General features: G+C 37.2%; 96 protein-coding genes, 1 tRNA gene, 8 pseudogenes and 1 other annotated feature. Of the genes and pseudogenes, 87 read left to right on the top strand and 18 right to left on the bottom strand.

All coding sequences use genetic code 11. From position 1 onward, the window contains the following. Positions 1-125: 125 nt before the first annotated feature. Positions 126-770, bottom strand: a complete 645-nt coding sequence (locus tag CP367_RS08060) for a serine dehydratase beta chain (RefSeq protein ID WP_089145990.1) — start codon at positions 768-770, stop codon at positions 126-128. A 128-nt stretch (positions 771-898) separates the two neighbouring features. On the opposite strand from CP367_RS08060, the gene CP367_RS08055 reads away from it, so the two are divergent. Then, a complete protein-coding gene (locus tag CP367_RS08055; protein WP_013086563.1) occupies positions 899-1,192 on the top strand; it encodes a hypothetical protein in 294 nt (97 codons plus the stop codon). A gap of 52 nt (positions 1,193-1,244) precedes the next feature. Here the strand turns inward: CP367_RS08055 and abc-f are convergent, their stop codons facing one another. The 4 genes and pseudogenes from abc-f to pyrF form a co-directional block, all read right to left on the bottom strand. Continuing rightward, positions 1,245-2,747 (bottom strand): ribosomal protection-like ABC-F family protein, encoded by a 1,503-nt coding sequence (abc-f, locus tag CP367_RS08050; RefSeq protein ID WP_089145989.1) that lies wholly within the window; start codon positions 2,745-2,747, stop codon positions 1,245-1,247. Between the two features lie 270 nt (positions 2,748-3,017). Further along, positions 3,018-3,551, bottom strand: a pseudogene (locus CP367_RS08045) (chloride channel protein); the annotation flags it as partial. A gap of 64 nt (positions 3,552-3,615) precedes the next feature. Next, a complete protein-coding gene (pyrE, locus tag CP367_RS08040) occupies positions 3,616-4,254 on the bottom strand; it encodes an orotate phosphoribosyltransferase (RefSeq protein ID WP_005723271.1) in 639 nt (212 codons plus the stop codon). 1 nt (position 4,255) lies between these two features. After that, the gene (gene pyrF, locus CP367_RS08035; protein ID WP_089145987.1) at positions 4,256-4,960 is read right to left on the bottom strand and encodes an orotidine-5'-phosphate decarboxylase; all 705 of its coding nucleotides are present in this window, start codon (positions 4,958-4,960) and stop codon (positions 4,256-4,258) included. Positions 4,961-5,210: 250 nt separating this feature from the next. Between pyrF and CP367_RS08025 the strand changes: the two genes are divergently transcribed. The 10 genes from CP367_RS08025 (at position 5,211) to msrB (ending at position 17,143) form a co-directional block, all read left to right on the top strand. Next, the gene (locus CP367_RS08025; protein WP_023488811.1) at positions 5,211-6,134 is read left to right on the top strand and encodes a dihydroorotate dehydrogenase; all 924 of its coding nucleotides are present in this window, start codon (positions 5,211-5,213) and stop codon (positions 6,132-6,134) included. Between the two features lie 168 nt (positions 6,135-6,302). Further along, entirely contained in the window at positions 6,303-6,845 is a 543-nt protein-coding gene (pyrR, locus tag CP367_RS08020) for a bifunctional pyr operon transcriptional regulator/uracil phosphoribosyltransferase PyrR (protein WP_089145986.1), read from the top strand. Positions 6,846-6,985: 140 nt separating this feature from the next. Continuing rightward, positions 6,986-7,942: an aspartate carbamoyltransferase catalytic subunit gene (locus tag CP367_RS08015; RefSeq protein WP_005728145.1), complete on the top strand. Its 957-nt coding sequence runs from the start codon at positions 6,986-6,988 to the stop codon at positions 7,940-7,942. Next, positions 7,942-9,219 carry a dihydroorotase gene (locus CP367_RS08010; RefSeq protein ID WP_005719454.1) on the top strand — a complete coding sequence of 426 codons (1,278 nt, stop codon included), beginning with the start codon at positions 7,942-7,944 and terminating at the stop codon, positions 9,217-9,219. The genes CP367_RS08015 and CP367_RS08010 overlap by 1 nt, the downstream gene beginning before the upstream one ends. Further along, positions 9,219-10,304 carry a carbamoyl phosphate synthase small subunit gene (locus CP367_RS08005; RefSeq protein ID WP_005719452.1) on the top strand — a complete coding sequence of 362 codons (1,086 nt, stop codon included), beginning with the start codon at positions 9,219-9,221 and terminating at the stop codon, positions 10,302-10,304. The genes CP367_RS08010 and CP367_RS08005 overlap by 1 nt, the downstream gene beginning before the upstream one ends. Beyond that, the gene (carB, locus tag CP367_RS08000) at positions 10,297-13,485 is read left to right on the top strand and encodes a carbamoyl-phosphate synthase large subunit (RefSeq protein WP_054832865.1); all 3,189 of its coding nucleotides are present in this window, start codon (positions 10,297-10,299) and stop codon (positions 13,483-13,485) included. The genes CP367_RS08005 and carB overlap by 8 nt, the downstream gene beginning before the upstream one ends. Positions 13,486-13,748: 263 nt before the next feature. Further along, positions 13,749-15,275, top strand: a complete 1,527-nt coding sequence (locus tag CP367_RS07995; protein WP_089145985.1) for an L-lactate permease — start codon at positions 13,749-13,751, stop codon at positions 15,273-15,275. 144 nt (positions 15,276-15,419) lie between these two features. After that, positions 15,420-16,283 (top strand): GRP family sugar transporter, encoded by an 864-nt coding sequence (locus CP367_RS07990; protein WP_023488805.1) that lies wholly within the window; start codon positions 15,420-15,422, stop codon positions 16,281-16,283. Positions 16,284-16,408: 125 nt separating this feature from the next. Beyond that, positions 16,409-16,690 (top strand): hypothetical protein, encoded by a 282-nt coding sequence (locus tag CP367_RS07985; protein ID WP_005726124.1) that lies wholly within the window; start codon positions 16,409-16,411, stop codon positions 16,688-16,690. A gap of 15 nt (positions 16,691-16,705) precedes the next feature. Beyond that, positions 16,706-17,143, top strand: a complete 438-nt coding sequence (gene msrB, locus CP367_RS07980) for a peptide-methionine (R)-S-oxide reductase MsrB (RefSeq protein ID WP_005719441.1) — start codon at positions 16,706-16,708, stop codon at positions 17,141-17,143. A gap of 56 nt (positions 17,144-17,199) precedes the next feature. Here msrB and CP367_RS07975 read toward each other — a convergent pair whose 3' ends face one another. Further along, a complete protein-coding gene (locus CP367_RS07975) occupies positions 17,200-19,581 on the bottom strand; it encodes a Xaa-Pro dipeptidyl-peptidase (RefSeq protein WP_023488802.1) in 2,382 nt (793 codons plus the stop codon). A 96-nt stretch (positions 19,582-19,677) separates the two neighbouring features. On the opposite strand from CP367_RS07975, the pseudogene CP367_RS07970 reads away from it, so the two are divergent. The 6 genes and pseudogenes from CP367_RS07970 to CP367_RS07945 form a co-directional block, all read left to right on the top strand. Beyond that, a pseudogene (locus tag CP367_RS07970) lies at positions 19,678-19,974 on the top strand (alpha/beta hydrolase); the annotation flags it as partial. A 122-nt stretch (positions 19,975-20,096) separates the two neighbouring features. Further along, positions 20,097-20,357: a hypothetical protein gene (locus CP367_RS07965; RefSeq protein WP_005719435.1), complete on the top strand. Its 261-nt coding sequence runs from the start codon at positions 20,097-20,099 to the stop codon at positions 20,355-20,357. A gap of 121 nt (positions 20,358-20,478) precedes the next feature. Further along, positions 20,479-20,805 (top strand): hypothetical protein, encoded by a 327-nt coding sequence (locus tag CP367_RS07960; RefSeq protein ID WP_005721964.1) that lies wholly within the window; start codon positions 20,479-20,481, stop codon positions 20,803-20,805. A 59-nt stretch (positions 20,806-20,864) separates the two neighbouring features. Next, complete coding sequence (locus tag CP367_RS07955; RefSeq protein WP_089145984.1) at positions 20,865-21,680, top strand: Cof-type HAD-IIB family hydrolase; 816 nt, start codon at positions 20,865-20,867, stop codon at positions 21,678-21,680. Between the two features lie 333 nt (positions 21,681-22,013). Next, complete coding sequence (locus CP367_RS07950) at positions 22,014-23,594, top strand: ABC transporter ATP-binding protein (RefSeq protein WP_023488800.1); 1,581 nt, start codon at positions 22,014-22,016, stop codon at positions 23,592-23,594. Next, positions 23,594-25,174 carry an ABC transporter ATP-binding protein gene (locus CP367_RS07945; protein ID WP_054832867.1) on the top strand — a complete coding sequence of 527 codons (1,581 nt, stop codon included), beginning with the start codon at positions 23,594-23,596 and terminating at the stop codon, positions 25,172-25,174. The genes CP367_RS07950 and CP367_RS07945 overlap by 1 nt, the downstream gene beginning before the upstream one ends. Before the next feature lie 45 nt (positions 25,175-25,219). On the opposite strand, the gene CP367_RS07940 is transcribed toward CP367_RS07945, so the two are convergent. Both CP367_RS07940 and CP367_RS07935 read right to left on the bottom strand, forming a co-directional pair. After that, positions 25,220-25,576 carry an arsenate reductase family protein gene (locus tag CP367_RS07940; RefSeq protein WP_005721969.1) on the bottom strand — a complete coding sequence of 119 codons (357 nt, stop codon included), beginning with the start codon at positions 25,574-25,576 and terminating at the stop codon, positions 25,220-25,222. Between the two features lie 12 nt (positions 25,577-25,588). After that, entirely contained in the window at positions 25,589-26,485 is an 897-nt protein-coding gene (locus tag CP367_RS07935) for an alpha/beta hydrolase (protein ID WP_005721971.1), read from the bottom strand. A 156-nt stretch (positions 26,486-26,641) separates the two neighbouring features. Here CP367_RS07935 and CP367_RS07930 point away from each other — a divergent pair. The 32 genes and pseudogenes from CP367_RS07930 (at position 26,642) to CP367_RS11205 (ending at position 55,094) form a co-directional block, all read left to right on the top strand. Then, positions 26,642-26,715: transfer RNA gene (locus tag CP367_RS07930), tRNA-Arg, on the top strand. Positions 26,716-26,977: 262 nt separating this feature from the next. After that, a complete protein-coding gene (locus CP367_RS07925; RefSeq protein ID WP_089145983.1) occupies positions 26,978-28,216 on the top strand; it encodes a GH25 family lysozyme in 1,239 nt (412 codons plus the stop codon). Positions 28,217-28,375: 159 nt separating this feature from the next. Then, positions 28,376-29,267: pseudogene (locus tag CP367_RS07920) on the top strand (alpha/beta hydrolase). A gap of 3 nt (positions 29,268-29,270) precedes the next feature. Continuing rightward, entirely contained in the window at positions 29,271-31,064 is a 1,794-nt protein-coding gene (locus CP367_RS07915) for a DUF2207 domain-containing protein (protein ID WP_089145982.1), read from the top strand. A gap of 47 nt (positions 31,065-31,111) precedes the next feature. Continuing rightward, positions 31,112-31,291: a 2-hydroxymuconate tautomerase gene (locus tag CP367_RS07910; RefSeq protein ID WP_005719430.1), complete on the top strand. Its 180-nt coding sequence runs from the start codon at positions 31,112-31,114 to the stop codon at positions 31,289-31,291. Positions 31,292-31,392: 101 nt separating this feature from the next. Then, positions 31,393-31,827: a hypothetical protein gene (locus CP367_RS11010; RefSeq protein ID WP_232500968.1), complete on the top strand. Its 435-nt coding sequence runs from the start codon at positions 31,393-31,395 to the stop codon at positions 31,825-31,827. A 157-nt stretch (positions 31,828-31,984) separates the two neighbouring features. Further along, positions 31,985-33,361 carry a DUF2325 domain-containing protein gene (locus CP367_RS07895; RefSeq protein WP_089145981.1) on the top strand — a complete coding sequence of 459 codons (1,377 nt, stop codon included), beginning with the start codon at positions 31,985-31,987 and terminating at the stop codon, positions 33,359-33,361. An 83-nt stretch (positions 33,362-33,444) separates the two neighbouring features. Beyond that, positions 33,445-34,281, top strand: a complete 837-nt coding sequence (locus tag CP367_RS07890) for a YitT family protein (protein ID WP_023488793.1) — start codon at positions 33,445-33,447, stop codon at positions 34,279-34,281. Positions 34,282-34,343: 62 nt separating this feature from the next. Further along, positions 34,344-34,424: a sequence feature (ribosomal protein L21 leader region), on the top strand. 15 nt (positions 34,425-34,439) lie between these two features. Then, a complete protein-coding gene (gene rplU, locus CP367_RS07885; protein ID WP_003627604.1) occupies positions 34,440-34,751 on the top strand; it encodes a 50S ribosomal protein L21 in 312 nt (103 codons plus the stop codon). Between the two features lie 18 nt (positions 34,752-34,769). Next, a complete protein-coding gene (rpmA, locus tag CP367_RS07880; protein WP_005721978.1) occupies positions 34,770-35,060 on the top strand; it encodes a 50S ribosomal protein L27 in 291 nt (96 codons plus the stop codon). Between the two features lie 116 nt (positions 35,061-35,176). Beyond that, positions 35,177-36,286 (top strand): Xaa-Pro peptidase family protein, encoded by a 1,110-nt coding sequence (locus CP367_RS07875; RefSeq protein ID WP_089145980.1) that lies wholly within the window; start codon positions 35,177-35,179, stop codon positions 36,284-36,286. Between the two features lie 80 nt (positions 36,287-36,366). Then, positions 36,367-36,936 carry an elongation factor P gene (gene efp, locus CP367_RS07870; RefSeq protein ID WP_005719407.1) on the top strand — a complete coding sequence of 190 codons (570 nt, stop codon included), beginning with the start codon at positions 36,367-36,369 and terminating at the stop codon, positions 36,934-36,936. A gap of 18 nt (positions 36,937-36,954) precedes the next feature. Further along, positions 36,955-37,386 (top strand): Asp23/Gls24 family envelope stress response protein, encoded by a 432-nt coding sequence (locus tag CP367_RS07865; protein WP_005719405.1) that lies wholly within the window; start codon positions 36,955-36,957, stop codon positions 37,384-37,386. Further along, positions 37,386-37,781 (top strand): transcription antitermination factor NusB, encoded by a 396-nt coding sequence (gene nusB, locus CP367_RS07860; protein WP_005719403.1) that lies wholly within the window; start codon positions 37,386-37,388, stop codon positions 37,779-37,781. The genes CP367_RS07865 and nusB overlap by 1 nt, the downstream gene beginning before the upstream one ends. A gap of 54 nt (positions 37,782-37,835) precedes the next feature. Then, positions 37,836-38,687, top strand: coding sequence for a bifunctional methylenetetrahydrofolate dehydrogenase/methenyltetrahydrofolate cyclohydrolase (locus CP367_RS07855; RefSeq protein ID WP_068813881.1), 852 nt, complete (start codon positions 37,836-37,838; stop codon positions 38,685-38,687). After that, positions 38,674-40,041 carry an exodeoxyribonuclease VII large subunit gene (gene xseA / locus CP367_RS07850; RefSeq protein WP_089145979.1) on the top strand — a complete coding sequence of 456 codons (1,368 nt, stop codon included), beginning with the start codon at positions 38,674-38,676 and terminating at the stop codon, positions 40,039-40,041. The genes CP367_RS07855 and xseA overlap by 14 nt, the downstream gene beginning before the upstream one ends. Further along, on the top strand, positions 40,022-40,264 hold the full coding sequence (locus CP367_RS07845) for an exodeoxyribonuclease VII small subunit (protein ID WP_005719397.1): 243 nt from the start codon (positions 40,022-40,024) through the stop codon (positions 40,262-40,264). The genes xseA and CP367_RS07845 overlap by 20 nt, the downstream gene beginning before the upstream one ends. A 2-nt stretch (positions 40,265-40,266) precedes the next feature. Further along, on the top strand, positions 40,267-41,136 hold the full coding sequence (locus tag CP367_RS07840) for a polyprenyl synthetase family protein (protein ID WP_005719395.1): 870 nt from the start codon (positions 40,267-40,269) through the stop codon (positions 41,134-41,136). After that, the gene (locus CP367_RS07835) at positions 41,137-41,949 is read left to right on the top strand and encodes a TlyA family RNA methyltransferase (RefSeq protein ID WP_089145978.1); all 813 of its coding nucleotides are present in this window, start codon (positions 41,137-41,139) and stop codon (positions 41,947-41,949) included. Between the two features lie 10 nt (positions 41,950-41,959). Further along, entirely contained in the window at positions 41,960-43,642 is a 1,683-nt protein-coding gene (gene recN, locus CP367_RS07830; RefSeq protein WP_013086537.1) for a DNA repair protein RecN, read from the top strand. Next, the gene (locus tag CP367_RS07825) at positions 43,635-44,072 is read left to right on the top strand and encodes an ASCH domain-containing protein (protein WP_005719391.1); all 438 of its coding nucleotides are present in this window, start codon (positions 43,635-43,637) and stop codon (positions 44,070-44,072) included. The genes recN and CP367_RS07825 overlap by 8 nt, the downstream gene beginning before the upstream one ends. Positions 44,073-44,179: 107 nt before the next feature. After that, positions 44,180-44,794 carry a guanylate kinase gene (gene gmk / locus CP367_RS07820; RefSeq protein ID WP_005719389.1) on the top strand — a complete coding sequence of 205 codons (615 nt, stop codon included), beginning with the start codon at positions 44,180-44,182 and terminating at the stop codon, positions 44,792-44,794. A 5-nt stretch (positions 44,795-44,799) separates the two neighbouring features. Beyond that, a complete protein-coding gene (gene rpoZ / locus CP367_RS07815; protein ID WP_003547927.1) occupies positions 44,800-45,024 on the top strand; it encodes a DNA-directed RNA polymerase subunit omega in 225 nt (74 codons plus the stop codon). Positions 45,025-45,074: 50 nt separating this feature from the next. Next, positions 45,075-47,474: a primosomal protein N' gene (priA, locus tag CP367_RS07810; protein WP_089145977.1), complete on the top strand. Its 2,400-nt coding sequence runs from the start codon at positions 45,075-45,077 to the stop codon at positions 47,472-47,474. Positions 47,475-47,486: 12 nt separating this feature from the next. Further along, positions 47,487-48,431: a methionyl-tRNA formyltransferase gene (fmt, locus tag CP367_RS07805; protein WP_057726642.1), complete on the top strand. Its 945-nt coding sequence runs from the start codon at positions 47,487-47,489 to the stop codon at positions 48,429-48,431. Next, complete coding sequence (gene rsmB, locus CP367_RS07800; protein WP_089145976.1) at positions 48,382-49,743, top strand: 16S rRNA (cytosine(967)-C(5))-methyltransferase RsmB; 1,362 nt, start codon at positions 48,382-48,384, stop codon at positions 49,741-49,743. The genes fmt and rsmB overlap by 50 nt, the downstream gene beginning before the upstream one ends. Positions 49,744-49,747: 4 nt before the next feature. Next, the gene (locus CP367_RS07795) at positions 49,748-50,503 is read left to right on the top strand and encodes a Stp1/IreP family PP2C-type Ser/Thr phosphatase (protein ID WP_005719381.1); all 756 of its coding nucleotides are present in this window, start codon (positions 49,748-49,750) and stop codon (positions 50,501-50,503) included. Further along, on the top strand, positions 50,493-52,523 hold the full coding sequence (gene pknB / locus CP367_RS07790) for a Stk1 family PASTA domain-containing Ser/Thr kinase (RefSeq protein ID WP_089145975.1): 2,031 nt from the start codon (positions 50,493-50,495) through the stop codon (positions 52,521-52,523). Before CP367_RS07795 ends, pknB begins: the two co-directional genes overlap by 11 nt. Next, entirely contained in the window at positions 52,524-53,414 is an 891-nt protein-coding gene (gene rsgA / locus CP367_RS07785; RefSeq protein ID WP_013086532.1) for a ribosome small subunit-dependent GTPase A, read from the top strand. It begins immediately after the preceding gene. A gap of 12 nt (positions 53,415-53,426) precedes the next feature. Continuing rightward, positions 53,427-54,077: a ribulose-phosphate 3-epimerase gene (gene rpe / locus CP367_RS07780; protein WP_089145974.1), complete on the top strand. Its 651-nt coding sequence runs from the start codon at positions 53,427-53,429 to the stop codon at positions 54,075-54,077. After that, positions 54,077-54,751, top strand: coding sequence for a thiamine diphosphokinase (locus tag CP367_RS07775; RefSeq protein ID WP_089145973.1), 675 nt, complete (start codon positions 54,077-54,079; stop codon positions 54,749-54,751). The genes rpe and CP367_RS07775 overlap by 1 nt, the downstream gene beginning before the upstream one ends. Positions 54,752-54,790: 39 nt before the next feature. After that, a pseudogene (locus tag CP367_RS11205) lies at positions 54,791-55,094 on the top strand (hypothetical protein). A gap of 116 nt (positions 55,095-55,210) precedes the next feature. On the opposite strand, the gene rpmB reads toward CP367_RS11205, so the two are convergent. Beyond that, positions 55,211-55,396, bottom strand: a complete 186-nt coding sequence (gene rpmB / locus CP367_RS07765) for a 50S ribosomal protein L28 (protein WP_005719372.1) — start codon at positions 55,394-55,396, stop codon at positions 55,211-55,213. Positions 55,397-55,563: 167 nt separating this feature from the next. Between rpmB and CP367_RS07760 the strand changes: the two genes are divergently transcribed. From CP367_RS07760 to CP367_RS07675, 18 genes are all read left to right on the top strand, one after another. Then, complete coding sequence (locus CP367_RS07760; RefSeq protein WP_005719370.1) at positions 55,564-55,926, top strand: Asp23/Gls24 family envelope stress response protein; 363 nt, start codon at positions 55,564-55,566, stop codon at positions 55,924-55,926. A gap of 21 nt (positions 55,927-55,947) precedes the next feature. Further along, a complete protein-coding gene (locus CP367_RS07755; protein WP_065989484.1) occupies positions 55,948-57,609 on the top strand; it encodes a DAK2 domain-containing protein in 1,662 nt (553 codons plus the stop codon). Positions 57,610-57,611: 2 nt separating this feature from the next. Beyond that, positions 57,612-59,648, top strand: a complete 2,037-nt coding sequence (gene recG / locus CP367_RS07750; RefSeq protein WP_089145972.1) for an ATP-dependent DNA helicase RecG — start codon at positions 57,612-57,614, stop codon at positions 59,646-59,648. Between the two features lie 19 nt (positions 59,649-59,667). Next, positions 59,668-60,669 (top strand): phosphate acyltransferase PlsX, encoded by a 1,002-nt coding sequence (plsX, locus tag CP367_RS07745; protein ID WP_089145971.1) that lies wholly within the window; start codon positions 59,668-59,670, stop codon positions 60,667-60,669. Between the two features lie 30 nt (positions 60,670-60,699). Further along, entirely contained in the window at positions 60,700-60,942 is a 243-nt protein-coding gene (gene acpP / locus CP367_RS07740) for an acyl carrier protein (RefSeq protein WP_089145970.1), read from the top strand. Between the two features lie 118 nt (positions 60,943-61,060). Continuing rightward, the gene (locus tag CP367_RS07735) at positions 61,061-62,077 is read left to right on the top strand and encodes an ABC transporter ATP-binding protein (RefSeq protein ID WP_005723130.1); all 1,017 of its coding nucleotides are present in this window, start codon (positions 61,061-61,063) and stop codon (positions 62,075-62,077) included. A 3-nt stretch (positions 62,078-62,080) separates the two neighbouring features. Beyond that, entirely contained in the window at positions 62,081-63,067 is a 987-nt protein-coding gene (locus CP367_RS07730) for an ATP-binding cassette domain-containing protein (RefSeq protein WP_023488745.1), read from the top strand. Positions 63,068-63,069: 2 nt separating this feature from the next. Beyond that, positions 63,070-64,029 (top strand): oligopeptide ABC transporter permease, encoded by a 960-nt coding sequence (gene opp4B / locus CP367_RS07725; protein WP_005719359.1) that lies wholly within the window; start codon positions 63,070-63,072, stop codon positions 64,027-64,029. A gap of 14 nt (positions 64,030-64,043) precedes the next feature. Further along, positions 64,044-64,973 (top strand): ABC transporter permease, encoded by a 930-nt coding sequence (locus CP367_RS07720; protein ID WP_089145969.1) that lies wholly within the window; start codon positions 64,044-64,046, stop codon positions 64,971-64,973. Between the two features lie 213 nt (positions 64,974-65,186). Then, on the top strand, positions 65,187-66,956 hold the full coding sequence (locus CP367_RS07715) for an oligopeptide ABC transporter substrate-binding protein (protein WP_089145968.1): 1,770 nt from the start codon (positions 65,187-65,189) through the stop codon (positions 66,954-66,956). A 198-nt stretch (positions 66,957-67,154) separates the two neighbouring features. Then, the gene (locus CP367_RS07710; RefSeq protein WP_089145967.1) at positions 67,155-68,924 is read left to right on the top strand and encodes an oligopeptide ABC transporter substrate-binding protein; all 1,770 of its coding nucleotides are present in this window, start codon (positions 67,155-67,157) and stop codon (positions 68,922-68,924) included. Between the two features lie 106 nt (positions 68,925-69,030). Further along, entirely contained in the window at positions 69,031-69,720 is a 690-nt protein-coding gene (gene rnc / locus CP367_RS07705; RefSeq protein WP_005728467.1) for a ribonuclease III, read from the top strand. A gap of 13 nt (positions 69,721-69,733) precedes the next feature. After that, positions 69,734-73,303: a chromosome segregation protein SMC gene (gene smc / locus CP367_RS07700; protein WP_089145966.1), complete on the top strand. Its 3,570-nt coding sequence runs from the start codon at positions 69,734-69,736 to the stop codon at positions 73,301-73,303. Continuing rightward, positions 73,304-74,602, top strand: a complete 1,299-nt coding sequence (gene ftsY, locus CP367_RS07695) for a signal recognition particle-docking protein FtsY (protein ID WP_089145965.1) — start codon at positions 73,304-73,306, stop codon at positions 74,600-74,602. 44 nt (positions 74,603-74,646) lie between these two features. Next, positions 74,647-76,068: a C69 family dipeptidase gene (locus CP367_RS07690; RefSeq protein WP_089145964.1), complete on the top strand. Its 1,422-nt coding sequence runs from the start codon at positions 74,647-74,649 to the stop codon at positions 76,066-76,068. Between the two features lie 283 nt (positions 76,069-76,351). Continuing rightward, positions 76,352-76,483, top strand: a complete 132-nt coding sequence (locus CP367_RS11130) for a hypothetical protein (protein WP_255404448.1) — start codon at positions 76,352-76,354, stop codon at positions 76,481-76,483. Between the two features lie 131 nt (positions 76,484-76,614). Beyond that, positions 76,615-77,361 carry an ABC transporter ATP-binding protein gene (locus tag CP367_RS07680; protein ID WP_013086514.1) on the top strand — a complete coding sequence of 249 codons (747 nt, stop codon included), beginning with the start codon at positions 76,615-76,617 and terminating at the stop codon, positions 77,359-77,361. Between the two features lie 14 nt (positions 77,362-77,375). Next, entirely contained in the window at positions 77,376-79,202 is a 1,827-nt protein-coding gene (locus CP367_RS07675; protein WP_089145963.1) for an FtsX-like permease family protein, read from the top strand. A gap of 56 nt (positions 79,203-79,258) precedes the next feature. Here CP367_RS07675 and CP367_RS07670 read toward each other — a convergent pair whose 3' ends face one another. After that, positions 79,259-80,689, bottom strand: a complete 1,431-nt coding sequence (locus CP367_RS07670) for an APC family permease (RefSeq protein WP_089145962.1) — start codon at positions 80,687-80,689, stop codon at positions 79,259-79,261. Between the two features lie 172 nt (positions 80,690-80,861). Between CP367_RS07670 and ylxM the strand changes: the two genes are divergently transcribed. The 9 genes from ylxM (at position 80,862) to CP367_RS07625 (ending at position 87,767) form a co-directional block, all read left to right on the top strand. Further along, positions 80,862-81,203 (top strand): YlxM family DNA-binding protein, encoded by a 342-nt coding sequence (gene ylxM, locus CP367_RS07665; RefSeq protein ID WP_023488733.1) that lies wholly within the window; start codon positions 80,862-80,864, stop codon positions 81,201-81,203. Between the two features lie 3 nt (positions 81,204-81,206). Then, positions 81,207-82,637, top strand: a complete 1,431-nt coding sequence (ffh, locus tag CP367_RS07660; protein ID WP_023488732.1) for a signal recognition particle protein — start codon at positions 81,207-81,209, stop codon at positions 82,635-82,637. Between the two features lie 87 nt (positions 82,638-82,724). Continuing rightward, entirely contained in the window at positions 82,725-82,997 is a 273-nt protein-coding gene (rpsP, locus tag CP367_RS07655; protein ID WP_003547870.1) for a 30S ribosomal protein S16, read from the top strand. A gap of 66 nt (positions 82,998-83,063) precedes the next feature. After that, positions 83,064-83,579: a ribosome maturation factor RimM gene (gene rimM / locus CP367_RS07650; protein WP_023488731.1), complete on the top strand. Its 516-nt coding sequence runs from the start codon at positions 83,064-83,066 to the stop codon at positions 83,577-83,579. Then, positions 83,569-84,288, top strand: coding sequence for a tRNA (guanosine(37)-N1)-methyltransferase TrmD (gene trmD, locus CP367_RS07645; RefSeq protein ID WP_005719317.1), 720 nt, complete (start codon positions 83,569-83,571; stop codon positions 84,286-84,288). The genes rimM and trmD overlap by 11 nt, the downstream gene beginning before the upstream one ends. A 113-nt stretch (positions 84,289-84,401) precedes the next feature. Further along, on the top strand, positions 84,402-84,749 hold the full coding sequence (gene rplS / locus CP367_RS07640) for a 50S ribosomal protein L19 (protein ID WP_005722007.1): 348 nt from the start codon (positions 84,402-84,404) through the stop codon (positions 84,747-84,749). A 111-nt stretch (positions 84,750-84,860) separates the two neighbouring features. After that, positions 84,861-85,985 (top strand): SLAP domain-containing protein, encoded by a 1,125-nt coding sequence (locus CP367_RS07635; protein ID WP_089145961.1) that lies wholly within the window; start codon positions 84,861-84,863, stop codon positions 85,983-85,985. 350 nt (positions 85,986-86,335) lie between these two features. Beyond that, positions 86,336-86,995: a uracil-DNA glycosylase gene (locus CP367_RS07630; RefSeq protein WP_065989468.1), complete on the top strand. Its 660-nt coding sequence runs from the start codon at positions 86,336-86,338 to the stop codon at positions 86,993-86,995. Next, a complete protein-coding gene (locus CP367_RS07625) occupies positions 86,988-87,767 on the top strand; it encodes an SGNH/GDSL hydrolase family protein (RefSeq protein WP_013086507.1) in 780 nt (259 codons plus the stop codon). Before CP367_RS07630 ends, CP367_RS07625 begins: the two co-directional genes overlap by 8 nt. Positions 87,768-87,805: 38 nt before the next feature. Here CP367_RS07625 and lexA read toward each other — a convergent pair whose 3' ends face one another. Continuing rightward, positions 87,806-88,432 (bottom strand): transcriptional repressor LexA, encoded by a 627-nt coding sequence (gene lexA / locus CP367_RS07620; protein WP_005719307.1) that lies wholly within the window; start codon positions 88,430-88,432, stop codon positions 87,806-87,808. Between the two features lie 156 nt (positions 88,433-88,588). Between lexA and CP367_RS07615 the strand changes: the two genes are divergently transcribed. From CP367_RS07615 to CP367_RS07585, 7 genes and pseudogenes are all read left to right on the top strand, one after another. Next, a complete protein-coding gene (locus CP367_RS07615) occupies positions 88,589-88,855 on the top strand; it encodes a DUF896 domain-containing protein (protein ID WP_013086506.1) in 267 nt (88 codons plus the stop codon). 69 nt (positions 88,856-88,924) lie between these two features. Then, positions 88,925-89,143 carry a YneF family protein gene (locus CP367_RS07610; protein WP_057726609.1) on the top strand — a complete coding sequence of 73 codons (219 nt, stop codon included), beginning with the start codon at positions 88,925-88,927 and terminating at the stop codon, positions 89,141-89,143. A gap of 79 nt (positions 89,144-89,222) precedes the next feature. Next, a complete protein-coding gene (locus CP367_RS07605) occupies positions 89,223-90,989 on the top strand; it encodes an ABC transporter ATP-binding protein (RefSeq protein ID WP_089145960.1) in 1,767 nt (588 codons plus the stop codon). Next, the gene (locus CP367_RS07600; RefSeq protein WP_057726607.1) at positions 90,982-92,781 is read left to right on the top strand and encodes an ABC transporter ATP-binding protein; all 1,800 of its coding nucleotides are present in this window, start codon (positions 90,982-90,984) and stop codon (positions 92,779-92,781) included. Before CP367_RS07605 ends, CP367_RS07600 begins: the two co-directional genes overlap by 8 nt. A gap of 89 nt (positions 92,782-92,870) precedes the next feature. Further along, positions 92,871-94,814 carry a M13 family metallopeptidase gene (locus CP367_RS07595; protein ID WP_089145959.1) on the top strand — a complete coding sequence of 648 codons (1,944 nt, stop codon included), beginning with the start codon at positions 92,871-92,873 and terminating at the stop codon, positions 94,812-94,814. A gap of 35 nt (positions 94,815-94,849) precedes the next feature. Continuing rightward, positions 94,850-95,098, top strand: a pseudogene (locus CP367_RS07590) (FAD-dependent oxidoreductase); the annotation flags it as partial. Between the two features lie 22 nt (positions 95,099-95,120). Next, positions 95,121-95,588 carry a DNA starvation/stationary phase protection protein gene (locus CP367_RS07585; RefSeq protein WP_025006478.1) on the top strand — a complete coding sequence of 156 codons (468 nt, stop codon included), beginning with the start codon at positions 95,121-95,123 and terminating at the stop codon, positions 95,586-95,588. A gap of 447 nt (positions 95,589-96,035) precedes the next feature. Here CP367_RS07585 and CP367_RS07580 read toward each other — a convergent pair. Next, positions 96,036-97,796 (bottom strand): annotated as a pseudogene (locus tag CP367_RS07580) (oligopeptide ABC transporter substrate-binding protein). 122 nt (positions 97,797-97,918) lie between these two features. Between CP367_RS07580 and CP367_RS11005 the strand changes: the two are divergent. Then, positions 97,919-98,060 (top strand): annotated as a pseudogene (locus CP367_RS11005) (IS982 family transposase); the annotation flags it as partial. Positions 98,061-98,283: 223 nt separating this feature from the next. Here CP367_RS11005 and CP367_RS07575 read toward each other — a convergent pair. The 6 genes and pseudogenes from CP367_RS07575 to CP367_RS11200 form a co-directional block, all read right to left on the bottom strand. Continuing rightward, positions 98,284-99,126: an SLAP domain-containing protein gene (locus tag CP367_RS07575; protein ID WP_089145958.1), complete on the bottom strand. Its 843-nt coding sequence runs from the start codon at positions 99,124-99,126 to the stop codon at positions 98,284-98,286. 76 nt (positions 99,127-99,202) lie between these two features. Further along, positions 99,203-100,105 (bottom strand): annotated as a pseudogene (locus tag CP367_RS07570) (IS30 family transposase); the annotation flags it as partial. Between the two features lie 128 nt (positions 100,106-100,233). Beyond that, positions 100,234-100,983, bottom strand: coding sequence for an ABC transporter permease (locus tag CP367_RS07565; protein WP_002576323.1), 750 nt, complete (start codon positions 100,981-100,983; stop codon positions 100,234-100,236). Further along, positions 100,976-101,893 carry a bacitracin ABC transporter ATP-binding protein BcrA gene (gene bcrA, locus CP367_RS07560; RefSeq protein ID WP_089145957.1) on the bottom strand — a complete coding sequence of 306 codons (918 nt, stop codon included), beginning with the start codon at positions 101,891-101,893 and terminating at the stop codon, positions 100,976-100,978. Before bcrA ends, CP367_RS07565 begins: the two co-directional genes overlap by 8 nt. 180 nt (positions 101,894-102,073) lie before the next feature. Continuing rightward, positions 102,074-102,688, bottom strand: coding sequence for a bacitracin resistance transcriptional activator BcrR (gene bcrR, locus CP367_RS07555; RefSeq protein ID WP_002576325.1), 615 nt, complete (start codon positions 102,686-102,688; stop codon positions 102,074-102,076). Then, positions 102,678-102,875, bottom strand: coding sequence for a helix-turn-helix domain-containing protein (locus CP367_RS11200; protein WP_009246557.1), 198 nt, complete (start codon positions 102,873-102,875; stop codon positions 102,678-102,680). Before CP367_RS11200 ends, bcrR begins: the two co-directional genes overlap by 11 nt. A gap of 165 nt (positions 102,876-103,040) precedes the next feature. On the opposite strand from CP367_RS11200, the gene CP367_RS07545 reads away from it, so the two are divergent. From CP367_RS07545 to tnpB, 3 genes are all read left to right on the top strand, one after another. Beyond that, a complete protein-coding gene (locus CP367_RS07545) occupies positions 103,041-103,379 on the top strand; it encodes a helix-turn-helix domain-containing protein (protein ID WP_089145956.1) in 339 nt (112 codons plus the stop codon). Between the two features lie 79 nt (positions 103,380-103,458). After that, positions 103,459-103,635 (top strand): hypothetical protein, encoded by a 177-nt coding sequence (locus CP367_RS10870; protein ID WP_164480616.1) that lies wholly within the window; start codon positions 103,459-103,461, stop codon positions 103,633-103,635. Beyond that, a partial coding sequence (gene tnpB / locus CP367_RS07540; RefSeq protein ID WP_233187508.1) for an IS66 family insertion sequence element accessory protein TnpB occupies positions 103,632-103,920 on the top strand: 289 nt, incomplete at its 3' end. The genes CP367_RS10870 and tnpB, both read left to right, overlap by 4 nt.

The following is a 103,920-nucleotide window of genomic DNA, read 5'->3' as shown; positions in this document are numbered from 1 at the left end:
ATCATTCATGAAGGAGTTCTTCTTTCTGTATGTTTTTTTTTGTTCAAACCAATCATACGAGAAAGGAACTCCTTTTTCTAATGTTTAAAGAAATAAATTTAAGGAATCAGTCATCCTTACACAAACTATTTTACAGTCTCTAGTTCTCGCAATAAATCAGGATGAAGATAATTTTCTACATCATATTCATAAATATTATAGTTTTTAGTATGAAAAATTCGTTTGCGACTAAAGGGTGCTTTTTCGTGCAAGAGCGCGGTAAGCTCTTGTTCAATGCGAATGTTTTTGTGTGGATCAACTAAAATAATAATAGGTAATGCACCAGCAGGTTGAATCTCGGTATTATGTAAGACAATTTTGCGAATTTCAATTGCACCACCACCGATAGAGCATCCAGCCAATTCCACTTTCTTTTTATCATTAGACATATTTAAAATAGCAGTATTAGGGTGACCAATTGGGCTAGGACCATCTTCTTCAACAAAACGTAAATCTACGCCGCGCTGGCGTGCAATCTCAGGTGCCTTTGGTACGCGTAGATCGTCTGAGTCAAAGCCTAAAATACCTGTCGCAATAGCATAGTCTGTTCCATGACCACGGTGAGTTTGGGCGAAAGAGTCGTAATAATGAACGGTAACTTTACTCGGGGTACCGCCAAAAAGTTTGTAACCAGCGCGTCCAATAGCGACGGCTCCGGCCGTATGTGAACTTGATGGTCCCACCATTACGGGGCCAATAATGTCAAAAACACTTTTATACCGATTAGTCATTTTAATCCCTGCTTTGTAAGTTATTCTGTTTTTAATTATAACGAATAATAAAGAAGATTAAGAAAGTTTTTTGCAATTTTAGCCGAAGTTTTGTCATAATAATATGAAAAGTGAAAGAGGTTGGTTAAATGACTAAAGAAAAAGCAGAATTAAAACAAAATTTGGAGCATCTAGCTGAGCAAAAGGGCAGCCAGCAGGCAGTTTCTTACCAAGACTTGTTTACACCACAATTGATGCAAAAGTATACTAGATTTGCTACTATTGACTTTTTTGTCAGAGAATTGGGCGTGAAAGACTTTACGCAAATTGAGCAGATGGCGATAGATCAAGTCGATGAATTTGTTAAAAAAGAGACCAAGTTTGCTAGCTGGGAAGAAATGCAACAAAAGGCAGTTAGCGAGTACATGATGAAGTTATTTTAGCAACAAAAAGCGAGTTAGTATTAACTTTAAAACTAACTCGCTCTTTTATTTACTATGTTAGGTGAATGACTTGAGCACCTAATTCATCAATAAAGCGCTGATCATGTTCAATTACTAGCATAGTAGGATGATATTTTTTAATTAATTGAATAATTTGTTCTTGGTTAAAGACATCTAAATAGTTCAAAGGCTCATCCCAAAGATACAAATTTGCTGGTTCAAGTAAGGACTTGGCTAAGTAGACCTTTTTTTGTTGGCCTGAAGACATTTGATTAATTGAATTAGTGAATATATCACGTTCAGTACCTAATTTGTGTAAGATATTGAGAAAATCGGCATAGTTAAGGTGATGCTTTTGGGCAAAATCTTTTAATGATAGGTTATTAGATTGTTCAATCTGTGATAAATAGGAGATTGAAATCTTATCAGCTGAATGCAATTTGCCAGTAATTGTTCCAGCAAAAGTATTAGTAATTGCCTTAAACAAACTAGATTTTCCTATACCGTTTTTACCAGTAATCACAATTTGGTAACCACGCATTAAATCAAAGGTAGTAGGTTGGAAAAGGGGAAGCTTGTCATAAGCAAGGCTAACTCCTTTAGCAGTAATTAGATGTTTATGATGGTCGGGGACAAAATTCATGGCTAGGTCATTGTCTGCTTCAATATTTTTTAAAAGACCTTTTCTTTCTTCGATATTTTTATCTAATCTTGCTTCTACATTTTTGGCAAGTTTCATTTTTTTGGCGGCTTTGTGTCCCATGAATCCTTTATCGTAAACTGTACTTCTATGTCGAATATCGCCTTTCATCTTGGCTCCCGCATTTTTGTTGCTTTCGGAACGCTGGGCAAAAGTTTGCATCTTTTGTTGACTGGCATGGAGATTTTTAATTTGCTTTTCTAACTTTGCATTATAAGCGATATTAGATTCATCCTCTAATTCCTTTTGTTTTTCATAACGAGTATAGTTTCCTTGTTCCAGCCTAATTTTTTGCATTTCAATTGCTAGAGTGTGATCGACAACTTTATCTACAAAATTTCGATCATGGCTGATTACAATTAATCCCTGTTTTTTATTATGCAGATATTGTGCTACTTGATTTCGTGTATCTTCATCGAGGTGATTCGTTGGTTCATCTAGTAGGGCAAAAGAATGTTGATTAATAAAACAAAGCGCCAGTAAAATTTTTGTTTGTTCACCGCCACTAAGTGTTGAAAAGGGCTGCCAAATGATATTTTCTTTAGCATGAAGCAGATTTAATTCTCGTTTTAACTCCCATTCCTCAAAATTAAACTGTTCTTGTAAAGCATAAATAGTAAGGTTATCGGGATCATTAATTACCTGAGGATAGTAATTGAATTCTAAATCACTTTGAATAGTTCCTTGATATTCGACCTGTTTTAGCAGCATTTTCATAAAAGTGGTTTTGCCGCGACCATTACGACCGATTAAGCCAAGTTTCCAATTAGAATCGAGATTTAGGTTTAAATTATCAAAAATTTTATCCTGACCGTCATAGGCAAATGAAACGTTTTTTAGTGAAATTGTAGACATAAAAAAGCACCGTCCTCTCAAACTGTGCTTATGATCTGAGAAAATGGTGCCTGATAGATTAGTCCAAGTTGGCTAATCTATAATTATTCTTAATTTAAATTAAAGAAAATCACGCAGACTAATTTCTGATCACAAGCAAAAAGTACATCCTTAAACTGATAGAATGCATTATTTTTTACTTAACGAAAATCAGAAATTAAAAACGCATCGGCGTGAGTCCTCCTATTACTTGAATTGATTAATCTGGTAATACTTTACCATCAAATATAATTATTTGTCAATATTTTTATGATAATTCATTTGCAAGCGTAAGGCCTCGTAAATTGGTTTTCCACCTAAAATGTCCAGAATGTAGTAAGCAACGAAAGTAACAATAATCATTGGCAATACTTGCTGGACAGTTCCAATCATTTCAGTCAGCAGCATAATTGCTGTGAATGGTGCTTTTTCTATTGCACCAAAATATGCGGCCATGGAAATCACTAGGATATGAGGGAAGTACGTTGGCAAAATAATCTGCGATTTTATCATAATATTGGCGCAAATTATTCCCAATAATGCCCCAAGAACTAGGATAGGCATGAAAATACCACCAGGTACGGAAGAACCATATGAAAGCATTGAAAAGACAAACCGAATTATCAAGAATAAGATCGGTAGTAAAAGAAAGTCCCATGATCCAAAGGCTTTGACATTCCAATTCAAATTAAATAAATTATCAATTAACACATGTGAACCACCGAGTAAGTGGGCATTAAATAGACCAACTGGAATAATTAAAATTAAAGGAATGATACTGTGATAGGCAATGTCATTAAGTTAAGCTAATGACATTGTCAAACTGAAACTGGTCTTTATTTTGGCTTAATTATTTTTCGAATTGTTTGCCCCAAGCCCATGGATCTTCGTGCCAGGTCTTCAAGACATCATATTGCGAGCTAGAAATATGACCTGACTCATTTTCCTTTTTGAGTAATTCAGGGTAGGAAAGAAGCGGAGCATATTTAACATTAGCTTTAGCAAAGTTTTCTTTTGCATCTGGCAAGTAGTAGGTGAAAATTGAAGAAACGCCAATGACGTTGCCGCCATCTTTTTCAGTTGCTTTAACTGCATTTAAAACGGAACCACCAGTGGTGATTAAATCATCGATTAAAACGATCTTATCATCTTTGCTGAAACGGCCTTCAATTTGGCGGCCTTTGCCATGATCCTTTGGCTTAGGACGAACATAGATCATTGGTAAGTGCAGTTTATCTGCAACCCATGCGGCATGGGGAATACCGGCGGTAGCGACGCCACCAATAATAGTAGCCTCAGGGAATTCTTTGGCGATTAAATTAGCTAAATCACCAGCAATCATATCGCGTAATTCTGGATATGAAACCGTTAACCTAAGGTCGGTGTAAATTGGAGAAAGCATCCCACTTGCGTAAGTGAATGGTTTGTCAGGTGAGATAGTGATAATTTTTTCTTGAATAAGTTGACTGATAATTTGATCCTTATGCATTTTAGTTAAACTCCTTTTTAATTGCTTCATATGCAGCTTCTGGGTCACTGGCTAAAGTAATTGGCCGTCCAACAACAATAGCGCTTGAGCCCCATTCTTTGGCTTGCGCTGGTGTGGCCACGCGAGATTGATCGTCTTTAGCATTGCCAGCAGGCCGAATTCCCGGTGTGACATATAAAAAGTCATTGCCAACTTTTTCGTGTAATTCTTTTACTTCAAGTGGTGAACAAATAACCCCATCTGCTCCAGAGTGCTTAGCCATTTTTGCTAGCGAAAGAACTTGCTCTTTCATTGACAGTGCGCAATTTTGTTCATGTGCCAATACTTCATCAGAAATCGAAGTTAATTCGGTTACTGCTAGTAACTTAGGCACGCTTTTGCCAGCAGGTGTACCCGCGATTAAACCGTCTTTAGCTGATTTGATCATTTGACTTCCGCCTAAAGCATGAACGGTAGTAAAAGTAATTCCTAACTTAGCTAATTGTTTAGCCCCGTTATAAACGGTATTAGGGATATCATGCAATTTTAGATCCAAGAAAATCTTATAACCTTGCTCAGCTAAGTCTTTAACCACTTGGTTGCCAGCGTGATAGAATAATTCCATACCGACTTTGATAAAGACGTTTTCTGGTTTGCCTAATTTAGACAAAATCTTATGCAGTTGCTCTTCATTGTCAATATCTAATGCAACAATTACAGGTTTCATTTTTCCTCCACAAAAAAAGTCTATCTTAGCGCAGAGAGACACCAAGGATAGACTTTTCCTAGATAATTTAAGTCAATATTTTGAACTTGCGGTCTCTCTGTACCGTTTAAAGTTTGATCAAGGTGAAGTTTAACACCTCAAAAGTAAAAATACAAATAAAATTTTTGCTTGGAAAAAATTATAATCACGTGTAGAATCATTTCTTGAAAAAATAAAGAGTGTCCGTGAGCATTCATTTTGGAGGAAAATTATGGTTAATACACATGTAAAATTACCAGGTTTAGATTTGAAAAATCCAGTTATGCCAGCAAGTGGAACTTTTGGCTTCGGCGATGTGCCTGCAGCTAAGAAGTTTGATTTAAATGATCTTGGAGCAATGGTTATTAAGACAACTACGCCACATGCAACCATAGGTAATCCGCAACCACAGATTGCCGTTTTAGATGATGGGATTTTGAATTCGGTTGGTCTTACTAATCCTGGTGTGGACAAGGTGATTAGTGAAAAGTTAGAACCATTGAGAAAACAATATCCAGAATTACCGATCGTGGCTAGCGTTGGCGGTGATAGTGAAGCAGATTATGTTGAAGTAGCAAAAAAGCTGTCAAATTCTGGCTTGGTTAATGCTTTAGAAATTAATGTTTCTTGTCCTAATGTGGCCCAAGGTGGAATGAGCTTTGGCGTGCATGCCGATGTGGTTGAAGAATTGACTAGAAAAATTAAAGCAGTTGTCAATATTCCAATTTATGTGAAGTTAACACCAAATGTGACTGATATCACTGTAATTGCTAAAGCTGCCGAAAAGGGTGGTGCCGATGGCTTATCGATGATCAATACATTGCTAGGGATGCGAATTGACGTGAAAAAACGCAGACCACTGTTAGGCCATAATATGGGCGGTTTATCAGGTGAGGCTGTTAAGCCAATAGCTATTAGAATGATTAGTCAAGTGCGTCAAATTACTTCTTTGCCAATTATTGGCATGGGTGGCATTGCTTCGGCCAAAGATGTGGTGGAATTTATGTTAGCAGGTGCTAATGCCGTAGCGGTTGGTACTGCTCATTTTAAAGATAGTATTGCTTCTAAGCATATTGCAGATGCCTTGCCGCAAGAACTTGAAAAATTAGGCATTGAAGATATCAATGAATTAGTTGGTCAAGTAAAATTTAATTAGAGCTTGACAAACGTTTTTAATTACAGTAACTTTAAAGCAATGAATGTCCTTTAAAATTAGTCCCGTGAGGCTAGCAAGGCAGGCTTAACTTAAGTTTCGACTTTACTAAAGCTCCTAGTCTCAGTTGAGATTGGGAGCTTTTTTCATGGGCAGAATTAGGAGGCTATAATGGCAAAAGAAATCTGGGATGCACTAGCAATGAAGCGTGCTTTAACCCGTATTACTTACGAGATCATTGAACAAAATAAAGGAACCGATGATTTGGTTTTGGTAGGGATTAAAACGCGAGGCGTTTACTTGGCTAAACGAATTCATGACCGTATTCAGAAATTGGAAGGCGTTGATGTACCAGTTGGTGAATTGGACATTACCTTATATCGGGATGATCGTCATGATGCTAGTTTAAAGCAAGATCCAGTTGTCAATTCTGATCAAGTTGATGTTAATATTGATGACAAGCATGTTGTTTTGGTTGATGATGTTATCTATACTGGACGAACAATCAGAGCGGCGATGGATGCTTTGATGCACGTTGGTCGCCCAAGTTCAATCAGAGTCGCAGTGCTAGTTGATCGTGGTCACCGTGAATTGCCAATTCGTGCTGATTTTGTTGGTAAAAATATTCCAACTTCTGCCAATGAACAGGTTGCTGTTAATGTAATTGAGAAGGACGGCAAAGATTCAGTTGAACTGAAGGCTTTACCAAAATAAAAAGAAGATAGTTAAATATCCAACCATTTAATTGACTCCAGAGAGGGCCAGAAGGGTTGATTTCTTTTCGTGTACACGGGAAGACTCTAGGCCTGGAGCAATTAAATGCTTCAGGCTTTTTTGTATAGAAAGAATAGAAAATGGAAAATTTAAATCTTGTTAATTTACCACATTTTGTGAGTGTTGAAAATTTGGATAGTAATGAAGTAGAGGCCTTAATCAGGAGAGCTGAGTACTTCAAAAAAGGCGGTGCAACACCACGTTTAACTAAGCCAGTTTATGTAACTAATATGTTTTTTGAAGATTCATCTAGAACACATACGAGCTTTGAAATAGCTGAAAGAAAACTAGGTTTGACAGTTATTCCTTTTGATCCGGCTCATTCGTCTGTTAATAAGGGTGAAACCTTATATGACACTTCATTAATTATGAACGCCTTAGGTGTCAACTTAGAAGTGATTCGTCACTCACAGAATGAGTATTACAATGATTTGATTAACTTAAAAGAACATCAACATTTAAATATTGGTGTGATTAACGCTGGAGATGGTAGCGGTCAACATCCTAGCCAATGTATGCTCGATATGATGACTATTCATGAACATTTTGGTCACTTTAAAGGCTTAAAGGTTGCAATTGTTGGTGATATTACTAATTCTAGGGTTGCAAAAAGTGACATGGAACTTTTGACTAGGTTGGGCGCTGAAGTTTACTTCTCAGGTCCAAGTTACTGGTATGATAAAGAATTCGATCAATATGGTAAGTATGAAGAAATTGATCAATTAGTTTCAAATATGGACGTGATGATGCTCTTACGGGTTCAACATGAACGTCATGCAGGCGATCCTAATGAAAAGACTTTTAATGCTAAAGCATATCATGAAAAATATGGTATTAATCATCAACGCTATAGTGCATTGAAGCCCGACACCATCATCATGCATCCGGGTCCAATTAACCATGATGTTGAACTTAGCGGTGATTTAGTTGAAAGCGATAAGTGCATGTTTGTCAGACAAATGCAAAATGGTGTGTTCATGCGTATGGCAATGATCGAGGCAGTATTGCGCGGTAGACGACTTGGAGGATTAGAATAATGGCAACAGTAATTAAGAATGGCACAGTTTATCAAAATGGTCGTCTAATTAAAGCAGATGTTTTAATTGAAGATCAAAAGATTAAAGCAATAGGGACTAACTTAACGGCAGATAAAGAGATTGATGCAAGTGGCAAGCTAGTTAGTCCTGGACTGGTTGATGTCCACGTTCATTATCGTGATCCCGGACAAACTTACAAGGAAGATATTAAAACCGGTAGTGAAGCCGCTGCTCATGGTGGTTTTACTATGGTAGGGGCAATGCCTAATGTAACGCCTGTACCTAATACGCCTGAGCTAATGCAAAAAATGGTACAAGAAAACAATGAAAAAGGTGTGGTTCATATTTTTCAATATGGACCAATCACTAATGATGAAACTACTGATGTCATTCCTGATTATGCAGCATTGAAAAAGGCTGGTGCTTTTGCCTTAAGTAATGATGGTCATGGAGTCCAAACTGCTCAAACGATGTATTTGGCAATGCAAAAAGCCAAGGAAAATAATTTGATCATTGCTACTCATGCACAAGACGATTCGCTTTTTAATAAAGGGATCGTGAATGAAGGACCTAAAGCCAAGGAATTAAACTTGCCGCCAGTAACTGAATTAGCAGAAACAACGCAAATTGCTAGAGACTTGCTTTTAGCACAAAAAACGGGCGTCCATTATCATATTTGCCATGTATCAACTAAAACTAGTGTAGAACTGGTTCGAATGGCTAAGGCGCGTGGAATCAATGTTACCTGTGAAGTAGCGCCACACCATATTTTATTAACAGATGACGATATTCCTAAGGACAACGGTTATTATAAGATGAATCCGCCATTGAGAAATAAGGAAGATCAAGCGGCGTTACTAGTGGGACTACTAGACGGTACAATCGATTTAATTGCGACTGATCATGCTCCTCATGCTCGCAATGAAAAAGAAGGTGGCATGAAGGGCGCAGCCTTTGGTATTACTGGTAGTGAAACAGCATTTTCTACTTTATATACTAAATTTGTCAAAGAAGAAAAAGTCTTCACCTTGGAGCAGCTTTTATCATGGCTCTCCGATAAACCAGCTAAAACGTTTGGCTTAAAAAATGCCGGGGTACTTGAACCAGGTAAGCCAGCTGATATTGCGATTTTTGACTTAGACCATGAAACTGAATTAAAAGAAGAAGACTATAAGTCAAAAGGCGTTAATACACCATTTACGGGCGACAAGGTGTATGGTGAAACTGTAATGACCATGGTTGATGGTCAGGTTGTATACAGAAGGGATGAACAATAATGCGGTATTTAATCCTAGAAGATGGTAGCATCTATGCTGGCGAGGGTTTTGGCGCTGATTGCGAAACAGTTGGTGAAGTTGTATTTACAACAGGGATGACTGGTTATCAAGAAGCAATTACCGACCAATCTTATGCCGATCAGATTTTGGTTTTCACTAATCCTTTAATTGGAAACTATGGTATTACCTTGGCAGATTATGAGTCACTTGAGCCAAGGATCAAAGGCGTAATTTGTCACCAGGTTGCCCGTCATCCTGATAATTGGCGAATGCAGACAACCTTACCAAAGTTTTTGGAGCATTTGAACATTCCAGGTATTCAGGGAATTGACACGCGTGAATTAGTTAAAAAATTGAGAGTTCACGGTACATTACGTGGTAAGATTGCAGATTCAAAAGAAAATGCAGAAAAAATTGCGGCAGAATTAAAGATTAAGAATGTAACTCAAGGTGTAATTAGCCGAGTATCAACCAAGTCACCATATCCAGTTCCTGGTTCGAAACGCAATATTGTGGTTATCGACTTTGGAATTAAACACAGTATTTTGCGTGAACTAGCAGAACGTGATTGTAATTGTATTGTTTTACCATATACAGCTACTGCCCAAGAAGTATTAAACCTTCATCCAGATGGTGTTCTTTTGAGTAACGGCCCTGGTGATCCAGAAGAAATGGTAGAGGCAACTAAAATGGTGCGTGAAGTAGAAAAGCATGTTCCTTTGATGGGAATTTGTATGGGACACCAAGTCTTTGCTTTAGCTAATGGGGCTAAAACTTACAAGATGAAATTTGGGCACCGCGGTTTTAATCACCCTGTACGAGAGATTGCAACTGGTAATATTGGTTTTACTTCACAAAACCATGGTTATGCTGTGTCTGCAGATTCAATTGACAAGGATAACTTAATGATTACCCACGTTGAAGTCAATGATGGGACGGTTGAAGGGTTACGTCATAAGAAATATCCTGCATTTTCAGTGCAATTTCACCCTGATGCAACACCGGGTCCTCATGATGAGGTTTCATTATTCGACGACTTTATGTCAATGATTGATCAGAGAAAGGAAGAAGAGCGTCATGCCTAAAAGAACAGATATTCATAAGATTATGGTGATTGGCTCAGGTCCAATTATTATTGGTCAAGCTGCAGAATTTGATTATTCTGGTACACAGGCATGCTTGGCTCTGCGCGAAGAAGGCTATGAAGTAGTTTTAGTTAATTCCAACCCAGCTACGATCATGACTGATACAACAATTGCAGATAAGGTGTACATTGAACCTCTGACAGTTGAATCGATTTCACGAATTATTCGTCAAGAATATCCTGATGCTATTTTGCCAACACTTGGCGGTCAAGTGGGCTTAAACATGGCTATGGAACTTGCCAAAACAGGAATTTTGGATGAATTACACATCGAGCTTCTAGGTACTAAGCTGCAATCTATTGAACAAGCCGAAGACCGTGAAAAATTTAAGGAATTATGTAAGTCATTAGGTGAACCAGTTCCACCTTCTAAGACAGTTAATACAGTCGAAGATGCCTTAGCTTTTGGAGATGAGATTGGCTATCCGATCATTGTTCGTCCTGCCTTTACGATGGGTGGTACCGGTGGTGGTATCTGTAATAATCATGAAGAATTAGCAGAGATTGCCAAAAATGGATTGGAACTTTCTCCTGTAACTGAATGTTTGATTGAAAAATCAATTGCGGGCTATAAAGAAGTAGAATTTGAAGTAATGCGCGACCATGATGACAATGCAATGATTGTCTGCTGCATGGAAAACTTTGATCCGGTAGGGATTCACACTGGTGATTCAATTGTCTTTTCACCAAGTCAAACTTTATCTGATAAGGAATATCAGATGCTTCGTGATTGTTCACTGCGTTTGATTAGGGCTTTGAAAATTGAAGGGGGATGCAACGTTCAACTTGCTCTTGACCCAAATAGCTTTAATTATGATGTAATTGAAGTAAATCCGCGTGTTTCAAGATCATCTGCTTTAGCTTCTAAGGCAACTGGTTATCCAATTGCTAAGATGGCTGCCAAGATTGCCGTTGGTATGACTTTGGACGAAATCAAGAACCCTGTAACTGGTACTACTTATGCCGAATTTGAACCAGCTCTTGATTACGTTGTCTGCAAGATCCCTCGCTGGCCATTCGATAAGTTCCCTAAGGCTGACAGAGTTTTAGGTACTCAAATGAAGGCTACCGGTGAAGTTATGGCCATCGGTAGAACTGCAGAAGAAGCTATGCAAAAAGCGGTAAGATCACTAGAAATTGATGAAAAAGATCTTTACTCACCAGAAGCACACGTAGCTAGTGATGACCAATTAGAGCAAAAATTAGTCAAAGCTCAAGATGATCGTCTCTTCTATTTAGCTGAGGCATTTAGACGTGGTTATTCAGCTGAAGATATTCATGAATTAACGAAGATTAATTTCTACTTTTTAGATATCGTGCAACATATGGTTGAATTGGAAAAGACACTTGAGGAAAATAAAGATGATGTTGATGTATTGCGCTTAGCTAAGAAATATGGCTTTAGTGATCCAACGATTGCCTCTTTGTGGAATGAAACTGCAGATGAGGTAAGAGCATTTCGGAAAAAGCATGGCATCATCCCAGTCTACAAGATGGTTGATACATGTGCTGCTGAGTTTGAATCAAAGACACCATACTTTTATTCAACTTATGATGCTGAAAATGAATCACATAAGACTGGTAAGAAGTCGGTGATCGTTATTGGCTCAGGTCCAATCAGAATCGGTCAAGGTGTTGAATTCGATTATGCGACTGTTCACTGTGTCAAGGCCTTGCAAAAGATGGGCTACGAAGCAATTGTTATCAATTCTAATCCTGAAACTGTTTCAACTGACTTCTCTATCTCAGATAAATTATACTTTGAACCATTAACTTTGGAAGATGTCTTGAATGTCTGCGACTTGGAAAAGCCAGAAGGCGTGATTGTTCAATTTGGTGGTCAAACCTCAATCAATTTGGCTCATGGCTTAGAAGAACATGGCGTCAAGATTTTAGGCACTAAAGTAGCTGATGTTAACCGTGCAGAAGACCGTGAACTGTTTGATCAAATCATTAAGCAACTTCATTTGAATCAGCCTCAAGGTTTAACTGCAACTACTCATGAAGGCGTACTTGAAGCTGCTGATAAGCTAGGCTATCCAGTTTTAGTCCGTCCAAGTTATGTTTTGGGTGGTAAGGCGATGGAAATTGTCTACACCAAGGCAGAGTTAGAAGAATACTTGCAAGACCACGTTGATATTGCAGCAGACCACCCAATCTTGGTTGATGATTATCTTGATGGTCGTGAATGTGATGTTGATGCAATTAGTGATGGTAAGGAAGTTCTTTTGCCAGGAATCATGGAACATATTGAGCATGCCGGTGTCCACTCTGGTGACTCAATGGCTGTTTATCCACCACAAACCTTCTCTGATGAAGTTAAAGAAAAGATTACTGATGTCACTAGAAAGCTTGCTTTGACTTTGAACTGTGTCGGCATTATGAACATTCAATTCATTGTCAGAGATGGTGAAGTTTACGTAATTGAAGTTAACCCTCGGGCAAGTAGAACAGTGCCATTTTTAAGCAAGATCACGGGTATTGAAATGGCTCAGGTCGCTACCCGAGTAATTATGGGCGAAAGTTTGGCTGAACAGGGCTACGGTGATGGTCTTGCCCCAGAGCCAGACATGATCTCTGTTAAAGCACCAGTCTTCTCCTTCAGCAAATTATCGGACGTTGATGCATATCTCGGGCCAGAAATGAAATCGACAGGTGAAGTAATGGGGAGTGATCACACTTTTGCCAAAGCTCTCTACAAAGCTTTTGCAGGTGCTAAGATGCAATTGCCTGAAAATGGTAATGTATTACTTACCATCGAAGATCGAGACAAAGAAAAGATTTTACCAATTGCCAAGAGATTTGCGCGGATTGGCTACAGAATCTTTGCTACTAAGGGTACAGCTGATTTCTTGCGTAGTCATGATTTGCATGTTGATCCAGTAACTAAAGTGCATGAAGATGAAGACGCCAAGGATAATATCTTGAATGAATTAAGAAATGGCAAGATTGACTTGGTTATCAATACGATGGGTCACGATATTGAAAAGAATTCTGATGGCTTCATCATTAGACAGGTTGCCATTGGTCAAAATGTACCATTGATTACAGCACTTGATACTGCAGATGCTTTGCTTACTAGCTTGGAGAATAGATCATTTGCTACTGATGCTTTGAAGTAGGATAGTTGAATAGATAAAAATAATGCATTTCTCTATTGAAGTAGGAGAATGCATTATTTTTTATGCAAAAAATAATTTTCACAAGTGAGCTAATAATTCTGAGATAAATAAACGATAGATAGCATTCAATCAAGATATTGTGAAAAAAATATGTATCACAAACTTTATTATAGAGCCATGATTAAGAATATTTCACTATCTTTTGTAAGCGAATACATTTATAATCTGAGATAAGGAAGTGAAGTGTTTAGGGGGAAATAAAAATGTGGATTTCGTTTTTATTGGCTTTAATTCCAATTATTTGGCTTATTTACTCTTTGGCAATTCGAAAAATGCCTGCTATTAAAGCATGCAGCATTGGACTATTAATTACTATCGTATTGGCTATACTGGGATTTAACCTCTCTATAGTTGACATTTTGACGGGTGCTTTAGAGGGCATTCTGATGGGGCTATGGCCAATTGTTTATGTAATCGTGGCTGCACTGTTTACTTATAATGTAAGCAATTATTCAGGTGGAATTAAAATTATTCAAGATACTTTGTCGTCAATCACTACTGATCAGCGTATTTTAGTTTTGATTATCGCATGGGGATTTGGCGGATTCTTAGAAGCAATTGCAGGTTTTGGGACAGCAGTTGCAATTCCCGCTGGGATATTAATTGGATTTGGTCTTAATCCGATTAATGCCGCCATAATTTGTTTAATTGCTAATACTACACCAACTGCCTTTGGTGCAATTGGATTACCAGTGATTACACTGAGTGACGTAACTAATTTGCCCGTTACTCCATTATCATTTGTTATTACTTTACAACTTGCATTATTAATTATTATAATTCCGTTTTTATTGGTGATTCTAACAGGTGGCGGAGTTAAAGCTATCAAAGGAGTGGGATTAATTACCCTGATGTCTGGTTTGTCATTTTCAATTCCGCAAATTTTGGTAGCAAAATTTGTTGGTCCAGAGTTACCAGCAATTGTTGGTTCAATTTGTTGTATTTTGACTACAGTTCTGATGGCAAAATTATATCATCATCAAGATAATGACATAAAAGAGAATATTGAGAAGCACAGCGCTATCGAAATTTTGCGTGCAAGTTCACCATTTATTTTAGTGTTCGTATTTGTGGTTCTTGCTTCATCACTGTTTCCAAATATTCAGCATCTATTGGGAAAAGTGACTTCTTATATTAAGGTATATACTGGGAAAGATACAGAACTGTTTAAGATTAATTGGCTTTCTTCACCAGGAACATTAATTTTGCTAGCTACTTTTATTGGTGGATTAATTCAAAAAGTTAGTTTCAAGAAATTAGGACAAATCTTAAAATCAACAATTTTTGGATTATGGAAAACATTAATTACAATTTGTTCTATTGTGGCTTTAGCCAAGGTAATGGGCTACGCAGGAATGACTTCAGCAATTGCGGCAGCATTAGTAGTTCTAATGGGACCAATATATCCATTAGTTGCACCGTTAATTGGTGCTTTGGGTACGTTTATTACAGGATCTGATACCTCAGCTAATGTTCTTTTTGGTAACCTGCAATTGTCTTCAGCTAAGGCTTTAGGCGTAAATAGTAATTGGGTAGTTGGTTCAAATATGGTGGGAGCAACTGCTGGAAAGATGATCTCACCTCAGAGTATAGCTGTTGCTTCAGCTGCAATTGGACAAGATGGATCTGAATCAATAATTTTGAAGCAAGTGGCTAAATGGTGCTTACTGTATTTGGGAATAATTTGTATATTCCTATATGGAATAGGCTTTGCCGTAGGATTTTTATAAAAATAATTTAAATAACTCTTGGTGTTCTGATATATATTGATTTGCACTTGTCATCCATTAATAGTAAATCGCTTGCATTAAAAGCGCTTTCGTTGATAGAATGCTTTTTGTAACTTTTTTACATTAATAAGGGAGACAAAACGAATGAGTTATTTATTTCTGTTTATTCCGGCAATAGGATGGGGTCTTATGCCCATGTTTGTTGCTGGTGTCAAGAAGAGTAACATTTACCACCAAATTTTAGGTACCGTTCTTGGTGCATTTATCTTTGGTGCTGCAGTTACTCTCATTAAGCGTCCATCTTTTAATGCGACTACTTTTATTTTAGCAATGTTAGCTGGTGCTGCTTGGGTTATTGGTCAAGTTGGTCAGTATTACAGTTATTCCAAGGTTGGGGTTTCTGAAACTATGCCAATTTCAACTGGTTTGCAGTTGATCGGTGTGCCACTTGTAGGTGTGTTGATCTTTGGTGAATGGGCAAGCACTCAAGCTAAATTGTTTGGATTTTTAGGGATCTTAGCTTTAATTATTGGTGTAGCATTTACATCATTGACTGACAAAGGTACATCTGAGGGTGGAAAAAAGAATCAGACCACTACAATGATTGTGCTGGTATTGACTACACTTGGTTACATTACTTCAAGTTCCATTCCAAAGGCCTTGAAGGGTGACAGCGTAATGATTTTCTTTGCTGAAACCATTGGAATGTTGGTTGCAGCAATTGTTTATTTAATTGCAACTAAGCAAACACAAGTCTTTAAGGAAAAAGAAAGTTATCAAGTAATTCCTGCCGGTGTGATTTACGCAATTGCTGCTCTTGCATACATTGTTTCAGTTAAGATGAACGGTGTAAACCTAGCCTTTGTTATGTCACAACTTTGTGTTGTTATTTCTACTCTTGGTGGTATCCTTTTCTTACACGAAAAGAAGACACAAAAAGGTCTTATTTATACTGTGATCGGTTTAATATTAATTGTTGCCGGTGCAGTTTTGACCTCAGTATTTTAATGAATTTTAAATAAATATTGAATGAACTCCAACATGATAATTGTTGGAGTTTTTGAGTAAAAAAGTCATGAATAAATATAAAATGAATTAAAATATAAGTAGAAGCCAAAGAGAGGATGATTTCTATGAGTGATAATACAGTATACGTGATCGACGGTCGTCGGTATGCACGTAATGGAGAAATTGTCGAGCATAATGTGCATGTTTATAGTTCTTATCAAAATCTGATTGCTGCATTTAAGCCATTTTTGGAAGTTTCAAATAAAGAAGTGCATATGAATGGCAAAAATGAGATGCTTCAGGTTAGAATATATGATCCATCAAATCAATTTTTGACAAAATATAAATTTGATATTTATGAAAAGAAAATAGATAATTTCTTTCCAAGTACTACTGAACATATTTAGCAAAGGAATGATCCAATGACTTTTAACAAAGAAGAAAAAGAGCAAGCTTTAAAGCGGCTAACTGATGAGGAATATAACGTAACTCAAAAGGCCGCTACAGAATATCCTTTTACCGGAAAATATGATGATTTTTATGAAAAGGGGATTTACGTTGATGTAGTGTCAGGTGAGCCACTTTTTTCAAGCTTAGATAAGTATAATGCAGGCTGTGGTTGGCCTAGTTTTACTAAGCCAATTAAGAAATTAACTTACCACCGCGATCAATCGCACGGAATGGAGAGAACAGAAGTTAAAAGTCCCGAAGCTGATTCTCACTTAGGTCATGTTTTTACTGACGGCCCAGTGGATCAAGGTGGTTTACGTTACTGCATTAATTCCGCAGCATTGAGATTTATTCCATATGATCAGTTGGAACAGGCTGGCTATGGTGAATATAAGAAAATATTTGAATAAAAAATACGGCAGATACTTAAAATAAATATCTGCCGTATTAGTTTATATATTAAAAATTATTTCTCATAGAACTTAATTTCAGTATTGGCCAAATCAACTGTATAAGTTTCTTCTTCAAGTGGTCGTTTAGTCATTCCTTCATCAGTTGAGTAGATGATCAAGGCCAACTTACTACCAGATGGAAGAGTGTAGTAGGTAGGTTGAAGCAAGAAGTCTAAATCGTAGAACTTGTCAGCATCAATCTTCTCAGGTCTTTTCATGTCCTTATAGTTTTGTAAGTTCATGTGAGCCTTAGTGATCAACTTAGCCTTAGTCTTCTTGTCCGGCACAAATTCTTGCAAAGTATCAGTGCCAAATCTATAGCCAAGTTCTTGACCGCCGCGCATTAAGAACTTAGGTGTAGCGGTTAAGCGTCTTCTTTCTCCCAATTCAACTAAAGCAACAGAAATTTGTCCCTTAGGTAAGCTGCCTTTAACTCTAACTTTTACTTCAGGACGACCGACAATCGTAGTTGGGTGAATAAATTCGTCTGTTTTAAAACGCAAACTTGGTTTAGCCCATTTTTCATCACCACAGATGAACTTGTATAGCCAGTCGCTTTCTGAGATGTCAGCCTTCTTAAATTCAATGCCACCTTCATCGACAAATGATTGTTGTGCTTTGCCATTGCCATCTTGGAAAAGCTCGCCGTCATCAGTTGGGTAGTAGGTCTTCTTTTGACCTAATTCATTTGACCAATCCTTTTCTTCGTGCCACTTGTCAGCTTGCAAGTTGTCCTGGATCATGACGGTTGGCCATTGCTTGTAAGCATTGTTTTCAATCCCTAGTAATTCATGTACAAACCAAAGGTTCATCAAGTCAGTAAAATCAATAGAAACAAAGTTGTTCATATTGTAGTGAGGACCTTGGTGTAGGAAAAGATGATGCTTCATTGGCATTTTTTTGACTAGTTGCCAAATTTTATAAACATTCTTTGGCTTAACGTTCCAGTCATTTAAACCGTGAACAGAAATCCAAGAACATTTGATGCCGTCAGCGTGATGGCGGTAGTTTCTTGCTTCCCAAAAGTTGGAATATTGACCGGTTTCACGGTCTTCTTTTGTTAAAAGCTCTTTTTGCATCTTGTCGTATTCTGGTTTGATCTTTAAGTAAGAACCTGCATCCCACAAGTTTGATTGACAAGTTTCAGCCAGTAAATCAAGGTCTTCACCTTGGCAGGCTTCGGGTGCGATTACCAAACCGTGTTCACGGTAATAGTCATACCAAGAAGAAATAGCGGCTTCAGAAACCACAGTTTTCAAGCCTTTAACCCCAGTAGTGGCAATAGCAATTTGCAAAGTGCCTAAATATGAACGACCAGTCATTCCGATATTGCCATTGCACCAGTCAGCTTTAGTTTGAACAGATCTAGTACGGTCAGTGTAAGCGATACGATCGCCGTGGAGCCATTCGATAACTGCAGCAGCTGATTCAGTTTCTTCAGGTGCACCAGTAATACGAACTCCATCACTACCGCGGGTACCAATTGCTCCAGCAAAAACACTGGCAAAACCACGAGCAAGCATATACTCATTTAATGGATAAGAAGATTTATGTACTGCTTCTTCGGTAGCTGGGTGGTTAGAGTCGTCTGGCTGCTTTGCTTTAACTATTGGTGAATGAACATATTGTGGATCATTCCAATCGGCGGCATCAGATAAATTTTCGTCAACATTATGGTTACGCTTTTCATTAGCGATAATTCCGCCGAAATATGGTGAAGCAGTATAAAGGGCAGGCACTTTTAAGCCTTTGTTAGTTTCAGCTGGTCGGAAAACAGTAACTTGAATCAAGTCACTCTTACCATCATGATCAGTATCAAGATCAGTTTCAACGTAAACAACTTCACGAATTACTTTGTTGGTATCGAAGACAGGAATAGCTTTGCCATTGAAAAATTTAAACTTATTTTGTCCCCAGAATTGAGTAAAGTACCCCTTACCAGCCATTACATCGAGCAAAATTTGACCGTTTTTGGCGCGAGTATTGAGCAAACGATAAAAAGCAGAGATTAACCTTTTGACATCAGAAATGTCTTGGACAAAAGGTAAAGCATTCTTTTGCATAAAGCCGGTTGGATCGGCTAATTCGTAGTCATAATGAACATGATAGCCAAGTAATTGTAAGGCTACATTATAGAATTGAGCAGTACCAATTGATTCAGGCTTTCCTTTTAAAAAGTCAGCTAAAGTTTGCTCATTTGAAACAGCAAATTCAGATAATTTTGTTGTCTTAGCAGCGTCAGTTTTTGCTTCAGCAATTGTCATTTTAACGAGCTTGCCCAGCAAATCGTTAAAATTCCAGTCTGCATAATTTTTAGGTAAGAAATTGATGTCGATTAATTCTTTTACTTGTTGATCGAAGTCAGTTTCGACATAAGCGTATTGATTATATTTCATATTTTTCTCCTTTGCAGTTTAATTACTTTCTATTTTACTTTTAATTGTGGCTATAACCAATAGATATGAAAATTAATAAGTAAGAAATATTTTTTTAAATTGAATTCTGCCGGAAAACCGAACAAAATGAATGCTAGCTATCGGAAAATGACGGGTGTAAGAGAAACATATCCGAAAAATAAAGTTCGTGTTTTAAACATCATTGGTGATATTGGTGGTCAAACCGATGGAACAGTACCCAATGTATCATCTTTGTCATTAAAATATTTAGTGGCAGATCGTGCTAAAAGCTATCAGGTAGTGAAGTTTACTGGAAAAAATTCACGTCACTCCAAGTTGCATGAGAATCCAAAAGTAGATAAAGTATTAATCAAATTCCTGTGGAATAAATAAAGTTAATAATAGGCATGCGAACGTATGTCTATTTTTTGTGCCTTTTCTTAATCCAATTACTTGAATTATAAAATAATGCGTGTATAATATTTATCTAATTAATAAAGAAAGGGCATGGTTTTATGAAGCTATTAAAGACTAAAATCTTAACAATTCTGTGTGGCTTGCTAACATTGAACGGCTTAGCCATGTTGTTTTCAGGATTGATTATCCAAATGGACGAAGTTGCTGATTTTGATTCAGCCCAAAGTTTAGCAGTTGCTAATTCGACTAATGCCATTATTTTGGCAGGAATTATTATGATTTTGCTTTTTGGGGCATTGTTTTTCGATGGTTGGGCTAAGCTCAAGAACAGGCATGCTAAGCACGTTAAGTTAGTTTAATAGAATAGATAAGACTAGCTCTGAAGTGAGCTGGTCTTTTTTTGCCCAAAATTAAAGTCTTCTTTACCGTTTTTTTACTTTTGCATGTGATAATGAGCCAAAATTAATCAGGGGGATAGTTATGGGATTCTGGTATTATTATGTTTTGCCATTAGTGACGGCTATTTTATTCGTTTGGCTAGGAAACCGAGTTATGGTGACTAAAAAATGGATTAGCATAATTTTTTACTCATTAGCTGGAGTAGGCTATTTAATTGCATCGGTTTTTGCTGTTTTTTATATCTATGCAACAGTAGAAGAAATTTTAACGCCAGATATTTTAACAAAAATAGGTTGGCATTATTTTTGGAGTGATAATTTTATTTTTCTTCTTACCAGCACTGTTCTATTAACAATTAGCTATTTTGTACTAAAACGTGGTAGATTACGCAGATTACGGATGAAATAGGATGCTCAAAAATGATAAGATTATTTTTGGAAAAAATAGAATAATGATGGGGTGAAAAAATGACTTTACCATTTAAGGCAGTTGCTGTAGATATGGACGGCACGTTTTTAGATGATCGTAAGCAGTTTAATCACAAGGAATTTGATCAAATTTTGACTGAATTTGAAAAACGAGGAGTACATTTTATCGTGGCTTCAGGGCGTCCTTATGTTAGATTGAAGCAGGACTTTGGCAAGTTTGCCAGCAGAATGGATTTCGTAACTTTGAATGGCTCGAGATTAATCATCAAGGGTCAAGAAGCTGGCAGTTATTTGCTTAATCGCGATGACGTTTTAAAGCTAATTCATGATGTACATGTGAAATATGGTGAAATGGCTACAATGGTTTTTGGCCGAGATATTGCATATTTGCATAGCAATGTTGAAAAAGATGAACGCGACTTTTTGGCTTACTTTGCTGGTAATAGTACCGTGATTGATGACTGGAATGATTTGCCAGAACAGATTTATCAGATAACCTTTGGCATGGATAGTTCCAAGGCAGCGGAGATTGAACGTGATTTTAATTTTGAACATAATAACCAGATCTCTGCTTTTGCTTCCGCTACTTTTGCCATTGATGTTAACACACAAGGTGTTAATAAAGGCGCCGGATTAAAGCATCTCCTAGAAAAGATGGGGATGACAGGGGATGACCTGATTGCCTTTGGCGATGGGGGTAATGACATCGATATGTTGAAATTTGCCAAATATTCTTATGCAATGGCAAACGGTATGGACAAGGTAAAAAAGCAGGCGAAATATATTGCACCGGCCAATACGGAGAACGGTGTTTTCAAAGTTTTGCAAAAATATTTAGCTGAAGATAAAAAATAGCTTGTAAAATTAAATTAATATGATATAGTTTTAATTAACTTATAGAAATAGAGGAAATTGCCATATGATTCGTTTACTGAATCTCTAATATTTGATTTGTTGTTTAGCAAAATACTGTCTTTGCACCTTGTTTAGTGCACCCATTTTTTGCTTGCATACCAAGTATTAGCAGTAGATGAATTGAGGGTGGTTTTCTTTATCGAAATCAACCTTTATTTGTTGCACTGTTAATAGGATGTGAGCATCCAGAACAGTGCTTTTTCTTTGCGACAAATCATGTTAGAGATTTTTTTGCTGATTATACGTTTTTGTCAAAAAAGAATGAGGAAAATAATGGGTTTAAGAGATTATATTAAAGCTAACCGTCAGCGGGCAATGTTAGTTCTGTTTTTGATTACGCTAACGCAACTGACAACTACAATGTACACCTACTTAACTAGTCCGCAGTTAAATGCAATTGCAAGTGGTAAATTCGAACTGTTTTTGGAATTAATCTTTGTACAATTTTTAATTGGACAGGTCTGCAATGTCAGTTTTAATTGGGGAAGTTTACAAAATACCAAACAAACACAGACACTTTTTCATCAGGTAAGACAGCGAATTATACGACATTATTATCAGCAGCCTGAAGACAAAGTTTCAGAGATGGAAAATCATTTGGGAAATGACTTGCAGTTAGTGCAAGAGAGTTACTATAATGTTTACTTCTATTTTGTTTGTGACTTAATTTATATTATTTTAACTATTGGTACGCTGTTTACCTTTCATTGGATATTGGTTGTCTATACGTTATTAGTTACTTTGCTTGCAGTAGTAGTGCCGAAATTGACTGAAAAATATACCAATCGAGCAACTAAAGCTGTTTCTATCCAAAATAAGCAATTTTTGCAGTTGTTAGAAAAATGGTTCAAGGGTTTAGATGAGCTGCGACGCTACCAGAATAAAGTTGTTTTGAAAAAGGTGGTGGGACAACAGAGTCAGAAACTAGAGCAGAGTGAATATCAGCGAGATAAATTGCTACATTATACTAGCTTAGTGTCTGCGATATTTAATATAGCTGGTCGTGTTGGTGTTCCATTTATTGCTGGAATTTTGTTTTTCAATCATCAGGTAAATTTAGGAGCGATTCTGACAGCGGGATATTTTGCCAATGGAATTTTTTATAGTGTAGATAGTTGCGTGAACAGATATACGCAATTAAAATCAACGAAAACTTTGCGGGATGATCTGGCTAAATTGCAAAAGTGTTTACCAGAAAAAGGGTATGATTCTTTAAAACAAATCGCTACCGTTCAAATAAAAAGCTTGTCAGTACAATATCCAAATGGTGAAAGAATTACTTATCCTGACTTTGAACTGAAGAATGGTGAAAAGGTTCTATTGACTGGTGATTCAGGTACAGGAAAATCAACTTTATTAAAAGTTTTGTTAGGGCAAATTAAGCCAAGTACGGGTGAAGTAATCTATTGCGATAAAACAGGAAAAAAGATCAAACCTGATTTACGTCAATTAGGTTATTTGGCACAGGACTTATTGATCTTTCCTGGCAGTATTCAAGAAAATATTACTATGTTTAAGCCTAAGCTTAATAAAAAAGCTGTACAAGTGATTCATAAGACGGTTTTTGATAGTGATCAAGCGCGTTTGAAAAATGGGATAGAGACACAGCTTGATCCACAACAGGAATTGCTGTCTGGTGGACAGAAACAAAAGGTAGTTTTAATGCGGGCGTTGTTGCATGAGAAGCCGATTCTGTACTTAGATGAAGCAACTAGTGCAATTGATCAACAAGCAACGACAAAAATCTTCCAAAACTTAATGCAAAGTAGAGCAACAATTTTGGCCGTTGCACACAATTTAACCGTAGAACAACGAGCATTGTTTGATCGTGAAGTTCACTTGGAGGGAAAATAATGAGTAGCAAAGAATTATTTAAACTTAATCCAATTAAATTCTGTCTGGCTATGGGACTACAGATTATTGCAGCAGTTGGCGAAGTAGTTGTAGCTTATGTGTTAACTTTGCAATTTGATGCTGCCAAAAATAGAAACTTGAGTTTATTTTTAACTTGGACATTAATCCAGCTGTCTAGCTATGTCATGGTATTCTTATTCTATAATTTGGCGGGAATCATTTGGCAAAAGTTGATTCAAAATTACCTGCATTTAATTCGGCAAGAACTAACAGATCATTATTTTGCCGATAGTCAAAAGCATGCGGTTAGTGCAGTGCAAAATCGGATGACTAATGATTTGAAACTGTTACATAATGACTATTTAGATTCGTTCCGCTATGTAGTAGGGATGCTAGCCGGTATTGTCGGTGTAGCCTTTAGCTTGGTGACTTTTCAGTGGAGTTTGTTAGTTGCTTGTTTAATTTTTGCCGCAATTCAGATTTATTTACCTAAATTACTGGATAAGCCATTACAAAAAGCTACTGAAAAGGTATCAGTAGCTAATCGAAAGTATTTGAAGACTTTAGGTGATTGGTTAATTGGCTTATCAGAAGTTCGTCGCTATTTGGCTAGCGATAAGCTTTTTAAGACTATTGCTGAAAATTCAGGACGCTTGGAAGCAGCAAATATTGAGAAGGAAAAAGTAGATCAGGAATTAGATTATCTGAATCAATTGGCTTATTCATTAGGAGATGTGCTAATCTTTCTTTTAACTGGATTTTTGGTAGTGAATAATTGGGCTGCTTTTGGTTTGATTGCCAGCATTGGCAACTTCAATGGAGCACTATTTGGTTCTTTGCAAGGAGTTGCTAATTATGGTGGAAGAATGCGAGCAACGAAGAAATTGCGAGAAGAGATTTTTGTAGCTAGAAAGAAAATTCAGTCTGAACAGAAAAGTAATTTAGAACAAGCGGTTAGTTTTTCAATCCATAATTTAGCTATCGATTTTAGAAACGGTGAGGCCGTGACTTTCCCAGATTTCCAAGTTAAAGCTGGAGAAAAAATTTTACTAACAGGTGATTCAGGTACAGGAAAATCAACTTTACTCAAATTGATTTTAGGTGAATTGCAAGCCAGTCGCGGCAAGATTCAATACTTTAATCAAAAGGGTGAAAAGATTCAACCTGATTTAGCTGAAATTGGCTATTTGCCGCAAGATCCAGTGTTATTCCCAGTAACGATTGTTGAAAATATTACGATGTTCAATTCAAAATTGCTAAGTCGAGTTAAATCAGCCATTGAAAAAGTTCAATTTGCAGGAGATATTGCTAAGTTTTCGGCCGGCATTGAGACTAAGATTGACCTTGATCAATTGAATATTTCTGGTGGTCAGAGGCAGAAAATTGTTTTAGCTAGAAGCATGGTACACCAGAGTAAGTTGATTTTGATTGATGAGGCGACAAGTGCAATTGATCAGGCGGCTACGATGAAAATTTTGCGTCAGTTGACTAAGACGGATGCAACGATTGTATTCATTGCTCACAACTTTAATCAAGAAATGCATCAATTGTTTGATCGTGAAATTCATTTAAAGAAATAAAAACAAGCTCATAACCTTAAAGTTACAGGTTATGGGCTTGTTTTATTATAGCCAAATTTGTTCGAAAATATCTTCTTTAAAACCGCAAGTTAAATTACTGTCATCAACGACTAATGGCCGCTTGATTAACTTACCATTTTTTGACATCATATCTGCAGCTTCTTCAATCGTCATTGTTGGCACTTTTTCTTTCAAATTTTCTCTGCGGTAATCTTGACCGTGTGTATTGAAGAAATATTTTAGACCACGATCTTGATATTTGGTCATCCATTTTACCAAGTCTTCTTTTTTCGGTGGCTGTTCAACTAAATCTTGAAATTCGTAGTTGACCTGATGGTCATCCATCCACTTGCGTGCTTTACGTGAGGTAGAGCAACGTTTATAACCATAAAATTTAATCATTATTTTCCGTCCTTATTTTTGTAAAAATTTTCTAAAAAATTCAATTTCTTCATCATTGGCGATATCAGCTAGCTCGTCTTTTTGATCAACAAAGAACACATGACCGCGAGGATTGTCTTCATCACCATAGGACTTGCAGATGGCGTGAACACCGCGACCGAGCAAGAAGCCAAAGAGGGTAAATTGCATGTCATGCAAAAAATCCTTGTTAGCCGTGATTAAAAAAGTCGGCAAGAAATTGTGATTGATATATTTTTCAACGTCGAGTTGTTCATGATACTTGTTAACTGCATTTTTAGTGAAGTAGGCGCTAGCCATGCCATCTAAATTGCTTGGGGTTAACATGAAGGAAGCAGCACAATTCAAGCCGACAGCCCTAAATTTTAAGTTCAATGGTTTGTAAGAAAATAACTTGGCATAATCTGGATTAGTCAAAATAGTGACATACTGCTCAGCCATTTGACCACCGGCGCTGTCGCCAACGATAAAAACGTTGTTGCGATCTAGACGATATTCTTCAGCGTGCTCATCAACCCAATGCATGTAGCGATCAACATCGTCTAATTCATCAGGGAATTCCGCGTTTTCTGGTGCAAGACGATAGTTGGGATTGATGAAAGCAAAACCGCGCTTAGCTAAACCCATTCCATAATATTGGTAGATTTCTTTAGTACCATAAACCCAACCACCGCCGTGAATATTGATGATGACAGGGAAGGGAGCTTCGTGCTTTTTGGGTAAATAAACATCTAAAGTATGCCACTTTTCATCTGGACCATAAGGCAGATTATCAAGACGTTCAACTTCAGGGATGTCGTGAGGCAAGCCACTGTCACGTTTGGTGTCATGCTGATATGCACCATCTCTAAAGTCAGTAACAAACTTTTTGATTTTATCTTTAAGTTCCATAATTGTTCTCTTTTCTAGTAATTATCTATGTTAACTCAATTATACTTTAATTGAATTTGAAAAAATAAAAACTTTTTTGAAAAATCCTCTTGCATTTTAATTAACGTTTCCCTATAATAGTTTATGTTCTGTTGAGGACATACAAACATACAAGATGGTCTGGTAGCTCAGCTGGATAGAGCAACAGTCTTCTAAACTGTGGGTCGTGGGTTCGAATCTCACCCGGATCATAAATTAAGCCTGTAAGCATTGGTCTTACAGGCTTTTTACATACCTTAGGTATCTATGTGCTAAATTTTACTACAAAGACAATATTTTTTTGCATTTGATATTGTATGATACAAATATATGACAATTATTAACTTAATCTTACATTATTAGTGAATCAGTTGACTAAAGTTTGGAACGAGCTTATTCTAAAATTGATTTCCAAAAAATAGGATCGACAAGTGTGAACGACAACTATTTTTAACATTATCGGAGGAATTAAGATTGACTACAACCAAAAAAATCATTGTTAGATTGGCATGCGCGACTGTTCTTGGTACGGCAGGGGTAGCGCTGACACAAGTAAGTAGACCACAAACTGCAGTTGTGAACGCTGCAACTACCTCTGTTGCAGCCCGCGCACTTGGAGTTGATGTTGCTAGTTATCAAAACGCTGACTTGTCAAGTCATGCGCAAGCTGGAGCACAATTTGCAATTGTTAAAGTTAGCGAAGGTACTTCCTATCGTAACCCTAAGGCATCAAGTCAAATTTCAACGGCTTTATCAAATAATATGATGCCAATGGCATATCACTTTGCTACTTTTAGTTCAAATGCAAGTGCTGCTGCTGCAGAAGCAAATTATGCAATTCAAACTGCACAAGCATTTGGACTACCTAAGGGCTCATATATTGCTTGTGACTATGAAACGGGCTCAGGCAATAACATTTATGGTGGTAAAACGCCAACGGCTAATGCAATTATTGCTTTTATGGACACTATAAAAAATGCAGGCTATAAGCCACTTCTTTATGCTAGTTCATCAGTTTTACAAAATAATATTGATACTAATAGTGTAATTGCCAAGTATCCTAACTCATTGTGGGTCGCTTCATACGCTATTTCAGGTAGAATTGATAGTCCAAACTTCAATTACTTCCCATCAATGAATGGCGTTTCAATTTGGCAATTTACTGATAATTGGAAGGGATTAAGCGTTGATGGAAATATTGCTGTTTTACCATTATCAATTGACGGTAATGTAACTTCCAACAATGGCGCAATTTCACAAGCTCCAGCTACCAGCAACACCAATTCTGCTAGCTCTTCAAATGCTTCATCAAATACTTCGAATAAGAGTACTTCATCAGATGATGATAAGGGTTCAGCAACTGCTGGCTATGTGATGAAGAAATCATATATCTATAATAAAAAGGGTGAGCGTCAAAGCGGCTACTATGCAGCTTATACTAATATTACTCATTATGGTGTAGTGACTCTTGATAATGGTAAGACTGCCTTAAACATGGGCAATGGTCGTTACATTATGGCAAGTAATGTTTTAGGTAATTCACGTGTACTTAAGCACAATGCTTATGTATATAATAACAAGGGAAACCGCGCTAACTGGAGAGTGCTTAGAAAAGGTACGCCAATTAAGACCTATGGTTCACGGATGCGCGTTAATGGTAAAAGCTGTTACCGAATCGGACGTAACATGTACGTTAAGGCGGCTAACTTTTAATTAAAAAATTGAATTTATCAAGAAGGAATTAAGCTTAAAGGTTTAATTCCTTTTTTCATGCCGTTTTTTGTATAATTAAAAGTATTCAGGAAACGCCTGAATTAATTAACTGATAGGGATGAAATAAACTTGAAAAAAAGATTTATAGCAATAATATTGATGCTACTGACTTTAACGGGTTGTACTATAAAAAGTACTACGCCTAAAAAGTACTACGCCTAAGAAGGCTAAGTCGTCAGTTAAAACGGTTAAAGTCGATAAACAGCAATCTAAGGAAAAACAGGCTAAGTATCAAGTGATAGACCAAGTTTGGCGAATTCAACAAGATGGCGTTGATATTTATGGTCATATATATCTACCACAGGGTTTAGCTGGTAAGAAGAAAGCAGTAATTTTGGCTCACGGATTGGCAGGAAATTACCGTGATCTAACCAGTTATGCTAAATATTTAGCTAGTCGTGGCTATGTTGCCTATACTTTTGATTTTCCTGGTGGAGCTAAGAATGGTCAAAGTAGTGGTGTAGATCAATTAAAGATGTCAATTTTTACAGAAGAAAAGAATCTACAGCTGGTATTAAATACAATTAAAAATAGGACTGATGTTGACCATAAACAAGTGTCTTTGCTAGGCGAGAGTCAAGGTTGAGCAGTTGCCGCAATGCTCGCAAGTAAATATCCGCAAGAAGTAAAGTCATTGATTTTGCTTTACCCTGCCTTTTCGATCACTGATTATGCGCAAGCGGCTTTTAAATCAGAAAAACAAGTGCCAGACAAGCTCAACCTATTTGGCTTCACAATTGGTAAGGCCTATTTTGAAAACTTGTTCAAGTATAACTTGTTAAAAGAAGCAACTAAGTATCATGGTCCAGTTTTAATAATGCATGGTACAAGTGACATGATTATTCCAGATTCTTATTCAATTAAGGCTAATAAAAAATTTAAGCACTCGAAATTATACTTATTTAAGGGTGCAGGTCATGATTTTAAAGGTAAATATCATAGTCGAGCAGATACTTTAATTGATAAATTTTTGCAGAAAAATGGGAAATAAATAATGAAGAAGAAATACCTTGGTTTAGTGGCTTTATTAAGCCTATTGAGCGTTTTTGCTATTTGGGGTCAAAGCGTTAGAGCTGATGTTGATTATGATATTGATAATGTTAGAGCCATAGCAAGAGTTAATAAAGATGGTTCACTGACAATGCATCGAACAATTAAGTATTCATTTGATAGTGATGCTCGCGGCGTTTATTATAAGCAAAATCTGGCTGTAAAACAGAAGTTGAGCAACATTCAGGTTAAGGTCGATGGACAAAATATAAAGGCCGCAACAACGGGCAAAAATAATACGTATAAATTGCAAAAGCAGGGCAATTCTTATAATTTTAAGGTTTATCATCGAATTAAGGAAAATGATAAGGTTAAAGTTGAGTATTCTTATCTAATTCACCGGGCAATTACTAATTATCTTGATACAGCTGAGCTGAACTTTAAAATAGTTGGTAACGGTTGGGATACTGACTTAGATCATGTGCGTGCTGAAGTGATTTTTCCTGGGGCAGTTAAGGGGCTAAAAGCTTGGGCTCATGGGCCACTAAGTGGTTACACTCAGGTTTTGCCAAAAGAGGGCAAAATTATTATGACTGCTGATGATGTTGCAGGAGATAGTGGTGTCGAAGTACATGCGATTTTTCCAACTACGGTAACTAGTGCTAATCAGAATATTGTTAAAGAAAATAAGAAAAGAGCAATTGAAAAACAAGAAGCAGCATTAGCAAAAGAAGCTAATCAGAAGCGTCAGCGTAAGCAGATGCTTAGTATAGGATTGATGATCATTTCAGTACTTGTCGGTTTTGTGGTGGTAATTAGAGGCTTTTTTATTAAAAAAGTTGGAGTTAAGCCAAAAATAGAGCGCGATTTAGTACATAATTATGAAATTCCAGATATATCACCTACTACTGCGCAAATTTTGGATGAAGCTGATAAACCAAATGTTAAAGCATTTGTAGCTTATTTGATGCAATTAGCTGGTAAAAATAAAATTAAGATCGAAAAATATCAAACTAAACATTTAAAGCGGACTAATTATCGAATTACTTTAGTAGATGATAGTGTTTTGACTGATGACCTGTTAGACTTTATTTTTAACAAAGTTGGTGATGGTAAGTCATTTACAACGAAAGATTTGCGGGATTATACTTCTAAAAAATTGGGTAGGCGTTTTGATAAATGGTGTGACGGGCAATATAAGCAAGTTGAGGATAAGGACTTGCTTGATAAAAAATATAAAAAGCAGCGTAGCAACTTCCGAACGGGGATGCTCATGGGAATGATTGCTAGCTTTGCGATCTGGGTAATTAGCTTAATGATGGCAAATAATATACCCAGTTTTGTGATAATAATTGGAATCATGATGATCGTCTTAGAAGTTGTTGCATTCATAGTGGGCAATTCTCGTTTAAGTATTTATACCCAAAAAGGTGCACTTGAGACAGATCAAGTTCGCGGCTTTAAGAAAATGCTAAACGATATTGGTCAATTCAAGATGAAAGACGTCGGTGATCTGATTTTATGGGAAGACATTATGCCGTATGCTGTAGCGTTTGGTCTATCCAAAAAGGTATTGAAGCAGCTTAAGATTGAATTTGCAGATGAATTAGATGCTGCACCAGTTCTGTTTTATAGTGGATTCTATAGTAGCAGTAGTGACAGTTTTGAGCATAGTTTTGAACGTAGCTTCTCTTCAGCCGTGTCTACTGGTTCATCTTCAGTTTCTGGAAGCTCAGGTGGATTTTCAGGTGGATCGTCTGGCGGCTTTGGTGGTGGCAGCGGCGGTGGTGCTTTTTAGTGAGAAATTTTTATACTATAATTAAACTAAAAAAGGAGGGCTAAATTATGCCATTTGTACATATTGAATTAATTAAAGGTCGCTCAGATGAGCAGATTACTAACTTAATGAAGGATGTTACTGAAGCAGTGCACAAGAATACTGGTGCGCCTAAGGAACACATTCATGTAATTATTAACGAATTAGGTAAGCATACTTATGGCCAAGGCGGCGAGTGGAGAGCTTAATAATTAGGAATTGTAGTAAAAGACGACTCGATTGTGAGTCGCCTTTTTATATAGTTAAATAGATAAACTTGTATTAGAGCCTTAAAGCTATGTGTGCATAAATGAATTATTTATTTAGAATCCCACGTAATATAATGATGTTGATGTCTAGATATTTACGAGGAGGATTTGCCCTAGCTGGAGCTGCAAAGCTATTGAACTTTATGCAGCGAGCTGATGAAATGGATGCCGCACAATATAATCGTCGTGCGAATAAGATTAATAAAATGCATTTGTTACGAACAAAACCAGGTGCCGTTTTTATCTATAACAAACGTGGCCAAATTTTGAATAAAAAGTCAGGTTGGGTTCCAATGGGCACAATCTTGCGTCGACCAAAAGGCCTTTATACCATTAAGGGTAAAAAGTACTATTACTTTGGTAAAGGATTGTTCTTCCCAAAGAGTGGGACAGAACCCTATAGAATTCCTAAAAAGCATATAAGTACAGCAGGTGAAAATTTCGCTAATTGGTTCAATTGGCTTAGAACTCGATAAATAGAAAAATTAGGAAGCAGGCAATATAAAGATTGTCTGCTTTTTGCGTAAAAAATTTAATCACTAAAACGATCAATCAATTAACACTACTTCATAAAAATTAGTATAATTATGTTCGTTACTATTAGTAAGTTATACAATAAAAGTGGTGAGAATAATGTATGATTATCGAAATAATATCAAAATAATTTTAAATAAAACTGAGGCTGATGATAAAAGTCTCGAAAATAGTTTAAGTGCGATTAAAGCTATCCTAAATATGGCCGAAGATAATACAGCTAAAAAATCTGAGACTGAATTAGTAACTCAACCTAAGAATAAAATTGCAAATACACAATCAATTGCACAAAGAAATGCAGATTTAAAGCAATTTAAGCAATTATTGATTGGGCTGACAGCCTTAATTGAGACTCCAGGTGATGAAAAAGCTAAAAAGAGTTCACTTGATGCTTTACACAAGTTGACGTTTGTTCCAGGCGTTGGCAAGCGCTATGGCAATGTTTTGGGTAAATTGGATCAGGCAATTCAAAAATCTAAGACAACTAAAGAAGCTGTTAACAAGAAAATTTTTGAAGAAGCAATGAAGCCCAAAGAGCAAACTAAGCGCGATTATCGTAAAGGACGCCGCTATACTGTTATTCGGGCTTTATCAGGCTGTAATTTGATTAATGATAGTGGTCAAATTGTTTACCGTATTAAAGAATCACAAATTCACTCTTTGAATTTAAAGAGTGGTGACATAGTTGAAGCTATTGAAAATCGAGATAATCCAAATTATGAAGCAGAAGTCTTGCGCGTGGTGGGTTATCGCAAATTGCGCATGCGTGATTATGACCCAATCGAAGAATTCCGGTATGCTGTGGTCCGCGGCAAGGCCAATCAATTAGCTATCACTAGAAATATTAAGGGCGAAAAGTTGCGAATTCGCGGTAAGGATATCACGATTCCGGTTGATTCAAGTTATTATCAAGGTGAAAATATTCATCTTGAAGATGGTTCAATTGTAGATCTAGCTTGGTATACGGGTGATGTTCGCATTAAGAAAAATCCTGCTGAGGCAGTACAGATTCGTTGGATTTATCAAGTTGATCCGCCTAAGAAATCAGATCTGTCGTATCAAAAGAAAAATAAGTCAAAGAAAGAAGAAACAGAAGAGTTAACTAAACTCGATATGAACTTGCACTATCAACGGGTAGGAATTGCGATTGGTGATAATCAAAATGAAGGAATATTAGAAGGGATTGTTTCGCGCTATAATGGGATCCCAATTCCAATAGATGCTTTTGAAGGCAAGAAGAAGGTAATGGAACGGCAAATCAAAGACTTAGATATTGTAATCTTGATGACAGCTTATGCTGCTCATGATGCTACTTGGAATATTCAGGAATTCGCTTCAAAGTATGGTGTTAAATTTGCCGTTTCTTCATCTAAAGGTTACCGTTCTTTTGAGCGAGCATTATATCGAGCTGAAAATGGTTTACCTGCTTATGAAGGAACGCAATCAATCGATTATAAAGAAGTTAAAAATAAATAATTTGTTAATATTATTTTGTTTGCTTGAGCTGACAGATGATTTTTCGTTAAAATAGTACTAACTAAAAGAAAGGACGCTTAATAATGAAAAACATTAAACAACGTTCCTGGATGAGATGGTTGGTATTCTTAGCAGGACTTGAAATTATTGCAATATCAATCAATCTTTTTTATGGACCAATTAATATTGCAGCTGGTGGCTCAACGGGTATTTCTATTCTAGTCGATGCAGTCTGGGGAATTAATCGATCAATTACAGTGTTTGTAGTGAATGGCTTGATGCTGATTTTGGCGGCAATCTTTTTAGGCAAAAAGACTACCCAAAATATTGCATTAGGTAGTTTGCTCTTACCAGTTTTGATGGAAGTTACGCCTAGCTTTAAAGCAGTGAATAATGACCTACTAGCCGTAATTTATGGTGGTGCATTAATGGGACTTGGAGTTTCGCTACTTTATCGCGTTAATGCCTCAAGTGGTGGGACAACAATTCCGCCGATGATTCTGAAGAAATATTTTTATTTAAATCCTGCAACTACACTTTTATGCATTGATATGGTAATTATTTTCTTGAACATTTTTGTCGATGGTTGGAATGCTTTCTTCTTAGCAGCATTTTCTCAAGTGGTAACTGCCATTACGATGCGCTACGCGGAGACCGGTTTTGATAAAAAGTATCAAGTCAGAATTATGAGTAATTCAGATTTAAACCGAATTCAAGATATGCTTAAAGAAGATTATCAAGGCCTGACGATTTATGATGTTATAGGTGGATATAGCGACGAAAGCAAGCGTCAATTATTAATCGTAGTTGATCCACGTGAATATGGGCCACTTATTTCTAAAGTACATGAGATCGATCAGGATGCGTTTATCATTACCGAAAATGTTGCAAAAGTGCATGGCGGTCAATGGCGAATGTAAAAAAATAATTGATCTTAGTCTAAAAGCGTTGTATGATATAAGAGTTGTATTTGTGGAGACCTCCACATCTGCAACCGCACGGCTTGAGGTTAGAAGTCTTCTTATGTAAGAAGCACCCCAGTTCGGCGAGTCTAAGTATTTTTTTCGGAGGTGTACAAATGTACGCAATTATTAAGACCGGTGGTAAGCAATACAAAGTTGCAGAAGGCGATAGCGTATTTGTAGAAAAGCTTGATGCTGAAGAAGGTAGCTCAGTAACTTTTGACGAAGTTATCCTTGTTGCTAATGGCGATGACGTTAAGGTTGGTACTCCATTAGTAGATGGTGCTAAGGTAACTGCTAAAGTTGAAAAGCAAGGCAAGGAAAAGAAAGTTGTAACTTTCAAGTACAAGCCTAAGAAGCACTCACACAGCAAGTATGGTCACCGTCAACCTTACACTAAGGTTACAGTTGAAAAGATTGAAGCTTAATTCAGAGGTGAAATGAATATGAACATTTTAGGTATGAAATTATACGCTCACCACAAGGGTGGTGGTTCTACTGCCAACGGTCGTAACTCAGCTGGTCGTCGTTTAGGCGCCAAGGCTGGTGACGGTCAAACTATCCACGCAGGTACTATTATTTACCGTCAACGTGGTACTAAGATTCACCCAGGCAAGAACGTAGGTCAAGGTGGAGACGACACTTTATTTGCACTTGTTAACGGCGTTGTTAAATTTGAACGTCTTGGCAAGTACAAGAAGCAAGTTTCTGTATACCCAGCTGAAGAAGCTAAGTAATTCAGAGATTAACATGAAAAGGCGAGTAGCATAAGCCACCCGTCTTTTTTTATGGCTTTTTCCGCCCAGAAACATGTATAATTAAACCAATATCATACAAAAAGAGGGTCTCTGAGATGGAAAATAGGCAAGAATTATTATCCTTAATTAACCAGCGAATTGAGCATGTAACTGATTTAATTAAAGAAGCAAATGCAGATGCATTGATTATTTTTAATCAAGCTAATTATCGATATCTAACCAATTTTACAGGGGAAGAAGCACAATTAATTTTGACTGCTAGTGGCGAACGAGTACTTTTATCAGATTCTCGTTTTGCTGGACAGATTAAAGCACAAGCACCTGGCGAAATGGATGTTGTAATGAAACATTCTAGTGATTATGAAGAACTTACTAAGGCCTTGAAAAAAATGGACGTCAAGAGGGTCTTAGTTGAAGGTGAATTCGTTTCAGCGAGTGAATATGAAAAACTTAAGCAACTAAATCCAGAACTTGAATTTGTGATGGTTGAAGAATTGGTTGAACGAGTACGTAATATTAAAGATGATCTTGAAATTGCAGCATTGCGCAAAGCAATTGATATTTCAATGGAAAGCTTTAAAGGTATTTTGCCGATGATTAAGCCTGGCGTTAAAGAACGTGCAATTGGTGCTAAATTGGACTACCTATTTAAAGTTAATGGCGGCGATGGCCCTGATTTTGATACAATTGTAGCTTCCGGTGTGCGTTCGGCTTGGGCTCATGGCGTTGCTAGTGACAAAGAATTAGCCGAAGGCGATATGATTGTCATTGACTTTGGTAGTTTTTATCATGGCTATGCGGCCGATATTACTAGAACCGTTGCCTTAGGTGAAGTTGATGCTGAAATGCATAAGATTTATGATATTGTGCATGAAGCACAGCGCCGCGGCATTGCCGCGGCAGTTGCAGGTAATACTGGATATGATGTTGATAAAGCAGCACGTGATTATATTACAGAACAAGGTTACGGTCAGTATTTTGGACACGGTATCGGTCACGGCATTGGTCTTGAAATTCACGAATTGTGTCAACCAGCTTTACCTTTTAGAACTACTAAATTGGTCAATAATATGGTTCATACCGTAGAACCAGGAATCTACTTGCCAGACAAGGGCGGTGTTAGAATCGAAGACGATATTTTGGTCCATGATCAAACGCCTGAAACTTTATCCACTTTGCCAAAGGATGAATTGATTTCCCTATAATAGCTATTTAATTTATCGTATTTATGGTAAAAAAGCTTCAAGATTGGTAAGATAATAATTGTAGAAATGAGGGACTTAATATGACAATGATTTCAGTAAACGAATTCAAGAATGGCTTGACTATTCAATACAACAACGATTTATGGCGCATTGTTGAATTCCAACACGTAAAACCAGGTAAGGGTAGTGCCTTTGTACGTTCAAAGCTTAAGAGTTTGAGAACTGGTGCTGTACAAGAATATACTTTCCGTTCAACTGCTAAGGTTGAAACTGCAGACATTCAAACTAAATCAATGCAATACTTGTACAATGATGGCTCAAGTTATGTATTCATGGATACTTCTACTTACGATCAATTAGCAATTCCAAATGAACAAATTGGCGATGAAGCTAATTACTTATTGGAAAACATGATTGTTAACGTAGTTATGCACGAAGGTGAAACTTTAGGTATCCAATTGCCTAACACGGTTGATTTGAAGGTTGCTAAGACTGAACCTAACATCAAGGGTGATACTTCATCAGGTGGTGGTAAGCCAGCTACTATGGAAACTGGTTTAGTAGTTAACGTACCATTCTTCATTAACGAAGGTGACGTTTTAACTATTAACACTGCTGATGGTACTTACGTATCACGTGCAAATAAGTAGTTTATTTGAGGTAACAAAATGGCAGATAGTTCAAAAATTCTTTTAAGTGGTGAAGAAAACAGCGAGCAAATTAAAATTGATCCAAGTGTTCTAGAAGTTATTTTGGGTATTGCTGCAGAAAAAGTTGATGGTGTTGCCGGAATGCGCGGCAGTTTGAAATCAGGCTTAAACTGGGTTTTCGGTCGTGAAGATCATGGTAAGGGCGTAAATATTAGTGTTGATGACGATAATAAGCTAATTGCTGATATTTATGTTTATCTTGAAAGCGGCGTTAACGTTCCTAAGGTTGCAATGACGTTGCAAAAGAAGTTGAAGGCACAATTATTGCAAATGACTGATCTTGAGCTGAAGGCAATCAACGTTCATGTTGTCGGTTTAGTTTTCCCAGAAGATGAGAATACTGACCAGACTACATCAGAGCTGTTTCCGGAGGACGAAGAAGAAAAATAATGAACCAACACGAAAGTCGAAAAGTTGCTATGCAAGCCGTTTATTTGGCTAATCAGGAGCCAGATTTAACTGCCGAAGAAGTTGAAGCAAAAGTCGTTGCAACGCTTAATTTAAAACAGCTTTCTGCCTATTCTAAGAAGTTAATCGAAGGCGTACTAGAAGATCGCAAAAATTTACAGTCTGAACTAACTAGTCATTTGAAAAAGGGCTGGCGTCTTGAACGTGTAAGTCAAACTGTGGTAGCTATCATGGAAGTCGCTTTGTTTGAAATCAATCATAGTGATGAGATTGATGCTAAGGCAGCAGTTAACGAAGCTTTAAATTTATGTGACGAATTTGCTGAGCCTAAAGAGAAACCATTTATTAATGGGATGTTAGCAAACTTTGTTAAATAGCGATGAATAGCCGGCAGTTTTGCCGGTTATTTTTTTATAAAGGAGACAAAATTAATGGGAGAAATTCTTGATGGTAAAGCATTTGCAAATGAATTGGGACAAAATCTTAAAGAAAAGGTTAAGAATTTAAAAGAAAAAGGAATAACGCCACATTTTTGCGTAATAAATATTGGGGATGATCCTGCTAGCAAGATCTATGTCCGTACTAAAAAACGGCGTGCTAAAAAAATGGGCATCATTCAAGATATTTATCAAATGCCTGCTGATACTGAGCAAGCAGAAGCATTGGCTTTGATTGATAAATTAAATGCCGATCCAACAATTAATGGAGTAATGGTACAGTTACCAGCTCCAAAGCAAATTGATGCAGATGAGTTACTAGAGAGAATAGATCCTAATAAAGATGTTGATGGGTTAACGCCAGCTAACATTGGTCGTTTGTGGATGGAAGATCATTTTATTGAACCAGCTACAGCTGAGGGAATTATTGCTCTATTAAAGCACTATCAAATTAAGCTTGATGGCAAAAATGTTGTGGTTGTTGGGCGCAGTAATATTGTAGGTAAACCACTTGCAGCTCTAATGCTTGAGCAAAATGCAACTGTTACTATTTGTCACTTACATACTCAGAACTTAGGGGAAATCACAAAAAAAGCTGATATAGTTGTATCTGCTACTGGACAAGCATTTTTGATCACTGCTGATATGGTTAAAGATGGAGCAGTTGTTGTTGATGTGGGCATGAATCATGTTAATGGTAAATTAGTTGGTGATGTTGATTTTGACAATGTAAAAGAAAAGGCTAGCTACATTACTCCCGTTCCTGGTGGGGTAGGCCCACTTACAGTGCAATTTTTAATGGAAGCAGTAGTTAAATTGACTAGGAGACAAAATGGCCGAGAATAAATATTTAACGGTTACTGATTTAAATTATTATATTACGCAAAAATTTAAGAATGACCCATATTTGCACAAAGTCTTCTTACAAGGCGAGCTATCTAATTTTCGCTATCGCCGTAATTCGCACCAGTATTTTTCGTTAAAAGATGAAAAATCGAAGATTAATGTAGTAATGTTCCGTTCCTTCTTTGAAAAGGTGAAATTTAAGCCAGAAGAGGGAATGAAAGTCTATGTGGTTGGCTATGTTAGCGTTTATGGACCACAGGGCTCGTATCAGTTTTATGCTGAGCAGATGGAACCAGCAGGTCTTGGAGCATTATATGAGCAATTGAAGCAATTACAAGCCAAATTAGCTAAAGAAGGATTATTTGATCCTGCTCATAAAAAGCCATTACCCCATTTTCCTGATCGAATTGCAGTAGTTACTAGTGCTTCTGGGGCAGTTATTCACGATATTATGGTTACTGCTAATCGGCGATTCCCACATGCAGAAATTGACCTGTATCCTGCACAAGTACAAGGTGATACTGCGGCAGATTCTTTGATAAGGGCGATGCAGCAAATTGCAGCACAAGGTGACAAGTATGACGTAATGATTATTGGCCGTGGTGGTGGTTCACTAGAAGATTTGTGGCCATTTAATGAGGAAAAAGTTGTGCGTCAAGTCTATGCTATGCCAATGCCGGTAATTTCTTCGGTAGGTCATGAAACAGACACTACTTTATGTGATTTGGTTGCCGACGCACGTGCAGCGACTCCAACTGCGGCGGCTGAATATGCTACGCCAAATACGCTGGATGAACTTGCTCATATTAAGCAATTAACTAGTCAATTAGTTGCTAGTATGCAAAATATTATTCGGTCAAAGCGTGATCGTTTAAGCCGGGTGCAAACTTCTGTTATCATGCGAGAACCAACTAGGTTATATGACCAACAAATTCAGCAGGTTGATCAATTAAAACAACGTTTGCAAAATAGTATGCAAAATCGCGTAACGCATTCTGCACAAAGTTATCAATTATTAAAACAGCGTTTATTTAGTGTCAGTCCTGATAAAAAAATTAATCAGCTGCAGCAGCAAAAACAATTTTTGCAGCAGCGGATGATTGATAATATGCAGCATTATTTAAAGAATAAGCGCAATGTTTTTACTCAAGTAATGCAACAGTTAGATGATTACAGTCCCTTGAAGACATTAGAGCGTGGCTTTGTTTATTCAACTAATGAGCATGGTGAAACAATCAGTTCCGTTAAACAAGTGCAAAAAGATGATCGTTTGTTATTGCATTTTAAAGATGGACAAGTTGATGCGGTAGTTACAAAGATAAAGGAAGAACAAAATGGCAGTAAAGAAAAATAATTTTGAAGAACAGTTAACTAGTTTGGAACAAATTGTACAAAATTTGGAAAATGGTAATGTCCCTTTGGAAGATGCCTTGAAGGAATTTCAAGAAGGCGTGAAGATTAGTCGTGATTTGGAAAAGAAACTCAATAGTGCAGAAGAAACTGTAGCTAAGTTAATTGATAGCGATGGGACAGAACACAAGCTGGATCCAAATAATGCATCAGCACCAGAGGAATAATTATGACAGCATTCACTTATTTTAAAGATCAATGGACACCAATAATTGATGATTATTTAGCTAAGCATTTGGCTAGTGAAGTGAAAGATCAGAAAATTAGCCAGATTATGGCTTATTCAGTGATGGCTGGTGGCAAACGCTTGCGTCCATTATTGTTTTTAGCAACACTTAACACATTAGGTAAAAAAATTGAGGAACCTGAAGTTCGAATTGCCTGTGGAATTGAATTGATTCACACTTATTCACTGATTCATGACGATTTGCCTGCTATGGATAACGATGATTACCGTCGTGGCAAGTTGACCAGTCATAAAAAATGGGGTGAAGCTGAGGCTATTTTGGCCGGGGATGCGCTCTTGCCAATGGGAATTCAATGGATTGCTGAAGGTAGTAATTCAGCTCAATTGGTAGAATTAATTACTAAGGCAGTGGGTCCAAACGGAATGGTTGGTGGACAATATTTGGATATTGATTCAACCAATAATGCTAGTGTTTCTGGAGACGCTAAGTTCATTAACAAGATGGAATGGCTAAAAACAGGATGCTTAATTCAAGCTAGTGTCGAAATGGCTGCTATTTTTGCAAAAGCTAGTGACATTGAAAAAGTAAAATTGATTGACTTTGCTAAAGTTTTTGGCCGATCATACCAAATTTATGATGACTTGGTTGATGTGGTTGAGACTAGCGAAGAAGCTGGTAAAGCTACGCACAAGGATGAAGCTGAAGGAAAGAATAATACTTTAACTTTGTTAGGAATTGATCAAAGTCGCAAAGAACTAACTGACTTAATTAAGCAAGCACAAGATGATTTGCATGGACTAAATGGCGAAGTGCTAACTGGCTTTTTAGATCTTTATCAAAAGGTGTTATAAATGACAAAACAAAGAGCAGATATTTTATTAGCAGAACAAGGCCTTTTTCACTCCCGCTCAGCTGCACAAAGAGCGATTATGGCAGGGCTAGTTTCTGATCATAATCATCAACGCATTGATAAAAGTGGAACTAAGTTTCCTGAAGGCGAGAAGTTCTATGTTAAAGATGATGGCAAGAAGTATGTTTCCCGTGGTGGCTTTAAACTGGAAAAAGCATTGAAGGTTTTTAACATTGATTTGACAGATAAAATTTGTTTGGATATTGGTGCATCAACTGGCGGTTTTACTGATGTTGCTTTACAAAACGGTGCTCAGATGGTCTATGCCTTGGATGTTGGCTACAACCAGTTAGCTTGGCAATTGCGGGACGACCCGCGTGTAGTGGTGATGGAAAAGCAGAATTTCCGCTATTCGAAGCCGGAAGATTTTGATCAAGGACTGCCAGATTTTGCAATGACCGATGTGTCCTTTATCTCGTTAGATTTGATCATGGCACCGATGTATGCAATTTTGAAGAATCAATGTGATGCCGTTTGTTTGATTAAACCACAATTTGAAGCTGGCCCTGAGAATGTCGGTAAACACGGTATTGTTCATGATCATGAAGTGCACAAGGCGGTAATCGAGCACACCATGCAAAAGGCATTGGAGATCGGCTTCAATGTTTTAGGCGTTGATTATTCACCAATTAAAGGTGGCAAAGGCAATATTGAATTTTTGATTCATTTACAAAAAGACGAAGCAAATGGTGGCCGCAACTTATGGCAAGGGAGCCCAGCTGAAGTGGTTGAGCGCGCCGTAAGTGGTCTATAGGAGTGAAGCTATGCTAGTTGAGCTAGATATCAAAAACTTTGCAATTATTAAAAGCTTAAAGGTTCGTTTTCAAGAAAAAATGACGGTAATCATCGGTGAAACTGGTGCTGGTAAGTCAATTATTATTGATGCTGTTTCATTACTGATGGGTGGTCGCGGTCAAAAAGAAATGATTCGTTCGGGTGAGTCCAAGGCGATTATTACTGGCTTGTTTGAATTGGATGATCAAAAAGAAAAGATCGCGGAATTGTGTGATCAATATGGTTTGCCGCACGATGACGATCAGCTGGTGATTAGTCGTGAATTAGCTGTCAAGGGCAGAAATGTAGTCCGGATTAACGGGCAATTGACGACGATTAATGTTTTGCGCGAGATTGGTAGCTATTTGGTTGATATTCACGGCCAGCATGATCAGCAAATTTTGATGGATCAGGACCGGCAGATTGACCTAGTTGATAATTATGCCCCTGCTTCTTTTAAGGCAGATTTAGCCACTTATCAAACTGATTATGCTCAATGGCAAAAGCTAACCAGTCAATTGCGGCACCTGCGTCAAGATGCCCAAGAATTAGCTCAGAAGCAAGATATTCTGCAGTTTCAGAATAATGAATTGGAAGCAGCCGACCTTGAGGATCCACAAGAAGATGAGAAACTTGAGGAAGAATATAACGAACTAAATAATTATCAAAAAATTGCGGATACGGCGAATTACTTCATGCAATTGTATGATGACGATGAGCATGGAATTGCGACTTTATTGGGGGATGCCCAGAATGCTGCAACTGATTTAACTGAATTTGGTTCAAAATTTAAGGATTTTGCTAAGACAGTTGATGATGGAGTTTATGCTTTAAATGACGCCCGCAGTGAATTATCGAACTTAATGGATGCAATGGACTTCGATGAGGAACGTTTTCAATATGTGACTAACCGCTTGGATACCTTGAATTCATTGAAAAAGAAGTATGGCCCAACCTTGGCTGATGTGTTTGCTTTTTATCAAAAAGTACAAAAAGAACTCAGTCAATTTGAAACAGGCGGCCTTGATGAGGAAAAATTGCAAGCAGAAGTTGCCAAGATTGAAGAAAGAATGACCCAAGAAGCTAGAAATCTGCATTTAATACGCGAGAAAGTTGCCCATTCACTAGAAGAGCAAATCAAGCAAGAACTGGCTGATCTCTACATGGAAAAAGCTCGCTTTTCTATTAACTTTGATGAGACGAAGACCTTTACTGACAAAGGGACTGACGCTATCGTCTTCTTGATTGCGCCTAATCCAGGTGAAGACTTGATGCCGTTAGTTAAAATTGTTTCTGGTGGTGAACAATCAAGATTGATCTTAGCTTTGAAGGCAATCTTCAGCCGAGTTGAACCAGTGGGTACCATGATTTTTGACGAAATTGATACGGGAGTTTCTGGCCGAGTATCGGCTGCTATCGGGAAAAAGATGCACTCAATCGGTCGCAACAAGCAGGTAATTGCAATTACGCACTCACCGCAAGTGGCTGCCGCGGGTGATCAACGCTACTTGGTAGCTAAGCAAGTAAAAGATGGTTCAACCTTTACTCAAATAGGCCCACTTAGCAAGGAAGAAACCATTACAGCGATTGCACAGATGATGGCTGGACAAGATGTAACCGATGCAGCAAAGAAGAATGCTGCAGATTTGATTAAGAGTATTAAAGATGACTAGTATTAGTAAATTTTGGCGTGATTTTTGTGTAGAACATCAAGTAAGTCCTACAGCATTAGAAGGTGCTTTTGCTTTTGGAGCTAATAGCCGGGATGCAGATATTCTTAGTGATTTGGTCAAAAGTGGAATTAAGACGGCAACGACTAGCCTGTATTCTGCGCAAGAAGATGTACCGGTTGTAGGGATGTACGCAATTGTTTTAAATGGACGAAATGAACCAGTTTGTGTGATTCAAAATAAGACTGTTGAGATTATGCCATTTAAAAATGTCTCAGCTGAGCATGCCTATTTAGAAGGCGAGGGCGATCGCTCATATGAATCTTGGCGTAAAGTACACGAGAAATTTTTTGCGCGCGAATGTCAAGAACTGGGACGAGAGTTCACAGATGAAACTGAAGTAGTGTGTGAGACATTCGAGAAAATAATTTAGTAAAGGAGCAGACGATTTTGTCTGTTTTTTTGTATGCAAAGAGAAAACTTGAAAAAGAAACAATTTTAGTGCAAACTAGATATATTACAAGTTAAGAGGAGTTCAGCATGGCAGATAAAGGTTTATTACTTGTGCTTTCTGGTCCTTCCGGCGTTGGTAAAGGAACTGTTAAAAGCGCGATTGTTGAAAACAAAGTCTTTCCATTTGAATATTCAGTTTCAATGACTACGCGTCAACCGCGACCAGGTGAGGTTAATGGCCAAGATTATTTTTTTGTTAGTGAAGATCGCTTTCAAGAGGCTATTAAAAATGGTGAGTTGTTAGAATATAATAAATATGTCGGTCACTATTATGGTACACCTCTTGCACCAGTGAAGAAGATGCTTCATGATGGCAAAGATGTTTTACTTGAGATTGATGTTAATGGGGCACAAAAAGTACGTGAAAAGATGCCCGATGGCGTGTTTATCTTTTTAACCCCACCAGATCTACATACGTTACATTTGCGTTTGGAACACCGTGGCACCGAGTCAGAAGATGTAATTCGTGGTCGAATTAAGCAAGCGCGCAATGAAATTTTGGAGATGGAAGACTATGATTATGCAGTAGTTAATGATACAGTAGCTAATGCAGTTGATCATATTAAAGCGATCGTCGATGCAGAACATGTCAGTGTTAAACGTGTAATTGATGACTATCGTAAGATGGTCAAGGAGGATTAATTATTATGAGAATTACTTACCCATCAATTGATAAATTATTGTCACGTGTTGATTCACGCTATTCATTATCTGTTCTTGCCGCTAAGAGAGCACATGAACTTGAAGCTGGTGATCCACCAACTTTGGAACATTTTAAGTGTGATAAGGCTGTTGGTAAGGCACTTGAAGAAATTGCTGCTGGTAAAGTTACTGTTGACCCAGCTCATGCCGAGGTTAACCTCGAAGATTAATTTATTGACCTTCATCCTTTGGGGTGAAGGTCTTTTTTACAGGTGATTAAATGATTGCTCAGGTTATTGTTGATGTAGCTGCACGGCAAACAGACCGTATTTTTGAATATCATATTCCAACAGAATTAGAAAAGGATATTGCGATTGGATCAAGAGTAGTTGTTCCGTTTGGTCCTCGTAAAGTGCAAGGTTTTGTGGTGGGGATCACTGATCAAAGTGAATTTAAAGGTAAACTTAAGGATTTGCTAGTTGTGGTAGATGAGATGCCACCGCTTACGCCAGAGTTGGTAAAGTTATCTGCTGATTTAGCAAAAAATATTTTTTCTTACCGAATTAAAATTTTACAAGCGATGCTACCTTGGGTAATGCGAGCAAATTATCGCAAATTGCTAGTGCCAGCTAATGATAGAGCTGCCAAAATGCCGCTGTTTCAGGGTGATCCAATTGATTTAAATAAAATTACGGATCTGGCGGAGATTAAGCAATTCCGCAAATTATTGCAAGATGATCAAGCAAAGATTGAGTATGTGGTAGAAAATCGAGCCAAGAAGAAAAAAGAAAATCAATATGAACTAGCATTAAAAAAAGAGGAATATCCCAAAATTTACAATACTTTACGTCAAAATGCGGTAAAGCAAAAAAAGTTATTGATGGATATCATTGATAATGCAGCGGACTATCCCAAAAGTCAAAGCCAGCTAGAAAAACAGCTTGGATTGACGGCGGCGAGTTTGAATTCTGCGATTACCAAAGGTTGGTTGAATAAAAAAAGTGTTGAGGTTTATCGCGATCCGTTATCCGGATTTGATGACGGAGAACATAAAACAGCGGTTACCTTAAATGGTGAGCAGCAAGGTGCTTTGAACCAGATCACCCAAGCAATTGAACAGCGCCAGGCTGAGACTTTTTTGTTGGAAGGGATTACTGGTAGCGGGAAGACTGAAGTGTATTTACACGCTATTAGCAAGGCTCTTAAACAGGGGCGAAATGCATTAATGCTGGTGCCAGAAATTTCCTTGACGCCGCAAATGGTTCGTCAGGTTAAGGCACGTTTTGGTCAAGAGGTAGCCGTTTTACATAGTGCCCTATCTGAGGGAGAAAAATATGATGAGTGGCGCCGAATTCGTCGTGGCGAGACTAAGGTGGTCGTTGGCGCTCGGAGTGCAGTTTTTGCTCCACTAGATAATATTGGTTTAATCGTGATCGATGAGGAACATGAGTCTTCATATAAGCAAGAAACCGATCCACGTTATAATGCACGTGATGTGGCTATTTGGCGTAGTAAATTTCATAATTGTCCGTTGGTTTTAGGAAGTGCAACACCATCGTTGAGTAGCCGTGCACGCGCCCAAAAAAATGTCTATCATCTTTTACGGTTAACTGAAAGGGCTAATCAAAAGAAATTGCCTAAAGTTAATTTGATTGATCTAAAGCACGTGCAGTTTGCTGGTGGTCAATTTGATTTATCTGTTGAGCTAGTAGATGCAATAAAAAAGCGTTTGGCAAAAAAAGAGCAGGTTATTTTAATGCTCAATCGACGTGGTTTTGCTAATTTTATGCTTTGCCGTGAATGTGGTTTTGTATTAAAATGTCCTAACTGTGATGTTTCTTTAAATTTGCATAAGGATACTAACAGTATGCAATGTCACTATTGTGGTCATACTGAGCCAGTGCCCACACGTTGTCCTAATTGCCAAAGCTCGCAAATTCGTTTTTTAGGTGCAGGTACACAGAAGGTACAAGAAGAATTAGAAGAGCTTCTGCCTGGTGCACGAATCTTGCGGATGGACGTTGATACAACTAGAAGAAAGGGTAGCTATAAGAAAATTCTAGATGCCTTTGGTGCTCATGAAGCTGATATTTTGTTAGGTACGCAAATGATTGCTAAAGGATTAGATTTCCCTAATGTAACTTTAGTTGGAGTAATCAATGCCGATACAGGATTATGGCTTTCTGACTATAATGCTTCTGAAAAGACTTTTGAATTATTAACTCAAGTAGCTGGCCGTGCAGGTCGTGCTGATAAGGAAGGAGAAGTCTTAATTCAAACTTATAATCCAGAGCATTATGCTATTCAACTAGCTCAAACTCAGGACTACGAACGATTTTATGGCTATGAGATGAATATGCGGCATGCTGGTAACTATCCACCATATTTTTATACCGTGCTGATTTCCATTGCTGCTAAAAAAGAACAGAATGCAGCTCGTGAGGCTTTTAGGATTAAGAGGTATTTGAATGAGCACTTGCATGAGCCAACGATTATTTTGGGACCAACGCCAAGTGCAATTTCTCGTGTAAAAAATCAATATTATTATCAAATACTGGTAAAATATAAAAAAGAACCAAATTTAAATGAATTATTACACCATGTTCAAGATTCTGCACAGGAAGCTAAGAAATATGGTTTAAGTATTTTTATTGATAATGAACCAGAGAGAATTATGTAAGGGGATGCTTTAATGACATCAATAATATTTATGGGAACACCGGAATTTTCAGTTCCAGTACTTGAAGGGTTAATTGATGAAGGCTATGAGATTAAAGCCGTGGTCACTCAACCTGATAAAAAGGTAGGACGTAAGCAGAAAATTACTAAGTCACCAGCCAAGATCGCAGCAGAAAAGCATGATTTGCCAATCTTTCAACCGGTTAAGTTGTCTGGATCAGACGAAATGCAGAAATTAATTGATATGCATGCAGATTTGATTGTAACTGCAGCATATGGGCAATTTTTACCAACTAAGTTTTTGAATTCGGTTAAAATTGCGGCAGTTAATGTTCACGGCTCACTTTTACCTAAATACCGTGGCGGTGCACCAATTCAATATTCACTAATTAACGGTGATAAAGAAACTGGAATTACCATTATGGAAATGGTTAAGAAGATGGATGCTGGTGATATTTATGCTCAAGAAGCAATTAAGATTGAGCCTGATGATAACGCTGGCACTTTATTTAGTAAATTATCAATTGTTGGGCGGGACTTATTGCTTAAGACTTTACCAGCAATTATTGATGGCTCAATTAAAAAGGTTCCACAGGATCCAGAAAAGGTCGTCTTTTCACCTAACATCACTAAAGAACAAGAAAAACTTAATGTTGATATGACAGCAGAAGAGGCCAACGATATGATTCGTGCTTTGAATCCAGATCCTGGTGCTTATTTGATGATTGAAGGCAAACGTTTCAAGATCTGGAAGGCAGAAGTTGCATCTGATTCATCAAGTTTAAATGCCGGCTCTGTTGTTGCTAACAAAGGACGTTTTGCCATTAGTTTTGCTGATAATTCAGTACTTAACTTACTTGAAGTTCAACCAAGTGGCAAAAAGAGAATGGACATCAAGAGCTTTTTAAATGGTCAAGGTAGTAAGTTTGTCCCAGGTGAAGAAATTGTCGATCGATAAGAGTGCACGTGCAGTCAGCTTAGAGACATTGATCAAGGTCTTAGATCAAGGCTCCTATTCTAATATTAGTTTGAATAACAGCTTAAAGCACTCTAACTTGTCAATTGCAGACCAAAATTTAGCTACTAATATTGTTTATGGCACGATTCAGTATCGATTGTTTTTAGAATATCAGTTAAAAGGCTTAGTTAGGACAAAACTGACCGAAAAATATATTAAGCCATTATTGTTAATGTCACTTTACCAGTTGATTTTTTTGGATAAAGTGCCTGATCGTGCTGTACTTGATGAGGCTAATAAACTTGCTAAGCAATATGGCAAGCGACATTCAGCTGGCTTTCGGTTGGTAAATGGGATTTTGCGTTCGTTTACTAGGCGCGGGGTGATTTTACCAGCTGAAAATAATCCAGTTAAATATTTAAGTGTCAAAGAAAGCGTACCTGAATGGTTAGTTCAATATTTAATTGATAACTGGGGCCTAGACAAAGCAAAATCAGTTTTAAACAGTATTAATGAGCCAGCTAAAAACAGTGTACGTATTTCAAAGTTGGCAGATAAAGAGCAAGTTTTTGCCCAGTTAGAGCGGGATAACTATCAACCACAATGGTCTAAGTTATCAAGCGATGATGTGATTTTGAGTCACGGTGGCATTAGCGAAAGTGATTTGTTTGAAGAAGGCAAGTTAACAATTCAAGATGAGGCTGCCAGTTTAGTTGTAGAGGCTTTTGACTTTGAACAAGATGAGCATGTGCTTGATGCTTGTTCTGCTCCCGGTGGGAAAACCGTGCAAATTGCCGAAAGCATTGTTAATGGTGATGTGACTGCCTTAGATATTCATGATAAAAAATTACGTTTAGTACGAGATAATGCCCAGAGAATGCACGTTGCAAATAAGGTAAAGACTAAGGCATGTGATGCACGTAAGGCTACAGAGATTTTTGCAGCAGGTGAATTTACCAAAATTTTAGTCGATGCCCCTTGTTCTGGGCTTGGATTATTGCGTCGTAAGCCTGAAATTCGCTATACTAAGAGACAACAGGACTTACAAAATTTACAAAAAATTCAATTGGCAATCTTAACTGCAGTAAGTTCACTCTTAAAAAAGAATGGCGAGTTGGTTTATTCAACTTGCTCAATTTCAATGGAAGAAAATGAAGAGGTAGTTAAGAAGTTTTTGCAAGCACATCCTGACTTTGAACTAGTTCCATTTAAGTTAACTAAACTTGAATCAAAGACAGGGATGTTGAAAATAATGCCTGATCTAGATGACAATGATGGATTTTTCATTGCTAAATTTAAGTTACGAGGTTAGATTTTTGATTGAAACAGCATACGCTTCGAGTATTGGTAAGGTACGGAAAAGCAATCAAGATTTTGTAAAAGTTTTTAAAAATCAAAAGGGAATTGTCTTAGCAATTGTCTGTGATGGTATGGGCGGCCATCAAGGTGGTGACGTTGCTTCAACAATGGCAGTCACCCATTTAGGACATAATTTTAGTATGACTGACTTTGCAGATGCTAATCTTGCTCATAAATGGCTTGATGTGCAATTAAATTCTGAAAATGAAACAATTTTAAAGACTGCTGATAAGTTTCCTGACTTAAATGGAATGGGGACAACGATTGTATTGGCGTTTGCATTTGATAAAAATGCCTTAATTGCTCATTTAGGTGATTCTCGGGCTTATAGTTATTCTGAAGGTAAATTTGTCCAATTAACTGAAGATCATTCTTTGGTTAACGAATTAGTTAAGATGGGTCAGATTACTAAAGAACAAGCTAAACACCATCCCCAGAAAAATATTATTACGCAAGCATTAGGCGTCTCAAGTACGATTGATCCTGAATTTGATGAGATCAAGATGGGGGGAAACGACATTATTTTGCTCTGTACTGATGGCCTAACCAATTCACTTAGCGATCCACAAATCCAACAAATTTTGGCAACTAAGGAGCTTAGCTTAAGAGAACGTTGTAATAAATTGATTAGTGAGGCCAATCGATTAGGTGGTGGTGATAATATTACTGTCTGCCTAATTTGGAACAAGGAGGACGAGAGCAGTGATCGATAAAGGTTATCTGCTTGGGGAACGTTACCGCATCATCGATACCTTAGGTGAAGGCGGAATGGCCAATGTCTATCTAGCGGAAGATATTATCCTGCAACGTAAGGTGGCAGTTAAAATTTTACGCCTTGATTTGCAGAATGAACCGCAAACCCAAGCTCGTTTTCAAAGAGAGGCATTAGCTACAAGTGAATTAAGTCATCCTAATATTGTTTCTGTACTTGATGTAGGTACCGATCATGGTTTGCCATACATGGTAATGGAGTATGTTGATGGTCCTAATCTAAAAGAATATATTCAAAAAAATTCACCTTTGGATTTAAATGAAATTATTCGAATTATGGATCAGATATTGAGTGCAGTTGCATTAGCTCATAAGCACAATGTTATTCATCGTGATCTAAAACCACAGAATATTTTGATGGATAAGCGCGGCAATATTAAAATAGCTGATTTCGGAATTGCCGTTGCTTTGAATCAAAGCTCGATTACACAAACTAATTCAGTAATGGGTTCAGTTCATTATATGTCTCCTGAGCAAACGCGTGGCGGAATGGTTACTAAACAATCTGACATCTATTCCTTGGGAATAATTTTATATGAATTGATCACAGGAACTGTTCCGTTTAACGGTGATACACCAGTGGCAATTGCACTGAAGCATGCGCAAGAACCAATTCCTTCAATTCGCAAGAAAGATTCAAGTGTACCACAAGCGCTGGAAAATGTTGTTTTAAAGGCAACCGCGAAAGATCCACGAGATAGATATGCTACAGCTCAGGAAATGAAAGCAGATTTGGATAGTAGCTTGGATCCTGAACGGGCAGATGAACCGGTTTTTGTACCATATCATGGTAATAACGATGATAAAACAATTGTATTGCCTGGATTTAAGCCACAAAAGGAAGAAAAAGAAGTGGTGGGGCCAGCAAAAACCGAATCAGTAGAATCAAGCAAGCCAGTAAAGAAAAAGACTTTTTTACAGAATGTCAAAAGTCACAAATGGTGGTGGCTGATCTCAATTATTGCCGCGGGTTTAATCATTTTTATGATGATTTTCGCTTTAAGTGGTACTGGAAATAAACGACAGGATGTTAATATTCCTGATGTAACTAATATTGCAGAAAAAGCAGCTGAGAGTAAACTTGAAGCAGCAGGCTTACAGGTTGGAAAAATTATTAGGCGACAATCAGATGATATAAAAAAAGGCCGGGTTATTGCGACAAAACCAACTGCAGGCAATAGTCTAGAGCGGGGAAAGAGCGTTGATTTAATTGTTTCCAGCGGTTCTAGCATGGTTAAAGTTCCTGATATGGTTGGGAAGAACTATGCCGAAGCGGCAGAAAAATTAGAAAATATGGGCTTTGATGTAGTTAGAGAGGACCAATATTCTAATAAAGTTGACGAAAATCAAGTTATTTCTCAAAGCATTGCTGCAGGTGTAGAGGTTAAGCCGACCCAGACTACAATTACGTTGATAGTTTCACGTGGCAAGCAGGCTAGATCACATTCAAATATGGTTACCTTGAAAGACTTAAGTAATTATTCTTTGAAGAGTGCTCAAGACTATGCCAAAGAACATGGCCTGACTTTACAAATCAATCAAGAATATTCTGATGATGTTGAGAAGGGCTTAGTAATTTCGATGGAGCCAGGTCCGGGTACTAAGGTTGAGCGTGGTTCAACTGTTACCATCAAGGTCTCGAAAGGTCCAAAGGAAGACAAGGAAACTACTGTAACTAAGACCTTTACCGTTGACTATGTTGGTGATGATCTTTCTAAGAGTGAGAAGCCTGATAATGATAAAGGAAGCAATAACTCTGAGTCAGAATCCGTTAATGGCAAGGGTGATCATGTCCAGATCTATATTAAGGATGATGATCATTCCTTGAACAATATTTATCGTGACTTGTATATTAAGCATGATATGAGTTTCTCGATTCCATTTAACATTAGAGAAGGTAGTGGACAATTAAAGGTTGTTCGCAATGGCGATACAGTTTTGAATGAAAAGGTGACTAAATAAATGAAACTAGCGCAAGGAACCGTCGTTGGTTTGATTGCTGGTTATTATGATGTAGAAACCGCTGCGGGTATCGTGAGAACGCGTGCTCGCGGCGTTTTTCGTCAAAAAAAGCAAAAACCGGCAGTTGGCGATCATGTGGAAATTCAGATAGATGATAAAGGAATGAGCTATCTGGTGAAAATTTTGCCGCGGATTAATCGAATTGGGCGACCAGCAGTTGCTAATGTAAGTCATGTTTTGTTAGTAATTTCTGCAGTAGAACCGGATTTTTCTGTAGAGCTGTTAGATCGTTTTTTGACTTTCTTTTCTTGGCAAAAAGTTGGTGTAACAATTTACTTGTCTAAAGCAGATTTGCTATCAGAAGCAAAGTTAAACACAATCAAGCAAGCTTTAGCATATTATCAAAAAATAGGTTATCCTGTTTTCACCGATTATCATGAAATGCAAATTCAGATTCCTAAAATGATCGAAAAAAATCAAATTTGGACTTTAGCAGGACAGTCAGGTGCTGGTAAGTCAACTTTGCTTAACCATTTAAAAAAAGATGCTAATCAAGCGACTGGTGCGATCTCAACTAGCTTGAATCGTGGGAAACATACTACTAGAAAGGTCGAACTTTTTAAGTTAGGCGCGGGCTTTTTAGCAGATACGCCAGGTTTTTCGTCAATTGATTTGACACCAATCAAGTTGAATGAGTTATGTAATTACTTTGTTGAGTTTAAAAAGGCAAGTATTCACTGTAAGTTCCGCGGATGTCAGCATTTGCAGGAGCCAGGCTGTGAAGTAAAGAAGTTACTTGAAGCCGGAGAAATTCTGGCAAGTAGATATGAAGATTATTTGGCTATGCGGACTGAGATTAGTGAAGGTCGCATACCGGAATATTTAAAATAGAGGTAATAGCTGATGATGATTGCACCCTCAATTTTGAACGCAAATAATATTGATCTTAAAAATGATATTGAAAATGCAGTCCAGGCCGGAATTAGCCGTTTTCATATTGATATTATGGATGGACATTTTGTGCCTAATTTATCTTTTGGACCGCAACTAATCAAAGATTTCAAGCGTGAATTTCCGATGACAGATGCTGAAATTCACTTAATGAGTGATGCCCCAGATAAGTTGGTATCAGCTTTTGTTAGTGCAGGAGCAGATTTGGTCGAACTACACTATGAAGCAATGGACAAGCCTAAGTTATATTATTGGTTCGATTATTTAGCTTCTAATGGCGTTGATGCTGCTTTGGCAATTAGTCCAGATACACCAGTTGAAGTGGTTGAACCGTATTTGCCATTACTGAAACAAGTATTAGTAATGACGGTCAAGCCGGGATTTGGTGGACAGAGTTTTCTTCCTGAATCAGTTAGTCGAATTAAGTCAGTTAGAGAGATTGTCGGCTCTGATTTTGATATTGAGGTCGACGGCGGTATTAATGATCAGACTATTAAATTAGCTGAAAATGCTGGCGCTAATATATTTGTTGTTGGTTCATACTTGTATGAAAATGGTGATGTTGGCAGTCAAGTACATAAATTAGAAAAGATTATTAAGTAATGAAAGCATATGCATTGTTGGGCGGTCCAACTGAATTGTGGCCTGAAGATATTGAAGAAAAGCTGGCTCAAGCTGATTTAGTTATTGGGGTTGATCGTGGTGCCTTGTTTTTAGAAGAACTGGGAATAATCCCTGATGTGGCAGTAGGTGACTTTGATTCTTTACACGAAAATGACTTAAGCCAAATAGAAAGTAATGTTCAAGACATTCGTTATTCTAATCCTGTCAAGGATTGGACTGATTCTGAGCTAATGTTGCAGATTGCTTTTGAAGATTATCATGTGGATGAATTAGTGATTTTTGGTGCTACAGGTGGAAGATTGGATCATTTTTTGATCAATCTATTAGTGTTGCTAAATCCTGAAATGAGATTATATGCGAAAAAAGTAACGTTGATTGACCAACAAAATCTAATTTGCTTTTTTAATGCAGGCACGCATGTTGTTGAAAAAAGAAAAAATTACTCTTATATTGGTTTTGTAGCTTTAACAGCAATCGAAGATTTTAATATTATTGGTGCAAGATATGAGTTGAAGCACTATTCTGGAAACTATCCTCGTGTTTTTTCATCAAATGAATTTTTGCCTAATAGTAATGAATTCAGGATTAGCTTGCAAAATGGTATGATTGCAGCAATTTATTCTAAAGATATTAATCGTTTTCATGATTTATAGGTTAAAATAGAACTATAGAAAAGAAACAAGGGAATTCAAATGAAATATATTGACTTTGAAAAAGATATTGCTGGTTTCGAAAACGGTCGCTACGAAGCAAGACTTGACCGTGCAAAATAAAATGTAGAAGACTACATGCATAAGAACCACGTTCACATTTTTGATAAAAAGAAGAAGGAAGTAGCTACTATCCAATGGCTTAGTTAGAAATGTAACTTATCAAGATTTGGGCTTGCCAACTAAGTTGGGTGAAATGATTACTGAGTATGCATACACGCCAATTGATGAAAGAATGGCCGACGAAATTCCTGATGACGATAAGCATCACAATATTATGAAGTAAAGTAAAACGGTAAGAAGACAAAATAAAATGGTCTTCTTACCGTTTTTTATATAAATCATTAAAATAAGTAAAAAAATAAGCTTGCAAGATCAGTGATCTAACAAGCTCTTGGTCTATTAGGCACGAGTAACTTTACCAGACTTTAAAGCCTTGGTTGAAACCCATACGCGCTTTGGCTTACCGTCAACAAGAATGCGAACTTTTTGAAGGTTTGGCTTCCAAGCACGACGAGTTGAGTTCAATGAGTGTGAACGTTTGTTACCGAATGTAGTCTTCTTACCTGTTACGTAATCTTTTGCCATTTGCTAAACCTCCTTTATTTGTGATGTCATACTTAATTAGATTATCATATGTTTTCTCGCAATTCAATACTAAAAGGATTTTTTCAGGTGTATTTTAATTATTGATTATGTCGTTACTATGATAAAATAATAAACGTATATATAGATAATAAGACGGAGGACGAAACATGGCTGTTAAGATCAAGACAAAAGATGGTTTGATTGATATTTCAAACGGTGTAATCGCAACTGTTGTTGGTGGCGCAGCTACGTCTAACTATGGCGTTGTAGGTATGGCATCAAAGAATGCCATTCGCGATGGATTTGACGGGATTCTTAATCGTGCCAATTATAAGCGCGGTGTTGTTGTCAAGTCAGAAGATAACGAAATTACGGTTGATGTGTACATTATTGTTGGTTATGGTTTGAAGATTTCTGAAGTAAGTAAGAATGTTCAAGATAGTGTTAAGTTCAATTTGAAGAATCAATTAGGAATAGACACTAAGGCCGTTAATGTCATTGTACAAAGCGTTAAGGTACTTGACGAATAACACAAGCGGAGGTTTTAAATAGTGGTTTTAAATGAGATAGATAGTAAGCAATTTAGAGATATGGTACGTGTTGCCACTCATCGAATTGGTAAAAATGCGGAGTTTGTTAACTCTTTGAATGTTTTCCCAGTTCCTGATGGTGATACTGGTACTAATATGAACTTAACCATTGAAAGTGGTGCTAAGGCTGTTTCAGAAAATCCAAGTACTAGTGTTAGTGATTTAACTGAAAGCTTGGCTAAAGGTATGCTAATGGGTGCCCGTGGTAACAGTGGGGTTATCACTTCACAATTATTCCGTGGCTTTTACAAGGCTACCCAAGGGATGAAGACCTTAACTGCACAGGAATTAGCAAATGCTTTTTCAAATGGTGTTGCTACTGCTTATAAGGCTGTAATGAAGCCAGTTGAAGGTACTATTCTTACTGTAGCTCGTGTTGCTGCACAAGCCGGTGCTACTAAAGCCAATGACACCGACGATGTAACTGAAGTAATGAAAGCTGTAGTTGAAGGTGCTAAGAAGGCTCTTAAGTCAACTCCAGATTTATTGCCTGTTTTGAAGCAAGTTGGTGTAGTTGACTCAGGTGGTCAAGGCCTTTTGTTTATCTATGAAGGCTTTTTGGAAGGCTTAATGGGTGAAAACTTTGCAGATCAATATCAACCTGACGAAAATGAAATGGATGAAATGATCAATGCAATGCACCACCAATCTTCAGTTCAAAGCCAATTGGCTACTCAAGATATTAAAAATGGCTACTGTACTGAAATCATGGTTGATCTTGATGCCGATGTGCCAAATAAAAAGAAGTTTGATTTGGAAGAATTTAGAAAGCACTTGTCTGGCTTGGGCGATTCATTATTAGCTGTTTCTGATGGTGAAATTGCTAAGGTTCACGTTCATACTGAACACCCTGGTGATGTTTTCCAATACGGTAGTCAGTTTGGTCAATTAGGCAAGATCAAGATTGATAACATGAGAATCCAACACGAAAGCATCGTTGACCAAGATGAAGAACAACAAGAAGCAGTTGATTTTGCAGTGATCGCAGTTGCTTCAGGTAACGGTATTCGTAAGTTGTTTGAAAGTGAAGGGGTAAATCGTATTATCTCGGGTGGGCAAACGATGAACCCATCAACTCAAGACTTTATTGATGCAATCAAGAAGTCTGGTGCGAAGAAAGCTATTGTCTTGCCAAACAACGGTAATATTGTTATGGCTGCTAAGCAGGCTGCTGAAGTTAGTGATATTCCGGTTGGTATTGTACCAACTAAGACTATTTCTCAGGGTTTAACCGCAATGCTTTCATTCAATCCAGATGCATCTGTTGATGATAATGTGGAAGCTATGACAGAGGACTTAGATACGGTTGTTTCAGGTGAAGTTACTCAAGCTACCCGTGATACTGAAATCGATGAAGTAGAAATTCATAAGAATGACTACTTGGGAATTGTTGATGGCAAGATTAAGGTTGACAATGCTGATTTAATTAAGACTACTGTTGATATGATTGAAAAGATGCTGGATGAAGATTCAGAAATTATCACAATTATGTTTGGCCGTGATGCTAGTGAAGAGCAAGCACAAGAAGTAGTTGAACAACTTGAAGCCAAACATGATGATCTTGAATTTGAAATTCATGATGGTGGTCAACCTGTATATCACTTCTTAGTATCGGTTGAATAACAATGATTGATAATGCATTATTTGCTCCTGTCACAGACTTAAAGGGTGTAGGGACAAAGACTGCAGCTGCACTAGGAAGCTTAGGCATTTATAGTATTTATGACCTGCTCTTTTACTTTCCTTTTCGTTATGACGAATTACAAACGTTGCCGCTTGATCAAATCATGGATGGTCAAAAAGTAATGCTGAAGGGAATAGTAGCTACTGAAGCATTTGTTAGTCGGTTTGGCTATAAGAAATCTCGCTTAAGTTTCAAGATGAGAATTGACCATGATGTGATCATGGTCAATTTTTTTAATCAGCCGTGGTTAAAAAATAAAATTGAGATCGGACAAGAAGTAGCTATTTATGGTAAATACAATGTTGCCCGGCAAAGTTTGTCAGCCTTTAAATTTGTAGCAGCAAAAGAAAACGATAGTGGTATGGCGCCAATCTATCCGGTTAATAGACATGTTAAACAAAAGAAACTAGTTGATCTAATTAATTTAGCCATTGATGATTTTATTGATCAAGTACAGGACATTGTCCCAGAAAAGCTACGACAAGAATATCGTTTATTCAATGATCAAATGATTATTGAAAAGATGCATCACCCCAAGAATAGTCATGAGGCTGAACTAGCTAAGAGAAGTGCAATTTTTCGTGAGTTTTTTATTTTTGAATTACAATTAGCTTTATTGACCCGTAATGATGGTAAACAAATGGGTTATGCAAAGAAATACGATCTGACAGAAATTGCTCAATTAACTAAATCTCTGCCATTTGAATTATCAGATGATCAAAAGCATGTGGTTAATGAAATCTTTGCTGATATGCATTCTGATGGTCAAATGCGGCGACTTTTGCAGGGTGATGTTGGTTCTGGAAAAACTGTTGTAGCCGTTTATGCGATTTTTGCAGCCATTACAGCTGGCTATCAGGCGGCTTTGATGGTGCCAACAGAAATTCTGGCAACTCAGCATTTCAAAAAAATCGATGAATTGTTGCGTCCTTTAGGTGTGCGAGTAGCTCTTTTAACAGGCAATACAAAAACACTGGAGCGGCGTGAGATCTACCGTGAATTAACTGATGGCACGATTAATGTGGTAATTGGCACTCATGCTTTAATTCAAGATAGTGTCACCTTTAAAAAATTAGGTCTAGTCATTATTGATGAGCAGCACCGCTTTGGTGTAGGTCAAAGGCAAGCTTTGATTAATAAAGGCGATCAACCGGATATTTTGGCAATGACTGCTACGCCAATCCCGCGGACGCTGGCTTTGACAGTTTATGGTGATATGACAGTCTCTGAAATACATCATTTACCAGCCGGAAGAAAGCCAATTATTTCCACATGGAAAACAAGTAGTCAAATGAAGGAAGTCTATCGACAAATGCAAGAGCAGCTAAATCAAGGCTTTCAGATTTACGCTGTGACACCATTGATTACCGAGTCAGAGACGTTAGACTTAAAAAATGCAGAAGAATTGCATGAAAAATTAAGCCATGATTTTCCTAATCACAAAGTAGTCCTGCTTCATGGTCAAATGCCAGGTGCGCAAAAAGATGAGATTATGACTGCATTTGCAGCTGGTGAGATCGATATTTTAGTAACTACCAGTGTGATTGAAGTTGGAGTTGATGTGGCTAATGCCAATATGATGGTGATTTATAATGCTGATCGTTTTGGCTTAAGTCAATTGCACCAACTGCGTGGTCGAATTGGTCGAGGACAAACACAAAGTTATTGTGTCTTTCTAGCTGATCCTAAGACCGATTCAGGTAAAGCAAGAATGAAAATTATTGCGTCGACCAATGACGGCTTCAAATTAGCTGAAGAAGATTTAAAGATGCGCGGTGAAGGTGATTTGTTTGGTAAGGCTCAGTCAGGATTGCCAGAATTTCGTGTGGGTGATGTAGTAAATAACTACAATACATTGGTCGTTGCGCAAAAAGAAGCACGAGCTTTGGTTGCGGCTGATCCTGATTTATCAGATCCAGGACATAAGGCACTTAAGCAAGTGCTAGAATATAAGCAATTAGAGCAAAACAGAATTTAGAAAAGATTGTGGTGAATATATGAGAACAATTGCAATTGATGCGATGGGTGGCGAAAATGCCCCAGATGCAATCGTTAAGGCGGTTTTACAAGCTAAAACTGGAATGCCTGAGACTAAATTTTTATTATTTGGTGATAAAGAATCATTAAGAAAACTAATCCCTGAAGATCAAATTAATGATCAATTAGGAGTTGTACCTACAACTGAAGTTATTGCTGATGAAGATGAACCAGTTAAGGCAATCAGAAAAAAGAAAGACTCTTCAATGGTTGTGGCAGCTAACTTCGTTAAGGAAGGAAAAGCTGATGCGTTGCTTTCCTTAGGCAATACTGGTGCATTGCTTGCTTGTGGAATTTTTATTATTGGTCGAATCAAGGGGATTGTTCGTCCAGGTTTGATGCCTACTTTACCTGTTCAAAATAGTGACGATGGCTTCAATATGGTTGATGTTGGTGCTAATGCTAAGAGTAAGCCAGAATATCTTTTACAATGGGCCGAAATGGCTTCGTACTATGCTGAGAAGATTCGCGGCATTAAAAATCCGCGAGTAATGCTCTTAAATAATGGAGCTGAAAGCGACAAGGGTGATGATGTTCACCAAAAGGCCTATGAATTGCTTAAAGAAAGTAATTTGAATTTCTTAGGTAATATTGAAGGTAATGAATTGCTATTAGGCAAGGCAGATGTGGTAGTAACCGATGGCTTTACCGGAAACGCTGTACTTAAGAACATTGAAGGAACCTCTAGCGTCTTGCTTCATTTATTAAAAGATAGTTTATTAAATGGCGGTGTAATGACCAAGTTAGGTGCCTTAATGGTGAAGGGCTCGTTATCAAGCTTAAAATCTAAATTTGATACGGCTAAATATGGCGGTGCAGTTTTACTAGGCGTTAATGCACCGGTAGTTAAAACCCACGGTAGATCAAATGAACGTCCAATTTATTTCACTCTTAAGCAAGTAGATAAAATGATTAAAGAAAAACTTGTTGCAGATTTTAGAGACGAATTCGCTGAAAAATAGTACAATGTTTTATTAAAAAGGAGAAGTTTTATGTCAGAAGAAGAAATTTTTAATAAAATCAAAGACATGATCGCTGATAATTTTGATGTTGATAAGGATAAGATCACTGAAGACACTAATTTTATGGACGATTTAGATGCTGATTCAATTGATTTGGTTGAATTTATTTTGCAATTGGAAGATGAATTTGGCGCAGAAATTCCTGATGATGAAGCTGAAAAAATTAAAACAATTGGTGATGCTGTTTCATATATTAAGGCTCATCAAGGATAATTTTCTAAAAAAGGCCGTGTCGTGATTTGCATACGACCGGCTTTGCGTTTATAATTAGAAAATAAATAGAAAAGATTAAATGCTTTTAATAAAAAAGCTCGAGATGGAGGAATGACCTTTGGAGAAGCAGAGTGATCTTTTATTAGATATTCAACACCTGCATACGGCATACCGTTTGCAAGGGAAATTCTATGATGCGGCAGACGATGTTAATCTGACTCTGAAGCGCGACGAGATTTTAGCCATCGTTGGTGAATCTGGTTGTGGTAAGAGTACAATTGCCTCAAGTATCATTGGATTGTACGACCATAAAAATACTAAAGTAACAGGGGACATTCTTTACAATGAATTAAACCTAGTTGGCTTGAATGAATCACTTTTCAATAAGATTCGTGGGGACAAGATCGGAATGATCTTCCAGGACCCGTTAGCCAGCTTGAACCCATTGATGCGTGTTGGTGACCAAGTTGCTGAAACTCTTTATTACCACACTGATATGGACGAAAAGGCACGTCACGCACGTGTCATTGAATTGTTTAATCAAGTAGGAATGCCAAAGCCTGAAGAAATGTACGAAATGTACCCACATGAGTTGTCTGGTGGGCTTCGTCAGCGTGTTGTAATTGCGATGGCGATTGCATGTAAGCCTGAAGTTATTATTGCCGATGAACCAACAACAGCTTTGGATGTTACTATTCAAGCTCAAATTTTGGATTTGCTTGAAGATATTCAAAAACAATCTCACTCAGGGATTATTTTGATCACTCACGACTTAGGTGTTGTAGCAGAAACTGCTGATGAAGTTGCAGTCATGTATGCTGGTCAAATTGTTGAAAAATCTGATGTAAAGACAATTTTTGAAAACCCACTTCATCCATATACTCGATCATTACTTAACTCAATGCCTCAATCAGACGATACGGATGAAGATCTTCATGTAATTCACGGTACTGTGCCATCTTTGAAGAATATGCCACGTACTGGTGATAGATTTGCTGCAAGAATTCCTTGGATTCCTGCTAGCGCACATGAAGAAGAACCTAAGGTGCATGAAGTTGCGCCAGGTCACTGGGTAAGATGTACTTGCTGGAAGTCATTCCACTTTGAGGATGAAAAGACAGCAAGTGGGGAGTAGTTTATGGCAAAAGAAATTATTCAAATCAAAGATTTAAAGGTCTATTACCCAATTCGCTCTGGATTTTGGAACAGAATTACTGATTATGTCCGTGCCGTTGATGGGATTAATTTCTCAATTGGTGAAGGTGAAACTTACGGTTTAATCGGTGAATCTGGTTCTGGTAAATCTACTACCGGTAAGGCGATTGTTGGGGTTGAAAAAGTTACAAGTGGTCAAATCATGTATAAGGGTTTGGACGTAACTAAGGCAAGCAACCGTAAGAAGCTTGATTATAATAAAGATGTTCAAATGATCTTCCAGGATTCAATGTCAAGTTTGAACCCAAGAAAGAGAATTGAAGATATCATTGCAGAGCCAATTAGAAATTTTGAAAACTTAACGACTGATCAAGAACGTGATCGTGTACAAGAATTGCTAGATATTGTAGGGATGCCTAGTGATGCAATCTACAAGTACCCACACGAATTTTCAGGTGGTCAGCGTCAGAGAATTGGTGTTGCACGTGCGGTTGCTACTAATCCCAAGTTGATTGTAGCTGATGAACCAACTTCTGCTTTGGACTTGTCAGTTCAAGCACAGGTTTTGAACTTCATGAAGCACATTCAACAACAATATAACATTGCTTACTTGTTCATTTCTCACGACTTGGGTGTCGTTAAGCACATGTCAGAAAACTTGGCAATCATGCACCGTGGTCGTTTGGTTGAATTAGGTAGCCGTGAAGAAATTTACAAGCACCCAATTCATATCTATACTAAGCGTTTGCTTTCCGCTATTCCTCAAGTTGATGTTAAACATCGTGAAGAACACAAGAAACATCGCGAACAAGTTGAAAAGGAATTCCAAGAAAATCAAAGCAAGTGGTACGACAAGGATGGTCGTGTATATCCATTACAACAAGTAGCACCTAAGCACTGGGTAGCTTTGCCAAAAGATATGGCCCACGAAGCTAAACTTGAAGAATTAGAAGAAAAGGAGAGTGATTAAGCATGTGGAAAACGATTTTACGGCGTTTGTTAATCATGATCCCTCAATTGATTATCTTGAGTTTGCTGGTCTTCCTTTTGGCTAAAATGATGCCTGGTGACCCATTCAGTGGATCAATTAACCCTAACACCGACCCTAAACAAATTGAAGCCTTAAAACGGGCTGCAGGTCTGTTTGATCCATGGTACGTGCAATACTTTAGATGGGTGGGCAACTTGTTCCATGGTGATCTTGGTACAAGTTACATCCAGCACGTTCCTGTAACTTCATTGATTGCCGATCGTGCAAATAACACCTTCTGGTTATCACTTTTAACTACTATTTTGACTTATAGCATTGCTATCCCTCTTGGTATTACTTCAGGTCGTCACCAAGACGAATGGCAAGATACTAGTGTTAGAATTTTTAACTACATCACCTTGGCTACCCCAGGATTCGTATTCTACATCTTAGGTTTGTGGCTCTTCGGTTTCACCTTGGGCTGGTTCCCAATTTCTGGTTCTGTTTCAGCTAGTGCCTCTGGTTTCTGGGGCGTACTTGGCAGTAGAATCTATCACATGATTTTGCCAGCAATTCTGTATGCCTTGATTACTACTACTGGTACTGTTCAGTACTTAAGAACTGGGATTGTTGATAACAAGGTTGAAGACTACGTAAGAACCGCTCGTAGTAAGGGTGTGCCTGAAAATGTCGTCTTCAACAAGCACATTTTACGTAACTCATTATTGCCAATCGCTGCCTTCCTTGGTAACACTATTACCGGTTTGCTTAGTGGTTCAATGATCATTGAAAGTGTATTTAGTTACCCTGGTATGGGTAAGTTGTTCCTTGACTCAATTGGTCAACGTGACTACACTACTCTGACTGCTTTGATTTTGATCTTTGGTATCTTGACTCTAATTGGTAACTTATTGTCAGATATCATTATGAGTATCATTGACCCACGTATTAGAATTCAATAGGGAGGAGAGAAAAAATGGCTGATAAGAAAGAAAAAGCTACAAAGAAAGCTACTAAAGAAGACGCAAAGCAAAAGGCTACTCTCCCACCTTCTGGATTCAAGGTGGTTATGCACGAAATTGTGCGTTCAAAGTCTGCTTTAACAGCTTTGATTATCATTATTGTAATTTTACTGTTCACTTTTGGTGGTTCATTATTCTTAAACCGTGCTCAAGTAACTGAAATGAACATTGCCGATTCATATTATGGTTGGGGTGAAGCAGGCCACCTGTTAGGTACTGATGATGGTGGTCGTGACATTCTGAAGCTGCTCATCATGGGTGGACGTAACTCAATCATGATTGGTATTTCAGTTACTGTAATTACTGAAATTGTTGGTTTGGTAGTTGGTTTGGTTTCAGGTTACTTTGGTGGAGCAATTGACTCAGTTATCATGAGAATAGTTGACTTTATCCAGATTTTGCCACAAATGCCAATTATTATTGTTTTGACTACTGTTATTCCTAACTACAATGCCGTAACTTTGGTATTCTTGATTGCGATGTTTGGTTGGACGGTCACGGCACGTTACTTCCGTTCGTTCGTCCTGTCGCAGCGTGGTCGTGACTATGTTTTGGCATCTAAGACTTCAGGTTCATCTAACTTTAAGATTATGTTCCGTGAAGTTTTGCCAAACATTACTTCAATGATTATCATTGACGTTGTTTTGAGTATTGCTGGTAACATTGGTATTGAAACTAGTTTGTCATTCTTGAACTATGGTTTACCAAGTACTACGCCATCACTTGGTACTTTGATTGGATTTGCTAATGACCCAGTTAACGTTATTAACCGTCCATGGTTGTGGTTGCCTGCTACCATCTTACTTTTGGTAATTTCCTTAAGTATTAACTATGTTGGTCAAGCTCTGCAACGTGCTGGTGACGCAAGACAGCGTGAAAACTAATAAAGTATTAAGAAGATTAAAACAGCTCTATCGTTTGGTAGAGCTGTTTTTGCATATTTATAACTAAATTCTTATTGAAAGTAAATAAAATATAAATTAAAAATAATCTCATAAAACTATTGCATTTTTAATTTATGGTGGTATGATTTAATCATCAACTTGATTCAAATAACTATTGAAAATGAATTGTATCCTAGATGGGGAAAACAAAGTATGAAATTATCAAAAGTATTGGGTTCAGTAGGAGTCGTTTCTGCGGCAGCATTAGCGTTAGTTGCTTGTGGTAACAAGAGTGAAAGCAATAATGCTGGTGCTAAGGATGCACAAAAATTCCCAGCATCCACTCCTAAGAAAGCTACTAAACAAGGTGGTAGTGTATCAGTTGCTCTAGAAACTGATACTCCGTTTACTGGGATTTTCTCAGATGAATTAGCAACTTCTGCAATTGACTCAAGCGTTGCAGCTCCAGGTGAAGAATCATTATTTGACACCGATGATCATTACAGAATCAATGACAAAGGTGCCGCAACTATGAAGATTGACAAGAAAGCCAAAACTGTAACTATTACAGTGAAGAAGGGTGTTAAGTGGTCTGATGGTCAACAAGTAAATGCTAAGGATCTTGAATATCCATATGAAATCTTAGCTAACAAAAAGACAGCAGCTCAACGTTATGATTCTACTCTGGAAGAAATTAAAGGTATGAAAGAGTATCATGAGGGTAAGGCAAAAACTATTTCAGGGATTGAAATGCCAGATGGTGAAAAGGGTCGCACTATTGTAATTCATTATAAAGAATTAAAGCCTGGTATGTACTTCTCAGGTAATGGTTACTTCTGGGAATCAGCTGCTCCATATCATTATTTAAAGAACGTTCCATTTAATAAACTTCAATCAAGTGATCAAATCAGAAAGAAGCCATTATACTTTGGCCCATTTAAGCTTGATAAGCTTGTTCGTGGTCAATCAGTAACTTGGGTTCCTAACAAATACTACTGGAGAGGTAAACCAAAGTTGGATAAAATTACCATCTCTGTAGTAAACACTAACTCAGCTTCTCAAGCTATCAAGAGTCACAAGTTCGACATTGCTGGTGTAATTAATTCACAATGGGATCAAGTTAAGAATACTAAAGGTGTTAACTGGGTTGCTCAGGTTCCACTTGCATATAGTTATCTTGGCTTTAAAGTCGGTAAGTGGGATTCCAAGACTGGCAAGAATGTAATGGATAAGAATTCTAAGGTTGGTAACAAGAATTTAAGAAAAGCTATCGGCTATGCAATGAACTTAGATGCTGTTAACAAGCGTTATACTCATGGCTTAAGCTTTAGAATTAATACTTTGATTCCTTCAGGCTTTGGTAAGTATCACGACAGTAGTATTAAGGGCTTCAATTACAACTTAAAGAAAGCTAATGAATTGCTTGACAAGGCTGGCTATAAGAAGAAGGGTAAGTGGCGTGTACAACCAAATGGTAATCCATTAGTTCTTCACTACGCTTCAATGTCAGGCTCTCCAAACGCAGAAGCTATTACCCAAAACTACTTGCAACAATGGCATAAGATCGGTCTTAATGTTAAGTTAACTGGTGGCCGTTTGATGGAATTCAACTCATTCTATGACAAGGTGCAACACGACTCTAAAGATATTGACTTCTTCTCTGCAGGTTGGAGCTTAGCTTCTGAGCCATCACAAGCATCTATGTATGGTGAAACCTCACCAATGAACTATGAGCGTTTTGCAACTCCTGAAAACAACAAGTTGCTTGCAGAAATGGACTCTCAAAAAGCATTTGATACTAATTACCGTATTAAAGTCTTCCATGAATGGCAAAAGTACATGTATGATGAAGCATTTGTAATTCCAACTAATAATTCTTACAGTATTTCTGCAGTTAATAACAAACTTACTGGTTACTCAACCAAACCATCACAAAATAACAACGGTCACCAATTATGGTACCAAGTTGGTTACGCTAAGTAATTCATTAATCATTAGTAAAACTAAACTCCAAAATTCTAAACATAAACAAATTCCTTATATTAAATTCTAATAACTAACTAATAGAAAAGACAGGTATCTTAATCCGAATACCTGTCTTTTTCATGCTATTGTTATATTTTTATAAGAGTGATAAACTTAATAAGTCAACTTGCTTCAAGTAATGGAGGAATTTTACTAATGAAAAAGGCAAAACTTTTTGCTGGTATTACACTGTTATCAGGTGTAGCTCTTACCTTAGCTGCCTGTGGTAAGTCAGAATCTCATTCTGATGAATCAAAGACTGCTTCTAAGTTTAAGGAAGCTGTTCCTACTAAGGCTACTAAGAATGGCGGTACTGTTAAGGTTGCTGTTGAAGCTGATACCCCATTTACTGGTATCTTCAACGACGAACTTTCAACTTCAGCTACTGATACTGAAGTTATGCAATATGGTGCAGAATCACTTTTTGGTACTGATGATCACTATGTTTTCAATGATAAAGGTGCTGCAACAATTAAGGTTGACCAAAAAGCTAAGACCGTAACTGTTGAAATTAAGAAGGGTGTTAAGTGGTCAGATGGCAAGCAAGTAACTGCTAAGGACTATGAATACGCTTATGAAATTATTGCTAACAAAGACACTAAGTCACAACGTTACACTTCAAGTTTAGCTGATTTGGAAGGCTTGCAAGAATATCATGAAGGTAAGTCAAAGACTATCTCAGGCTTTGAAATGCCAGATGGCGAAAATGGTCGTAAAGCTGTTCTTCACTTTAAGACGATGAAGCCTGGTATGAACACTTCAGGTAATGGTTACATTTGGGAAGCTGCTGCTCCTTACCACTACTTGAAAGATGTTAAATTCAAGGACTTAATGTCAAGTGATAAGATTCGTAAGAAGCCATTGTTCTTTGGTGCTTACAAATTGCAAAAGGTTGTTCGTGGTCAATCAGTAACTTGGGTTCCTAACGAATACTACTACAAGGGTAAGCCAAAGCTTTCAAAGATTACTGCTACAGTAATTAACCCTAACTCAGTTGCTCAAAGTATTAAGTCAAGAAAATTTGACGTTACTCAAGTAATCAACTCACAATGGAAGAACATCAAGGATACTAAGGGCGTTAACTTTATCGCTAAAATTCCACTACAATACTCATACTTAGGCTTTAAGGTTGGTAAGTGGGATGCCAAGAAGGGCGAAAACGTAATGGACAAGAATTCTAAGATGAATAACAAGGCCTTACGTCAAGCTATTGGTTATGGTATGAACGTTAACCAAGTTTACAAGCGTTACTCATTTGGTTTATCATTCAGAGTTCCAACTTTGATTCCAAAACAATTTGGTGATTACTTTGACAAGGATATTAAGGGTTACACTTACAATATTAAGAAGGGTAATGAAATCTTGGACAAGGCTGGCTACAAGAAGAAGGGTACTTACCGTGTACAACCTAACGGCAAGCCTTTAACTATTCACCTTGCAGCCATGACCGGTAGCTCAACTGCCGAGCCAATCGTTCAAAACTATATCCAACAATGGAAGAAGATGGGCTTGAACGTTAAGTTAACTAGTGGTCGTTTAATCGAATTCAATTCATTCTACGACAAGGTTCAAAACGATGATCCATCAGTAGATATGTTTATTGGTGCATGGTCATTATCAAGTGAACCATCACCTAATGACTTGTATAGCGAAAAGGCTCCAATGAACTACTCACGTTTCGTAACTCCTGAAAACACCAAGTTACTTGACGAAATGGATTCACAGAAGGCCTTCAACCACAAGTACAGAGTTGAAAAATTCCATGAATGGCAAAAGTACATGTTTGATGAAGCTTACGTAATTCCTATAGCTAATAGTTACTCAATTACTGCCGTTAACAAGAAGCTTACTGGTTACTCACTTAAGCCATCGGATTCAATGGGTAATGGTTTCCCTAACTGGTACAATGTTGCTTACGCTAAGTAAAGCAATTATTTAAAATTACAAAAGACTGTTTCTAAATTTTAGAAGCGGTCTTTTTTCTGTGACCCGAAAACTGGTATAATTTATAGGTATAAAAAGGGGCATTTTTATGGTAAGTACAAAGTTTTTAAAAAAATTAAAAGACGATTATAATATCGAATTTAACAATGAAAAGCTATTAGAAGAAGCATTTACGCATTCTTCATATTCAAATGAACATCCCAATGATGGAATTCGCGATTATGAAAAACTCGAATTTCTTGGTGATGCTGTGCTAGAATTAGCCGTTTCGAATTATGTTTATCTTCATTATCCTAAGTTGAATGAAGGTGAATTAACTCGTTTGAGATCTAATATTGTCCGAACTGAAGGATTTTCAGAATTCGCCATTGAATGTGGTTTTCAAGATGAGATTCACTTGGGCAATGGTGAAGAAAAAGCTGGAGCACGACACCGCAAAACTTTACTGGAAGACGTGTTTGAAGCTTTCAATGGGGCACTTTTCCTTGATCAAGGGATGCCAGCAGTTGAACATTTTTTGCATTTAACAGTTTATCCATTGATTGATAAGGGTGAATTCGATGATTCACGCGACTATAAGACAGACTTGCAGGAAGTATTGCAGCAAGATGGTCCTGTGAATATCGAATACACCGTTATTAGTGAATCTCAATTACCTTCACACTTTGTTGTTGAACTAAAAATTAACGGAAAAGTTGAATCAAAAGGTGAGGGTCACAATAAGAAAGCAGCTGAACAACAAGCTGCTAAGGTCGCTTTACAAAAATTAGAAAAATAAGGGGGATGAAAAAGTGCCATTAACAGAATTAGTGCTCGATGGTTTTAAATCATTCGCTGATAAGACAACTATTCATTTTGATGATGGAATTACGGGAATCGTTGGTCCTAATGGTTCGGGGAAAAGTAACATTACTGAAGCCGTACGTTGGGTAATGGGTGAATCCAGTGCTAAGTCACTACGTGGAACGAATATGAAGGATGTCATCTTTGCCGGTAGTCAATTTCGTAAGCCGCTCAATAAGGCGGAAGTTACTTTAGTTTTTGATAATAAAAAGCGTGAGTTGGCTTTTGATTCAGATCAGGTCTCAATTACTAGAAGAATTCTGCGATCAGGTGACAGTGACTTTTTAATTAATAATCAGCAAGTGCGGATGCGAGATGTGCGGACACTCTTTCTTGATTCTGGAATTTCACCTAATAGCCTAGCAATTATTTCTCAGGGTCGAGTTGATCAAATCTTGAATTCTCGTCCTGAACAAAGAAGAGTAATCTTTGAAGAAGCTGCTGGTGTTTTGCATTTTAAACAACAAAAAGAAGCTGCCAGGGCGCAAATGGAGAAAACCAAGGATAATTTAATTAGAATCAATGACTTGGTTAAAGAACTTGAAGGTCGATTGGAGCCGCTGCATGAGCAAAGTTCGCTGGCTAAAGAATATCAATTTCAAAAGAAGGGACTAGATCAGAAATTAAAAAGTCTATTAGCTTTTGAAATTGAGGATTTAAACCGGCAAAAAGAAGAAGTCCAAAAAGCAGCAGATAGGAACCAAATCCTGTTAACAAAACTGGATAATGAAGTAAAAGGTTCACAAAGTGCTGTTTCTGAAAAACGGGCAGAATATCAAAAAATTCAAAATGAGCGAGAGCAAACGCAGAGTGAATTATTAAAGCTAAGTGACCAATTATCACAGATCAATACTAACTTGCAGGTCGCACAGCAATCACAACAGTTTAATAATTCAACTAGGGTAGAAACTCAACGTCAAGTTGAAGAATTGAAAAATAGCTTGGTTAAGCTAAAGGATGAATTGTCTGAACTGCAGCGGAATAAAAAGCAACTTAAGCAGGAGCAAGATGCTTTACAAGAGCAGCATGATCAATTGACTGGTGAATTGCACGATGATCCAGAAGAATTGAGTAAGCGACTAGAAGATTGTCGTAACGACTATATTCAACTTTTACAAGATCAGGCTACAACTAATAATCAGATTGTTAATCTGAATACTGAATTAAAACGTAGTCAGGCAGACACTACATATCAAAATAGTGATGTAAGCAAGCAGCTAACCGATGCTCGGACTGAACTGGAAAAGCTGAGAACTGAAGGCAAGCAGCTGACAGTTAAGCGGCAAAAGGAAAAAGAAAAATTTGCGCAAGTTAATGATCAAAATAATGATTTAACTAAACAGATTAATCAGATTCGGCAAGCCGTTAACGCAGAGCGCAGTCAATTAGAGAAAGTTGAAGCACGACATGAAGCTTTAGTAAATATTCAAAAGCGGCATGAGGGTTATTACTACGGTGTACGTAATGTTTTGAATCATCTGTCTGATTTCCCTGGTGTGATCGGGGCTGTGGGTGAATTGATTACATTTCCAGTTGAGCTAGAAGCTGCAATGACGACAGCTTTTGGCGGTGGCGTACAGGATTTGATTACTGAAAGCAGAGTTAGTGCTAGGGATGCAATTAATCAATTAAAGCGTAGTCGTAGTGGACGAGCTACTTTTTTACCATTAGATGGCTTGCGTCAATACACTATTCCACAGTCAACTATCACTACTTTGCAATCTTTTAGTGGCTTTAAGGGCGTAGCAAGTGATTTAGTTGAAAGTAAAGCCGATCAAGATATTACTGCTGCGATTAATTATTTGCTGGGTAGTGTGATTATCGTTGATACGATTGATAGTGCAATGTCAATTTCACGTCGAGTTAACCGCTATCGGATTGTTACCTTAGATGGCGATGTGATTTCCCCGGGTGGTTCGATGACTGGTGGTCAAAGAAACCAACGTAATAATTCACCACTGCAGACGGCAACTGAAATTAATCAGTTAGAGAAGCAATTACAGACTTTACGACAAAATTTGGCTGAAGATCAAGAACGGTTAGATGAGCTAGTTACTCAAGGTGAAAAAGTTGCGGCTAAATTGCAACAACTGCGTGATACTTTGCAGGAGACTAATCAAGCGATTAATGAAGCTGCTATTTCTTTCCAAAATCAAGAAAAGGAAGTAAAGCGGCTAACTGATGCTAATAGTTTATATAAATCTCGAGTAAAAGAACAACAAGATCGGATTGCTGCTTTAAAGAAAGAAATCACTCAGGCTAATGATCAGCAGGAACAATTGGCTAAGCAAAATGAAGTACAAAAGGGCAAAATGAATGACTTGCAAGAAAAGATTAAGAACTTCAATAGCTTAAGTCAACGTGTACAAGAGGAATTATCAAAGCTTGATCCTCAAATTGCAGTTTATACTAATAAGTTGGAAAACTTAGCTAGTCAGGAAAAAGAAAAAAATAGTCAGATCACTAATAATCAGAAGCAAACTGATAGCTTAGAGCAGAAATTAACTGAATTAAGTCAAAATGGTGAATTATCAGTTAAGAAGAATTCTGATTTACAAACACAAAAAGCTGAAATTAAGCAAAAGAATGAAACTCTGCAAAAGAAGCTGAATGAACTTAGTGCGCAATTAGGACAAGTTGATGCGCAGATTAATCAACTTGACCAAGTTGCCAGTCGTAATTATGATTTACGCAAAGATGCAGCAATTGAACAAGAAGATTACTCAGTAAAGATTGCGAAGTTTAATTCCGCAATTGATCAGCGCTTGTCAACTTTGAGTGAAGAGTATGCCTTAACGTTTGAAGCTGCTTTAGAGCAAGCAGAAGGCGAAAATACTGAAGAAAAGCGCAATGAACTGGCTAAAAGCGTGAAGTTGCATCGCATGTCAATTGAAGATATTGGCCAAGTAAATCTTGATTCTATTCAAGAATATGAAGATGTGAAAAAGCGCTATGACTTTTTGAATGGTCAGCAAAATGACCTGTTAAAAGCTCGTGATGACCTTGAAAAGTCAATGAACGAGTTAGATGAAGAAGTTAAGACGCGCTTCAAGAGTACCTTTAATCAAGTAGCATCTAGCTTTAAGAGTATTTTTCCAGTTGTCTTTGGTGGCGGTAAAGCTAGATTGGAACTCACTGAGCCTAATAATTTGCTAGAAACTGGAATTGAGATTATCGCACAGCCGCCTGGTAAAAAGCAGCAACGTTTAAGTCTGCTTTCTGGTGGTGAACGCGCGTTAACCGCAATTACTTTGTTGTTTGCCATGTTGCAGGTTAATCCGGTACCATTTTGTGTACTTGATGAAGTAGAAGCTGCCCTGGATGATGCAAACGTTACTCGTTTTGCGCAATTTTTGCTTAAATACGATATGAAAACCCAATTCATCGTGATCACGCATAGACGAGGGACGATGCGGCAGGCTGACCAATTATATGGTGTGGTTATGCAAGAATCTGGCGTTTCGCAAGTATTGTCGGTATCATTAAAAGAAATGAAGAATAAAAATGAGGTGAAATAGTTGGGTTTATTTGATCGAATAAAAAAATCACTCTTTGGTAAAAAAGACGAAGAGGATGAAAACAAAAAAGAAGAAAAACAGACTGAGCAAGAAAATGAAGCTAAGCCTGAATCAGAAGATAATGATCAAGAATCTGAAAAAGTAGTTGATGAAGCTAAATCGAAAACTGAAACTACTGATAAAGAAGAACAAACAGTAGAAGCACAAAAAGACTCTGAGGTAGAAGCTGAATCTGGTGATGAAGAAAAAGCAGTAGATTTAGATTCTAAACAACAGCCTGAAGAAGTTAAAGTAGAAGAGACTACTGAGACTGAAACAGAAGAACAAGTTGAAGAAACTGAAGTTTCTGATGAGGAGCCAACAGAATCACAAGAACAGCTTTATGAAAAGGGGCTAGAAAAGACTAACAAGGGATTTGGTGCAAGACTTAACGCCTTTTTTGCCAAGTTTAGAACAGTTGATGAAGATTTCTTCGATGATCTAGAAGACTTATTAATTGAATCTGACGTTGGCTATGAAACTGCTGAACAATTAACTGATGAATTGCGTGAAGAGGCTAAATTGCAAAATGCTAAGTCACGTGATGACTTGAAGCGAGTAATCGTTGAAAAGTTGGTTGACCTTTATGATAAAGGCGGCAATAGCGAAGATGAGCAATTGACGTATAATGCTGAAGCTAAACCTAATGTTTACCTATTTGTTGGGGTTAATGGTGCAGGTAAAACTACTACAATCGGTAAGTTAGCCAAACGTTTTAAGGATGAAGGAAAGTCAGTAATTTTAGCTGCTGCCGATACCTTTAGAGCGGGTGCCGTTGAACAGTTAGTTGAATGGGGAAAACGTGTTGACGTACCCGTAGTTACTGGTAAAGAAAAGGCTGATCCTGCTTCTGTTGTTTATGATGCAACTGAACGGGCAATCAATGAAAAAGCTGACTATCTTTTAGTCGATACTGCGGGACGCTTACAGAATAAGAAGAATTTAATGGCCGAACTGGAAAAGATTCATAGAACAATCAAGAAGCTTTTACCAGACCAGCCAACAGAAACCTTGCTTGTGTTAGATGGTTCAACTGGACAAAATGCGCTTTTGCAAGCCAAAGACTTCGACAAGACCACCAAATTAACTGGGCTTGTTTTAACTAAGTTGGACGGCTCATCTAAGGGTGGGGTAGTTCTAGCTATCCGTAATGAAATGAATTTGCCGGTTAAATTGGTTGGCTTAGGCGAAAGAGCTGAAGACTTAGCTGATTTTGATGCTGCAAATTATGCGATCGGTCTTTTCCACGGCTTGGTCTAGTGATAAAGTTAGAGATGTAAATATAGTTTTATAAGGAGAATTTTATGAAAGAATATAGTGCTTGTACTACTATCTTAGTTGGTAAAAATGCCTCGATTGATGGCACCACTATGATTGCTCGTAATGATGACACTTTTCGTCCAATTACCCCACAAAAGTTCATTATTGAGCCAGCCCGTCATGGTGAAAAGAAACATATTAAGTCATGGTTAAACAAGTTTGAAATGGACTTGCCAGAAGATGCGCAACGTGTACCAGCTGTTCCTAATGTTGACTACAAGCATCGTGGCTACTACGATGAAAGTGGAATTAACCAAGAAAACGTTGCAATGTCATGTACTGAATCAACTTATGGTAATGAGAGAACTTTAGCATTTGATCCACTTGTTAAAGATGGATTAGATGAAGACTGCATGCAGACTTCTGTTTTGCCATACATTCATTCAGCTCGTGATGGTGTGCAATATTTAGGTAAGTTAATTGCTAAGTACGGTTCACCAGCTGGTAACTCAGTTTTATTCAGTGATAAAGATGAAATTTGGTACATGGAAATTGTTACAGGTCACCACTGGGTAGCTGAGCGCATTCCAGATGATTGTTACGCTGCAACTGGTAATCGAGTTGCGATTGAACAAGTTGACTTTGATAATCCTGATTACTTCATGTGGAGTGAAGGTATTCAAGAATTTGTTGAAGAACACCATTTGAACCCAGATCATGAAGGCTGGAACTTCCGTCATATTTTTGGTACCTATACTGAACAAGATCGTCACTACAACACCAACCGTCAATGGTATATTCAAAAATTGTTCAATCCCGAAATTGAACAAAACCCACAAGATGGCGATATTCCATTTATTCGTAAGGCAGCTAAGAAGATCACTAAGGAAGATATTCAATTTGCTTTAGGTTCACACTACCAAGATACCCCGTATGATCCATTTGGTAAGGGTACGGATGAAGAAAAACATTGCTACCGTCCAATCGGTTTAAACCGTACGCAAAATGCTCATATTTTGCAAATTAGAAGTGATGTTCCAGCAGATCGTGCGGCTATTATGTGGTTATGTATCGGTGGTCCAACTTTCACTCCATTTGTACCATTCTTTGCTAATATGAATGATACTGATCCTTCATATAACAATACCTCAATGGATTACAATATGAATGATGCATGGTGGTATTACAAGTCATTTGCAGCTATCGTTGAAAGTCATTACCCACAATTTGTTCAGCTTGATACTACTTATTTAACTGAACTTAACCGCTACTTCAGAGGTCGAGTTGAAGAAATTATTGCTGGTGCAGAAGGTAAATCAGGTGATGAGTTAACTGAATATTTGACTAAGGAAAATCAAAAGACTGTTGCCCATACTCGTAAGGAAACTGAAAAGCTTTGGGGTCAAATGATGATTGAATCGATCAACATGTCCAAACTTACTTTCAATATGGATGAAAATCTTTAATAAATTCAAAACAGCTCGAAAAAGGGCTGTTTTTTATAATATGTGAAATGAAAGGAATATAGACAATGGCAGAAGGTACTATTGGCTCATTTTTTTACTAAGATTAACAATGAAGTTGAAAAACAAATGAATGACGATTTAAAAAAATTTGGTATTAATGCTAATGAACTGTTATTGAATTAAATCATCATCAGCATGGCAAAACTTTTGAAAAGTTGGCTAAAGAATTGCATGTAACTAATGACAAGGTCAAATTTTTGACAAAAAATTGGCTGCCAAAGATTTGTGCAAGAAAGTTGAAAAGCACCGTGCAGAAACTGACCAAACTATTACAGGGATGCTCAGTAAAGATGAAACTCTTGGCTTGGTTAATGTACTGAAAAAGATGCTTAAGTCGAGTGAAGACAATAAGTAATGTAAAATAGTAGAACTCCAGAAGTTAATTACTTTTGGAGTTTTTTTATGCAAAAATTATTGACAAATCTTTAATATAATATTACTGTATTAAGTAAATAGAACAGTAATATTATTAGTGAAAGGATAAAAATGTCAGAAATTTTAAGAGTGGATCAAGTAACTAAGACTTATGGTAAAAAAGGTGAGAAGCAATACCAAGCTTTAAAAGGAATTAGCTTTGCCATTGAACAAGGTGAATTCGTTGGCATTATGGGTGCTTCTGGTTCAGGAAAGACAACTTTATTGAATATCTTGTCGACGTTAGATAAGCCAACTAGTGGACATGTTTTAGTCAATAAGCAAGACATTACTGCACTTAAGAACAATCAAATGGCAGATTTTCGCGGAAAAGAAATTGGCTTTATTTTTCAAGATTTCAACTTGCTAGATAATTTGACTAATCGCGAGAATATAGCCTTGCCATTATCGCTTCAAGGAGTGAAGGCAAAGGAGATTGACGGAAAAGCAATGGCGATTGCCAAAAGATTGGGAATAGAATCTATCTTGGACAAATACCCAGCTGAAATTTCTGGTGGTCAAAAACAGCGTGTTGCTTCAGCTCGAGCATTGGTCCATAATCCGGCAATTTTATATGGTGATGAACCTACAGGAGCTTTAGATTCACAATCAGCTACGGAATTATTGAAAACAATGGCAGACTTGAATAAGAATGATCAAGTTTCGATTCTGATGGTAACGCACGATCCTTATTCAGCTTCTTACGCTCAAAGAATTTTGTTCATCAAAGATGGAAAAATCGGCAAAGAAATTAAAAAAGAAAATAAGACCAGAGAAGAATTTTATCAAGATATTATTGCTGAATTAGGTAGACGTTAGAGGGAGGTATAGACGTGCTTTGGAAATTATCACTAACAGGGCTAAAAAGTCGCTTTAAAGATTATGCTGTTTTGTTTTCGGGGCTAACTCTAGCTGCTGCAATCTTTTATATGTTTATGACCATTGCAATTAATCCAGCTTTTCTTAAGGGTTCAATGGCCATTGCCTTTTCAATTACCCAGATGGTCTTTATTTTTGGGATAGCGCTATTAGCTATTATTACCCTAGTCTATATTGTTTACGCAAATAGTTTTTTGCTTAGTATGCGTAAAAAAGATTATGGTACTTATATGATCCTAGGAGCGAGAAATAGTAAAATTGGCCGTTTAATTTTTACAGAGACGGTTGTTATTGGTTTACTCGCTACTGCATTAGGAATTTTAATTGGTATCGGCTTGACTCAAGTTGCTTCTCAGTTATTAATCTCTCAATTGGGTTTGCAGCTGCATAAATTCTTAGGCTTTTATTTACCGGCTATTTTATGGACAGTTGTTTTCTTTGTAGTTTTATTCTTCTTGGCTGCAATTTGGAATCGGCACAAATTGGTAAGTACTAGTGTAATCAAGCTTTTGCATGAGGATCAAAAACCAGTTAAGTTACGTAATAACCGAATCTGGAAAGCAACTGAAGTAATTCTAGGCCTTGCCCTTCTAGCCATTGGCTACTGGGCAATGTGGGATTACCATCAGTTGCAAATTAAATCGGTTGAAATTGGTTTTGTCACTATTTTGGCTGGTTCATATTTTGTATTTGATTCTGTATTTACTACAGTTATCAATGCTTTACGGAAAAATAAAAAGTTTAAATACAGTAAACTGCATTCTTTTACCTTAGGTCAGCTAAAATTTAGGTTAGGTGATTACAATAGAGTTTTAACTGTTATTTCCTTGCTTTTTGCTCTAGCATTAGGTGCGATCACTGTTGGATTAAACTTTAATAATATGACAGAGACTGCTCTTCAGGCAACATATTATGATGCTGTGTTGTATAAAAGGGATGCTAAAGTTAATCAACAACTTAAAAAAGTTGCCGTTAGAAAACAAACGACTTTGAATTATAAGGTCAATGGGAAAAAGAAGTTTCCTGTTCTATATGTTACTGACCAAGAAATTGCTAAGAAAAAAATCAAATTCCAATCTGGTCGAAAGAACGGCGACCAAATGAATTGGAAGACAAAGACGATTACAGTTGCAGGTGTAAAGAATAAAAAACAAGAGATGAATTTCCAACTTGCTAGTTTAACACCTTATTCTGATTATGAGGTTAAAGTTGTAACTCCAGCTGAATATGTGAAGATTCCTGGAAAAAACAAACAAGTAACCTTGCTATTAATCAATAACTTTAGAAGTAATTTTAATAATATTGAAAAATTGCAAAAGATGTCACTTGACCAGACAGTTACTAAGGATGCACAAGGAGTTTATGTTTCTCTGAATAATTCTAAATCTGCTCAATATCGCTTAGTAGCAAGCGTTGCGTCAGGTTTTGAATTTATGGGCTTCTTCTTAGGCTTAGCTTTCTTAGCTATGTTAGCTTCAACCTTAATGTTTAAAGTGCTATCAGGAGCAAACAGTGATCGTCCTCGATATGAAATGTTGTGGAAGGTCGGATCAAGACGTAAGTTATTAAAGAGCTCGATTAAAGCGGAGATTGGTACCTTGTTCGCTTTACCGGCTGTCTTGGGTGTGATTGATGTATTATTTGGACTACAATTTTTCAAAGGGATTTTAGCTAATCCATACGATAAAATTTGGATTCCATTTACGATCTTTTTAGTATTGTATTTGCTTTATTACTTAAGTACAGTAAAACTCTATGAAGGAATTGTATTGAAAAAATAATGGTACGAAAAAAGATCTGCAAAATGCAGATCTTTTTAACTGTATTTAGATTAATTTTATTTATTTTGCTTATTTAAAATTGAATGACGAACACCATAGCTAAAGTAAATGATTAAGCCTAAAATAAACCAAATACCAGCATAAAGTTTAGCTTGGTAGTCAAGCCCTAAGAAGACAATTAAAGCAGCCATGAAACCTAAAGCAGGTAAAACTGGATAAAATGGCATCTTGAATGAAGGATCATCAATGTCTTTTCCTTCACGTGGACGCAACTTATAAATACCTAAAGAAACAAACATAAAAGCAATTAAAGTACCAGCTGAAACCAATTGTGACAACATGGAGAAGGGGAAAAACGCTCCAAGTAAAATTGCTACGATTGTTAATGTCCATAAAGCATTATTAGGTCGACGATCTGCATTCAACTTGCCCAGCCATTTAGGAAGCATCCCGTCACGGCCAAATGAATAGATCAATCTTGAACCGGCCATACTCATCCCAATCAAAGCAGTGAACATCCCTAAAACAGCAATGGTTTGAACAATGATGGCAACAATTGGATGACCAGCAAACCGTAAGGCTAAACCCACTGGTTCAGCGGAATTAGCATACTTCTGATAAGGCATAATTCCAATTAAAACTAAACTAACTCCGACAAATAAAGTAACAGCAATAGCAAGTGAGCCTAAAATGCCGCGAGGCATAGTTTTTTGTGGATTAATTGCCTCAGCTGAGTTAGCGGCGATTGAATCAAAGCCAATGTAAGATAAGAAAATCATTGAAACACCAGCATAGATTCCTTGCCAGCCACCGAATGGACCGTTAGCAGTCATCTTGTATTTCGGTATAAATGGGGTGAAGTTAATTTTTTTAATTGCAAAAACGCCAACGGCAATAAAGAGTAGAATGGCTACCACCTTTAATACAACTAAGGCATTTTCAACGCGAGCTGCCCTTGAAACACCATGACCAATTAATAAGGCAACTAACAAGATTGAAACTAAAGAAATGATATCAATAATACCACCGTTATTGCCAAAGGCGTTAGATAATGACGCGGGTAGTTTCCAACCTAATGGTGCGATTAGAGCTCTAAAGTTAGCAGAAAGCCCCGAACCGACGAAAGCCAAAGCAATGAAATATTCTGCTAGAAGGGCCCATCCTGCTACCCAACCCCAGAATTCTCCTAAAACTACGTTGATCCATGAATAAGCTGATCCTGCAAATGGCATTGCAGCAGCCATTTCTGCATAGGCAAAAGCCACTAAACCAGCAGCGATTGCTGCTAAAATAAAGGAAATCGCTACTGCAGGGCCGGTATGCTTAGCTGCAACTTCACCAGGTAGAGTGAAAATTGAAGCGGAGACGATTGTTCCAACACCTAGAGCTAAGAAGTCCTTTACTTTTAATGAGCGAACCAGGTGTCCATCTTTATTTTCATAGACGCGTGGATCTTCTTTACTGTTCATTCTCTGCCAAAGATTCACAACGCAACTCCTCCTTATGTTAAAATATATCCATCTAATTATAATTAAAAATACGTTAAAAAATCAATTACTACATATTTGAAATTCCACTTTTTTTAGAAATTGTTATCTAAGATAGGTTAATCTAGCACTAGCTTATGACCTTTGTTATACTAAAGACTGGTGAAAATCAATGGATGAACTAACTAAAAACGAGGAGCTAGGCGATTTATATGCCTACTATGGCTCTTTATTAACCCAGGGGCAACAATCTTATTTTGAAGACTATTACTACAATGATTTGTCTCTAGGCGAAATAGCTGCTAATCATCAAGTATCTCGTCAGGCTATCTATGATAATCTCAAGCGCTCAAGTAAAATTCTTCAGAACTATGAAGAGAAATTGCATATGAAGCGCGACAACAATCAGGTTGAAGATGTCTTGGCAGATACGCTTTTATCTTTAGATAATGGTGATAGTGAAGCTGCTAAAAAAGAAATAACCAATTTATTAAATCAATTGAGGGGAGAATAGCCCATGGCTTTTGAAAATTTAAGTGAAAGAATTCAAAAAGCATTAAAAAATTTAACTGGCAAAGGTAAGGTCTCAGAAGAAGATATTAATAAGGCTAGTCGTGAAATTCGACTTGCTTTGTTAGAAGCCGACGTTAACTTTAAGGTCGTTAAGGACTTTATTAAAACCATTAAGAAAGAAGCCCTTGGCAAGGAAGTTCAGGAAAGTTTAAACCCAGGTCAACAAGTAATTAAGATCGTTAATGAACAGTTAACGAAGATGATGGGTGAAGAAGCGGTTCCTTTAAACAAGTCTAAGCATATTCCAACTATCATTATGATGGTCGGTTTGCAGGGTACTGGTAAGACTACGACTGTGGGTAAATTAGCCTATCATTTGCAAAAGACCGAAAAGGCCCGTCCGCTGTTGATAGCTGGCGATATTTATCGTCCGGCTGCTGTTGATCAATTGAAACAAATTGGTGATCAGTTAAAAGTTCCAGTATATAGTGAAGACGGAGAAAAAGACGTAGCTAAAATTGTTCAAGATGGACTTGCAGAGGCTGAAAAGAACAAGAATGACTATGTTTTGATCGATACAGCTGGTCGTTTAGAAATCGATGAACCTTTAATGGAAGAATTAGAGCGGGTAAAGAAAGTAGCCCATCCTGATAACATTCTTTTAGTCGTTGATGCCATGACTGGTCAGGCGGCAACAGATGTAGCCAAAGGCTTTGACGAACGCCTTGATGTTACGGGAGTGATTTTGACTAAGTTAGATGGTGATACTCGTGGTGGTGCAGCTCTTTCAATTCGTGCGGTAACTGGTAAGCCGATCTTATTTACTGGTCAAGGTGAAAAATTAAGCGATTTAGATGTTTTCCATCCAGATAGAATGGCATCCAGAATTTTAGGTATGGGTGACATGCTTTCCTTAATTGAAAAAGCCCAACAAGATTATGATGCTAAGGAAGCTGAAAAAGTCGCTGAAAAGATGCGGGAAAATACTTTTGACTTCAATGATTTTGTTGATCAATTGCAACAAGTTCAAAAAATGGGGCCTCTTGATCAAATCATGAAGATGATTCCGGGACTAGCTAATAATCCGCAATTAAAGAATCTAAATGTTGATCAAAAGCAAATTGATCATACTGAAGCAATTGTTTATTCAATGACTCCTGAGGAACGAGAAAATCCTGATATGCTTAATCCAAGCCGTCGCCGAAGAATAGCTGCTGGTTCAGGTCGTCCTGTAGTTGAAGTCAATAGGATGATTAAGCAGTTTAAGCAAATGCGCGACATGATGAGTAAAATGTCTAAAGGAAATATGAAGGGCTTGAGCAATTTGCCTGGAATGGATTCGCCAATGGCTAAGATGGCAATGCGCCGAATGAATAAGAATTTCAAGAAAAATAAGAAGAAGCGTTTACGCAAGGTAAAAAGATTCCATTCTTAAAAAATAAACTGTTAAGGAAAAATACTTTACACCTGTTAAGTTTGGTGGTATATTATTAATCGTTAAGTTTTAGGAGGAAATTAATTTATGTCAGTTAAAATTCGTATGCACCGTGCTGGTGCCAAGAGAAAGCCATTTTACAGAATCGTTGTTGCAGACTCACGTATGCCACGTGATGGTCGCTTCATCGAACAAGTTGGTTACTACAACCCAGTTTCACAACCAAAGGAATTGAAGCTTGACGAAGACAAGATCTTTGAATGGTTACAAAAAGGTGCACAACCTTCAGACACTGTTAGATCACTTCTTTCAGGTGCTGGCTTGATGGCTAAGTTGCACGATGCAAAATACAACAAGTAATTTTGCTATTAATTAAGAGCTTGATGCCGTGTGCTTCAAGCTTTTTTTATACCTAAAGGAGAAAAAATGGAATATTACGATGTTGCTCGGATTTTAACTACGCACGGTTTGAATGGTGAAGTTAAAGTTAGTGTAATTACTGATTTCCCTGAAGATCGTTTTGCTATAGGGATGCATTTGGCAATCAAAGATGAAACTTCTCAAGTTTTAACTGTGGCCAAGAGTAGACCTTTTAAGCAATTTTGGTTAGTTCAATTTGCAGAGATTACTGATATTGATCAAGCTGAAAAATTAAAAGGAAAAATACTAGTTGTTAGTGAAGCCGACCGCGGTGAACTACCTGAAGGCGTGTATTACTATAAGGACATCTTTGACTGTGATGTCATTGATGAAGAATCCGGTAAGCGCTTGGGTAAAATCACTGATATTGAATCACCTGGTGCTAATGATATTTGGCTAGTCCATGAAGATAATGGTAAAGAGTATTGGATTCCTAATATTGCATCGGTGGTTAAAAAAGTAGATGTAGCTAATAAAAAAGTCTATGTTGAGTTATTGGAGGGCTTACGCGATGAAGATTAATGTATTGACACTTTTTCCTGATATGTTTGCTCCTTTGCAAGTTTCAATGTTGGGACGTGGGCTTGAAGATAAAAAATGGGAGCTTAATTTAGTTAATTTTCGTAATTTCACTACCGATGTACATCATCATGTTGATGATACTCCCTATGGTGGTGGCGCTGGGATGGTTTTGCAAATTATGCCGATTAAAAAAGCACTTGACTCGTTACCATCTACAGGTAAGGTAATTATTACTGCACCACAAGGTAAAACTTTTAATGAAAAAATGGCGCAAAGCTGGGCCCAAGAAGATGAATTAACCTTTATTTGCGGACATTACGAGGGCTTTGATCAGCGGGTTTATGACTTGGCTGACGAAACTGTTTCAATCGGTGATTATGTTTTAACTGGTGGTGAATTGCCAACAATGAGTATGATTGATGCTACAGTAAGACTTTTACCTGGTATTTTGGGCAATGCAGCTAGTCCAGTTGAAGAAAGCTTTTCACATGGGTTGTTAGAATATCCGCAATATACGCGTCCAGCAGATTTTGAAGGGCAAAAGGTGCCAGAGATATTGACTAGTGGCAATCATCAAAAAATTGCACAATGGCGGCATAAAGAGGCTCTTAGAACAACATATTTGCATCGACCTGATTTGCTCAAAGAACGAGTTTTAACAACTGAAGAAAAGAAAATGTTGGCAGATATTAAAGCAGAGCTTGATTAAGCAAGCTCTACTTGATATACTATTCATCGTGGCGTGACCACAATGAATAAGTTTAGGGGTGTTCCGCTGGCGTTGGTACGTTGATGAATGCCGAAGAAGGAGAAAAGTATATTATGGATCCATTAATTCAAGAATTAACTAAAGAACAACTTCGTGACGATATTCCTGCATTCCGTGCAGGTGACACTGTTACTGTTCATGTACGTGTTGTTGAAGGTACTCACGAACGTATTCAGTTGTTCGAAGGCGTTGTAATCAAGAAGAAGGGTACTGGCATCGGTGCTACTTACACAGTTCGTAAGATTGCTTCAGGTGTTGGTGTTGAAAGAACCTTCCCAGTTAACGACCCACGTGTTGCTAAGGTTGAAGTTAAGCGTCATGGTCGTGTACGTCGTGCTAAGCTTTACTACTTACGTGAACGTCACGGCAAGTCAGCAAGAATTGCTGAAGCACGTCGTTAATCATAACGTCAATCATAAAAAGGTCAGTTCCAGTGGAACTGGCTTTTTTTCTACCCAAAAGTTGTATATAAAATGCTATGATGGAGTTATGAAATGAATGAGGTGAAATAAATGAAGTTCAATTGCAAATTTGCACTTGTGGCAGCAACCGTATTGACAGTAGCACCTATATTATCTTTTCCCAATATCACGACTACGGTACAAGCAACGACGAAGAAAGCCCAAGCAGCTAAGAATACAATCCAGGTAAATAAAGCACCAATAATTTATGATCGTGCAGGTAATTATAATTCGAAATATCATCAAAATATCAAAGCTGGTACTCGTTTAAAATATAGTGGCAAGACTTATATTATTCAGCAGCGCTTTGCAGCTGGGATTCCTGTGCCAACTAGTCGAATTATTGGTGGTAAGCTTTACTATTCGATTGGTAAAGGAGGCTATGTTAAAGAAAGCGATGTGTTAACCTGGCTTGGTAACACAAATACGGTCAAGTTACATTTTCGGCACAAGAAAAATTATATTTATGATAAAAATGGTAAAAAATTAGTTAGCTATAATGGTGGCAAGAATTATTTTACTAGTAAACAAAAACCAAAAATTGAGGTACCATACTATAATTCGCCTAAGCAATTATTTAATATTGGTAAGGGCGGTTATATTGATGCCAGCCAAGTAACTACTTTGAATGGCAAGGGAACCGTGTTTTTAAATAATAATGCACCTATTTATGATGCAACAGGCAAGCAAGTCAAGAATAAAAATCTAAAACAAGGAACGGTTTTAAACTATTATGGTAAACCTAAGAAAGCGGCTGCTAATACTCAATTTTATTATTATCAAAATAAAACTAAGATGACTTTACCTGCAATTCAACAAGGTGATCATACTTATTTTCAGATTAGTAAAACACAATATATCAATGCGGCAGACGTTGCTTTGGTAGATGGTAAGACGTTGTGGGATAAAGGACCTGTGAGTGTGTCTTTAATAAATGATGCATATGCGTATACTGCCAAATTTAAGCAAAATAAAAAGGTGCTTTATCGTGCTGGCGCTAAATTAACGGTTGATAGAACCAAAATAGAAGGTAAAAAATCACCTCAACTTTATTTACATGTTAAAGGTACCAAAAACTATCTTTATTGGGGTAATGAAAAAGACTATGGCGCATCACCATTAGATTATCGTCACGGTTCAACTAATTTAATATTGCAGACATTGTTGCATAATTAGTCTGTGTGTAATACTTTTAAACTGATATCATAAAGGACTATTATCTTAATAGAAGGTGATAGCCTTTTATTTTAAAAAGATCACAATGATAAAATGGCTGTATAGTAGTAATGATAAAAAAAAGATTGTGAAGAAATTCAACTGTGAAACGGCTGTGAAACTAAGATAAAAATCACAAAGCTGGCAGATATCTATTACTAATCTTGATATAAAGGCATTTGTTATTGTGAAGCTATTTTTGTAAAAAATAATATTAAATGTGGAATTAGCGTTAGAACCAATAGTTATCCACATTTGTAAATGTCCCCAGTAAAGTCGAGTAAAACAAAAATTTAAAAGAAGATGGAAAAATGGATTATCCGAAAAAACTGATTGACGAAGTGAAAGAACGATCTAAAGGCATGCAGCTAGAAGGAATTAATTCTGGCTCGGGTCCCCAACATCCTTTATTAATGATTGTCGGTGAGGCTCCTGGTCGAAATGAAATTGTTAATAATATTCCCTTTAGCGGGGATGCGGGTAAGGAATTGGATAAATCATTGAAGCAGATTGGTCTGACACGTGATCAGGTATATATTACATCTGCTGTGAGAAGTCGACCTTTTGCAATCAAAAAGGTTTTTAGCAAGCGTGAAAATAAAGAAGTAATCAAATATCCCAATCGTAAGCCAACCAAAAAAGAGATTCTAGCTCATGCGCCTTTCTTAGATTTTGAAATTGGCTATGCTCAACCAAAACTAATTGTTGCCTTGGGTAATACAGGATTAGAACGTCTTTTGGGGTCTGGTCATAAGATTTCAGCTGAACATGGTCAAGTAATTAAAAATACACCAATTTTACGTTTAAATGAAACTAAAGACGGCTATATTTGGTCAAAAGAAAGATACACTATTTTCCCAGAATATCATCCTGCCGCTGTTTTTTATAATCGCAAGCTAACAGATGATATTATTAAAGATTGGGATAAAATCAAGCCGTATGTAGAAAAGGAAAAATCTGAAAATGAGTAATGAAACTTTTTTGATTCCAATTAGACAAAATAATGATTTATCGGATATCGCTTTAAATGAATTACGCATGGATCTAGATGAGCATGCTTTACATCAACGTTATTACACTGATATTGCTTATTTAGCAGGAAATAGTCGTAAGTATAGTCTAAATAGTGTACAAACCGTTGCGAGCCCTTTGATAGGTAAGAAAATTTTATTTTTGGGTTCTTCCGTTACTTTTGGTTTTGGCGCTTTGGGTGAAAGCTTTGTTGATTATCTTTGGAAGCGTGATGGCGTTGCTGCAATTAAAGATGCAGAAAATGGTACGACCTTAGTTGATGAAGATACTTATAAGCCAAACGATTCTTATGTTGCTCGTTTTAGAGAAGAGTTGACCGAATCACAACCTGATGTTTTTGTCTTACAACTTTCAACTAATGATGCAAATCAAAATAAAAAACTAGGCAAAATTACTAATCAAAACTTTGACACCAAAACCATTACGGGAGCTTTGGAATATATGATTTCAACGGCTCAAGCAAGGTGGAAATGTCCAATTTTAATTTATACTAATCCTTATTTTGCTAATCCGTTATACAAACAGATGGTTGAACGAGTACACGAACTGGCTCAAAAGTGTCGCGTTGAGATTCTAGATTTATACGATCATCCTGATTTTCAGCATCAAGACGCTTTGTATATGGCTGATGAAATTCATCCAACTCGTGCGGGTTATCTAAAGAAATGGTTACCATTATTTGAAGAAAAAATAACTGAAATTTTGGCATAAAGAAAGACCTAGATAAATTATCTAGGTCAAAATTGAAATTAGTCAATGTTATTACGATACAAGCTAACTACCTTACCCAAAATTGTAACTTTAGGTAAAATGATTGGAGCCATTGTATCATTTTCTGGCTGTAATCGGTAGTGATCCTTTTCTTTGTAGAAACGCTTAACTGTAGCTTCATTTTCTTCGGTCATTGCCACCACGATTTCACCATTGTTGGCAGATGATTGTTTGCGTACGATTACGCTATCACCGTTTAAAATGCCAGCGTTAATCATACTTTCACCGTGGACTTTGAGCATAAAGAGTTCACCAGCATCACTTTTTAAGTCTGGTGGGAGTGGAAAGTAGTCATCAATATCTTCAACTGCCAGAATTGGTTGTCCTGCAGTAACCACACCGATAACTGGAATTTCCTTTGGCTTGATACCTAACTCTTTTTTACCCTCACGGGTAATTTCCAAAGCACGAGGTTTTGTAGCGTCTTTTACTAGCCAGCCCTTTCTTTCAAGGCGAGCTAAATGACCATGGACAGTGGAAGTAGAAGAAAGACCAACTGCAGAACAGATTTCTCTAACTGTAGGTGGAATGCTCCGTTTCTCAACTGTATCGTAAATATATTGCAAAATTTCTAGTTGCTTTTTATCGCTTGTTTTTCTTGGCATTTTTAATTCTCCGTTTGTATTTATGGTACTTAATATTATAACCTAATTCTACCAGATAATGTCAATATTCTCAAACAGGCGTTCTTAAGAAGTTATACTTTTTTTATGATAAAAAATAAGGTAGACTAATGATTGTTAATGTGAGGTGGAACTATTATGGATAATAAAGATGCAATGAGTAAAGAAGAAGAAAAAAAGGTAACAGATCGAATTAATGAACTTTACCATAAGAAAGAAAAAGAAGGATTAACTCCTGAAGAAGAAGCAGAAAGAAAAGAACTGCATAAGAAGTTTTTAGCTAACTTTAGAGCAGCTTTTAAACAAGATGTTGAAAACATGGTTATCTTGGATAAGAATGGTAAAGAAGTTACTTCAGAACGAGCTAAACGTGCTCAAAGAAAAAAAGGACTTAGAAAAGATTAACTAGCTCTTTTAATAAGTTAGAGGATTATGATAAAATATAAATGTTAGTTAGATGGAGGATTTAATAAGATGAATTTAGGTTTAGCAATTTTTTTGATCATTGTTGCGCTCTTGGTTGGTGCAACAGCGGGTTTCTATGGTGCAAGAGCATACATGAAGAAGTACTTTAAGGAAAATCCTCCTATTAGTGAAGATATGATCGTTGCTATGATGTCTCAAATGGGACAAAAGCCTTCAAATAAGAAGGTACATCAAGTAATGAACATGATGAAACACCAACAAAGGTAATTAATTTAGATTATTTTTGGAAAGAGGCGAAGGATTTTCTTTGTCTCTTTTTTGTGCACTTTTAAGAATGAGGTGAAATATGGGAATATTTAGTAAGTTAGGGTGGTTTTTTAAGGCTGAGAAAAAACGTTATATCATAGGCATTACCTTTTTGGCGTTAACTTCTTTAGCTAACTTGGTACCACCGCGCGTATTAGGTTTGATGGCTGATCAACTTGATCAAGGACATATTTCCTGGGGCCAATACGGAATGCTGATCATTGCCGTTTTAGCCGCAGCGCTCACTCTTTATATTTTGCGCTATTTTTGGCGTAAACAAATTTGGGGCGGTGCAGCAGAATTAGAGCGCCAGATGCGTTCAAAGTTATTTGATCATTTTATGGTGATGGATCGGACTTTTTATCAGCGTCATCGAACCGGAGATTTAATGGCTCATGCTACTAATGACGTTTCTGCCATTCAGAACGTTGCTGGTGATGGCGTTTTAACATTGGTTGATTCTTTAGTTATGGGACTTTCAACAATGATTGCCATGATCATTTTTGTTGATTGGCGTTTAACAATTGTCGCTTTATTACCGTTGCCATTTTTGGCTTTGGGAGCTTGGAAGCTAGGCGATCATCTACATGATGCTTTTGATAAATCACAAGCTGCGTTTTCAAAGTTGAATAATAAGACACAAGAATCCGTTTCGGGTATTAAAGTGCTTAAAACTTTTGGTCAGGGTAAAGAAGATACTGCAGCCTTTGATCGAATGATTGATGAAACAATCAATGTTAATAAAAAAGTTTTTGTTTGGGATTCATTATTTGATCCTTTAGGTACCATAGTCATTGGTGCTACATATGTAATTACCATTATTTATGGCGGCTTATTGGTAATTAATCGAATTTTATCGATTGGTCAATTAGTTTCGTTTATTGCTTATATTTCTAATATGGTTTGGCCAATGTTTGCAATAGGGTATTTATTTAATATCCTAGAGCGTGGTAGTGCTAGCTATGATCGAGTAGAAAAATTGCTTAATGAAAAGCCATTAATTACTGATGCTCATGCAGATCAGAGTATTACAGTTAAAGATTTGCAAGGTGATTTAAAATATAATATTAAATCATTTGCCTATCCTGATGAACCAGAGATTCCAGTTTTACAGCAGGTTAACTTTACTCTAAAGCCAGGCCAAACTTTAGGCTTAGTTGGTCGAGTCGGTGCCGGTAAGACGACAATTATTCAATTGCTTTTGCGAGAGTTTGATCAATATGATGGGCAAATTACTTTAAATGGTAAGGATATTAGAACAATTCCACTGAAAGTATTACTTAGCCAAATTTCTTATGTACCACAAAATAACTTTTTGTTTTCAACTAGTATTGGTCGAAATATTGCTTTCTCTTCTGAAGAAGCGAAAAAAGAAGATATTACAACAGCAGCTCAAAAAAGTGATTTACACGATGATGTTTTACAAATGCCTAAAGGCTATGAAACATTAGTTGGTGAAAATGGGTTATCGCTTTCAGGTGGTCAAAGACAGAGAATGTCGATTGCCCGTGCGTTGTTAAAAGATAGTCAGATCTTGATTTTGGATGATGCCTTATCAGCAGTTGATGCGAAGACTGAAACTGAAATTTTATCATCATTAAGAAAAGAGCGAGCAGATAAGACTACGATGATTGCAGCTCACCGCTTAACTTCTGTCATGGATGCGGATCTGATTTTAGTTTTAAAAGATGGGCGAATCGTTGAACGAGGCAATCACCAACAACTTTTAGACGAAGATGGTTGGTATGCAGAAATGTGGCGTAGACAAGAGTTACAAGCAAAGGTGGGTGAAGATGTAGATGAATAACGAAGAACAACATGAATCCGTCTGGTCGAAGACAATTCCGTTTAAAGAACAAGTTGACATTTTTAAACGACTAATGGGCTTTGTGAAGCAATTTAAATTTGAAATGATCATTGCTTTAGTTGGAGCTTTCGTTGTCAGCATAATTAATATTCTTTTACCAAGGGGGTTGCAATATTTCTTAGATCATTTCTTGTTACACCAAAATACAACGGTGCAAGTGATTCTTTTTGCAGGATTATTGTATGCTTTAGGCTCTATTTTAAAGGCAATTATCCAGTTTACTTATCAATATTTCTTTGCCTTAGGCTCAGAGAAAACATTAGAAAGTGTCAGAAGAGCGCTTTACCGTAAGTTACATAAATTAGGGATGCGTTATTTTGACCAAACTCCAGCTGGTTCAATTGTTTCAAGAGTTACTAATGATACAATGACTTTGAGCAATTTTTTGACTGTTCTATCAACTTTTGTAATTGGTGTTTTCTCTGTAGTAACAGCATTAGTAGCGATGTTTACTACTAATGTAGTTGCTGGCTGGTTAATTTTGCTTTTTATGCCAATTCTGTTATTTGTTATTTGGCTTTACTCTCAAAGAAGTTCGCGACTTTATCGTAATTATCGTGAACGCCTTAGTCGAATTAACGCTAATTTGAACGAATCAATTGAAGGAGTCTCTGTTATTCAAGAGTTTAATCAGGAAAAACGGATGACCCACAATTTTGAAGGCGAAAATGGTGGGTTAATGAATACTCGTTTTAATATGATTCGGGTTAATTCACTATTATTGTCGCCTTTAACCTCATTGCTTTATTCATTAGCCTTGGCTGTTTCATTGATGTATTTTGGTTTTCCATTACGTGAGACTTTTGTACCAGCCGGTGTGGTATATGCTTTTTCACAATATATTTCACAGCTGTTTAACCCGATTTCAACTATGATGGACCAAATGACTTTCTTCCAAGATGGGATTGTTGCGGGTAAAAGAATTTTTTATATTTTGGATGATACGCAATATGAACCTAAACAAGATGCACAAGCCGGCTTAACAATTAGCAAAGGGAAGATTGAATTTAAGCATGTGAGTTTTTCATATGATGGCAAGCATGAAATTTTGCATGATATTTCTTTTGTGGTTAACCCAGGCGAAACATTAGGAATTGTTGGACATACTGGTTCGGGAAAAAGCTCAATTATTAATGTGATGATGCGCTTTTATGAATTTGGTCAAGGTGAAGTTTTAATCGATGATGTTGATATTCGTAAATATCCTAAAGAGGAGTTACGCAAAAAACTTGGATTAGTTTTGCAAGAGCCATTTATGTTTTATGGCGATATCGCTTCTAATATTCGTTTATATAATAAGCAGATTACTGATGCTCAAATTAAGGCTGCGGCTAAAGCAGTTCAAGCTGATCAATTTATTGAAAAAATGCCAGGTAAATACTATGCAAAGGTAATTGAAGGTGGAGAGGAATTTAGTCAAGGGCAACGGCAACTAATTTCTTTTGCCAGAACTTTAGTCACAGACCCTAAAGTTTTAGTATTAGATGAAGCAACTGCTAATGTTGATACCGAAACTGAAACTTTAATTCAGCAAGGTCTAAAACGGTTACGTAAAGGACGGACCACTCTAGCAATTGCCCACCGGCTTTCAACTATTGCCGATGCTGATCAAATCATTGTTTTGGATAAAGGACGAATTATTGAGCGCGGTACTCATGAAGAATTATTAGCGCAAAAAGGCTATTACTATAACTTGTATACTTTGCAAAATAATGAAAATAAGGATAATTAATTTTGAGGACGTTTGTTTAGTAACGACGTCCTTTTTGCTATAATAATGAAAAAGTATTAAATAATTATGAATATTTGTAAGGAGAAAAAATGAGAAGATATTTTGCCGTTCGTGGTGGAGCTGGCGATGTTGCACAACCAGATCTTAATGCCAAACCACAAGATAATTTGTATTTAGCTGTCAATTCAGAATGGTTGTCTAAAGCTAAAATCCCTGCAGATAAGACGTCTGCTGGGATTAACTCTGAACTAGATCAACGAATTGAAGATCGGGTAATGAAAGATTTTGCTGATGTTGCAGCGGGTAAAGAAAGAATGCCTGATATCAAGGATTTTGGAAAAGCAATTGCTTTATATAAAATTGCCAAAGATTTTGACAAAAGGGATGCTGAAAAAGCTAATCCAATTCAAAAAGATTTACAAAAGTTATTAGCTTTGAGTAGCTTTAGTGATTTTGAACAAAAGGCTGCTGATTTATTTATGGGTCCATATACTTTGCCATTTGTCTTTGATGTTGATGCTGACATGAAGAATACTGATGTAAATGTGCTTCATTTTGGTGGACCAAGTACATTTTTACCAGATACTACGACCTATAAAACAGCTGATGCCAAAAAACTCTTGGATATTTTACAAGATCAAAGCATTAATTTGTTAATGATGGCCGGGGTTGGTAAGAGTGAAGCACGTACTTATGTTGCCGATGCTTTAGCTTTTGATCAAAAATTGGCTAAGATTGTTAAATCAACCGAAGAATGGTCAGATTACGCAGCAATCTATAATCCAGTAAACTATGCTGAATTTATTGCAAAATTTAAGTCATTTAAGATGGCTGACTTTATGGCTGCTGTTTTGCCAGTTAAACCAGAGCGTATCATTGTAATGGAACCACGTTTTCTTGATCATGCTGAGAGTTTATTAAACGCAGCTAATTTTGCCGAAATTAAAGGCTGGATGTTGGTTAAATACATTAACAATGTAGCTAGATTTTTGTCTCAAGCTTTTCGAGAAGCAGCATTTCCATTTAATCAGGCAATTACTGGTACGCCACAATTGCCAACTCAAATTAAACAAGCTTATCGTTTAGCAAATAGTGCTTTTGATGAAGTAGTCGGCATTTTTTATGGGCAAAAGTATTTTGGAGCTAAGGCCAAAAAGGATGTTGAAGACATGATTCGTAAGATGCTCAAGGTTTATGAGGAAAGAATCAAATCAAATACCTGGCTTTCTGCTGAAACCAAAAAGAAAGCTGTGATTAAGTTAAAGGCGTTGGTTTTAAAAATTGGTTACCCAGACAAGATCGAAGAAATCTTTGACTTATTGCAAGTTGATCCGAAAAAGAGCTTGTATGAAAATGAAGCGGCAATGTCAACTGTACGAACGAAATATATGCTTAATAAGTTAACTAAGCCAGTTGACCGTTCAGTTTGGCTAATGCCAGGTAATTTAAATAATGCCTGCTATGATCCACAAAGAAATGATTTAACTTTCCCAGCAGGAATCTTGCAGGCACCGTTTTATGATATTAATCAATCGCGCGGTGCTAACTATGGCGGTATTGGTGCAACTATTGGGCATGAAGTATCACATGCATTTGATAATAGTGGAGCAAAATTCGACGAACATGGAAATATGAACAATTGGTGGACTGATGCAGACTTCGCTGAATTTAATAAACGAGTTGGCCAAATGGTTGATATTTTTGATGGTTTGCAATATGGTCCAGCTAAAGTGAATGGTAAGCAAGTTGTTGGTGAAAATATAGCTGATTTAGCTGGACTTGCCTGTGCTGTCCAAACTGGAAAAGATGATGGTGCCGATTTAAAGGATCTTTTTGAAAACTATGCTCGTAGCTGGATGCAAAAACAACGTCCTGAAGCAATTAAGACTGAAGTTCAAACTGATGTCCATGCACCACAACCAACTAGAGTAAATATTCCGGTTCAATGCCAAGATGAATTCTATGATGCATTTGGCGTTAAGAAGACAGATGGCATGTGGCTTAACCCAGAAGATAGAATTACAATCTGGTAAAAATAACAAGAATCTATATTGGCTTAAGTGAATAAGATGAAGATAACCCATTAGGTTATGTAGCATTGACCTTTGATAAGCTTAACCACCAAATTTTAGGTGGGGCAGTAATGTCTACTTATGATTTAACAGGTCAAGGAAATGTCCTTAGTTTAGCTATTAGCCAAAGACTTACTTTAGAAGATCTTGCAGAACAAGATTTCTTCTTCTCGCCAAGTTTTGACCGTCAATGTAGTCTACTTAACTTGGCGGCCCAACATGCCTTAGGCTGGGCTAAATTCTAATTTAATGAAAGTAGGTCTCAATATGAAGTATCCAGAAACAAAAGAAAAGTTAAATGAATTAGTCATTAATTTATTGCATATGCACATGATTGTTCGCCGTCACCATTGGTATATGCGCGGCAGTCAATTCTTGAAGTTGCACCCATATCTTGATGACTTAATGGATGAACTAGATGATCAGATTGATGGTCTTGCAGAAAGACTAATTACCATCGATGGTTCACCTGTTGCCACTTTAAGGGAAGTTGTTCAATTAAATAAAATTCCTGGTGAAAAGGGGAGTTGGGACTTCACTAATACACAAAGACTTGAAAAGATCATTTCAGGCTATCGTTATTTAGATAAGCTCTATGAAGAAGCGCTTGAAGCTTCTGATAAAGAAGGAGATTACTCGACTAATGATATTTTGACTGGTTTCCATACTGATCTTGAAAAGCGGCTTTGGATGTTAACGGCTGAACTTGGTCAAGCTCCAGATATTGATGCATAAGTCGTAAATTTAGAGAAAATAGCGAATCTGTAGTGGTTCGCTATTTTTTATGGCAAAAAGCTCTATCACAATTTACGTAAGCACCTGAAATTTGGACTATAATTTCGAGGCTTTTGTTATGTCTAAATTATCTGAACGAGACATTAATTATTTCTGAAACTTGCGAACTCTGTTCGCGGGTGTGTCATTGTTTCATAGCTTCTGCTTTAGTTTTACGCTTTCCTTCAGGTCTTTGTCTGTGTTGCAGGTTTATCCGTCATTTGGCCCGACTAGACATCTGTACGCGCACATGAAAAAATTGATAGTCAATTCCTTCGTTAATAACGTCACTATTAGTGATACACAAGAAAAATGCTACCAAATCAGTCAGATTTAGTAGCATTTTTTTAGATTAACTAAAGTAAATTTTAGAAAAGATATTTATTAGGCAAGACAGTTAGGTAATGTTTATTTTACAAACCCTGCACTAAACCAGTTAGTTGCGCTTGGTTTAAGTGACCATCCAGTTACTTTTTTATTAACAGCGGTTATTGAATATGAATTAGTGGTATGTACAACATAGGCCTCATTGTACATCCATTTTTTCCATTTTCTGAATGCGTCAACACGATACTTATGGTTGAAAGCTTTTTCTGAGTCAATATCAGCTAAAAGCTTACTTTGTACAGGGGAAACAAAACGTGCCATATTATATGGTGCAGCAGCGCTATAAAGATCATTAGGAGAAGGTTCACTTGAAAGTGACCAGCCACCTTCAAAGACATCAATTTTTGGATCATCAGATTGAACTGCTTGTACCCAATTGTTAAATTCCATTGGACGACCGCCAACAAACTTAACGTTCAAACCGATTTTCTTCCATTGTTGGATATAATTACGCCATACGGGCTCTGCGGTAGTAGCATTGTTTCTAACAGCTAAATTAATAGTAAGCTTCTTTCCGTTAGGTTGAACTCTGAATTCGCCTTTCTTTTTATATCCGGCTTTATCTAGTAATTGGTTGGCTTTCTTCAAATTATATGGGTAACCTTTAATTGAACTATCGGAAAAGTCACCAAATTGTTCTGGAATCAAAGTATTAACACGGAATGCTAATCCTTGGTAATAGCGTTTAGCAACAGCATCAATATTCATTGCATAGGCCATTGCTTTACGTAATGCTGGATTATTCATCTTGGCATTCTTATTTTCAACATTCTTTCCTAGCTTCTTATCCCATTTACCAACTTTAAAAGCTAAGTAGTTATAACTAAGTGGAACTTCACCAATAAAGTTAGTATCAGTTGCATTCTTAGTTTGATCCCATTGTGTATTAACCACATCAGCAATATCAAATTTATGACTTTTAATGGCTTGGGTAGCAGAACTGGAGCTGATAACAGATGCAGTTACTTTTTCAAAGTTTGGTGTACCACGCCAGTAATAAGGATTACGCTCCCCAGAAACAGATTGACCACGAACAATATTAGATACACGGAATGGTCCAAAAAATAGTGGGGATTTTCTGACCTTGTTACTAGATAAAAGTTTTGAAAAAGGTACATCCTTTAAGTAATGATAGGGTTCAGCATATTCCCAGAAATATCCATTACCTGATTAAAGCATACCAGGCTTCATTTGCTTGAAATGGAGTACGACTTTGCGGCCATTTTCACCATCAGGCATTTCAATTCCAGAAATTTTCTTGCTTTTGCCTTCATGATATTCAGCTAAGCCAACAATATCAGCTAAAGATTCAGTATATCTTTGTGATTTAGAGTCTTTATTTGCAATAATTTCATAAGCAAATTCAACGTCTTTAGCATTCACTTGCTTACCATCTGACCACTTAACTCCTTTTTTCACTTCGATTGTGATAGTCTTAGCTTTCCGATTTAGTTTAAAAGTAGCAGCTCCTTTATTATTAATCTTATATTGATCATCTGTTGAAAATAAAGATTCTAGACCTGGGCTTTGTACCTCACCATCAATTGTAGTATCTGATAATTCTGGTAAGAAAATACCAGTGAATGGACTGTCTGATTCAACAGCATAGGTTAAAGTTCCTCCTTTTTTAATACTTTTTACAGGAACAGTTTCGCTAAACTTATGATTAGTTTTATTTGCATTACTACTGTTTGTATGTTTGTTATTACCACATGCAACTAAACTTAAAGTTGCTCCAGAAATAAGTGCTAATGCACCAAAATATTTTCTTGCTTTAGTCATGATATAAAAAAGCAAATTATTTTGTCTATTTTTGTTAAAAAATATAAATAAAATTAAAAAGATTAGATCTTAGGATACCTAAAACATAATAGAGATAAGTCAGATCCCTGAACTCTATATAGCAGAATATGCAAGGTGCTAAGGAGCATAACGATCGTAAGTTGATGAAAATTAGGAAGGATAAATGAAAGTATTTTTTCACTTTTAGCTTATTATAATGCGGAAAATAGAACACGCATTTTAGTAGGATTTCAAACCGCTTAGAAATGACAATATTAACATAAATGGTGTATTGATGGACAAGCTTTAATTAGCACCAAGCGTACATCTTATTACTACAATTATGATAGTATCAAGACATTAGAAAAACCATACTCCGATAAAATATCGAAATATGGTTTTAAAATAGAGTGATCTAAAATATGTCCCAAATTTGGCGTTCGCATCAAATTCGATTGGCCTTAAATTTAAATTAATTATTTGAATTTTATTCTTCTGGTGCAATAGCCAAGTTTGGCATAGTTGCAATGTCGTTCATATCAATGTATGACTTTTGACCCTTAATGCCGTATAAAATCAAAGTTTGGTCGCCATTTTTAATAGTCTTAGTGCGGTCAACACTAACTTTGCTGCCAGCAGTTAATTCTTGGCTAACTCTTTTACCTTCGGCATCGTAAACAGGGACTTTAGATTCATTGCTATGCTTATCTAAAGTTACAGTTTGGTATGCAGCATATAATGGTTCATTATTTACGTAACTTACATTAGATACGCGGATATATGCGTTTTTACCGATGCTGTAATATTGGTGGCCCTTAATAGTCTTAGTTGATAAAGCCATCTTTTTGCCATCATTTACTAAGAAACGGTATGCATCACTAGCAGCTGTTTTAATCGAGCCGGTGTAGTTTACAATTTGAGATCTACGCAATAAGACACGCTTAGAGTTCTTAGTTACGCGCTTACCATTTTTGTCGTAAACATATGAATTATTAGCAATATATAAGACGCTCTTTCCGTTTAATGCTGAAATTGCGGAAGTCGGAACGTACTTGTTTTTAGCGATCTTATAAGTATATTCATAGTTGATTAACTTAGGAGCGCCGTAGTATTTAAAAGTAGTGCCGTTCTTAATCCTTTGATTCTTTTGTTTGCCAGCAGCATTGTAGACACCGATTACACTACTATTGTTATCGCCAACAGTAATTGTGCCAGTTGACTTTTTAGTAGCAGCTTGAGCAGTATTGATTGATGGATTTACAAGTACAATAGCTGGTGCTGTTAAAGATAATGCGGCAGCAGCTAAGCTGATTGATTTAATGAGTTTCATGGATATTCCTCCCTTGAAAATATCAATATTTTATTTGCTATTATTATACCGCAAATTGCAATAATAAATTGAACGTTTAGGCTGTTTGATAGATTTTATCTAATTCTCTTTCAAAGATTTCATCTGGTGTGTGATATGCCAGGATCTTTCTGGGTAAAGAGTTGCACCAGGTTTCAATATCAATGATTTGTTGGAGAGAATAGTTATTGATGCAGTCTCCTTTAGGAATGAATCTGCGAATAAGACCATTATGTCTTTCAACAGTTCCTTTATCACAAGAAGTATAAGGATGAGCATAATAAACAAGAGTCTTAGAAACTTCTTCTAAATTAGCTAAATCCGCAAACTCTGAACCATTGTCAGTAGTAATCGTCTTGAAGATGTGATTCCAGTGCTCGCTGTATTGTTTTTGAAGCATTTTAAAAGCCTGCATGACACTGGCAGATGTCTTGTCAGGTATGCGAATAATCAAGAATTCACGGCTCATGCGCTCAGAAAGCGTTAATAGAACCTGATCATCTTTGGTTTTATGCCCTAAAACAAGATCACATTCCCAATGACCAAATTCATTCCGCTGGTCAATCTCTTTAGGCCGCTCTTCGATGCTTCGTCCCAGCTTTTTCTTATTTTTGCGAACATGATGGAGCTTGGTATTGCGTTTAAGTTTTTCAGGCAAATCATAGTTCTTAATTGTAATTAGGCCTTGTTCTACATAGTTGTACAAAGTTCTGGTGCAGACTGTTTGGTGATGTGAAAATTCACCGATAGCTAAGCTACGATTGGCACAAACGTCAAGTGACCAGCCGTCCTCAAAGAAATGCTTAATGACGTAGCTAATAAAGTCTGCTTTCTTCAAGAAGTCTGATTTACGACCACAGTGGCGACGATTAATCTGATAAACACTCTGACCATGATCAGCCTTATAACGCTGCTGCTTGCCATGATAGAGAGAAACAGTACCACGTTTGACCTCTTGTGACCTCCAATAGATGTTTTTGTGGATATTAACATTCTATCAAACAGGTCCAGATGGACTTTTATTTTTATAAAGTGTTTAACTTGATTTTACAATCGGCGCTTTTAAAATTTCTATAAAATCAAGTACCATTATTTCAAATCCTCCTTTTTAAAATGATGAAAGGTCATAAGAAAACCAACTGCTGATACAAGAATAATAATAGATACAGACAGCAGTGTAGGATAGCCGGTACTCTGAAGTTTACCCTGCACCAAGAAATAGGTGGCTGTCCACGGATACAACGCTCCCCATTCTTGATTTGAAAGTGCGGCACTTCCCATGACAATCACGGCAGAGCCAATCATCGGGGCGACAAATCCTTTTGTTTTCATAGCAACAAACACAAAAGGAGAAACTGTTAAAAACATCAGGATACTGCCAAACAAAAACTTGGGGAGCCATACTATTGCCACTAGTAAGCTATATCCCTCCAATGTAAAGACAGCGTCATATAGCCCACAAACGATAAATATACCTGCCCATGTTACAAGGGTTAGCATAACAATCCAAAGAAGCAGGGTGCAAAATTTTCCAATTAATAGTTTTGTCCTTGAAATGGGTATGGGCAATATGGTTTTGAGGGTGCTTTCTGTGTACTCTCTGCTAAACAAGTAAGCTGCAATTGCCACATATATCATAATGTTTACCAGCAGCATGATATACAGTACACTGTCGCTGTATATGTCAGACAAGGTAAAGATAATCTCCGGCTTATCAAAATGTGTTTGCAAGGCTTCTATTAACATCAAAAGTGGGGTAGATAATACCCCTGCCACACTAATTAGCACCATTTTTGAACGCTTTAGTTTTAATAATTCACAAGAAATAAGATTAAGCAATACCGCCACCTCCAATCAGTTTAGAAAAGTAGTCCTCTAAGTTTTCCTCACTATCATTTATCCTTGTCACGAGCAGTCCATTTCGTGCAAATTCTCGATTGATTTCTCCAACACTTTGGCTAAAGTCATAAATTCTCACCGTACCGTCCTGCACTGTAAAATCCGTCATGTGGTAGTGGTTTTCTAAAATCTTTCCGGCTATCTCACTGTCAGATAAATCAAATTGAATGTATTTTTGATTCCTTTTGTGAAGCTCGGATATATTCACTTCCTCTACTAAATGCCCCTCGTGCATAACGCCGATAATATCTGCTATCTGTTCAATCTCGCTTAAAACATGGCTTGAGATAAAAATGGTAATGCCATGATTGTGACTAAGTTCAGATAAAAATGAGCGTATTTCAACTATTCCAATGGGGTCAAGTCCGTTAATCGGTTCGTCAAGTATTAAAAGCTCCGGCTCGTGCATAATGGCGGCGGCAATACCAAGCCGTTGCTTCATTCCGAGGGAATAATCGGAAAAGACTTTTCTTTTCTCCTTATGCAGCCCCACAACTTCAAGAGCTTTTTCTACTCCACTTTTAGATACTCCCCCTCGCAGTTTAGCGAGAATTTGCAAATTCTCATACCCTGTTAAATTACTGTAAAATCCCGGTGTTTCGATAATAGAGCCTACTTTGCTATAAAGGGTATGGATATTTTCCTTATAGTTTGTGCCAAACAAGCGTACTGTTCCCTCCGTTGGGAAAGCAAGCTGCAACATCATTTTCATTGCTGTGGTTTTGCCTGCTCCGTTTCTGCCGAGCAAACCATAAATTTTGCCCTTTGGCACATGAAGATTTACCTTATCGACAACGGTGGCTGTTCCGTATCGCTTCGTAAGATTTTCTGTTTCAATGATATAATCCATATTTGATTCTCCTTTCCGTGGGTTGCTGTTCTTGTTTTCGCTGACCACAATCTTATTATCCACGAGTATTGCATAGAAGCCAAGAAATCTACCGTCACAATGCCGACACAATAGATGTCAGCACGAAAAAAGCTCCGACACTTATCGTGTCAGAGCCTATTTTAAAGGGTTTATGGCATTTTACTTTGTTTGGGTTTGCTTTATCCAGACAAATATTTTAGCAACAAATAGCAGAAACATAAGGGCGGTTACATAGGGTTGTCTTGCCGCAGCGAAGAAGCAGATAAAAAGCGTACTCAGCACGAGAGAGCATTTTGTGATTATGTTGCTCCATGATTCCTTTTCAAAACAAACACACATCAGTTTCGCTATCCCAAGTGCAATCAAAACAATAAAAACAATCCAATAGATTGCAAGATATATTGGGGTAGTGTCTGTAAATGAAAGTAGATTGACAGAATAAATATATCCGTCAACAAGGTTACCATACAACGGCAAAAGTATAAAAGTAACCGCCATCATATCTAATATTCCATAAATGAAACTGTAAATTTTTTTCAAGTTGGAACGATTTTCAGTTTCGGCAAGTGTAATCAGTTCTTCGCCCGATAGCAGTTCATCTATGGTCACAGAAAAGAATTTAGAAATACACTTGAGCGACTCAATGTTAGGGTAACCCTTGCCGCTTTCCCATTTTGAAATGGCTGTTCTTGATACATATAATTGCTCCGCAAGTTGTTCCTGCGTTAAGTTCTTTCCAGTCCTAAGCTGTTGTAGCTTTTCATTAAATTCCATGATTCTCCTCCTGTTTGTTCCTTGTTTTCATACGTCCATCAACGGGTTTTTCTGCATCTTTTGGTATCATCCATGCACGACCAAATTTTTCAGTTCCGTCAATGCGATTTTCCTCACATAATTTTTGTATCCGTCTTTCCGATATGCCCCATTTTTCAGAAGCGGCTTTCACAGAAATGTAATTCATAATATCAACTTCCTTTCGCAAAGAGTATATAATTATTATATACGGAATGACGAATAATAGTAAGTTTCTCTCCACTAATACGAAATTATACACTACTAAACATAAAATCATACTTCGTTCAAATATCATCACCCGAAATGTACAATGATATAGGATGATATTAAAATGTACCAAGATGAAAGAAAACTTGATTTTAAGCCGTTAGGTATAGCGATAAAAAAAGCTCGGGAAGCAAAAGGGTGGACACAGGAATATCTTGCCCAACTGGTAGACCTTACGCCACGCTCTATTATGTATATAGAGAACAGGGGGCAGCACCCAAGGCTTAACAAATTTTATCTCATTACTACCTTGCTTGACATCTCTGTAGACCAGTTCTTTTTTCCATGCAATGAAGATGGCGACAACAATCGCCGCAAACAAGTTGATGTACTGTTGAATGATATGGAAGAAAAGGAGCTTATCGTGATGGAAGCTACGGCTCAAGGCTTGAAAAAGGCGTAAGCGTCAAATAACCGGGTATCTGTTTTAGCCTTCATTTTTCAGGTATTCTAATCTCATCAATTTAATGGAGGTTAAGAATATGATCGAAAAACAACAACCCATTGTGGCACTTGGCCACTCTTCTAAACCTAAGAAGGCTCGTCCACCACGCAATAATCTGTTGCTTAGTTTAAAGAAGAATGACTTAGAACTGAACTTCTACAGTAGTTTAGATACTGAAATTATGAATAAGCTGCTTGAGAAAGTCTTATCATGATTAGGCTCAGTGATTTGGGTCAAGTCTATATCGTTTGCGGCAAGACGGATCTGCGTAAAGGCATTGATGGACTAGCAACTTTAGTCAAAGAACAGTTTGAACTTGATCCTTTTAGCGGCAAAGTCTTCCTCTTTTGCGGCGGAAGCAAGGACCGCTTCAAAGCCCTTTATTGGGACGGACAAGGTTTTTGGCTGTTATACAAAAGATTTGAAAATGGAAAATTGAACTGGCCCAGGAATCAAAATGAAGTTCAAGCTTTATCTTCTGAGCAGGTCGACTGGCTAA

The sequence above is a fragment of the Lactobacillus sp. UMNPBX16 genome, assembly GCF_002553775.1.
In the GTDB taxonomy this organism is placed as follows: domain Bacteria; phylum Bacillota; class Bacilli; order Lactobacillales; family Lactobacillaceae; genus Lactobacillus; species Lactobacillus crispatus.
Note: the sequence above shows the minus strand (reverse complement) of the source record. Positions and strands in the feature narration are given on the sequence as shown.

What these genes read in the sequence shown, in the direction of transcription:
- CP367_RS07955 (WP_089145984.1), top strand. Translation starts at nt 20,865, where the DNA reads ATGACTTTACCATTTAAGGCAGTTGCTGTAGATATGGACGGCACGTTT.
- trmD (WP_005719317.1), top strand. Translation starts at nt 83,569, where the DNA reads ATGAAGATTAATGTATTGACACTTTTTCCTGATATGTTTGCTCCTTTG.
- CP367_RS07595 (WP_089145959.1), top strand. Translation starts at nt 92,871, where the DNA reads ATGAGAAGATATTTTGCCGTTCGTGGTGGAGCTGGCGATGTTGCACAA.
- CP367_RS11200 (WP_009246557.1), bottom strand. Translation starts at nt 102,875, where the DNA reads ATGAATTACATTTCTGTGAAAGCCGCTTCTGAAAAATGGGGCATATCG.
- CP367_RS07575 (WP_089145958.1), bottom strand. Translation starts at nt 99,126, where the DNA reads ATGAAACTCATTAAATCAATCAGCTTAGCTGCTGCCGCATTATCTTTA.
- rpoZ (WP_003547927.1), top strand. Translation starts at nt 44,800, where the DNA reads ATGAGAATTACTTACCCATCAATTGATAAATTATTGTCACGTGTTGAT.
- opp4B (WP_005719359.1), top strand. Translation starts at nt 63,070, where the DNA reads ATGTGGAAAACGATTTTACGGCGTTTGTTAATCATGATCCCTCAATTG.
- CP367_RS08060 (WP_089145990.1), bottom strand. Translation starts at nt 770, where the DNA reads ATGACTAATCGGTATAAAAGTGTTTTTGACATTATTGGCCCCGTAATG.
- CP367_RS07715 (WP_089145968.1), top strand. Translation starts at nt 65,187, where the DNA reads ATGAAATTATCAAAAGTATTGGGTTCAGTAGGAGTCGTTTCTGCGGCA.
- CP367_RS07710 (WP_089145967.1), top strand. Translation starts at nt 67,155, where the DNA reads ATGAAAAAGGCAAAACTTTTTGCTGGTATTACACTGTTATCAGGTGTA.
- recN (WP_013086537.1), top strand. Translation starts at nt 41,960, where the DNA reads ATGCTAGTTGAGCTAGATATCAAAAACTTTGCAATTATTAAAAGCTTA.
- CP367_RS07910 (WP_005719430.1), top strand. Translation starts at nt 31,112, where the DNA reads ATGCCATTTGTACATATTGAATTAATTAAAGGTCGCTCAGATGAGCAG.
- CP367_RS07730 (WP_023488745.1), top strand. Translation starts at nt 62,081, where the DNA reads ATGGCAAAAGAAATTATTCAAATCAAAGATTTAAAGGTCTATTACCCA.
- rsgA (WP_013086532.1), top strand. Translation starts at nt 52,524, where the DNA reads ATGAAACTAGCGCAAGGAACCGTCGTTGGTTTGATTGCTGGTTATTAT.
- bcrR (WP_002576325.1), bottom strand. Translation starts at nt 102,688, where the DNA reads ATGGAATTTAATGAAAAGCTACAACAGCTTAGGACTGGAAAGAACTTA.
- rimM (WP_023488731.1), top strand. Translation starts at nt 83,064, where the DNA reads ATGGAATATTACGATGTTGCTCGGATTTTAACTACGCACGGTTTGAAT.
- CP367_RS07975 (WP_023488802.1), bottom strand. Translation starts at nt 19,581, where the DNA reads ATGAAATATAATCAATACGCTTATGTCGAAACTGACTTCGATCAACAA.
- CP367_RS07995 (WP_089145985.1), top strand. Translation starts at nt 13,749, where the DNA reads ATGTGGATTTCGTTTTTATTGGCTTTAATTCCAATTATTTGGCTTATT.
- rplS (WP_005722007.1), top strand. Translation starts at nt 84,402, where the DNA reads ATGGATCCATTAATTCAAGAATTAACTAAAGAACAACTTCGTGACGAT.
- rpmA (WP_005721978.1), top strand. Translation starts at nt 34,770, where the DNA reads ATGAACATTTTAGGTATGAAATTATACGCTCACCACAAGGGTGGTGGT.
- CP367_RS07605 (WP_089145960.1), top strand. Translation starts at nt 89,223, where the DNA reads ATGGGAATATTTAGTAAGTTAGGGTGGTTTTTTAAGGCTGAGAAAAAA.
- CP367_RS07625 (WP_013086507.1), top strand. Translation starts at nt 86,988, where the DNA reads ATGAGTAATGAAACTTTTTTGATTCCAATTAGACAAAATAATGATTTA.
- CP367_RS10870 (WP_164480616.1), top strand. Translation starts at nt 103,459, where the DNA reads ATGATCGAAAAACAACAACCCATTGTGGCACTTGGCCACTCTTCTAAA.
- gmk (WP_005719389.1), top strand. Translation starts at nt 44,180, where the DNA reads ATGGCAGATAAAGGTTTATTACTTGTGCTTTCTGGTCCTTCCGGCGTT.
- CP367_RS08015 (WP_005728145.1), top strand. Translation starts at nt 6,986, where the DNA reads ATGGAAAATTTAAATCTTGTTAATTTACCACATTTTGTGAGTGTTGAA.
- CP367_RS07845 (WP_005719397.1), top strand. Translation starts at nt 40,022, where the DNA reads ATGGCAGTAAAGAAAAATAATTTTGAAGAACAGTTAACTAGTTTGGAA.
- CP367_RS11010 (WP_232500968.1), top strand. Translation starts at nt 31,393, where the DNA reads ATGAATTATTTATTTAGAATCCCACGTAATATAATGATGTTGATGTCT.
- CP367_RS07865 (WP_005719405.1), top strand. Translation starts at nt 36,955, where the DNA reads ATGGCAGATAGTTCAAAAATTCTTTTAAGTGGTGAAGAAAACAGCGAG.
- CP367_RS07935 (WP_005721971.1), bottom strand. Translation starts at nt 26,485, where the DNA reads ATGGAACTTAAAGATAAAATCAAAAAGTTTGTTACTGACTTTAGAGAT.
- abc-f (WP_089145989.1), bottom strand. Translation starts at nt 2,747, where the DNA reads ATGTCTACAATTTCACTAAAAAACGTTTCATTTGCCTATGACGGTCAG.
- rsmB (WP_089145976.1), top strand. Translation starts at nt 48,382, where the DNA reads ATGGTCAAGGTAGTAAGTTTGTCCCAGGTGAAGAAATTGTCGATCGAT.
- CP367_RS07825 (WP_005719391.1), top strand. Translation starts at nt 43,635, where the DNA reads ATGACTAGTATTAGTAAATTTTGGCGTGATTTTTGTGTAGAACATCAA.
- CP367_RS07990 (WP_023488805.1), top strand. Translation starts at nt 15,420, where the DNA reads ATGAGTTATTTATTTCTGTTTATTCCGGCAATAGGATGGGGTCTTATG.
- rplU (WP_003627604.1), top strand. Translation starts at nt 34,440, where the DNA reads ATGTACGCAATTATTAAGACCGGTGGTAAGCAATACAAAGTTGCAGAA.
- CP367_RS07890 (WP_023488793.1), top strand. Translation starts at nt 33,445, where the DNA reads ATGAAAAACATTAAACAACGTTCCTGGATGAGATGGTTGGTATTCTTA.
- CP367_RS07915 (WP_089145982.1), top strand. Translation starts at nt 29,271, where the DNA reads ATGAAGAAGAAATACCTTGGTTTAGTGGCTTTATTAAGCCTATTGAGC.
- CP367_RS07960 (WP_005721964.1), top strand. Translation starts at nt 20,479, where the DNA reads ATGGGATTCTGGTATTATTATGTTTTGCCATTAGTGACGGCTATTTTA.
- pyrF (WP_089145987.1), bottom strand. Translation starts at nt 4,960, where the DNA reads ATGAAACCTGTAATTGTTGCATTAGATATTGACAATGAAGAGCAACTG.
- rpe (WP_089145974.1), top strand. Translation starts at nt 53,427, where the DNA reads ATGATGATTGCACCCTCAATTTTGAACGCAAATAATATTGATCTTAAA.
- CP367_RS07775 (WP_089145973.1), top strand. Translation starts at nt 54,077, where the DNA reads ATGAAAGCATATGCATTGTTGGGCGGTCCAACTGAATTGTGGCCTGAA.
- CP367_RS07720 (WP_089145969.1), top strand. Translation starts at nt 64,044, where the DNA reads ATGGCTGATAAGAAAGAAAAAGCTACAAAGAAAGCTACTAAAGAAGAC.
- CP367_RS08055 (WP_013086563.1), top strand. Translation starts at nt 899, where the DNA reads ATGACTAAAGAAAAAGCAGAATTAAAACAAAATTTGGAGCATCTAGCT.
- pyrR (WP_089145986.1), top strand. Translation starts at nt 6,303, where the DNA reads ATGGCAAAAGAAATCTGGGATGCACTAGCAATGAAGCGTGCTTTAACC.
- CP367_RS07760 (WP_005719370.1), top strand. Translation starts at nt 55,564, where the DNA reads ATGGCTGTTAAGATCAAGACAAAAGATGGTTTGATTGATATTTCAAAC.
- recG (WP_089145972.1), top strand. Translation starts at nt 57,612, where the DNA reads ATGATTGATAATGCATTATTTGCTCCTGTCACAGACTTAAAGGGTGTA.
- CP367_RS07835 (WP_089145978.1), top strand. Translation starts at nt 41,137, where the DNA reads ATGACAAAACAAAGAGCAGATATTTTATTAGCAGAACAAGGCCTTTTT.
- bcrA (WP_089145957.1), bottom strand. Translation starts at nt 101,893, where the DNA reads ATGGATTATATCATTGAAACAGAAAATCTTACGAAGCGATACGGAACA.
- rpmB (WP_005719372.1), bottom strand. Translation starts at nt 55,396, where the DNA reads ATGGCAAAAGATTACGTAACAGGTAAGAAGACTACATTCGGTAACAAA.
- CP367_RS07840 (WP_005719395.1), top strand. Translation starts at nt 40,267, where the DNA reads ATGACAGCATTCACTTATTTTAAAGATCAATGGACACCAATAATTGAT.
- efp (WP_005719407.1), top strand. Translation starts at nt 36,367, where the DNA reads ATGACAATGATTTCAGTAAACGAATTCAAGAATGGCTTGACTATTCAA.
- CP367_RS07985 (WP_005726124.1), top strand. Translation starts at nt 16,409, where the DNA reads ATGAGTGATAATACAGTATACGTGATCGACGGTCGTCGGTATGCACGT.
- CP367_RS07690 (WP_089145964.1), top strand. Translation starts at nt 74,647, where the DNA reads ATGAAAGAATATAGTGCTTGTACTACTATCTTAGTTGGTAAAAATGCC.
- nusB (WP_005719403.1), top strand. Translation starts at nt 37,386, where the DNA reads ATGAACCAACACGAAAGTCGAAAAGTTGCTATGCAAGCCGTTTATTTG.
- CP367_RS07965 (WP_005719435.1), top strand. Translation starts at nt 20,097, where the DNA reads ATGAAGCTATTAAAGACTAAAATCTTAACAATTCTGTGTGGCTTGCTA.
- acpP (WP_089145970.1), top strand. Translation starts at nt 60,700, where the DNA reads ATGTCAGAAGAAGAAATTTTTAATAAAATCAAAGACATGATCGCTGAT.
- CP367_RS07680 (WP_013086514.1), top strand. Translation starts at nt 76,615, where the DNA reads ATGTCAGAAATTTTAAGAGTGGATCAAGTAACTAAGACTTATGGTAAA.
- xseA (WP_089145979.1), top strand. Translation starts at nt 38,674, where the DNA reads ATGGCCGAGAATAAATATTTAACGGTTACTGATTTAAATTATTATATT.
- CP367_RS07950 (WP_023488800.1), top strand. Translation starts at nt 22,014, where the DNA reads ATGGGTTTAAGAGATTATATTAAAGCTAACCGTCAGCGGGCAATGTTA.
- priA (WP_089145977.1), top strand. Translation starts at nt 45,075, where the DNA reads ATGATTGCTCAGGTTATTGTTGATGTAGCTGCACGGCAAACAGACCGT.
- CP367_RS07855 (WP_068813881.1), top strand. Translation starts at nt 37,836, where the DNA reads ATGGGAGAAATTCTTGATGGTAAAGCATTTGCAAATGAATTGGGACAA.
- rnc (WP_005728467.1), top strand. Translation starts at nt 69,031, where the DNA reads ATGGTAAGTACAAAGTTTTTAAAAAAATTAAAAGACGATTATAATATC.
- lexA (WP_005719307.1), bottom strand. Translation starts at nt 88,432, where the DNA reads ATGCCAAGAAAAACAAGCGATAAAAAGCAACTAGAAATTTTGCAATAT.
- CP367_RS07945 (WP_054832867.1), top strand. Translation starts at nt 23,594, where the DNA reads ATGAGTAGCAAAGAATTATTTAAACTTAATCCAATTAAATTCTGTCTG.
- CP367_RS07875 (WP_089145980.1), top strand. Translation starts at nt 35,177, where the DNA reads ATGGAAAATAGGCAAGAATTATTATCCTTAATTAACCAGCGAATTGAG.
- carB (WP_054832865.1), top strand. Translation starts at nt 10,297, where the DNA reads ATGCCTAAAAGAACAGATATTCATAAGATTATGGTGATTGGCTCAGGT.
- msrB (WP_005719441.1), top strand. Translation starts at nt 16,706, where the DNA reads ATGACTTTTAACAAAGAAGAAAAAGAGCAAGCTTTAAAGCGGCTAACT.
- CP367_RS07615 (WP_013086506.1), top strand. Translation starts at nt 88,589, where the DNA reads ATGGATAATAAAGATGCAATGAGTAAAGAAGAAGAAAAAAAGGTAACA.
- plsX (WP_089145971.1), top strand. Translation starts at nt 59,668, where the DNA reads ATGAGAACAATTGCAATTGATGCGATGGGTGGCGAAAATGCCCCAGAT.
- CP367_RS07545 (WP_089145956.1), top strand. Translation starts at nt 103,041, where the DNA reads ATGTACCAAGATGAAAGAAAACTTGATTTTAAGCCGTTAGGTATAGCG.
- ylxM (WP_023488733.1), top strand. Translation starts at nt 80,862, where the DNA reads ATGGATGAACTAACTAAAAACGAGGAGCTAGGCGATTTATATGCCTAC.
- CP367_RS07585 (WP_025006478.1), top strand. Translation starts at nt 95,121, where the DNA reads ATGAAGTATCCAGAAACAAAAGAAAAGTTAAATGAATTAGTCATTAAT.
- rpsP (WP_003547870.1), top strand. Translation starts at nt 82,725, where the DNA reads ATGTCAGTTAAAATTCGTATGCACCGTGCTGGTGCCAAGAGAAAGCCA.
- CP367_RS08010 (WP_005719454.1), top strand. Translation starts at nt 7,942, where the DNA reads ATGGCAACAGTAATTAAGAATGGCACAGTTTATCAAAATGGTCGTCTA.
- CP367_RS07940 (WP_005721969.1), bottom strand. Translation starts at nt 25,576, where the DNA reads ATGATTAAATTTTATGGTTATAAACGTTGCTCTACCTCACGTAAAGCA.
- pyrE (WP_005723271.1), bottom strand. Translation starts at nt 4,254, where the DNA reads ATGCATAAGGATCAAATTATCAGTCAACTTATTCAAGAAAAAATTATC.
- CP367_RS07600 (WP_057726607.1), top strand. Translation starts at nt 90,982, where the DNA reads ATGAATAACGAAGAACAACATGAATCCGTCTGGTCGAAGACAATTCCG.
- CP367_RS07895 (WP_089145981.1), top strand. Translation starts at nt 31,985, where the DNA reads ATGTATGATTATCGAAATAATATCAAAATAATTTTAAATAAAACTGAG.
- ffh (WP_023488732.1), top strand. Translation starts at nt 81,207, where the DNA reads ATGGCTTTTGAAAATTTAAGTGAAAGAATTCAAAAAGCATTAAAAAAT.
- CP367_RS08025 (WP_023488811.1), top strand. Translation starts at nt 5,211, where the DNA reads ATGGTTAATACACATGTAAAATTACCAGGTTTAGATTTGAAAAATCCA.
- CP367_RS08005 (WP_005719452.1), top strand. Translation starts at nt 9,219, where the DNA reads ATGCGGTATTTAATCCTAGAAGATGGTAGCATCTATGCTGGCGAGGGT.
- CP367_RS07630 (WP_065989468.1), top strand. Translation starts at nt 86,336, where the DNA reads ATGGATTATCCGAAAAAACTGATTGACGAAGTGAAAGAACGATCTAAA.
- CP367_RS07610 (WP_057726609.1), top strand. Translation starts at nt 88,925, where the DNA reads ATGAATTTAGGTTTAGCAATTTTTTTGATCATTGTTGCGCTCTTGGTT.
- CP367_RS07635 (WP_089145961.1), top strand. Translation starts at nt 84,861, where the DNA reads ATGAAGTTCAATTGCAAATTTGCACTTGTGGCAGCAACCGTATTGACA.
- fmt (WP_057726642.1), top strand. Translation starts at nt 47,487, where the DNA reads ATGACATCAATAATATTTATGGGAACACCGGAATTTTCAGTTCCAGTA.